The following is a 115,343-nucleotide window of genomic DNA, read 5'->3' as shown; positions in this document are numbered from 1 at the left end:
GAGGGGCAGCATACGGGATGATATGAATGGGTGTGAGCTGACCGAGTATGGAATGGCCATAGGCTGCAATTTTCCGCTGACGGCTTTTCATATAAGTAGAAGGGGTCATGCCCGTTTTTTTCTTAAAGATGCGGCTAAAGTAATAGGGATCTTGATAGCCGATTTCCAGTGCAATGTCTTTGAGCTTTGCGTTGCCTTTTGCCATTAATTGTTTGGCTCTAGCCATCCTTTTCTTGGTGATATAATCAGTGACACTCACATTAAAATGCTTTTTAAATAGCTCACTGTAATGATTGGCGCTGATGCCAGCCATTTGAGATAGACTTGTAAGGCTGAGAGGCTCTTCGGAATGTTGGTCGATATATTGTTTTGTTTTGAAAAGGGCATGTGCTGTGTCACAAATATCTTCTTTATGCAGTGTGAAAAGCTGCATAATAAGCTGTTGAAAAAGAGTTTGGCTTCTAAAAAAGCTAATGGCTTCAGGTCTTTTCCATTCCTCTGTCATTTCTGGAAGTGAAGAATGAATTTGTTCAATCGGGCTAATATCGATAAATTGCCATACATTCAGTAAAGAACGGGCATGTTCAGTTGATACTTCCCGTATGTTTTGATCTTGCAGCATGTAGAGCTGAAAGCGAAACAGATAAAGCTCTTGTTTTTGATAAGGCTCTGTTTTCAACATAAATGTTTCTCCAGGAAGGATCGTATAGAGTGTCAGATGTTTCAACCGCCATTTTTGATCGTTCAATGTGAGTAAACCTCTGCCGCTTATGCTGAAGAGGAAGCAGAATGTATCTGATAGCTGCTGCTCCGTATGCGGAAGCTCTGCATTATTTATTTTTTCAGTATATGTTAATCGATAGATGAATTGTTCTGCATTTGCCATTGTACGTAATTGATTGCTGTTTCCCATAAAACCACCTGATCTCTTATTTGTTGATAAACATTCTCAATTAAATTGTAGCAGAAAGAGCTGGGAGATGGTGATGTTTATTCTGTCAAAAAAGCACCCTGAGTGTGATCAGGGCGCGGTGATTTAGTCCGTTTTTCCATGGGCTAGCGCAGGTTCTTTTGTTAAGCTTAATGGCCGTAAGTCCTGCCAGTGTGTCTGGATATAATCGATGCAGGCATTTCTAGTGTCTTCACCAAAGACCTTTTTCCACCCATCTGGCACTGGTGCAAATGATGGCCAAAGTGAATGCTGTCCTTGTTCATTGACAAGCACAAGAAATACACCGTCTTCACGATCAAAGGGATTTGTCATTTGTCATCTCTCCTTTATTCTTAGTGCTTTTGTTTGACCCGATGCAGTGCGTTGTCTAAGATGACACCAATTTCTGCTAGGGGTTTAGGCTGGCACATGTCTTTGTGCCGGCAATGAATGTCGTGCTGTTCAATTGTTCCGTTGATATAAGGTGCCCATGCTTCGGGATCAATTGGTGTAAACCAATCTGGGATAATAGTAGATCTAAAGAATAATATGTCCCCATGATAAGTTTTTGGCTGATATTCTCCGAGCAATCGAACTGAATTGACATAGGTTTCCTTTAGATTTCTAATAGCATCTTCACTTAAGCTTGCTAGTGCACTGCCATCTTTTTTCAAGATGTCGACGGCACTTTTCATTGTGAGTGGTTCACCTGTTAAGGTATCTGGATCATAACCGCCGAGCGCAAGAAGAGCGATTAATGCTTCTTCTTCATCAGGTGCTTCTTTAATCGGCAAGAAATGGTTCGGATAGGCATCCAGCATCGCAACGAGTGCGATTTCTTCACCTTGCTGCTGGAGCTGTGTAGCCATTGCTTGTACAACGTTTCCGCCTAGTGACCAGCCAAGAAGATGATAAGGGCCTTTTGGCTGAATCGTTTGGATGTGCTTGATATAATCCGCAGCCATATCATCTAGTGTGTGCGGGTAGTCATCTTTTCTTGCGATTCCTCGTGCCTGTAATCCATAAATAGGGATGTCTTTCTCTAATGTATTCAAGAGACCTGCATAGCACCAGCTAAGACCACCTGCTGGGTGAACACAGAAGAGAGGATATCTTTCTCCATTTGTTCGCAGAGGCAGCAAGATTTCTAGTGCGTTTTCATCGCTTCCTGTTTCTAGTTTCTCTGCCAAACTTGCAACATTTGGTGCTTCAAACAATGTTCCGATACTAAGTTTGACACCAAGTGCATCACGAATGCGGCTGATTAAACGAACCGCAAGTAAGGAATGCCCGCCAATGTCAAAAAAGCGATCATCAATGCTGATTTTTGGCAAATCAAGCACCTCTTCAAAGAGATGACATAGGATTTCCTCTTTCGGGTTTCTTGGGCCGCGGCCATCCGCTTGCTGTATATGCAATTGAGGTGCCGGCAGTGATTTTTGATCCAGCTTCCCGTTTGCTGTAAGTGGCATGTTATCAATCTGTACATATGCTGCAGGCACCATGTAATCAGGAAGACTGGCTGCGGCAAAATGACGAAGGGTCTCTGTATCGAAATGCTCTTCTTCAGTTGTGACGATATATGCGACTAAGCGCTTGTCACCAGGCTGATCCTCTCGCATAATCACGGCAACTTGTGCAACTGCATCGTGGCGTGCCAGAATGGCTTCGATTTCTCCGAGTTCAATCCTAAACCCGCGTATTTTAATTTGATGATCAGCTCTGCCAATGTAATCAAGTGCCCGATCTTCTGTCCAGCGTGCGAGGTCGCCAGTTCGATACATCCTTGTGCCAGGTGCTCCATAAGGATCGGCAGGGAATCGATCTGACGTCAGGTCAGGCCTGCCTAGATAACCTCTTGCAAGGCCAGCTCCAGCTACATACATTTCACCTGTTGTTCCAGGGGGAACAGGCTGTAGGTATTCATCTAGTACGTAGACGTGTAAATCAGGAATTGGTTCGCCTATTAAGCTGCTGGATTTCTTTGCGATCATGTCTCGATTGAGTACATTGTACGTAACGTGTACGGTGGTTTCTGTAATGCCGTACATGTTAATTAGCTTTGGCTTACAGTCTGAGTGACGGCTGTACCAATCTTCTAATCTGCTAAGCTCTAATGCTTCACCGCCAAAAATGACATAGCGGAGTGATAATGCTTGACCAAGTGTTTGTTGTTCCTTGTCTATCTGCATGAGCTGATAGAAGGCAGAAGGCGTTTGATTAAGCACAGTTACACCCTCCTCGACTAAAAGCTGCAGCATCTCTTCAGGAGAGCGAGAGATGGTATGAGGTACAATGACAAGTCGGCCTCCATATAAAAGGGGTCCCCATATTTCCCATACTGAAAAATCAAAGGCATACGAATGGAACATTGTCCAAACATCTTCTACATCAAAATGGAACCAATGTTCAGTAGATGTCAGAAGACGGATGACATTTTGGTGTGGGATGACCACTCCTTTTGGTTTCCCTGTAGAACCGGATGTATAAATAATATAGGCCGGATGCAGAGAAGATAGCGGCTCAATTCTGTCTATATCAGCCGGATTGTGATTTGGCTTAGTCAGCAATTGACCGCTCGTTTCTTTTTCGTCTAACAAAATCAAATCGCAATCAGCAGGGAGATGCACTGCAGCTGCTTTTGTTGTGATACTGCAAACTGGTTTGGCATCTTGTATCATGTATGCCAGCCTGTCTGCTGGATAGTCAGGATCAAGCGGAACATAGGCTGCGCCTGCTTTATGAACGGCTAATAGGCTTACGAGCATATCGATTGACCTAGGCAGGGCAAGTGCAACGAACTGTTCTGGTCCAACGCCTCTTTCTATTAATAAATGAGCAAGACGATTGGCTTTGTTGTTTAACTCTTCATAGGTGAGTTGCCTCTTGCCATCCGTTACTGCCACTCGATCAGGGTATTGCTGCGCCGTTTTTTCAAATAAGGCTGGGAGACCAGGTGCTTGATCTAACTGAGCGAATGCCTTTTTGTCAGGGAGAAATGTTTGCCGTTCTTTATCTGATAAAATGTTCACTTGACCAATCGGCAGATGTGGGCGCTCAGCTACCTCTGTTAAAAAGCGCTTCATTCTGTCAGCGATTGCTCGAATGGTGCTTTGTTTAAATACATCTGTACTGAATTCAAACAAACCTGTTAATCCTGCTGCTGATCCAGTCTCAGTTCTTTGTTCTGTTAATTCGATGGTCAGATCAAATTTAGCTGACCCTACTGGTTTCACGTAAAGATCTGAGTCAAGTTGTGTCAGCTTCATTTCCGCCTTCGGTGTATTTTGGAAGGCAAGCATGACTTGGAACAATGGATTGCGTGACCTGGATCGGGTTGGATTTAGGATTTCGACTAGCCGTTCAAATGGCAGATCCTGATGCTCATAGGCTGCTAGGTCAACGTCTCGCACTCGCTTCAATAGCTCACTAAAGGTTGGATTACCAGCTGTATTGGTACGTAATACTAGTGTGTTCACAAACAAGCCAACAATGTCGTCAAGTGCATCGTCATTCCGTCCAGCAATTGGACTGCCAATTGGGATATCTGTCCCCGCCCCAAGGCGTGTCAGTAATGCTGCAAGTGATGCTTGAAGCACCATGAACAAGCTCACCTGATGCTGCTTTGCAAGTTCAAGGAGGTTCTGATGTAAAGCGGGTTTAATCGTAAAGTCTATCGTATCACCGTTGAAGCTTCCTTCCTGTGGACGCGGGAAGTCATAGGGAAGTTCCAGTTCTTCTGGAAGGTCATGTAAGGCGCCTTTCCAATAGCTGAGCTGCTTGGCAAATAGACTATCCGCCTCTTCTTCACTGCCCAACAGCTTCTGCTGCCATATAGCATAGTCAGCATATTGAACAGGTTCGGCTGGCAAGGAGATGGATTTTCCTTGTATACGGGCTTCGTAAGCAGCAGCTAAGTCTCGTGTCAATGGTGCAAGTGACCAGCCGTCACCAGCGATGTGATGCAGCAATAGAAGCAGTACGGATCGGTTTGCATCAAGCGTGAATAATTCAGCGCGAAGTGCAGGTTCTTCTTCAATTTTAAAGCTATAGCGAATGGCTTCGTTTAACTGACTCTCAATTTGTTGATCGTTTGAAGCTGTGACATGGAGTTTAGGCTGAACACTTTTCGAATGTAAAATGACCTGTCTTGGCATGCCATTCTTATCCGGAAAAATGGTTCTAAGGGTTTCATGTTTTTCAGTGATATCTGCGAGTGCACCAATTAGAGCTGTTTGATCTAGTGTACCTGTCAGCTGAATGACAAGTGGAATATTGTAAGTTGGACTTGGCCCTTCAAGGCAATGAAGGAACCAGAGCCGTTTTTGGGCAAAGGATAACGGAATCTCTTCTGGCTTGTTTTCTACCTGAAGCGGCGGCCGAATGTCCTTCGCTTTGTCCAAGTGCTGCGCAAGCTCAGCAACCCGAGGTGATTCAAAAATGGTACTCATGCTTATGTCTGCACCGAATGTATCGCGTATACGTCTAAGCAGACGAGCGGCGAGTAAGGAATGTCCGCCTAAGTCAAAGAAACTATCATCTATGCCAATTTGAGATAGGCCAAGGGTTTCTGCAAATAAACTACATAACATGTCTTCTTGTGGTGTTCTAGGTGTACGCTCAGAACTAACTAAAGACATATTTGGTGCTGGTAATGCTTTGCGATCGATTTTGCCATTTGGTGTAAGTGGAAGTTCTGGCAAAACGACAACAGCAGAAGGCACCATGTAATCAGGAAGTAATGCAGCCGCAAACTGCCTGAGCTCTGAAGGGTGCAGAGAAGAGTCGTCTGTCAGCACAACATACGCACAAAGCAGCTGTTGTCCAGGCTGATCCTCACGAACGATAACAGATGTATGCTTTATGGCTTGATGCTGCATTATCACTGTTTCAATTTCACCTAGTTCAATACGGAAGCCGCGGATTTTAATTTGATGATCGGCACGGCTGATATAATCAATTGAACCATCTTCACGCCATCTGGCTAAATCACCAGTACGATACATTCTCGTGCCGCTTGTGCCGAATGGATCAGCGACAAAACGTTCAGCCGTTAAATCATATCGTCCAAGATATCCTCTGGATACTCCTTCACCTGCAATGTAAAGTTCACCGATTGATCCTGCTGGAATTGGGTTTAGTCCTTCATCTAAAATGTAAACGCTCGTATTCCAAATGGGTTTACCAATTGCCGGCCCGCTATTCTCTTGATGTGCTGTGACATTTTCCATCGTAGACCAGATCGTCGTTTCTGTAGGTCCGTACAAATTGGTAATGTCGCATTGAAGAGATTGCAATTTGTGCAAAAGGGAGGCAGGAAGTGCTTCTCCTCCAACAAGAACACGTATACCTGTTATCACGTCAGGGTATTCATCTGCCAACGCATGCCACAACGTTGGTGTTGCCTGCATGATTGTGACAGGATGAGAACGAATCATGTCTGAAAGCTTTGCTGGCTCTTGTATGGTTTCTTTTTTTGCCAATAAAATAGCAGCTCCATGTAAAAGCGGGAGGAACATTTCTAGCCCGGAAATATCAAAGGCAATGGTCGTTACCGCTAAAAGCTGGTCTCCTTGATCTAATAAAAATGAATCTTGCATGGACAATATAAAGTTGATTACATTTCGCTTTGTGACAACAACACCCTTTGGTTTGCCTGTCGATCCTGATGTGTAGAGGATGTAAGCTGGATGATGCAGGGAGCCTTCGTTCCATGTCGGATCGAGATGCGGACTGCCTGCTATCTCCTGTTGAACAGTTGAATCATCCAGTTGAACGATGTGCGGATGCTCCAAACCGTCTGCTGTCTCTTTGAATGTGAGCAAGCAAGCTGGTTTGGCATCTTCTAGCATATAGGCGACACGATCGTTAGGGTAATCAGGGTCTAGTGGCAGATAGGCGGCTCCTGTCTTGACAACGGCTAATAGACTTACGACCATATCGATGGACCGAGGCAGAGCTATTGCGACAAATTGTTCTGGTCCAATGTCACGCTTTTTCAAATAATGAGCCAATTGATTTGCCCGCTGATTCAACTCTTCGTAGGTTAAAGTGATTCCTTCAAACTGTAATGCTTTTGCTTGTGGCGTTTTGCTCACTTGTTTTTCAAATAGTTCCCGTAAAGATTCCTTTGGTAATTCTCGTTTTGTATCATTCCAGTGCTTGAGAATGTTCTCTTTTTCTTCAGACAAAAGAAGGTTGAATTGACTGATCATCTGATCTTGCTCTAGTCCGGTTATTTCCTCCAGCAGTTGAAGAAAACGATGCTGATGAGCGTCAACTGCTTGCTCTTTGTAAACGGCAGGGTTTGCATCAAAGTCGATTTGAAATCCGTTCCCATCCGCGCGGTCGTATATGTTGATCGATATATCATCCACGGGTCCTGCTGAAAGGTTATGTGCTTGACCAATGCTCTCATCGAATATGAGATCATAATCAAATGGCATGATATTGATTTGCGGGCCGAATAATCGCTGATTTCTTCCGATGAGTTTAAAGTCTCTCCGCATGTCCTCGTGACGATATCTTTGATGAGGGCGAATGGCTTTCAGTTCATCAGATACTTGGCGAACAAGTGCTGAGAGCGTCATTTCTGGTTTGCATGTTAAACGAAGCGGTACTAGGTTCATGACCATTCCGGGTGTTTGCAAGGCGCACGATCCAAGGCGCATCATAACAGGTAATCCTAAAACAATATCATGTGCACCAGTCATACGATGCATATAGAGAGCGGATGCCGCAAGAATCATTTCATGCCACGTACCACCGAAGGCAGGAGCATTTTTTTTCATTTTGCTTACCTTTTCGGCATCGTAGTTAGCCGTTTTTCGGATAAAATGATCCGACGTTCTTGGGGCAAGCTCAGCAAGGCTGACAATTTCAGGCTGATCAGCAAAGCGATTTTTCCAAAACGCTCGATCATCTTCATATCGGTTGGACTGTTGATAAGTGATCTCCTCTTGGACTACGTCATGTAAGGCTCCAAATGTTTGAGGAGGCACAGGTGCCCCTTTCGATAGGGCTGAATAGACCTCAGCAACACGACGTGCAATGAGCGAAAAGGCGAATCCATCAATGGCAATGTGATGAATGCGCTGATACCAGATAAAACGGTCGTCAGCAAGTTGAAAAAGTACTTCACGGAATAATACATCTTTCTCTAAAGAGACTGGCGTTGAAAGATCTGCCTTCATCCATGCTTTAGCCGCATCAAGCGGCTGTTTTTCATTTTGTAAATTGATAGATTGAAATGGAATCTCTTTCTTAGATATCAACCATTGCTTTGGACCGTCAGTATCCTCAACGAAGCGCATATACAAGGAATCTGCTTCTAAGACAGTCTTTCTAATGGCTGCTTCAAAGTGTACGGGATCAATTGGACCTTTAATATCTATATACTCAGCTGTATTGAAAATAGGATTAGATGGATCAAGCTGCTGCGCATACCAAATGCCTGATTGGGCACCGGTTAGTGGGAATGAATCGACTGACTGGATCGACAAGGGTCTATACCTCCTTTACAAGTAATCGATATTTGGGATAGATGGCTGTTTTTCTGGGAAAAGAAGAGCTCGCCAATGAGTGAGCGTTGGATTAGCTGCAAGCTCAACGAAATTGACTGTCGCTCCTTGCTGTCTCCATTTTTCCGCTAGACTCATCATTCGAATAGAATCAAGTCCAAGATAGACGAGATTCTCGTCAAACGGTATTTCATTCGGCTCGATTTGGATATACTCAGCTACTTGGTGAACGATAGCATCAAAGGATAGATCATCACCGTCTGCTTCCTGTCCTGTTAAACGACTAATGATTTGGCTTGTCGTTGTGGTCACCGCACAGCGTTCAGCTGCATAGGTCATTGCCATTTTGTGATGCTTAAGTGAAAAGTCAGCGACGGCATCGGCGACAAAAAAGGTTTCAATATCGAGCATGAATGCTTCTGCGGCTGTCAACATACAGCCAATATGTGCATATACGCCAGTAATGATCAGTTGATCACGCCCGCCTTCGTGAAGAATATCTAAAAAATTGGATTTTTTGAATGCGCTATAACGCCATTTTGTCAGCATTGTATCTGCTTCAGATGGAGCAAGCTGATCAATGATTTTTGTCAATGCTTCATCATCACCAAGTCCAGGCCCCCAAAAATCTGTTAATAAGGCACGATCTTTCGGGTCTTGGTCACCAGGTTGAGCTGTATAGACGACAGGAATGCCAAGTTCTTTGCATGTATCACGTAATTGTTCAATATGCTGCACTAACTCTGTGATCGGTGATGTATCTTGTTGAAATGCATTTAAAAAATATTGCTGCATGTCATGTATTAGCAGGACAGCACGTTTCGGATCAGGGATCCAGTTCACTTTATTTTCGGGTAAATCTTGTATGCTTGGCATTGGATACGCAGGAATAGTAGGGATTGCCATGGTTTTCACTCCTCTTTTTTTATACGTTGGCAGTATGGATTGAAGCTAATTCTCTTAATGCTTTTTTACTGACTTTGCCTACACCTGTTTGTGGGAACGCATCGATCCATTCAATGCGGTCGGGAATTTTATAGGCAGCGAGCCCGCGTTCTCTTAGAAATGACTTTAAGGCGTGTGGTGCTGGCTTGTTGTTTCCTTTCGCAATAACAAAGGCACATGAGCGTTCGCCAAGAAACGGATCTGGCATGGACACCATGGCGGCATCATGAATGTCAGGATGCGCAAGTAAATGATTTTCAACTTCTTCAGCGGCAACCTTTTCGCCGCCACGATTGATTTGATCCTTGTCTCTGCCTTCTACTACCACATTTCCTTCTTTTGTTAATCGCACGATGTCACCTGTTCTGTAAAAACCATCGGCTGTAAATGCTTTCTTGTTTTGTTCATCGGCTTTATAGTAGCCGCGAATCGTATAAGGTCCTCTTGTTAAAAGGTGTCCAGCCACTTCATTCGGGACGGGCTTGTCCTCATCATCTACCACTAGTACCTCATCATATTCAGACATCGGGCGTCCTTGTGTGTGAATAATGACATGTTCAGGATCATCCAATCTGGTATAGTTGACCAGACCTTCGGCCATGCCAAAAACTTGCTGTAACTTACACCCAAGGGCAGGCATCACTCGTTTTGCTGCCTCGGCGCTTAATTTAGCACCACCGACTTGTAAGACCTCAAGGCTCGATAAGTTATCTGATCGATGAGGAGCAGCCTCTAGCCAAATCAATGCGATAGGTGGAACGACAGCGGTAATGGTCACCCGTTCTTTTTCAATGAGTGGAAAGACGACATCAGGGCTTGATCCAGTTGCAAGAACGACTCTTCCACCAGCGTATAACGTCCCAAGGACTCCAGGTGAGCTTAATGGATAATTGTGTGCTACTGGAAGTGTAGCTAGATACACACTATCTTTTGTAAGCTCGCACACCTCATTGCTTTTCCAAAGACTATACATATAGTCATCATGTGTACGAGGTATGAGCTTAGAAAGGCCTGTGCTGCCTCCTGATAACTGAAGAAATGCAATATCGCTTGCCTCTACATGAATTTGAGGATCAAGTGCTGGGTCCTTGCGCAGATCATCCAAGTCAAGGAATTCCTCAGCCTTCCCTGCAACAATGACATGAGGTAATGAGGGAAGCTTTTCTTTCACTTGACGTGCGAGTGATCGATAATCAAAGCCATCATGGATATCTGGTATGACATATGCGTCTGCTTCGGCAAACTCAATAAAATAAGTGATTTCGCTGCTTCTATGAGATGGCAGTGAGAAGACGGGTAAAGCACCGATTCGAAATAAAGCGAAAATGACTTCAAAAAAAGCAGGAATGTTAGGAAGCTGCACGACAACTCGACTGCCCTTTTGAATTCCAAGCTGATGGAAACCGGCGGCAAGACTGCTGACACGCTCATCAAGTTCTTGGTAGCTCATGTGCGTATCAGCGTATGTAATCGCAGTTTTATTCCTTAACGATACGGCGCGTTCACGAAGCATACCGCCAAAGGTTTCTCCACGCCAACAGCCGTTTTCACGGTAGCGTTTTGCAAATTCTTCTGGCCATGTAGGTGGTTGAACAAACATGTTTTTGTCATCTCCTATGTATTTTTATAGCTGATGGATGCCCATCGCACGAAGCATCGTGTTAAATTTTGCAGATGTTTCGGCTAGCTCTTCTTCTGCCTTAGATCCTTTGACCACTCCTGCACCAGCAAAGAGGCGAAGGGATTGACCCTCAGCTTCTGCACAACGAATGGTGACAATCCAATCACCATCACCATTTGCATCTGCCCAGCCGATCATTCCTGTGAAAAATCCTCGATCGAAGGGTTCAATTGCTTGGATTGCTTCACGTGCATCTGCTGTAGGTGTTCCGCATACTGCGGGTGTTGGATGAAGGCTCAGCGCTAAATCAATTGAGGATACACTGGAATCTGCTAATTCACCTTTTACGACAGTAGATAAATGCCACATCGTTTCTGTTTGTATGACGGATGGTGATGCGGGCACATCTAACTTACGACAGTAAGGAGCAAGCGCTTTAGTGACAGCGTCGACAACCACTGCATGCTCGTGTAAATCCTTCGCTGAAGTAAGGAGTTCATCGTGACGGCGCTGGTCTTCTACTGGATCTGAACTACGCGGCCGAGAACCAGCGAGTGGATTGGAAATCACAGATGAACCCGTTTTTGAAAGAAGCAGCTCAGGACTTGCCCCAAGAAGTGTGCGCTTTTGGGAAGATGCCGGGTCAGCTACATTTGCAGCAAACGTATAGCCAGTTGTATTATGACGAGCCAGCCGTTCGAGTATTGCTTTCGTATGAATGTCTTGATTTGATTTGAGATGGAGAGATCGCGAGATGACGATTTTGCTAAGCTCTCCTTTTTCAATTTTAGCTAACCCTTCGTTCACACCATTCATGTAGACTTCAGGAGAGGGGACAGGTGTCACCTCATATGATGGCGATGTCACTTCCGATTCCTCATCACCTTGATGAAATTCGAGTGGATCACTAAACTGTACATGGATTGGCACATTTAAACGAACGGGTTGCGCCGGATCAAACGGAACAGCACCAGCAATAATCGGTGCTTGAATACCAGCTTGTTTGGCAGTGTCAAATACGTGCGCTACCCTTGTGGATAGTTCATTGAGCTGATTGGTTTCAATATGCTGGAAAATCCCTTCGGCAAGTATCGTGCGTTTAGGGGAAGCAAGGAAAAAAGCGCCTGGCTGATAGTCTTGAATCAACTGTTCTTTTTCTTCTGACGACAATAATGAATGTTTCATGAAAAGGCCTCCTTTTTGATAAAATGCTAGATTCCGAGTGTTGCGCCACCATCAATCGTGAGATTCTGCATCGTAATATGACTGGATTGTTCAGATGCAAAGAAGATGACTGCATCAGCGATGTTTTGAGGATCAGCGATTTTTTGTAAAGGAATACCGGTTTTATACGTCTCTAATGACCCTTTGATCACATGGTCTGCGCCTTGTTCATCAGACCATAAAGCCCATTGCATAGGTGTTGCGGTAGAGCCAGGAGAGACAACATTGCATCTGATTCCATAGTCTGCCAGCTCTAATCCAAGCGTTTTTGTAAAGGAAGTAGCTGCTGCCTTTGAAGCGGCATAGGCAGCCATATTCATTCTAGGAATGGCACCTGCGTTAGAGCTGACGGTCACAATGACCCCTGCTGATCTTTTCATCATGTATTTGGAGACAGCTTGTGATACATAAAAGACACCATGTGTGTTGACTGCGAAGGTTTGTTGCCAGTCATCTGCACTAAGCTGGTCAATAGAACTAATTCGAAGAATGCCTGCTACATTGACTAGTAAATAAATGGGTCCAAGCTGTTTTTCAATTTGATTGATAATGTGCTGAACAGATGCTTGATCGGTAATGTCACCTGGATAGGCAAAGGCACGTAAGCCTTCATCATTCATTTGATGGACGGTGCTTTGAAGCTGATCCTCATTTGCGTCAACTGCTGCAATGATCGCACCTTCGTCGGCTAGTCTTTTTGCGACTGCTTGTCCGATACCTTGCCCTGCTCCTGTGACAAGGGCAATCTTTTGAGATAGACCACTATGTTTCATACGTTCACTACCTTTCTTTCATGTCTCTGGTTGTTAAAAGATCATCATGATAGAGCGCAAAACGAAAAGCGTAATTCATCAGCACCGGTAAAACGGACGTATGTCCTTCTTCAGGGAACTCGTGATAGGCCGTATGTAAGCCATATGAGGATAAAGGCAGCATACGATTTGCTAGTGACTTTGCATGAGCATTCATTTGACATGGATGATGTTTTTCTAACTCACCTACACCTACAAGCAGCCTGACATTCATAGGCACCTGACGTATGCGGTTGGTGAATTGGTATTCTTTTTCTAGAAATAATTTTTTGTTCCAGTGGATAGAAGGACTGCCTGCAATATATGTCTGATAAGCATCAGGGTGCTCAAATAGTGTGTGTAATACAAAAAGACCGCCAAGAGAATGCCCAAACAGTGTTTGACGACTTAGGTTGATCGGAAAGCGTTGCTCGATATAAGGCTTCACAGTCTTTTCTAAAAAAGAAAAGAAAGCAGAGGCCCCGCCATATGTATGGATGGAGAAGTCTTTTCTTTTGCCCCCGATGGAAGCGTCAGGGCTGGAAAGAGTGAGATCATAATGCCTGAGCGGATGATAGGGCGCTTCTGTCTGATAGCCAATTCCAACAATGATGGCAGGTACGACACCTGTTTTTTCAGGTCTTCTTGACTGTAAACGAAGTGCTTCGACCATTGTGCCAAAAAGTGAATTCCCATCAAGCACGTACATGACTGGAAAACCAGCCGCTGGAGGAGTAGTATTCGGTTTAAATATAAAAAGTCTGTATGGGTGTGCTGTGATATCCAGTTGCTCCGTCCCATGTATAAAAAAAGGACGGCTTTCTCCGAAAAGTGAATCCTCAGTACCCATTCCTTCAGGGCGTTTGGACATATGTAGAAAATCCCCTTCCTCAAATTGACCCTCATACGATGATAAAAGCAGGCTTGCGGATATAGGATGAGTGTAGAGATTGAAGAATGGTTCCTTCAAATGAAAATGATTCTCAATTATCGCGCAAGCAAATCAAATGATAATGGTTATCAATTATGAAGTCAAATGTTCATTAAGTTGTGTAATTGATTTTTTTATTCTAATATTCAGAAAATAAAGGACTAACTCACTAACAAATGATTTGAAATAGGGAATATCGGACCTTGTCATTTAAAAATAGGAGAAATGTCAAAAGACCTTGACTGCCTCGGAATTTTTACCATTTTCTTCTGTTTGATACAGGAATAAATATGGGCTTTTCTTCTTGAAATGATTTTGAGGAAAAATAAGTCTATAGACTCATTTGTATTTTTAGGGACATTGAGGAGGATTTTGCGAAAAGTAGGTGATCTCATATCTCAAAACTGATTCAATAGTATGCACAGCTTTTTTAAGAGTGGCGAATGATAACAATTAAAAAAAGTAAGGGATGTGGAACTGACCCCATAAGATGAGACAAATAAAAAACACCTTCAAGTTTGAAAATGGATCGTTGTGATCCGAAATAAAACATGGAGGTGTTTTTTCTATGGGGACAAGAGTGAGTTATCCGGTTGAAGTCAAACAGAAGGCTGTAGAAATGAGATTGGCAGGCGTACCTATGAAAGAGATCATGCAGAAATTGAATATCAAGAATAAGACGCAGGTTCAGACATGGGTGAGGTGGCATAAGGCTGGGGATACACACCGGTTCGAACAGCCTGTTGGAAAACAATATACCTATGGAAAGGGTCCCGAGTACTCTTCCGAATTAGAGAGACTGCAGGCAGAAAATCGCTATTTGAGTCAACAGAATGAAGTTTTAAAAAAGTACAACGAATTGGAAAGGAAGTTGATAAGGAAACGTCAATCAAACTGGTAGAAGAATTGTGCAAAACGATGACGGTACAGGACATCTGTGTCCATTTAGGCATCTTACGTACTTCGTATTATAGATGGAAAAAGGATCTGACTCAGAATCATTCTAAAAGACAACTAGAGAAACAGGTCGGCACGTTGTGCCGAAAGCACAAATATCGATATGGTTATCGAAAAATCACAGCTATACTAAAAAGGAGAATGCGTATTAACCATAAAACTGTTCAACGCATCATGCAGAAAAACCAGTGGCAATGCCGGGTTAAAATGAAAAAGCGTAAGAAGAATGGGCAGCCCTATGCCGTGGCCAGTAATATACTGGATCGGAACTTTCAGTCTGATCGCCCTCTTGAAAAACTAGTAACGGACATCACGTATTTGCCTTATGGACAGAAACAATTGTACCTTTCCAGTATATTGGATTTATATAATGGAGAAGTGATTGCTTTTACGATTGGTGATAAGCAGGACACAGACTTTATCTTAAACACACTTAATCAGCTCCCAGCACTGCCTGAGAATTGCGTGTTACATAGCGATCAAGGTTCTGTGTATACATCTTACGAGTATCAGAAAGCTGTTCATATAAAAGGCATTACCATGAGCATGTCCCGTAAAGGGACGCCCGCTGATAATGCCTCCATCGAATCGTTTCATTCCTCACTAAAGTCTGAAACGTTCTATCTTAACAGGATTGACCGCACTACGACCAGCATCGTAGAACGCACTGTCAAAGAATACATTTATTATTATAACAACATCCGTATTCAAACGAAACTAAACAACCAATCACCGATAAACTATCGGCAATTGGCTGTATAAAGGTGTTTTGATCCCTGTCTCAAAAACGGGGGTCAGTCCCTGTACCCTTACTTTTTAATTCTGTAAACACCATTCAATTAGAATCCATCTGTGACATCATATTCGTAACGGATATCGGCTTTGACATTGCTCATAGTAGATCTCGCTGTAGCCTTTGCGTTGTACTTAAAGCTCCATTTTTGCGCGACTTTTAATTGATCTTCAAGAGAAATACGGTAAGAACCACTTGTTGCAGATGAAAAAATGGATTCGTTCCAAATCTTGTTTTCATCAGCCATCAGCTTGTGAGTAACATTTCCTTGGTTAGGCGATTGTGTACTCGTTGTTGAAATCGATTTAACGATTGCACTTCGGGGAATAGCCGTATGATTAGTTAAATCCATTGTAATGACAGAAGAATCAACTCCTAAAAAATTCAAAGAAGTATTCCCCAAGTTGGTAGCGGCCCCTGTAAAGTTGAATGTCGCATTTCCAGATTTAATTCGATCTTGAATGGAAACAGTAAAGTACATATTCCCTGTATATGTACCACGGATCACTTTCACAAAATAAGTTTCCGAAGTTGAAGTAACGTCACCAGTATTAGCAAAAATAAATGGTGTAATTGAATTAGGATTTATAACCTCGGACCCTGTCATAGATTGTTTTGAATTATACACTTCTATTTTCATACCTGTATAATTCTTATCATATGAACTTCGCACATAAACCCTTTCACCCTTATTGATCGTGAACTGATAATAAGCTTCATTTTCACCTTCAGGTAAGATTGTCGTATCTGGACGACTATATTTCCAATATCCCATTGAGCTTGCTGTGTTAGGACTGTTATTTCCTGTAATCGCTGCTTCTGCTGAATTAGGTGCAAAAAAACTAGTAACAAGCACTAATAATAATGCAGGTAATAAAAAACATTTGAAGATAGTATTTGTCATATTTTAACCCTCCTTGTAATAATTACTATATCGGATCAAAACTAACAAATTTTAACTGAATTGCCGATATATTTAATAATCACTAATTTTTCAAAAAAGGAGAATCAAAATGAATATTAATACGTCATACAGGGCAGCTACTTCAAACACTCATAAAGAAACAGATTCTAAAAACCAATCGACTATTAAAAGCACAAACGAGACGATGACCGAAGCAGATAAACGAATGAAGATACTTGATGAGAAATATCAAAAAATTAATGAACAAAATAAAAGATTCAATGATCCTCAAGACCACATATATAATAAGTATAGAAATCCATACTCCTCTTATTTCAGAAGTGATCTAACCAAGTCTGAAAGAGAAGCTGCGTACACTATGGAAATGAGTTGGGCAAGGAATAATAAGGGTGGGCAATATGACTTTAATGACGCCATCTTCCGTAATGAAAAACGGTACGATCCTACGCAAGAAAGTGTAGAAAAGAAAATATTCAATCGTCAAAAAGTGAATGAACAATTACAAGATTTATTCTCTAAAAACGGTATAACCATTCCTGAAAACACAAATTTAACTTTTACCATTGACCCAAATCATTTCAAATTAGTGGTGGGTGGATCAACAGATGAAACGCTGACCAAACAAATAGAAGATCTATTAAATACAAGCAACAATACAAGAGAATTGTTTTTCCATATCATGAAAAGCAGATCTGAAGATTCTACTCAATTCACGCCGGATTCTCTTGCCAAGTTCCATCTTGTGAATCAAATCAAAACGGTCACAGGCTACAATTTAAAGGATTTAAGCATTGTAAACGGTCAATTTGTAACGGATAAAGGGACGAATATTTTTGATATATACAAAGAAGATCTCCTGAAAAACCCATACACAGCAGAAAATGCACGAATTGCCGCTTCACATTACGGAGCACAGCTATTTGATCTAGCGAAAAACGGGTTTGATTCTATTCCCGATTTGGTGTTATCTATTGGTTATCAAAATGGGTCTTTACATGACATCGGACAAAAAGAAAATTATGGAGTGAAGAAAACGATAGATTAACAAAAGGTGAACGACAATAGATACAAATCCCATTAGCGACAATGAAGGACTCTATAACAATTGATGTTACAGAGTCTTTTCTATTGAGATGCGTTGGTTGGCTGTTCAACGAATCATCCTCATGGTAATTTTGACTATAGTCGATGTTTTTCACTTTTTTATTGATGAAAATGTTAAAATGATGAGTAGCGTATTTTTTTATGAAAGGACGGTGCTTGGCATGACGGAACTTCTCGATGACCGGCTGCCGCCGCAAAATATAGAAGCCGAGCAGGCCGTATTAGGTGCTGTTTTTTTAGAACCATCTGCGCTCACGCTCGCTTCTGAAGTATTAATTCCAGAGGATTTCTATAGAATGTCGCATCAAAAGATTTACAATGCGATGCTTGTACTTGGTGATAGAGGGGAACCGGTCGATCTTGTTACGGTGACTTCTGAACTGGCCAATACAGATTTACTAGAAGAGGTAGGCGGGATTTCGTATTTAACCGATATTGCGAACTCCGTCCCAACTGCCGCAAACATTGAATACTATGCAAAAATTGTAGAAGAGAAATCAATTTTAAGACGTCTGATCCGTACGGCGACAACCATTGCACAGGATGGGTACACGCGTGAGGATGAAGTAGAGGATCTGTTGAGTGATGCTGAAAAGACCATTATGGAAGTGGCGCAGCGTAAAAACTCAGGAGCCTTCCAAAACATTAAGGACGTTCTTGTTCAAACATATGATAATATTGAACAGCTTCATAACCGGAAAGGCGATATCACAGGGATTCCAACAGGTTTCTCCGAGCTTGACCGAATGACAGCTGGATTTCAGCGAAATGACTTAATCATTGTCGCGGCTCGTCCATCAGTAGGGAAAACGGCTTTCGCATTGAACATCGCACAAAATGTTGCGACCAAAACGGACGAAAGTGTCGCCATCTTTAGTTTAGAGATGGGGGCTGAGCAGCTCGTCATGCGTATGCTTTGTGCAGAGGGGAATATCAATGCACAGAACCTAAGAACCGGTAACCTGACAGAAGAAGACTGGGGCAAGCTGACAATGGCGATGGGCTCGCTATCAAATAGTGGGATTTTCATTGACGATACACCTGGAATCAGAGTAAGTGAAATTCGCTCGAAATGCCGCCGTTTGAAGCAAGAAAACGGTCTTGGCATGATCCTGATTGACTATTTACAGCTCATTCAAGGGAGCGGACGATCAAGCGATAACCGTCAGCAAGAGGTTTCTGAAATCTCTAGGGCATTAAAATCACTGGCAAGGGAGCTTGAAGTTCCAGTTATTGCTTTGTCTCAGCTTTCACGTGGAGTAGAGCAGCGTCAGGACAAACGTCCGATGATGTCTGATATCCGTGAATCAGGAAGTATCGAGCAGGATGCCGATATCGTGGCATTCCTTTATCGTGATGATTACTACGACAAAGAATCAGAGAATAAGAACATTATTGAAATCATCATTGCCAAACAGCGTAACGGCCCAGTTGGTACAGTATCACTGGCGTTCGTCAAAGAATATAACAAATTCGTCAACCTGGAAAGAAGATTTGACGATGCGGGTGTTCCGCCCGGTGCTTAAAGCCCAGCTCAAGAAGCTGGGCTTTTTTTGATGGATCTACATCGAAAGAATGATTGAAAAACGATCGAAATGAGGAGGAGAGAAAGACAGAGAAATCGTATACTAAAAGGAGAAAAGGAGTGATGACTGATGAAATTCCAACAGTTCGAAGCCGCTCAATTACGCATCGCACGCCCAACCGTCAACATGGAAGAGGTTGTGTCCTTTTATGAAGAAGGCTTAGGGCTCAAACGAATAGGTTCTTTTGATCAGCATGAAGGATATGATGGTGTCATGCTAGGACTTCCTCATCAGCATGTTCATTTAGAAATCACGAAGCATGAAGAAGAAGAAAGCCTGCCCGCTCCGCATCCAGAACAACTTCTTGTGTTCTATATTCCAGATGCTGAGGAATTTCAGCAAATGAAAGAGAGGTTGATCTCATTTGGCGGACGGCAAGTCACCTCTACAAATCCATATTGGGAACGGGGAGGAGCAACCATTGAAGATCCAGATGGGTATCGCATTGTGCTCATGAACACAGATGGAATCACCCCCGTTTAAAAAAAGACTCCCTTGCCCGGGAGTCTTTTCTGTTATGAACGAGGCGTGACACGCAGTTTCAGCTCTTTCAGTCCATACATGCTGCTGCTTGTCATCGGAACGTAAGAAAGGAGCTCTAACGCCTCATATCGTTCGATTAAAATCTTTATAGCTGTACATGCTTCAAGACGTGCCAGTGGTGCGCCAAGACAGAAATGGATGCCGTGCCCGAAACCAATATGAGGGTTAGGGTGGCGGTGTATATCGAATTCATGTGCGCTTGAAAATTGACGCTCATCTCGGTTGGCAGAAGCAAGAAACACAATCACATTGTCCCCCTTTTTCAACACTTTCCCTCCAAGCTCTGTATCTTTTGTGACATAACGGACGATCGTAGGAGCTGGTGCACGAAAACGGACGGCCTCTTCCACTGCACGTGGGATGAGTTCAGGTGATTGGGAGAGCGCTTCATACGCACCCGGCTGTTCTAACAAGCTGAAGATCATATTGGATATCAAGTTGGTAGTTGTTTCGTTGCCGGCTAAAAGAAGAAGATTACAAAATGGAATTAGTTCATCCGCTGACAGTTTGTCTCCATTCTCCTCCGCTTGAATAATGAGGGAAATCAAATCATCACCGAGGTTGTGACGTTTCTTTTCAATGGTGTCTGCAAAAAACGCCATCATGTCAGCTTCTCCTTTGTCACGTGTTTTCTGCCATTCAGCTACATCCTCCTCATTTTCACTTTTAGGCATGCTGACGAGAATATCTGACCATTCTTTAAAGGATTGTTTATGCTCTGACGGCACACCTAAAAGCTCTGCAATGACAATGACAGGAAGCGGATAAGAGATGTCTTGCACTAGGTCAATCTCTTTTTTTCCTTCAAGTTGTGCCATGAGTTCATCCATCAATTCTTGAATACGAGGCTCCCACAATTTCATGACTCGAGGAGTAAAGGCTTTGCTGACAATGGAGCGGATACGAGTGTGATTGGGAGGGTCCATCATCACCATTGTTTTCATCAGTGAATGCTTCCGCTGGTTTTTAGGAGGCTGACTCGAAAAGGTATCTTTATCGATTGTCACACGTTTTGCTTCCTCGTAGGTGAATACACTCCACGTTCGGCTGGCTTCGTCAAAATGAACAGGTGATGTCTGGCGCATGTTGGCATACCAATCAAATGGGTGATACGGGTCCTGCTTGTTTTTTCCTCTTAATAACGTTTTTTGCACGGCACTTGGGGTCGTTGTTTCCATGATCATCACTCCTTATAGGTTGTCAGATGCTTCCTTTTTTTCATTGTGTTAGATTAAAGTTAATTCATCAGCCTTGAGGATTCAACCAACAGAAAAGCGAAATCTGTTGAAGAAAATAGGAAGGGGAGAGGGGCTTGTGGCGGACTGCTACAGAGGGGATAAGCGCGCAACGGAATCAAAGCAGCAATTAAGAAAAGCATTATTTCAGTTATTAAGCGAGAAAGAATGGGGGAAGATTTCTGTACAGGATTTGACGAAAGTGGCGGGCATTCACCGCACGACCTTTTATCAGCATTATGAGGATAAATTTGATCTTGCCCAGCAGCTGATGGATGAGATGTTTGATGTGATGAAATGTGCCATTTTTGCGCCTGTACAAGAAGGTGATTTGGAAAAAAAACATGCAGCATATGTATATATTTTTCGATTTTATCAGCATTTGCAAGAACACGAAGAGGAGTATCAAATTCTCTTGAAACGAGGACGAGAGCTCAATATTCATGAAACGGTTCGTGCTTTTTTTGAAGAAAGCTTTTCTTTGGGGGTAAAGGGGGTTGCAGGCTCAAAACCTGATCCGCATCTCGTTCCTATCGACATGCAGAAGCAATTCGTCATTTCGGCTTACGTTGGAACAGCTGAATGGTGGCTGAGGACAGGGAGACCGTACTCACCTGATTTTATGGCAAGCTCGATGATTCATTTAATTGAAAATCAATAGAAAGTAAGAATAATCAAAATCGTTGTTTTTACTCAAAATCTCCCTTTTTAAGCGCAGAAGAAGTGATTAAAGCGCTTTTTCTCATATTTAAAACGAACAAAATTTGATTTCGAGATATTAATGTTCGGATTTAGCGTTGACTTTTTCGTTTTGCATTGATAAAATAAATGTGTTTGAAAGAGATAACGTTTTGAAAGGTTAACGGAGGTGCACGATATGTCTTCAGTAGTCGTAGTAGGTACGCAGTGGGGTGACGAAGGGAAAGGGAAAATTACCGATTTCCTTTCAGAAAATGCAGAGGTGATTGCCCGTTATCAAGGGGGAAACAATGCAGGTCACACGATCAAATTTGATGGAGTGACTTACAAGCTACACCTCATTCCGTCCGGTATTTTTTATAAAGAAAAAACTTGTGTCATCGGTAATGGAATGGTGGTTGATCCTAAAGCGTTGGTCACTGAGCTTGCGTATCTTCACGAACGGAATGTGAGTACAGATAACCTCAGAATCAGCAATAGAGCCCATGTGATTTTGCCTTACCATTTAAAATTGGACGAGGTAGAAGAAGAGCGGAAAGGGGCTAACAAGATCGGTACGACGAAAAAAGGAATCGGACCAGCTTATATGGACAAAGCAGCTCGTATCGGTATCCGTGTCGCAGATCTATTAGATCGTGAAGTATTTGAAGAGAAGCTTGCACGTAATCTAGAAGAGAAAAATCGTCTTTTAGAGAAAATGTACGACGCAGAAGGCTTCAAGATTGAAGATATTTTAGACGAGTATTATGAATATGGCCAGCAAGTGAAAAAATATGTCGTGGACACATCTGTTGTCTTGAATGACGCACTAGATGAAGGCCGCCGCGTGCTATTTGAAGGAGCACAAGGTGTGATGCTTGATATCGATCAAGGGACATATCCATTTGTTACGTCATCTAACCCAGTGGCTGGAGGAGTGACGATTGGTTCTGGTGTAGGACCGACGAAAATTCAACATGTGGTCGGCGTGTCAAAAGCGTACACAACACGTGTTGGAGATGGCCCATTCCCGACAGAACTCCATGATGAAATTGGTGATCAAATCCGTGAGGTTGGCCGTGAATACGGTACAACAACTGGACGCCCGCGCCGTGTTGGCTGGTTTGACAGTGTTGTTGTCCGTCATGCGCGCCGTGTGAGCGGTATTACAGATTTATCTCTGAACTCAATCGATGTACTGACAGGGATTGAGAAATTGAAAATCTGTGTCGCTTATAAATTGAACGGAGAAATCACAGAAGAATTCCCAGCAAGTCTAAAGGAACTAGCGAAATGTGAGCCTGTCTACGAAGAAATGCCAGGATGGACAGAGGATATTACAGGCGTGAAGAATTTAAGCGAACTGCCTGAAAATGCCCGTCATTATTTAGAGCGCATTTCACAATTAACAGGTATTCCACTTTCCATTTTCTCAGTCGGTCCAGATCGTTCACAAACGAACGTTGTCCGCAGCGTGTACCGTCCATAATCATAGACTGATCAGACACCAGTAAAATTGCACATTTTACTGGTGTCTTTTTGTTTAAATATTTCTTAATTTCAGTAGAACAAGCTTCCGATCATTACCAAAATATGATAACTGTATAGGGGGAAGGAGCGTTCTAGTGAAAGAAAGAATAAGATTATTAGATATTTTAAGAGGTTTTGCCATATTAGGTACATTGGGAACGAACGTCTGGTTTTTTGCGTATGCAGGGGATACCTTTGCGACAGATCAGATTGCAGATGAATATGAACATGGCAGTTTTCTAGAAAGCCTTGTTTCCATGTTCGTCTATGGGAAAATGCTCTCACTGCTTACCATCATGTTCGGTGTAGGGCTAGAGCTGAAATACCAGCAGGCCAAAAGAAAAAACACGCCTTGGCCGGGTACATATTTATGGATTCTTTTATTTTTATTTATCGAAGGCTTTGTCCATTTTGCACTTGTGATGGAATATGATGTGCTCATGAGTTACGCTGTCACCGGTTTGCTTGTGGCATTTATTGTACGAGGAGGGAGCAAGCGTATCAAAAGAGGCATGATCTTCTCTGGAGTCATTCATCTGCTTGTTCTGTCCTGTCTGATGGTGTTTGCCCTCTCTGAAATGGACACCGCATCGTATGATCAAAGTAGTGAACCGGCGCTGGAAGAGAAGCTGCCAGAGACATGGATCTCGCAGGTTCAAGAACGATTACAACACTTTTTCATGTACCGTGAGGAAGCGATCTTTATCGTTCCAATGAACACATTTTTGTTTTTATTAGGGGTGCGGATGATGAGAGCCGGTGTATTTTATGCAAATGAACGCGGGCAATCTCTGCGGAAAAGATTATTCCGAATCGGTCTGTGGGTGGGTTTGCCGCTGAATGCACTTGTCTTCGTTCCGAACGAACTAGTGGAATTCGTTGTGCGCTATGCGTTTTCGCCATTCCTCTCTCTTTTCTATATCGCTGTCATTGCGAAGCTCTTGGCGCATACGGAGTCATGGTTCATGTGGAATTGGTTTGAATATGTAGGGAAAATGGCGCTCAGCTGTTACATCCTGCAAAATGTCATCTGCTCGGTTCTTTTTTATAGCTGGGGATTGGGTCTTGGCGGGCAAATCAACGCCCCTCTTATCATATTGGCATGGCTGCTCATTTCACTTCTGCAAATCGCCATATCAGCATGTCGTCTAAAGGTTTGGGGAATTGGTCCAATGGAATATATTCGTTCGCAGGCACTTCGCCGGGTGACGATGAAGAAAGCAGCATAAAGGGGAATCGTTACAATGTTTTTCAAAAAAAGTACGAAAAAAGAACAAGCGAATGCACATAAAGCAGCAGGACCGGCATTTATCTTTTATCTTCTCGCATTAGGAGGACATTCGCTGTACTCTTATTTCCAGGATGATAAACCACCCGTCACTTTTGTGATTCTCATGTCGGGTCTCCTTGTATTTTTCGCCGCAGACTGGATATATAATAAAAGGAATTCATAAAAGAAGCCCTCGTCATGAGGACTTCTTTCTTATTTCAGCTTTTATATTGGCCTTTTAAGTTTTTGCGGATGTACTGAATGATTTTGCGCAGTTCGTTGGCATGCGGTCTGCCAAACGGACTTGTTTGTCTTTGCTGATAGAGGACTTGGCCCTTTTCGTTTAGTAAGAAATAGGCAGGTTCCCCGTGCACTCCGTGATCTTCATAAGGAGCATCTTCTCCGTGATAGTGGACTTCATATGCTTTTAATGAAGTGAGGTCCTTGTCAGACATGATTGGGAAGGATAGTCCTTCTTTATCGGCAAATTCCTTCAAGTCATCAGAATGATCCGTTGAAATCGCCATTAAGTGGATATCCTTGTCTTGAAAGTATGATTGCTGCTGTTCAAGCTCTTTCAATTCTTCTACACATACTGGGCACCATGAGCCTCTAAAGAAGACGATGAGGTGCCAGCTTTGATGCTCCTCTAAATGTTTGTGAAAATCAATATGTTCGCCCTGAATGGTTGGAAGTGAAAAATTGGGCATTTTATCTCCTAATTTAAATGAACTCATACTGCTTCCTCCTTTTTCAATCACAATGTCACTTGTATCATGTATAACCAATTTCGGGCGGTCTAAAACGTTTCTATGTGCTTGAATAGGCAGAGGTCATGAAAAGAGGCAGTAAAAATGAAGGCGGTTGCAAATAGAAGGGCTTTGGCGGGAGATTTCAAATCCGACACTTTTTTTAAAAAAATGTCGAAAAACGTATTGCCATATGTAATTACTCTATGATATTATAAATCTCGTTGTTGCAAAGGTCTCTGAAACTTGTTAGGATGCGATGTTCCAGCTTTTTTAAAGCGATTGGTTTGACGCAATACAACTTCTTCAGAATTACTTTTCACAAACCGAGAGCCATTAGCTCAGTTGGTAGAGCATCTGACTTTTAATCAGAGGGTCGAAGGTTCGAGTCCTTCATGGCTCACCATGTATTGGCCCGTTGGTCAAGCGGTTAAGACACCGCCCTTTCACGGCGGTAACACGGGTTCGAATCCCGTACGGGTCATTGATTTACTTTAGCGTTAAGCTAATTTTTCCTCACTTGCTTGAAGGAGCACCACGATTGCTTTTTCGGGCAAGTTACTGAGGTCCGGTAGTTCAGTTGGTTAGAATGCCTGCCTGTCACGCAGGAGGTCGCGGGTTCGAGTCCCGTCCGGACCGCCATTTATACATATTCATCTTTTTGATGATGGCTCGGTAGCTCAGTTGGTAGAGCAACGGACTGAAAATCCGTGTGTCGGCGGTTCGATTCCGTCCCGAGCCACTTCCAAACGCATCTGCAATCGCAGGTGCGTTTTTATTTTATGAAAAAAAGGCATAAAAAGGGAGAAGCCGGACCTAGGTAGGGCCCGGCTCCATAAGAAGAAGACGTTACATCTATATAGACGATTGGTGACTGGAAAAGTTTCGATAAAAAAGGAAAAAAGCCATCAATTTTTTTTGAGAGGTGACTTCCTATCCAACGTTTACTAGAAAAGAAAGCCGTTATTATTTTTATCTTTGCCACGTAAAGCGTTATAATAGACAGTGAGCCTTTTTTGCTCAAATGAAAAAGGTCTGATGAGACATGCAAAAATGGAATGACATAGATGCTAAAAATGCAGGAGGAAATCACAATGGAAAAAAAGATTCTTGTCGTAGATGATGAAAAACCGATTGCTGATATATTGGAATTTAACTTAAGAAAAGAGGGCTATGAGGTTCATTGTGCATATGACGGCAATGAAGCCCTTGAAATGGTAGAAGAAATCAAACCGGACATTATTCTGCTCGACATTATGCTACCGAACAAAGATGGCGTTGAGGTATGCCGTGAAGTGAGAAAGAAATATGACATGCCGATTATCATGCTGACAGCAAAAGACTCTGAAATTGATAAAGTCATCGGTCTTGAGCTTGGCGCAGATGATTATGTGACGAAGCCATTTAGCACGCGCGAGCTGCTTGCCCGTGTGAAAGCGAATTTGAGAAGACAAATTGCTACGCCGCAGACAGAGGAAGAATCTGAATCAAATGATATTGAAATTGGATCACTTGTCATTTATCCAGATGCGTATGTAGTGTCTAAGCGCGAGGAAACGATTGAATTGACGCACCGTGAGTTCGAATTGCTTCATTACTTAGCGAAACATATCGGACAGGTCATGACACGTGAGCACTTGCTGCAAACCGTTTGGGGCTACGATTACTTCGGGGATGTCCGTACAGTAGACGTCACCGTCCGCCGTCTTCGTGAGAAAATTGAAGACAACCCTAGCCACCCGAGCTGGATCGTGACAAGACGAGGCGTCGGCTACTATTTAAGAAACCCAGAGCAGGACTAAGATTCTTATGAATAAAGTAGGTTTTTTTCGCTCGATTCACTTTAAATTGACCTTAATTTACGTGCTGCTGATCATCGTCGCCATGCAGATCATTGGCGTGTACTTTGTGAAGCAGCTAGAGCAGTCCTTAATTAATTCATATGATAATTCCTTGAATCAGCGAATCTACTCGTTATCGTATTACCTAGAACAAGATTCATCGAAAAGCAAGGCAGAATTAAAAGAGGATGCTCAAAAGATATTAAACGACTTTAACAACAAAGATGAATCTAATGAAATTTCTGAAGTCAGCTATATTGATGAAAGCAGAGAGGTGATTGCCTCTGTGAATAACGGCAGTCAGGAGATTGCCGGCAAGAAAATCACAGATCAAATCATTAGCCGTATTTTCGCAGTAGGCAAAGACTATGAAAAGAAATTCTATGACCCAGAATCCAATAAACGGGTGCGTATCTCTGCGACAGCCGTGAAAAATGAAAACCAAGAAACTGTCGGTGTGATTTATGTTGTGTCTTCGATGGAGAGCGTGTTTAACCAAATGCGAACCATTAACACCATTTTGGCAACTGGCACACTGATCGCACTTGGGACGACCGCACTACTTGGAATTTTCATCTTTAGAACAATCACTCATCCTATTTCGGATATGAGGAAGCAAGCGATCGAGCTCGCCAAAGGGAACTTTTCCAGAAAGGTTCGAAAGTATGGACATGACGAGATTGGCCAGCTTGCGACAACCTTTAACCATCTGACGAGAGAGCTGGAGGAAGCGCAGCTGATGACGGAGGGTGAGCGGAAAAAGCTTTCTTCTGTCATTGCCTATATGACAGATGGCGTCATTGCTACGAATCAAAACGGTGCCATTATTCTATTAAACAGCCCAGCATTAGAGCTTCTGAATGTTTCACGTGAAACAGCACTAGAGATGCCTATTACGTCATTACTGGGCCTCGAGGACACGCATACCTTTGAAGATTTAGTCGAAAATCAAGATTCCATGCTGATAGAAATCGAACGCGAAGATCAGCTGTCTGTTTTGCGTGTCAATTTCTCAGTGATTCAGAAAGAGCATGGGAAGATTGATGGTTTAATTGCGGTCATTTATGACGTCACAGAGCAGGAGAAAATCGATGCAGAACGCCGTGAATTCGTCGCAAACGTATCACATGAGCTGCGCACACCGCTGACGACGATGCGAAGCTATCTTGAGGCTCTGGCTGAAGGCGCAATTGGTGATAAAGAGCTTGCGCCAAGGTTCCTCAGTGTTACGCAAAATGAAACAGAGCGCATGATCCGGCTTGTTAATGACCTGCTGCAGCTGTCTAAGTTCGACAGCAAAGATTATCAATTCAACCGTGAGTGGACGAATTTTATCAGATTTATCTCATTGGTCATTGATCGTTTTGAAATGACAAAGGAGCAGCATGTCGAGTTTATTCGCAATCTTCCGCAACGTGAAATATATGTGGAAATTGATCAAGATAAAATCACACAAGTGCTCGATAATATCATTTCCAATGCTATGAAATACTCGCCAGAGGGTGGACATATCACGTTTACCGTTGATCTGGATGAGGAGAATGGTCTTGTATTATTCAGCGTCAAAGATGAAGGGATCGGTATTCCGAAGAAGGATATGGATAAAATCTTTGAACGTTTTTATCGAGTGGATAAGGCGAGAACAAGAAAACTTGGCGGAACCGGCCTAGGCCTTGCGATTGCAAAAGAAATGGTTCAGGCTCATGGCGGAGATATTTGGGCTGACAGCATTGAAGGAAAAGGAACAACAGTGACCTTTACCCTTCCGTACAATGAAGAACAAGAGGATGATTGGGATGAAGCGTGAGACCTTTAAAACCATAATATTGACAATCCTAATTGCGATCAGTCTTGTGTTTACGTGGAATATTTGGATGTTCCAGCCCGTCATGCAGGACCAGGCAGATGCCGGCACTAAGGTCGTGGAAACGAAGAAGATATCAAGCGATGAGCCTAGAAGCCTCATTGATGTCGTGAAGCCGCGGGAGATGTTCATCCATTCAAATGGGGAGCATTTTAAAGTGGATCAAAAGGAACTCTTTCAAAACTTCTGGAATGATGTGAGCCTTTGGGATGTGAAAGAGATTTCGGATGTGTCAGATCAATATTCGGAGCAGAAATTTAAGAATTTCTTCTATGGAAGCGGAGGACAGGGGAAGACATTGGATCTTGTGTTCAATGACCCGATTCCGATTGATATTTTCCAAGCGTTGTTTAAATGGCCGAATAAGTCCATTGAATACAATTCGTTTGACCGGATGATTGTGCCGTTCTCCCAGCAGGACAAGGCCAATAAGAAAGTTTATTTGGTTTCATACAGCAAGGAAACGGTGCTTGAGCTGACAATAGAGTCTGCTAACTATCGGAATCTCATGGACAGTATCGCAGCCGCTCAAAACGAGATGCCGCACTATGATCTCTATACATTCTCAGCGAATTCGAAACGAGATTTCCTCCTTCCGAGAAAGCAAAAGCAGCTTGAAGCAAAAATGTTCTTTATCGAAACGATTAAGACAAGCAAATTCAAGGACGCTTTGTTTACGGATCCGAGTCTAGTCGGCGAGGAGTCTAATTTAAACCGAACGGTGTACACAGATGGCACAAGCCGCCTTGAAGCCAATCAAAAAGACCACCGCATCCAATATCAACATCGCAATATCAACAGCAGCACCGTTTTCCAAACGGGCGATTTGATCAAGCGAAGTGTGAAGTATTTCAATGATACGGGGAGCTTTACCGATGACTATCAATACTTTGGCATCAATAGCAACCAGCAGCTTTCCTTTAATATGTTTATGGATGGCCTACCGATCGTCAACAGTACAAAGCACCCATTTGGGATGACCTCTCTTGAAGTACAGTGGGCGAATGACGACATCTTGAATTACAAGCGTCCAAACTATATTCTAGGCAACAAAGCGAGTCAGAGCGAACAGGTCAAGCTGATGAATGGGACAGAGCTGAAAGACTTAATCGTCAAGCAGACGAAATATGATGACCTTGAGAAAATTGAACAAATTTTCCCGGCCTATCAAGCTGCTTCCACCGCATCAGATCAAGATCAAGCGATGTTTGTCTGGCTGGAGCCAGTATGGTGCATGAAATACAATGGCAAAACCGTGATTCTATCGCATGATTTGTTGACAGAGGGGGGCGAGAATCATGGAGTGGAATAAGACCAAAACGATCTTTATCCTAGCCTTTCTCGTTCTCGATATCTTTCTAGGTTTTCAATACTTTGAAAAACGATCAACCGATCATTTTGCGATTATCGAAAAAACGGATACGCTGGAAGAAATGAAGGCAGACGGGATCAAATATGGCAATCTATCAGATGAAGCGAAGATTGGCTACCGCATTACAGCTGAAAAGAAGCAATATACGAAAAAGGATGTCGACCAATTAGCTGATCAAAAGGCGAAAAGCACATTCCCGAAAACAGACAAAGATGATCCTGTCACGCTGCTTGAAATGACTTTCAATAAACCAGTGGCCTTGCCGAAAAAAGATATGAAAACAGCGGCGGCAAATCTGGTGAACCAGCGTTTGCTGGATGGGAAGAATTATAAGCTGTGGAGTATTGATGAAGAGACAGGGAAAATCGTCTTTTTCCAAACGTATAAAGGGAAATACATTTTCCAAGAGGGGCTTGATGACTCCGAAACCATCGGAAAAATCACCCTAGATCTAAATGATAAAAACGAGGTCGTATCGTATCAGCAGTCGATGGTGACATCGATTAATGAAGTGAGAAAAGAAACCCTAGTGCCAGCGCTTGAAACTGTGAAGGATTTATATACGCAAAACATGCTGAGCCAAAACACGACCGTGAAAAAGGTAGAGCTGGGCTACTATACGCAATACCCAGGTGCAAGCACGCAGGTCATGGTGCCTGTATGGCGAGTCGAGCTTGAAGGCGTATCAGCTAGTTCAAAGAAAAAGACAGAAGAAGAATATTTGATCAATGCCATTGATGGCTCAACACTTGATCATATAGAGAAAGATGACAAATCCTCAATGGAGTGAGAGAACATGAGCTTGCAGTTCAGTGTACTAGCGAGCGGAAGTACGGGGAACGCTTTTTATTTAGAAACAGACGAGCATGCCTTTTTAGTGGATGCTGGGTTAAGCGGCAAACAGATGGTCGAGCTGCTTGGTCAAATCGACCGCAAGCCTGAGGACTTGGACGGCATTTTTGTGACACACGAGCACTCAGATCATATTAAAGGGCTCGGTGTCATGGCAAGAAAGTACAAGCTCCCTGTCTATGCAAATGCGAAAACATGGAAGGCGATGGAGTCTCATATCGGGAAGATTGATACAGAGCAAAAATTCCATTTTGATATGGAAACCGTCCAATCCTTCGGCGGTCTCGATGTTGAGTCCTTTGGCGTCTCACATGATGCGGCTGAGCCCATGTTTTACGTGTTCCATTATGGCGGGCGCAAACTTGCCCTAATGACGGATACAGGCTATGTGAGTGATCGTATGAAAGGCATCATTCAGTCAGCCAATACATTTGTATTTGAGAGCAATCATGATGTCGGTATGCTGCAAATGGGCCGATACCCGTGGAGCATTAAGCGCAGAATTCTGAGCGATGTCGGACATGTATCAAATGAAGATGCGGCTCTTGCGATGACAGATGTCATTGGAGATGCCACCTCACGCATTTACTTGGCTCATTTGAGTCAAGACAACAACATGAAGGATTTAGCCCGTATGGCGGTCCAGCAGACGCTTGAGATGAAAGGCTTTGTTGTCGGGGATGGCTTTGATTTATATGATACGGACCCGAAAAAAGCAACCCCGCTTTGCGCCGTATGATTTTTACAATCGTATGATTAAGATAAGGGCTTCTTACCAACACTATATACATCATCTATTCACTGAAAGGAAGGAAACATAGTGGATTATCGCGATGTAGAGTGGAAGCCGAGACGAAGCAGAAAAGGATATTTCCTATCTGGTCTGATCGGTGTATTGGTAGGAGCTTTTTTAATGGGATTCTTTTTCCCCTATGTGTCAGGACAGAGCGGCAGTCCCTTTGGTTGGCAGCAGAACGGAGATGGGCAAGCAGCACAGGGCCCTTTAAAGACCGTCAATGTGAACGTCAATGATGCGGTCACAAAAGTCGTATCTCATATGTCGGATACGGTTGTCGGCGTCATTAATATCCAAAAGTCGAGCTTTTGGGAAGAAGGCGGAGAGGCAGGCAGCGGGTCAGGTGTGATTTATAAGAAAAAGGGTGACACCTTTTATATCGTGACCAACCACCACGTCATCAAAGGTGCCAACCAGCTTGAAGTGAGTCTTCAGGATGGGACAAGAATTGGCGCCAATCTTGTCGGAAGCGATCAGCTTATGGATTTAGCGGTTCTCACCGTCAAAAGTGATAAGATCAAGAAGACCGCCGCCTTTGGCAATTCAGATCATGTGAAGCCCGGTGAGCCAGTTATCGCCATTGGAAATCCATTAGGGCTTGAATTCGCAGGCTCTGTCACACAAGGTGTCATTTCTGGAACGGAACGTGCAATTCCTGTGGACTCGAATGGAGACGGACAGGCGGATTGGAATGCGGAGGTACTGCAAACAGATGCCGCCATCAATCCAGGCAACAGCGGCGGTGCTTTGATCAATATGGACGGAAAAGTGATCGGCATCAACTCAATGAAGATTGCTGAATCAGAAGTAGAAGGTATTGGACTGTCTATCCCGGCGAATCTCGTTATCCCTGTCATAGAGGATTTAGAGCGCTACGGAGAGGTGAAGCGTCCGTATCTAGGCGTTGGCATGAAATCATTAGCTGATATTGCGAGCTATCACTGGCAGGAAACGCTGAAGCTGCCGTCTAACGTCACATCAGGGGTTGTCGTGATGAGTGTCGAGCCTTTGTCTCCGGCAGGAAAAGCGGGACTAAAAGAGCTGGATGTCGTCACTTTCTTTGATGGCAAGAGTGTACAGAATATCGTAGACCTTCGTAAGTATTTATATCAAAAGAAAGTTGGCGACAAGGTAAAGGTGCAGTTTTACCGAAGTGGAAAGAAAAAATCAGTAGAGATCAAACTTTCTCAAACCGACCGATTCGGCGGCTAACCAGTTCCTTGATGGGACTGGTTTTTTTTCATGCTCATCATATGATGGAGGAAAGGGGGCGGTACGATTGGTTACACTACAACCAATGTCACAAACAGATTACGATGTATTGATGGAGAAGGCCATTCAGCGGTACGCAGAAGAAAAGGTACTCGCAGGGACTTGGGAGAAGGAAGAATCACTTGCAAACGCCGAAGAACAATTTGATCGGCTCCTTCCCGAAGGTCTACAGACAGAGCATCATGAGCTCTGGAATTTCTTAAATGGGGAAGAAGCGATTGGCTGGGTTTGGCTTTGTTATGACCCCAATCATCCGCAGAAGGAAGGATTCATTTATAACTTTTTCTTATTCGAAACCTATCGAGGCAAAGGCTTTGCAAAGCAGGCCATTGCTGCATTAGAGGAGCAAGCAAAGTCATTAGGAGTGCAGAAACTCTCGCTTCATGTTTTTGCTCATAATCAAATTGCCCGTTCACTGTACGAGAAGACCGGATTTTCAGAAACTGGAATATATATGAGTAAACCTTTATAAAAAAGAAGAAGTACCGTGCGGATCGCTACGGTACTTTTTTATGAGGTGCTCATGGCATCCTGAGCCGTGACTCTGTATAAATCAACTTTGCATTTCACGAAAGCGCGGATGATCGATGGGACTTGGGCTTCTGAACGAATCAACAATGAGGTCTCGTCATCACTGATCACAAGATCTGTTCCAACAGTTTGTAAGTACTGCGTGAGAACAGGCTTCACCTCATCATCAATCCACGCATGCTTGAAGGTTGCACGTATGTTTGAGGATGTGATGGTTTTCTCTTGAGGATGTGTATGGGGGGACACTAATTTTCCTTCAGAAATAAAAGCAGTTTTTGTACAGATACTATTTGTGAACCTTGGGCGGTCAGCCGTTAAAAAGACGGTTTTCCCTTCATGTTTTAACGTGTCAATGACCTGCTGGATGTGCAAGATCGAATCTGCGTCAATATCAGCAAAAGGCTCGTCGAGTAAAATAAATTCGGGTCGATGGGCGATAGCCTGCGCCATGCCGAGCCGTTTCTTCATACCAGGTGTGAAGGAACCGACCTTTTCCTGATGATAGCGATCTAAGCCGACAAATTCGAGCAGTTCTTCATAATCACTCGTTTTCTGGCGCGTCCCGGTGATTTTTGATAAGTAGGCAATATGTTCAAGTGCCGTAAGCCCTTCATATAAATCCGTATATTCAGGCAGAACACCGATATGCTGCCTCACCTTTTTTAATGAAGGCATATCCATCATCGTAAACGTCCCAGAGGTTGGCCGGGAAATTCCCGTAATGATATTGAAAAACGTCGTCTTACCAGAACCCTTCGGCCCAATGAGCCCAAAAATATCACCTTGATTGACATCAAGGGTAATGTGATCTATCGCGACTTTTGTCCGATATTTTTTTGTGAGTTCTTTTGTATGTAGCATTTAGACATCCCTCCTTTGAAATAGGAGTGCTGTTCCAATGAGTAAGATAACGGTCAATGCTGTATTCATGAGTACATAGGTCAGCGGCTCACTCAAGCGCACATAATAATAAGGCGTCATATATTGGAACCAATGAATCAATCGTTCTGAAGAAAGAACAGATATCATACTGACGATTGGGAAAAGAAAGGAAAACAACATCCCAACAAACATTGATTTCTGCGGGGTTGGAAAGAGCATGGACAAAAATAAAGCACATGAGATACCGACACTGATAAAGGTTAAGATTTTTAACGCATCAGAGAACAGAAAACGATGTGAAATCACCATATTCAGTACGTATGTCGTCATAATACAGCTAAGCCAAAACAGCATCAGTCCAAGATATTTCCCGATAATAATGTTCAAACGGGTGGTTTTACTGACGAGAAAACGAATGGTTTTCAAATGAATTTCTCGGCTTAAAATATCGTGAGACAATAAGAAAATAAGGAAGAAACCAAATAACGACATCACCAGTTCATTCCCAATGGAATAAGGATCCTTTGCCTCCCATTTGTCCTGATGAGCAGCAATAAACGGTAGAGTTGAAACAAAAGTAGATAGAATGAAAATAATAACAATTGTTAAAATAGATTTTGTGCTTTTGAAGAGCTGCTTAAACTCATTCATACAGATGGTCCACACACGCTGTACCTCCCTTCATCTTTATTATACCGCTAGAAAGGAAAGACACCATATCTCGCTCTTTAACATTTGTTTAAATTTTATAAAAAGAAGACTCTTCCAGCACCTGTTGACTCACTTTTGAAAATGTTCAGAAAAATATCTTGATTTATCAAAAAACATCATGTATGATAGCTTTAATTCAAGATAGTTAAACAGGCAATGACGAGAGAAAGTACAATCATCAATTTTTCCACAGAGAGCTTCGGCAGCTGAAAAGAAGCAAAAATAATGATTCGAAAAATGGTCTCTGAGCCTCGTGCTGAACATATCTATGATATTAGTAGGACACGACGAGAGTTGGTACTCGTTATCAAAACCACAGTATATGAGCCAGATTGGAGCTTTGTACTTGTAGAGGCTGTTTAGCGCGAGCAAACAGTAAATAAAGGTGGTACCACGAGACAAATACCTCGTCCTTATGATTCAAAGATAAGGATGGGGTATTTTTTATTGTCCACTTTTTTCATACAAATGTTCAAATGTTCCACGTGAAACACCACATCCATTTTTTCAAATGAAAGGGAGATTGACATGAGTGAACATGCATTGGTTTTACAATCAGATTTCGGCATTGATGATGGAGCTGTTAGCGCCATGTACGGAGTGGCAAATACGGTCAGCAGCAGCATCCGCCTTTTTGATCTAACACACAATATACCGCAGTATGACATTTGGGAGGCATCTTACCGCCTGCTCCAAACCGTCACGTACTGGCCGGAAGAGACGGTATTCGTATCCGTCGTTGACCCAGGCGTTGGGTCAGAAAGAAAGAGTCTTGTCGTCAAAACCACAAGCTCGCACTACATCATTACCCCAGATAACGGGACACTTACGCACGTCGCACAGGATATTGGCATAGTGGAAGCCCGTTATTTAGATGAAACCATTAACCGGCTGCCAAAGTCGGGAAAATCACATACTTTCCATGGGAGAGATATTTACGCGTATACAGGGGCGAGAATCGCTTCAGGTGTGATTTCTTTTGAAGAGGTTGGGCCAAAGGCGGATATTGATGATATTATTCACCTTCCAGTCGTACAGGCTTATGCGAAAGAAGAAGTCATCACAGGAACGATTGATATTTTAGATGTGAGGTTCGGAAACCTTTGGACAAACATTCATCATACGCTATTTGAGCAGCTTTCAATTAATTACGGCGATGCAATAGAAGTTACCATTGCCAACGGGCCAAAAAATGTGTATAAAAATATCATGACCTATGGACGATCTTTTGCTGATTTAAAGGTAGGCGAACCACTCGTATATGTCAATTCACTCGATCATTTAGGCGTGGCGATCAATCAAGGGTCATTTGCAAAGGCTTATAACATCGGAACAGGCACAGGCTGGCGCCTTTCGATTCGCAAAGCTCCGCGCATTATATACGAATAAGAGGAGGATACATCATGGCAGGTAAACAACTTTCAACGAAAACTGTCGTTGCCATCGGAATTGGCGCAGCCGTCTTTGTCATTTTAGGACGCTTCGTCTCCATTCCAACTGGGATTCCGAATACACAAATTGAGACATCGTATGCATTCCTTGCATTAATGGCCGTGCTATTTGGTCCTGTTGCAGGCGCACTGATTGGATTTATTGGTCATCTCATTAAAGATGCCACCACATTCGGCCCTTGGTGGAGCTGGATTATCGTTTCAGGTGTTGTTGGGTTATTGATCGGCTTCATTTCGAACCGTTTAAAAGTAGAAGAGGGCGACTTTGGCTGGAAAAAAATCACGCTCTTCAACGCCGTACAAGCAGGCGCACAGGCATTGGGCTGGTTTGTTATTGCCCCGGTACTCGACATTGTGATCTATGCAGAACCTGCGAACAAAGTATTTGTTCAAGGCATCGTAGCAGGAATCTCAAACATCATCACAGTCGGTGTACTAGGAACCATCATCATTGCGGCTTATGCGAAAACGAGAAGCAAAAGCGGCAGTCTATCGAAAGAAACATCATGAAGCAAGGTGGAACACATAAATGAAGAAACCGATGATTCAATTCGAACATTTCGGATTCCAATATCGCAGTCAGGCAGAACCGACATTGAAAGATATTAACCTGACCATCTATGAAGGCGAAAAAGTCCTCATCGCAGGCCCGTCTGGATCGGGAAAAAGCACACTAGCCCATTGTATCAATGGGCTAGTTCCTGCGTCTTATAAAGGTTCTATGGAAGGAAGTCTTCACATCGGAGGGAAGAATGCAGAGAAAGAGAATATTTTCTCCCTCTCACAGCTCGTCGGAACGGTGCTGCAGGACCCTGACGGACAATTTATCGGGCTGACCGTTGGAGAAGACATCGCGTTTACACTTGAAAATGACCAAGTCACACGCGAAGAAATGAAAACACGTGTCGAAGAAGCGGCAAAATTAACAGAGGTAGATGGCAAGCTGGCATCATCCGTACATGAGCTGTCAGGCGGTCAAAAACAACGTGTCGCCATCGCAGGCGTACTTGTTAACGAAGTCGACATTTTGCTGTTTGACGAACCACTCGCAAGCCTTGATCCCGCTACAGGCAAAGAAGTAATCGATCTTATTGATCGACTGCAAAAACAAACGAAAAAAACCGTCGTGATGGTTGAGCACCGGTTAGAGGACGTCCTCTTCCGCCATGTGGACCGCATCATCGTCGTCAATGACGGCACGATAGCAGCGGACATGACACCAGATGAATTGCTCGCCTCAAATGTATTAGAAGCGGCGTATTTACGTGAGCCTTTATATGTAAAAGCCATGAAATATGCAGGTATTCCAGTTACACCTGGAGATCAGATCGCGAATTTACAGCATCTTACCTTAAATGATGAGGAAAAAATGAAAATCGAGCAGTGGATGGAAGCGTCTGAGCCATCAGTCGAGCAAAATGCAGCGCAGGATTTACTAGAAGTACGTGAACTGAGCTTTGACTATCCGACAAGACCCAACACGCTGAACAACATCTCTTTTACCGTCAAAAAAGGAGAAATGATCAGCATCGCAGGAGCCAATGGCGCAGGCAAGACAACACTATCCAAGGTGCTCTGCGCGTTTGAAAAGCCAACAAAAGGGACCATTCATCTAAATGGTGATGACATCACAGGAGACACCATCAAACAGCGCTCCGAACGAATCGGCGTCGTCATGCAAAACCCAAATCAAATGATTTCTAAACAAATGATTTTTGATGAAGTCGCATTTGGTCTCGTTTTAAGAGGCGTAAAGGAAGAAGACATCAAGGAACGGGTGGAGCGAGTCTTAAAAGTATGCGGCTTATACCCATTTCGGAACTGGCCGATTTCTGCTCTCAGTTTTGGACAGAAAAAGCGCGTCACGATCGCATCAATTCTTGTATTAGAGCCAGAAATCATTATTTTAGATGAGCCAACCGCCGGACAGGATTTTAGACATTACACAGAGATGATGACGTTTTTAGAGCAATTAAATGAGCAGGGTGTCACGATTTTGATGATCACACATGATATGCATTTGATGCTCGAATATACGACAAGAACTATTGTCATTTCTGATGGAGAAAAAATCGCAGATGATACACCAGCCAAAGTGCTGACAGATCAGCTGCTTGTTCAAAAGGCGAGCTTAAAGGAAACATCGCTGTATGAACTGGCGCTGAAAGCAGACTGGCCAAATCCAAATGAACTCGTGGATCGCTTCATTGAGGTTGACAGAAAGGAACGAATGACATGGCTGTAGACATGCTGTCTTATATCGATCGCCCGTCGCCGATTCATCGGCTGACAGGGGCCACCAAACTCATTTGCTTTATCCTCTGGTCATCCGCAGCGATGCTCACGTATGATACAGGCGTGTTAGTCTTTATGTTAGCCGCCAGTGTCGTATTCTTTCAGATGTCGAATGTGCGATTTCGTGATATCTCCTTCGTGGTGATCGTCCTGGCAATTTTCCTAGTCATCAACAACATCGCTATTTACATCTTTGCACCCCAGCAAGGAGTCGCGATCTACGGAGCAAAGCATGAACTATTTCATATTGCCGGCTGGTACAACGTCACACTTGAACAGCTTTTCTATCAATTGAATATTACACTCAAATATGTGACGGTCATGCCAGCAGCGCTTTTATTTATCGTCACAACAAATCCAAGTGAATTTGCTTCATCCCTCAGCCGAATTGGAGTCAGCTACCGCATTTCGTATGCTGTAGCGATTGCCTTGCGCTATATTCCAGATATTCAGCGGGATTTTCGCACGATTGCAATTTCTCAGCAAGCAAGAGGCATTGATTTATCGAAGAATGAAAAGCTGGGGAAACGGATTAAAAATGCGCTGTCGATTGTGATGCCGCTGATATTTTCTAGCCTAGAGCGGATTGAGACGATTAGTAATGCGATGGAGCTACGCGGATTTGGAAAGCATAAAAAGCGCACATGGTTTACGGCGAAAGACTTTCAAAAAGCAGATTATGTGGCGTTAATATTTGTTGGAGCGGTACTGATCGTTTCGCTAGTGATTACATTTGTTAGAGGAACGAGATTTTATAATCCGTTTCTATAGAAAGAAGCCTTCACACAGGAGTGAAGGCTTCTTTGTTTTGTTTGTGGATAAAAGGTGTGGAAAATGGTAAAAGACTATTAACATGTGAATAAATCGGTTATATTGAACAATGAGCGAAACACTTGTGAATAACGAGACAATATATTGGAGGAATTAGAGACTTATGAACAAATCACTTTATGCTTGCGCAGAACATATAGAAACCGTGCTAGACATGTACATAGATGATCACGAAACGCCACCAGAATTCAGAAAAATCGAACATACACACAGCTTATCCACAACCTGTGAATTGTGCGCTGAACCTGCAATATATATAGTGGGGAACGAATGATCGGACACAAAATACACAAATTTTATCCACAATTGTTGATAACTCTTATGAATAACTTGTTCTTAAGGTGGGGATGACCTGTGAATATATCAATTATCACAGTAGGAAAATTAAAAGAGAAATATTTAAAGCAAGGCATAGCCGAATACACAAAACGATTACAGGCTTACGGAAAAATCGAGATCATTGAGCTCGCGGACGAAAAAGCACCCGAACACCTCAGCGAGCAAGACATGAAAATCATCAAAGACAAAGAAGGCGAACGCATCCTAAGCAAAATCAATCCAGACGCCCACGTCATCGCCCTCGCCATCGAAGGAAAAATGAAAAGTTCCGAAGAATTAGCCGATACAATAGATAAGCTGGCAACATACGGAAAAAGTAAGGTGTGTTTTGTCATTGGCGGATCCCTTGGATTAAGCGATGCTGTCATGCAGCGTGCGAATGAGAAACTTTCGTTTTCAAAAATGACGTTTCCGCATCAGTTGATGAGGCTGGTGTTGGTGGAGCAGGTTTATCGGGCGTTTCGGATTGTTCGGGGGGAGCCTTATCATAAGTAAATGAGGTTTTAATGTATAATTAGATTTATTAAATAGATGATGAGGTATAAAAATTGAGTTATGAATTAATTAATGAACATTGTTTTATTTGGCTCAAGGATAGAGAAGAAGATTCGATAGATGCTATTGTTACAGACCCACCTTATGGTGTAAAGAATATACTCCAGAAGAAATAGAAAAGCGTAGGCAAGGTACTGGTGGTATATGGCGTATTCCTTCAAGTATGGGAGGGGTAAAACGTCAACCTGTTCCACGTTTCTCCGTTATTAATGATGACCCAAAGCTAAGACAGGAAGTATATGATTTTTTCTTTGAATGGGGGAAATTGGCTTTAAGAGTACTTAAACCTGGTGGACATCTAATTATTGCTTCTACGTCTCTTCTTTCAGATATTATGAAGTGAAAAAATAATGCCATTTTTTATTTTAGGAACAGTTGTCGGTTTAGTTTCTAGTATTGCTGCGGAAATAGTATTAACTAAGTGAATTAAAGATAATAGAGAATAAAGAAATTATACAATAGAAATGATATTAATCCGCAAATGAAGTTTATAATAAAAGTATAGAATTATTTGCTATTATTAAAATAAAAATGCTGAGGGGTGTATTAATGGCAGTAGTAGACATAAAAATGGATTTCTTTAAACACGATGCCCAGGCGGGAGGGTTTTTCCCAAACACGCATGCTAATCCAGGTTTTAGTATTGATAAGTTTCTTGGTGAAACAGGGCAAAATTATTTGATTGAGGGCATTAGGGGAACTGGTAAAACACATATCTTAAAAATGATAAATGAAACATGCTTAGATTCCTACCAGGAAAAGAAAATTCTCCCTGTCTATGTTTCTTTAGCCAGTGTTCATGAGTGGGTTGAGAGTGATGTTAAACTATTTAGAATTCATCTGTACGCTAATATTGTTACCAAGATAATTAACACTATTGAACAGAATAGAGAAAAGATACGTTTAGCTGGAAATAGTAACTTTCAGAAATCGGTAAAAAAATTGCACAAATGTTTGGCTTAAATAACAGTGAAAATATCGAAATAATTATCAAACGTATAAAAGAATTAAATGAGAAATTACTTGCTGAACTAAATTACAATCCTGAAAATATTAAATCTATTTTCGGTTCTCAATCGAGTGTTACTGCTAGTACAACAGCGAAAATAGCAGTTCCACAAACAGGTTCCTTTTCTGCAACTGCAAGTGGAACGTATAGTGAAAATGAACAAAAAGAATTTTTATTTGTAGGGCAAAGTTTATCACATAGTAACGCAGCAAATTTTTTAGTTAATTTTATTTTAGAATTAAAAAACATATTGAATCATCAGTATACTTATTTATTGATTGATGAATGTTCTGAAGTAAGTAAAGAAGCCCAAATAGAAATTTTTCGATTATTAAAGCTTATCCGAGGTGCATTAACTGATGATATGCATGAAAACGCAGCTTATTTTTGTGCATCAGTTTATCCTACTCCAATAACATACTATCCTTCTAAAAATTTTGGAGATAGCTTCAATTTTGATGTTGGGCATGATGCAATTATGGAGTATGTTTCAATGGATGAGCTATCAGATGATTATTTAGAATTTTATAAAGAAATAACAAATAATAGAATTCGAGAATTACTATCTGATAAAGGATACAATAATTATTTAGACATTCTTGAAAATGATAAGTGTTTAATACTAGCAGCATACTTTTCAAATGGTAATGTGAGAAGATATATTGAAATCCTTAAACATGCTTATGATAATTTAATGCAAAGAATTGGTCATAAACAATCTCCAACTGATTTAGAAAAACTTAATGCTAAAGATATTGAGGAAGCATTAAGTTCTATAGTACCAAATCAAATACTTGCTTCTAATAAATTAAATCCAGAGGACTTTGATATATTAGATAACTTGGTTACTAGAATGAACAAGAGAAACAAGAAAAATGAAACTGAAAATAAATCTAAAGTTGAAAAGGATAAATTACCAGCTAATGTTTATTTTACGTTTTCTAGGTCGCAAGCCTTAAGATTAGAGAATTTGTTTATGCAAGGTGCTATTCATGATAAAGGGAAAACAAGGGTAAAGAAATATTACAAGGATGAAGGATTGAGAGGTCCTTTATTAATGTTGGATTTAGCTGTAGCTTTTCATGATGGTGCAATAGATAAAAATAGAGCAGCAGAGATATTTACTAAAGATTTAATTAAAAATGCAAAAAGTGGATATCTATGGTGTCAGGATATTTCTTTTGATTGATTCAAAAGAAAAACCTCATTTAGATGCATTACGGTGAGCCTTATCATAAGTAAATGCAAAATTGTTGTAGGTAAGGTGGTAATTCTTTTTATTCGAAGCAGGTCTTGAAAACGTGTGTTCATTATCCGTTTCCCGATATAACGAGTAAATTATGTGTAGTTTAAATAAAACAACTCCAATTATATGCTCTAAATAGTTTTGGATCTATCTATTTGTCTAATTGAAATATTATCAATTAACAATTGTAGTAATTGCTTTTGATATTGTCTAAGTATCTTCTTATAAATCAATAGGAATTTTATAGTAACAAGGCTAAAAACAATAGCCAAGAAATGTTTGATAAAAGTAATGGGTTAGTTAACTAAGAGTTAATTAGCCTACCAAAAGCTCATTGGCGCGCTGACGATATAATATACCAAAATAAGTACCAGGTAGTACATAGTACAATAAGTATTAAAATAAAAGAGAATATTGTTTGTAACAGCTGATGTTAGGAATTATTGTAAAGGTTGTGTGAAGGAAATTTTATGGGATGCCTTACATTTGAAAGATATTTTGATGGGGGTTTTTTGTAATGAAGAACAAAATTTCAGCTGTCGTAATCGAACTATTAAAAGAGGCACTATGCAGTATATACTGGTATAAAAGTAACTTGAGGAGCTTTTTAAGTAACTGTATAAATGACCCTGCTATTATTAATCGTTCAGACTGGAACGGATATAAAAGACAAATTGTCTCGGATATTATTGATGAACTATGTAGTGATCAGGAAAAGTACTTGGGTGATATCAGAAGACTAATACACGAAGTGATCAAGATGGATAGTTTTCGTCACCTAGAACAACTTGAAGATGGAAAAAGAAAGGCAGGGAGAGCAAAGCAAGCTGTTGCTGATCTTAAAAGGTTAATAGAAGATCAAACACAGAGAATTAAAGAGGAAGAAGAAATTAAAAGGAGAAGACTTGAAAACCTGGAAAAAATCAGATCAAGTCAAGCAGTATTGAATAAACTAGATGAAATTAAGACAAATTATTTTAGGCTTGTTACTTCTCAGGATTATCAAAAGAGAGGCTTTGAACTTGAGAAAGTTCTATACGACCTATTTGAACTATTTGATTTAGATCCTAAAGCTTCATTTAGAAATATTGGAGAACAACTTGATGGAGCTTTTTCTCTAGAAGGTACTGATTATTTGTTTGAAGCCAAGTGGAAGAATCAATTATCGGATTCCTCAGATTTAGACAGTTTTGTTGGAAAGATTAATAGAAAACTTGATAATACTTTAGGTTTATTCCTATCTATAAATGGATTTTCCGAAGATGCTGTTAAAATACATTCCGTAAGCCGTAGTACCATACTATTAATGGATGGCACCGATCTTATGGCTGTGCTGGAAAATCAAATAGATTTTGTATCTTTAATTATAAGAAAGAGAAGGCATGCGGCACAAACTGGGAATATATATCTTAAAAGTAGTGAAGTTGTATAATTTTTAATTAATATATGTAAGAAGAGCTCTTGGCTCTATTTAAGCAAAAATAAAACTTGTAAATAGGGTTAGTTTTTAATTAATGATCTTAAATTGATGAAAAATGAAAGTTTAAATTTTCTCAATTCAATTATTACAAAATCTTATAGTTAAATCCATCATTTGGAAATGTCGTGCATGAAGAGGGGCAAGATTAGTATTTAAAATTAATTTCAGACGTTTTAGGAAATGTAATGTATCTAATACAACTAAATATAGATAAAACCTACTGATGGAATAAATTTAATATTTTTAACAAAAGCTCTTAAGTTATTAATCTAAGAGCTTTTTGATTTTAAGATTTCCTCTATTTTATAACTAGCACCCCCTCTTTACTAAAGAAAAGCTATATATTGTATTATACATCATTTAAAACACCCAAATTATTCCGATATATGGTGTATAAGGATAATAGAGGGGTGTTAGTATAAATGGCAATTACATTACCAGAAAGTATTAAAAGTACTGCTACTGCAGGAGAACGAATTTTATTTCGAACATTAAAGGAATATCTACCCGAAGAGTATATTGTACATTATGAGCCTAATATCAATGGGTTTAGACCAGACTTTGTGATAATTGGTCCTGATTTAGGAGTATTAGTTTTGGAAGTAAAAGATTACACTAAAAATACAATAAGAGAGCTAAACGATAATACCTGGGGCATTTTAAATTCTTCTGGTGATTTACATAGAGTGAAGAGTCCCCTAGTTCAATCAAGAGAGTATGCTTTTAAAATAAAAGATATGCTTGAGAAAGACATTGATTTAATCAATACAGAAGGGAAATATCAGTTTAAATTAAAGTTTCCTTATGGTTATGGTGTTGTCTTCACTCGGCTTCATGAAGAACAACTTTTAAAAAATAAAGTATATGAGGTTATTGATCCACATTTTATTTTATCGCGTGATCAGATTGATCCGGATAATGACCATTTTGATCCTGAGATCTTAATAGAAAAATTGTTTGATATGTTTCATGTGCCTTTCAAGTTAAATACGCCATTATCATCTGACGAATTAGAAAGGATTCGTTATCATCTATACAAAGAAATACGCGTTGGAGCAGATGTTGAACCAGTCCCATACCAAGAAAAACTGTTATTATCTTTTCGAAACATCAAAACGATGGATTTGCATCAAGAAAACTTGGCTAAACAGATTGGTGATAAACATCGGCTAATTAGAGGAGTAGCAGGAAGCGGTAAAACCTTAATCTTAGCGACTCGAGCAAAAATGTTAGCAGAACAACATCCGAATTGGAAGATATTAATACTCTGTTACAATGTAGCTTTGAAACAAAATATTAAACAAATGATTCATTCTAAATTTACAGAACCAGATGATTTTCAGACATCCGATCATAGAAAAACACCAAATTTAAATAATATACAAATATTAAATTTTCATCACTGGATTAAAAAAGATCATGGTATTTCAGAACTTGAAATAGATGATTACATTGAAAAAATAGAAAATGATGCTTTAACTCCTGTAAAGTATGATGCCATTTTAATTGATGAAGGGCAGGACTTTGAAGGGAGCTGGCTGCATCTCATCAGCTTATGCTTAGATCAAGAGACGCAATCTTTACTTTTAGTAGAAGATAGAGCGCAAGATATCTATCGGAAAAGTAGAAGCTATGTGAAAGATACGGGCCTTGATTTTAGAGGTAGATCTAGAATCTTAAATATAAATTATCGTAATACGTCACAAATTGTGGATTTCGGATGGAAATTTTACGATAGCCATAGAGCTTTAGATCTTAAATTAAAACAAGAACAGACAGAGACAATCGAAATCATCCCTCCAAAGAAGACAAAACGTAAAGGGCCAGAGGTAGAGCTTTTAAGATGTAATACCTTTAAAGAAGAAATAGAGGAGATTACTAAACAAATAGTGGATCAACATAATGAAAAGAACATACCTTACTCTGAAATGGCCATTTTATATCGTATAAAGGGATATAATAACCATTATATATCAGCGATTCAATCGGCATTTCAAACAAAGAATATTCCTTACAATTGGATAACTGAAAATGGTGCAACCAAACATAAGTTCAATCCAGAGGAAGAGACAGTCAAAATATGTTCTCTCGATAGTAGTAAAGGTCTTGACTTCCACTCAGTTTTTATTGTGAAAGCTGATCTAATGCCATTAAAGTATGAAGAGGATCAAGAAAAAGAAGTGTCTTTAATGTATATAGGGATGACTCGTGCTAAAGAGTACCTATCAATATCCTATTCAGGCGTCTCTTCGTTTACTCAGTATTTTGAGGATGCAAAGCAAAAAGAGCCGACATTTAATCAATAATTTTAAATAGTAAAAGGTACGGGAATTCATTCATTTCCCATACCTTTTTTCATGTAAGAAGAAAAGAAGACTCTCTGTAATAAATATCGTATTATATATAATGGAAACTTAGTTCAAAAACGATTACAGCAGGTATTGGGAACGATCACATATTCAATCTACAATTACTCAAAGGAGACTTTCATGGGTTTCAAAGCTGATTTTAAACATGAAATACGTAACGTAATAAAAGACGTAGAAAAAGAAATAAATAAAACGTGGAAAATTGATTATAAAGGGCATTCTATAGAAATTATAAACCAAATAAAAGAAGAGCAACTGATCATTGATGGTGTGACAGTTGATAGAAAACAACGGAAAAGTGTATTGTCTCATATAATTCCATATTCAAAATTGTCGGGGATATTGGAACTTCAAGATGGTACAAAACACAAGGTGTCCGTTAAACTTGGCGGTTATGTACGATTTCGTTGTATTGTGAAGGTAGATCATGAAACGGTTTTAGATGATTCAATAAAGTTAGACTTTCTACCATGGGATCATAAAGAGAAAATTGTCCCTTTTATTCAACAACAAATTCAAACACATCACAAAATAGTAGACGATCGTTTACCAGATGAAGAATTTTTATTTGACGAAAATGAACCACGATTGGCTCCCGGTTTATCTGATTATTATGTAGATGAACGACCTGCCCCTTTTTATGTGAAGAAACTATTGAAGCTTTTCGAAAAACAACTGAATCATCCTACAAATGAAACAAGAAAAAAAACATATGAAAAAATCATTTCTAACAATATGGCGAGTCGCAGTAGTGAATTAATTGAGCGAATTCAGCATGAACAATGGGATGAGTCTCTTGTACAGCAAGAAGCGTTATGGCTTCTTGAACATGCAGCTCATCGGGAGGTTGTCAAATTTGCAGTCACGATACTGGGATGTACGAACTGCGAAAAATACAAAGAGCTCTTATTCACAATAGGTATGCATGAAGAATTTACTTCTTATGTTGTATTTGCATTGAAGAATGGCACAAGTCAAGGAAACGAACATGTTTGGCGTCTTACAAAGTCCGTCGATGGATGGGGAAAAATTTCGGCTGTTGAGCAATTGGAAGCCTCAACTCCAGAAATAAAACGATGGTTACTAATAAAGGGCTGTGTGAATACAATTATGAATGAATACTTAGCTTATACTTGCGCTCTTAATGGTGATCTAGAAACCGCTTTATCAGAAGAGGAAATTTCCAAAGAATTATATGATGGAGCGAGTCTCATCATTCAAGCACTATTAGAAGATGAGGTTTCTATCTACGGAATAGAAGAGTATCCAAATGCAAGCTCAGTTCTCTGCCGTTTTATTCACCATGCTCATAAGCACTGCCAAGCAATTGAGGACTTTTATCCAATATTGAAAATAAATGAGTTTTTAAATGATGATCATGAGATTTGGGAAGACCGATTGAATGATTCATGGAAACAGGACGATTATAAGGCTATCCAGGAAGCGATTCAACCGTTTATCAATGACAGTAGATGGCCAAAGTTTGCAATCGATTCGTTACAACAGGGTTTTAGCTCCCAAGCACTTAAAATCGCTCTCTTTTATCGTTTAGATGTGATTGAGCATCTATTTGCTTTACTTGAGAAAGATCCGGCAAATAGTGAAATATACTTTGCTGTGATGGACACAAATCATCACCAGCATATTAGAGAGCTTTGTACATTTGCAGAAACACATTTATCGTTATCAAGTCTTTCAGATGATGAAGTGGCTTGTCTACAATATATTGTGCAAGATTTATATGAACACGAAGGTGTAGGATTGCCATTGATTCAAGCTGCACTTAGATCAGATGATGGAAATTTACAGTATCATGCTTTAAGTGTATTAAAAGAATGGCCTCTTTCATATGCGCAGCAAGCTGCCACAAGGGAATTGATTGAACATATTTCTGTGAAGACGAAGGATAAAGAAGATCGAAAGTTAGCCAAACATTTGTTAAAGAAATAATATTTGATTAAGTAGCGCATAACAATTCAACGGGGATAAAACTTAAAAATATTAGAAAGCAGGAACACCATGCACACAATCAAAAAAAAAGGCCAAACCTTCTCCTACATCACACCAGTATCACGAACCGACCGCCCCATCCTAGGCATGGTCGCAGGCAATAACAAAACATTAATGATCGATGCTGGTAACTCAAAAGATCATGCGAACTATTTCATCCAAAAAACTTTAAAGCACGAGAACGCCAAGCCCGATCTCGTTGTCCTCACGCATTGGCATTGGGATCATATTTTTGGTCTGCCAGCGCTGCCTGATACGGTTTCGATTGCTTCTGCAAAAACCAGAAATGAAATGGAGAAGCTTCTTCCGTTTTCTTGGTCAGATGAGGCGATTGATGAGCGGGTGAGGGAAGGAACGGAGATTGAGTTTTGCGCGAAGGCCATTAGGGAAGAATATCAGGATCATCGAGATATTCAGGTGGTTTTACCAGATGTCACGTTTGACCGGCGGATGGAGATTGATCTTGGCGGGGTTACTTGTGTTGTGCAACATGTTGGGGGCGATCATGCTGCTGATTCAGTGATCGTGTATGTGAAAGAAGAGAAAATCCTGTTTCTTGGTGATTGCATTTATCCGAAAATGTATGCCGAAAAAGTACATTATACGGTGAAAGAAATCTTGCGTCTTTTAGATGAGTTAGATGCATTTGATGCCGATACGTATATTCCTTCACACCAAAGACCTTGGTCAAAAGAAGAGTTTCGTCAGGAAAGAGACAAGCTTCGGATGATGGCGAAATACACTGATCTATTTGGTGGAGATCAGCAGAAAATCACGAATGAGTATCAAAAGTACGTGAACAGAGAACTGAAAGAAGATGAATTAGAAACTATAGAGTACTTTGTAAATAGGTATTAAATAATAAATAAAAAAGTCTCATTTGAGTGATTTCCCTCAAACGAGACTTTTTTATTTTTATGGCAATCCTACAACATCCTCTGCATCACGAACTGTGACAGACATATTTTTAGCATTAATAATAATGACACAATCCTATGTCGGCTTTATTTGCAGTTCATCATTCTCATCAATACGGATAATCCCTTTGAATTCAACAGTTTGTACTAGAAAAACCATTTTCTTTTCTGTATCATCTTTGACTGCTGTTAAATGTTCAGGGTAGTGAACTTTCCAGTCAAAAAAAGTAGTTTTTTTCATAAATCCTCCTGTTTTCACTCGTATAAATCTCCGAATACTTCTTCTGTTTGCCGGATTGTTAGAGTTTTGTTGGTTGGATCGATTGTAATGACACAATCCCAAGTAGGTTTGATTTGTAGCTCGTTGTTTTCATCTATCCAGATCACACCGTTTAATTCAATGGATGGTTCTAAAATGACCATCTTCTTTTCATGATGATCTGTTATTGCCGTTAAGTTTGCTTGTAATTGAATGGTCCAATCAAAAAACGTGATTTTTTTCATGAGTTCCCCTCACAATTTTGTTTATATTTCCATTATAACTTGCATGAGTTCTGACATGTTATTTGATCATTCTATTTTTTGGTATAATTAGATGTAATTAAAGAATGGATAAAAGACTGATAAATGTTTGAATTTAATCGGAGGTATGTATGAAGCAACTATACATGAAGCAGAAAGTATTTAGTCTGAGCGGCAGGTTTACAGTAAAGGATCAGCAGGAGAACGATGTGTATTTGGTCGAAGGCAGTTTTATGAAGATACCGAAGACGTTCACCATTCTGAATACAGAACGAGAAGAAATTGCTGTGATTACGAAGAAAATGTTTAGCTTTTTACCGAAGTTTTTAGTAGAAGTTGGTGGTCAAGAGGTATTGACGATCAAAAAAGAGTTTACGTTCTTTAAAGCAAAATATTCAATTGATGCTGCGGGTGTAGAAGTGCAGGGTAACTGGTGGGATATGAATTTCCAAGTGCTGCAAAGCGGCGAAGTGATCGGCCAGGTGAAGAAGGAATGGTTTACATGGGGAGATAGTTATAAGGTCGATATTTTGAAAGAAGAAATGGAGCCTGTGATGATTGCGCTCGTTGTTGCGATTGATTGTGTGAAGGCTGATGAAGCAGCGTCTAGGTCTTCGTCGTCGACAACGACGAATTAATAAGTGAGGTGACTAAACTGATCACATTCCAATACAAAGTATTTCTAACAGTCGTCGAATGCGGCAGTTTTACAAAAGCCGGCGAGAAACTTGGTTTGACGCAGTCTGGAGTCAGTCATAATATTGCGAAGCTTGAGTCGGAATTAGGGGTTGTGCTGCTTCGGCGGAATCGAAACGGGCTGTCGCTAACAGACGCAGGTGAGCGGGTGATGCCGCATATTCGGCAAATCATTCATCATGCGTCATTGCTTGAGCAGGAGGCGGCGTTGATTCAAGGGATGGAAGTGGGGATTATCAAGATCGGGACGTTCTCCAGTTTTTCTTCAAAAATGCTTCCACAGCTGATTCACCGCTTTACAAAAAGGTACCCCAATATCCAAGTAGAGTTATATGAAGGTGGTTATGAGGAGATTGAGGAATGGATTGCGTCTAGCACGATTGATGTTGGTTTTTTAACGCAGCCATCAAGAGAATTTGAAACTGTTCCACTTTTCCAAGATGAATTGGTGGTGCTCATGCAAGAGGATCATCGCTTCCATACGAAGAAAGTGATAGAAGTTGACTCGTTACATAATGAATCATTCATTATGCCAAAAGCGGGCTGTGATCTGCTCATTAAGAAATTATTAAAAGAAAGAGGCGTGAAGCCTCAAGTTTTGCTTGAAATTGGAGACAACAATGCGCTCATTTCTATGGTTCAAGAAGGGCTCGGAGTGACCATCATTCCGACATTAATTTTGCCGCCGCAGATGTCTCATACGAAAGTCATTCCACTTGAGACAAACGTATATCGTGAGATCAACTTGGCGTTCAAATCATTCAAAGCAGCATCCCCATCGGCTAAAAGATGGATCGAAGCGGTCAAAGATCAATTTAAGTAAAATCAGCTTGAACGAGATGTCTCCCATTCAAGCTGATGGTTTATAAGGTCAACACGCCGCGAATAGTGATAACCGCCGCGCCTGCCACTTTGATCACAGGCTTTGATTCATTCGGAATGACCGTGATACGAAGTATGCCAGGTCTGCCGATGGCATCCCCTTGGGCAATGTTCAGATGAGTGATTTCTTGCTGAGAAATGATACCCTCTAAATAAAGATAGCCAGCCAATGCTCCGTTTGCTGCCCCCGTCACCGGATCTTCGGGTATCCCAATTCCAGGTGCAAAATCTCTCGTGTAAAGATCACATTCTTTTGTGGTATGAAATGTATAAAGGTGAGTCGTCGTGATATTCTGCTCTTTATTCATTTTCCCTAAAGCCGCTAAGTTCGGTGCTGCTTGATCGATGTCTTTCTGGGTCTTCATCGGAACGAGAAGATGCCAGTTTCCGGTATTTGCTAATTTGATAGGATAAGATGGATCAATGCGGTCACTGCTGATACCAAGCATGTCACTAAGCTCTTCTAAATCGATCATAAAATCTCGCGTTTTCGGCGCCACCTGCGTCATTTCCACATCGATGACTTTGTCATTTTCTTCGTGCCACACAACAGGAACATTGCCAATCTTCGTTTCTAACACGACTCCAGTTTTCTCTTTTGCTAGCCCAAGCTCCGTCGCCAAAAGCCAAGTCAATCCAACAGTCGCATGCCCACAGAAATTGACCTCATCTGTCGGTGTGAAGTATTTGACCCGATAATCTGCTTCTTTATCATGTGCAGGCAGCAAGAAGACAGATTCCGGTAAATTCAACTCTTTGGCGATATTCTGCATCTCATCCTCCGTTAAAAGATCACCATCCAACACGACCCCAGCAGCATTTCCTCCAAATTTCTCAGTTGTAAATGCATCGACATGGTACACTCTAATGTCTCTCATATAATGAATCCTCCTATAGAATCTTGTTACGTTTATCATAAGTTTGATCAATGCATTCGTAAAATGAATCTTTTTGATACTTTAAATCGGAGGTGTTCATGTAAGGGGATGAGTTTTCTCAGAATACAGGTTTGAGTAAAATATAATGAAAGAAAAAATAAAGCGAGGGATGCATGATAGCTATAGGTGGATACATCAATATTGGAATCGTTTTTTATGAGGCCATTCATTTACCAAATACTTTTCGCCAATTGTCTGATTATCTAGCTCAAAAAGAAATGTCTATTACCAAAGTAAAGTTTAGTCAGGACCCTGATGGCGAAATGTGGATTGAACACAGTATAAAAGAGAGTATCATTAAAGACGATGACTTTTCAGGTTATTATATGGAGTTTGAATTATCGGGATCGAAGCTAAATGATATGACGATCAACATACAAAAAGAAGCAGGTTACGTGGGGTTCGTTATCTCTTTAAAGTGGACAGATGTTGTTTCTCATAATGTCATTCGTCTTCAACAGGGGATCATAAGCTGTCTTGTGGATCTTTATCATACGCTGACGTTTGAATATGCTTTCATTGGACATGAAATTGAAGTAGAGATTCATCCAGATGAGTTCGAAAAGTGCCTGCAAGAACAGCATGCTTTTCCAGTTGCTCTAATTGGCAAAGGAGGTCACATAGACATTTATTATGGCGATGTGGCAATTGATGGCCTTTCTCCTCAAAAAAGAGGGAAGGAATGTTTAAAGATTGAAAGGGAACAATAAAAAAGCCTCCTGAATATAACAGGGGGCTTTTTCCATCCATCACCCATAATAATTATTCGCCTGAATAAAAAACTGGGATTGCATGTAGTTATATGTGATTTTCGAGAAGTCGAAAGGCTGGCCGTTTGTGAGATGAAAGACGGTTTCGACGCGGAGAGCGGGATCGTCTTGGTTAAGGCCGAGGTGTTTTGCTTCGGTTTCATTCAGTTTGCCTACTTGCAAGTACATATCGGAAAAGCCGACTTTGAGTCCAAGGCCTTCACTGATAAATTTAAAAACAGAATCAGCGGCAATTTCTGTGTTGAGATAGGGAATGATGGTTTTTCGGTAATAGGATTCTTCTAGACATAAGGTTTGTCCATTGATATAACGGATGCGTTTGAGGTAAAAAACATCCTCATCTTCTTCAATATTCAAATTAAGCGCTGCTTCTTCGGGCGGTTTGATGGTGTCTAGCATTAAAACCTCTGAAGTCAGTTGAAACTCCTCTAAATCTTTTTTAAACCCTTGGTTGGATAAAAGGCTGATGTAGCCCTTGCGCCTGTGTCTTCGAACAAAGATGCCGCTGCCCCTCACTTGATAGATAATTCCTTTTCTTTCGAGTAAGTCTAATGATTTGATAATGGTGCTTTTGCTCACAGCAAATTGGCTCATGAGGGTTTCGAGTACAGGAAGCTTGTCTCCTTGCTGTAGCTCATGGGTGACAATATATTTTTCAATATCGCTCGCAATTTGTTGATACTTTAACATAGCCATTCCTCTTTGTTTTCACGATTTATTGTCTTTGATTATAGCACATACCGATTTTTCTTTGATATGTTAAATGAAATTATATATGTATTGATAAATTGTACCGGTATAATTATAATGTACATATACTAGTAGTGATAAAGGGAGGGTTATATGTCAAAAGTGAGGGATTATCAAAAGCTTGCAGAAGACATCTTAGAGGCAGTTGGCGGAGAAGAAAATGTGGTGAGTGCCGCAAGATGCGCCACGCGTCTGCGTTTGGTACTGAAACGTTCGAATCCAAAAGCCAAGGAAGCAGTCAATGCGATGCCTGGCGTCATTACCGTGGTGGAAAACGGCGGTCAATTTCAGGTCGTCATCGGCCAGCATGTTGGTGAGGTATACGAGCATTTTTCAAGCCTTGTTCAGCTCCAAACGTCGGATGATGACCAGCCTAATGAAAACAAAGGAACGATACTGAACCGTGTCATTGCGACCATGTCCGCTGTGTTTGCGCCTTTTGTGTATATTTTGGCCGCAGCTGGTATTTTGCAAGGTGCACTTATCCTCATTAATTTGTTATTTCCAAGCTTTTCGAAAACGGGAACGTATGAAGTCTTTAGCTTTATTTCCTGGGCGCCGTTTACGTTCTTACCAATCTTTATTGCCATCACAGCAGCCAAGCATTTTAAAACAAATATGTATATCGCCGTAGCGTGTACAGCAGCGCTTGTTAGTCCGGCTTGGACAGAAATTGCTGGACGTGTAGCTTCAGGTGAAGGCGTTACCTTTTTAGGGATTGCGTTATCTGAAACTGTTTATACGTCATCCGTTTTGCCTCCGCTGTTCTTAGTGTGGATTCTTTCATATGTAGAGAGATTTTTAAACAAACGGATTCACGAGGTTGTCAAACCGTTATTTGTGCCATTTCTCTGTATGGTCGTCATGGTTCCGTTAACCATTCTATTAATTGGACCTCTTTCAACAGCAGGTGCAAATGGGATTGCAAACGGATACAATATCTTGGCAGAAAATGTACCGGCTTTAGCAGGCGCCATTATCGGTGGGTTCTGGCAAGTGCTTGTCATTTTCGGCGTTCACTGGGGCATCACGCCAATGGTGCTCGCCAACTTTGAACAGTACGGACGGGACTCCTTCCAGGCATATCAAACCATCGCTGTTATCGCTCAGGTCGGCGCAGTGTTAGGAGTTATTTTAAAAGCAAGAAACCGCGAAACTCGGAAAGTCGGAGTGTCAGCTGGAATTACGGGACTCTTCGGAATCACCGAGCCAGCGATTTACGGTGTTACCTTACGTTTTAAAAAGCCATTTATTTTCGGATGTATTTCTGGAGCAGCCGGTGCCATTGTTGCCAGCTTCTTTACGCCTTATTACTTTGCGTATGCAGGCTTGCCTGGTCCGCTGACAATTGTGAACGGAATTAGTGCAGATTATCCAACATCGATCATCGGTATCTTAATTGGTGTCGCAATTGCGCTGATTTTACCAGTTGTGCTCATTCAAATGTTTGGTTATGGGGAAGATACAGTAGAACAGACGGCAAGTACAACACCTGTCAAAGATGAAGAAAATAAGAATGCTTCGATGAACAATGAAGAAACAATCACTGCACCACTTGCTGGAAAAGTACTCGCATTATCTGAAGTACCAGATGCCGTATTTAGCTCTGGGGCGATGGGCAAAGGGTTTGCGATTGAACCGACAGATAATAAGCTGTATGCACCGTTTGACGGCAGCGTCGTCATGCTTGCACCAACAAAGCACGCCATTGGACTTCGTTCAGAATTTGGTGTGGAGTTACTTGTTCATGTAGGAATTGATACGGTTTCTCTAGATGGCTCAGCGTTTACACTCAAGATCAAAGAAGGTGACAAGGTGAAGAAGGGTGACTTGTTGATGACATTTGATCAAGAAGCCATTGAAAGCAAAGGATTAAAAACAGTCACACCGGTCATCATCACCAATACACAAGCGTACGAAGATGTGATCGTAGAACAACTATCGACATGTCAGCCAACGGACGTCATGATAACAATTGTGAAATAGGAGGAATATATAATGACATTACCAAAAGATTTTCTATGGGGTGGAGCATTAGCTGCACATCAATTCGAAGGTGGATGGAATGAAGCAGGAAAAGGCCCAAGTGTTGTGGATGTAATGACAGCTGGTGCCCACGGAGTACCGAGACAAATGACGGAGACGATAGAAGACAGCAAATTTTATCCGAACCATGAAGCAATCGATTTCTACCATCGTTACAAGGAAGATATCGCGATGTTTGCCGAAATGGGGTTAAAATGCCTGCGTACATCCATCGGCTGGAGCCGAATTTTTCCAAAGGGAGATGAAGCAGAACCGAATGAAGCTGGTTTACAATTCTATGATGATGTATTTGATGAACTGCTCAAGCATGGCATCGAGCCTGTGATTACACTGTCTCACTTTGAGATGCCGCTTCATTTGGCAAGAGAATACGGCGGATTCCGAAGCCGAAAAGTCGCTGAATACTTCGCAAAATTCGCTGAAGTGTGCTTCAATCGTTACAAGGACAAAGTCACATACTGGATGACATTTAATGAAATCAATAACAAAATGGATGTCAACAACCCGCTGTTCCTATGGACAAACTCAGGGGTATCAGTCAAAGAAGGCGAAAATGCCAAAGAAATCATGTATCAAGCAGGACATCATGAATTACTAGCAAGTGCATGGGCAGTAGCAAAAGGCAAAGAAATCAATCCTGCTTTTCAAATTGGTGCAATGGTATCTCACGTACCAATCTATCCGTATTCCTCAAATCCAGAGGATGTCATGCTTGCTGAAGAATATATGAGACAACGCTATTTCTTCCCAGATGTACAAGTTCGGGGCTACTATCCGAGCTATGCACTGAAAGAATTCGAACGCGAGGGCTATCATATTCCGTTTGAAGAAGGCGATGAAGAAAGCTTAAGAAAAGGCAAAGTAGATTATCTTGGCTTTAGCTACTACATGTCGACAACAGTTAAAAGTGATGCAGTGTCTGATAACGACGGAGACATTGTCAACGGAGCCCTTCCGCATGGTGTAGACAATCCTTATATCAAATCAAGTGACTGGGGCTGGTCCATTGACCCGACTGGCTTAAGATATACGTTGAATCGTTTTTACGATCGTTATCAAATCCCGCTCTTCATCGTTGAAAATGGGTTTGGTGCTATAGATCAAGTGGAGGAAGACGGTTCCATTCATGACCCAGAACGAATTCAATATCTCGCTTCTCATATCGAAGCACTGAAAAAAGCCATCGAATACGACGGTGTTGACCTGATTGGCTACACACCTTGGGGGATCATTGACATCGTGTCATTCACAACAGGTGAAATGAAAAAACGCTACGGCATGATCTATGTTGACCGCGACAACGAAGGCAACGGCTCAATGAAGAGACTCAAAAAAGATTCGTTTTCTTGGTACCAAAACGTCATTGCCACGAATGGTGAAGAAGTGTAATAAAGAAAAAATAGAAGCCCGGATGAGCGTGGTATATGCTTGTTCGGGTTTTTCATCGTTTAAGTTTTATTAATGCCTGAATACAAAGAAAAAAGAGGGTAATGGCGACAAAATAGTTCATTGGGTTGTGAAAGATCTTCATGTTCAAGGATATTTGAAGAAGAATCCAAAGGCCGAATATCACCATAACAGCAGGAATGATTCTTTTATACACATTGATTCTCCTTTCGAGAGTGGTTTGTTTTTAGGTAGCATTGTCTCATATCGCAGCAGAGGTTGAAAAGAAGTAAAGATATGAATAGGTTCTATTACATGTTTTGGTATAATTGATTATCTAATGAAGGATGTATCTGATAAATACAAGATGGAAAGGGAATATTAAGGTCACCAAAATGAATAATAACCCAAAAACAAAAATCGCAACCTTAAAAAGAAGAGGCAGAAGAAAGCATTTAATAAACGAGTTAAGCTATATGACACTTCCAGAAAATGCATTTTTAGATATCGAAGAAAATCAATTGTTTTGTCAAAAGGTTTTTGCTTTCCTTCAATCAAGAGAAGAGAAAGTTCAAATACATGGAAACCACTACCGAGAGCATATTGAGAAGTCTGAACAAATGTTAAAGGAAATGGTTAAAAAGGTAAAAATAACACCTACACAAGGCAGATTACTATTTTTTCGAGATCATGAAATTGAAGCCCTTTTAGTGAATGTGGGTGAAGTGTTTAGTCATTTAAATCAGCTTCTTGAGCAGACCAAATTTTCAACTGGATATGGTGATTTTCTTTTAGTCGCAGAGGATTTTCGTTTTGGTTTATGCATAGAGCGAACGGAATATTATTATGAGCTAAGTATTTGGGGGTTATAATAATTAACGATGAATAGAGTTGACACATCTTTTAGGGAGTGGAATTAGCCACTCTTTTTTTCTAACGATGGAGTCATACGCATGATCGATGATTTCCCTCAAATTTAAGCAATTCACTATCATTACCTTTCACATTCATATAAAATAAGAGCAGTGAAAAATTGAAGAAATGCTTGATACATGAAGGGCATGTAAGCGGTGAGCTGCATGACATGATGAGATGTATGAACGTGAAGGCTGCAAAGCTGTTCTTTCTCACATATGAGATCTTATAAGCGATCACTTCATTGCGATGGTGTTGAGGGGTGTGTCAGGATGAGGAATCCGTATGTGAGAACGGCTTCTAGTCTATATATTAATTACTTTTTATTAGGGATGGTCAATATAATTTTGGCTTCCAATATGCCATTTTTAATCAAACAGTTAGATACCAATAGTGCAGGAATTAGTTATATGATTTCGGCGCTTGGCATTGGCAGGGTGCTTACGTATGGTCTATCGGGCGTGCTGTCAGATCGTTTTGGGCGGAAGCCGGTCATTTTGGTTTCGGGTGTGCTGATGGCAGTGTTCCTGATCGGAATTCCGTTGTCTCCAAATTATCAAATCGCGTTTGCGTTTGCGATTTTGGCAGGGGTCGCAAATTCGGCAATGGATGCAGGAACGTATCCTGCATTAATGGAGGCTTTTCCGCAAAACTCGGGATCTGCGAATGTGATGGTGAAGGCCTTTATCTCGATTGGGGCAACCATTTTGCCACTGGCGATTTTCTTTTTAGCAGAGCATGATTTGTTTTATGGAATGGCATTTTTTGTTCCTGCTCTGATCTATCTTGTGAATGTCTTGATGCTGTGGACCTTGCCATTTCCGAATCATCGCAAGGTGGAGCAAGTCCAGGTAACGGAGCATGACGGACTTCCGCGCTTCTCGACAGAGCCTACATTTTGGAGAGAAGGGATCGCACTCATTGTGATCAGCTTTACGTCAAATGGGCTGTACGCCTTGCCGCAAATTTGGCTTCCGACGTATGGTGAGGCCATATTGGGGATGACATCGGGCAGTGCTGTGAAACTGCTCAGTTACTATAGCATGGGCGGGCTGCTGTCTGTCGTGATGCTCGCATTTCTGTTGCGCCGTTTTGTCCGTCCGGTCACTGTGCTGCTGATCTATCCAATCATTACACTAGTTTCTATTTGTGTACTCTTGGTCGTGAAATCCCCAGTCATAGGAACCGTCAATGCTTTTGTATTGGGATTTTCAACAGCAGGAGTCTTTCAGCTGACGTTAACTGTGATGGCTGAATTCTTCTGGAAAAACAAAGGGACGATGACAGGAATTATTTCCACAGCGGGCGGCGTTTCGGCTATCGTCATCCCGGTCGTAACAGGCTTAATTCAGAGTCACTCGTCCATTTTACAAATCTTTATGTTCGATGCAGTGGTGGCTGTTGCGGCCATTATCGGCGCACTGTATATCCTGTATCGATACCGCCAAATCATGGTACATGATTAAAAAAAAGACGACCTCCGCTTAGGAAGTCGTCTTTCTTTTGTTTAGAAACGGTCGTTTTCAAAAAGAATCTGTTTCACTTGATCAACTGGCATATCTTCACCAGTAAAGAGTTTGTAAGCAAGGGCACCTTGCCATAGCATCATGCCAAGACCGTTAATCGTTTTGGCACCAGCTGCTTCTGCTTGCGCAAGAAGTTTTGTTTTTTGCGGGTTGTAGACGACATCTGTCACGATTAAGTCTTTGCGTAATACATCAAGTGTATCGTCAATAATGCTGAGCTCATCTAATGGTTTCATGCCAAGGCTTGTCCCGTTTGCTAAGATCGCACTTTCAGCTACTTCACGACGGAACGCGTCTTTGTCTTCAAGTGGGAAAATGTTCGCTTTGACACCAAATGATTTCATTTCTTCGTTGATGTACGTCACATTTTCTTCAGCTTGAACAAAATATTGATCATTGCGAGCGAAAATACTAATTTCACGAATACCAGATTGTGCAAGCTGAATCGCAATCGGAGTAGCGGCACCGCCAGAGCCAACGAGTGTGACCTTTTGTCCAGCTAATTCAACGCCATGCTCAATCAAGTTTCTCACGTAGCCAAGACCATCTGTGTTGTAGCCAATCAGCTTGCCATCCTTGTTCACAACGGTGTTGCTTGCACGTGTGTATCTTGCAGAATCGTCTAGTTCATCTAAGTAATCCAATACTTTCATTTTGTTCGGCATAGAAACGTTAAACCCAGCTGCACCCATTGCTTTCATACCATTTACGGCTGCTTCTAGTTCTTCATTCCCTACTTCAAATGCGAGGTAAGCATAGTTGATCCCTGTTAGTGTATAGCCAAGGTTATGCATTCGTGGTGAAAGGCTGTGTCCGATTGGTGTAGCAAGAAGACCAACTAATTTTGTTTTCCCATCAATATTTCGTTCATGTATGTTTGTCATGATTGACATCTCCTTTAATTATCTAAATAATTTTTTCATGCGTCCAAGAACAAAGACCGCTAGCAATACGCTCATAACCGCAATGATCATATCGAAAAATAACGTCATTTTAATATCGTACGTGCTGACCAACCCACTTGTAATGAGCGGCACGAGAATAAACGCGGAGCTTGCCGCAATGTTGACGTAGGATGAAGCCGTTGCTTTGTTTGTCGGGAATAGTTTCATCATGATACTCATCGCCAGCTGGAAGATTCCCGCTGTAAATAGCCCTAAGAAAAAGGTGCTGACAATCACAATGCTGTATGTTTCGATTTGGAATAATGAAAGCATCGCAAGGAATGCTCCAATTGGATAAATAATTGCCACCATAATAGGTGAAATGAATTTATCTAAGACGATCGACAGCAAGAGAACAGACACCAGTGCACCGATACTAAAATAAGATAGAAGCTGTGTGGCTTGTTCTGTGCCAAGTCCGATTAATTTTAACCCGAGCTGCGGAAGCCATGTCTGCCATACGACAAACAATGCAGTCGACGTGAACCCCATGAGTACAACAGCTAAGCCTTCACCAAGCATTTTAGGTTCTTCCTTCATTTGTTCCTGTACTGGAAGGTCATCTTGTGAAGAGACTTGCTTATGGTTCGGGAACGGCATAAAGATTAAGTAAATCCCAACAAGTAAATAAAGAAGCCCTAGTCCAAAGAACGCCCAGCCCCAGAAGATGTCATGTGCAATAAGGAATGCCAGGATAAATGGAAGAACAGTCGCTCCAATTGAAACGGACGCCTTCACTAAAACAGAAGCTGAACTTGCCTTTTTAGGAAACGATTCTGTCAAAGCAGGATATGTTCCCGAATCAAGTAATGAGTTTGCAATCCCAGCAGAAATCGCAAAGATAAATGCCAATGTATAACTCGTTGTCGTTGGAATACCGATTAAGAATAATAAGTAAAGAAAGTTTCCTGTAATAATGACAGGCTTACGTCCCCAGCGGTCGGCTAACCGGCCTGAGAAAAAGAGAGCAACCAGTTTACCAATTCCGATCGCCGATACAAGCAAGCTGATTTTCGGAATATCCACATGGTAGCGTTCAGATAAGCTGTCCATGTTGGAAGCTACAATAATATTGATCATGCCGAGCATGAAGTAGTTTAAATACATGCCAACAGACGATTTAATATAAGGATTTTTCATGTTCCCACTCCTATATTTGAAACCCCTTTAGGGTCAAATTCTTTGTATAATCTTGATTATTTCCTTACATGTACATAAGTCCATCACAACACCCCTTGTGTGATTGATGAGTAAATTAATGAATATTCATCTCTTCTTCAATCAAGTACATCGTTCTACTAAAATGTAAAAAATTTTAACAGTCTTGATTAGAAAGTGAAACTTCATGATTTGATCAGAATCATAAAAAACCAATTTCAACTGTTTTTTGATAGAAATAACGATATGAAGAAATAGGTATAACGATATACTAAAAGAAGCAACGAGATAAATATACTCCTGTGTTTTAAATGTGTCAAGTTTATGACTTTGTGATTTAAAAAAAGAAAAATGAAACAAAGAAATAGTTGACTTGATCAATAAAAAAAGAGAATTGCTGTACGCAATTCTCCCTTTTCATGATGATGAAGAGGTTTCTCTAATATGAAGTTGAGGCTTTAAGATCAATCGTTGCAGCTCTTCATCCTGTTCGTTCATTTTATGATATAAAAGGTTCGCTGCTTTGACCCCGATGGATCGGGGGAAGGAGGAAACTGTGGTGAGCGGCGGATGGTACATCTCCGCTTCAGGAACATTATCGAATCCAACCACATCGATATCTTCACCAGGCTTAATGTCCCGTGCTGACAGTTCTTGAATGACCCCAAATGCGACTAGATCACTAAAACAAAAAATAGCAGTAGGAGGCTCAGGCTGATCAATCACTTGGGCAAGTGCTTCTTTCCCGCCTTCACGAGTAGGTACCATATCGATAATAAGAGATTCATCAATTGTCAGGTTTGCCTCATCATGGGCTCTTTTGAAACCTTTCATCCGCTCAATCCAAGTCGATGAGGTCTTGATGCCGCCTAAGAAGGCGATACGCCGATGCCCCTTTTGAAGAAGATGATGAACCGCCATCCAAGCACCTTGTTCATAATCAACACCGACATAGTCACATTGCACATCTGATAATTCACGATTTGCCAGTACTTTTGGGGTGCGAATTTGATTTAATTGTTTAACCGTTCGTGCAGAGCTTTTTGAAGCTGGGTTTAAAATAATCCCGCCCACTCGGTGCTCTACCATTGTGGAAATGAGCCGCTCCTGTTTATCGACACTGTCAAAGGTCGTACCAAGTAAAACAGTATAGCCTAGTGATTCAAGCGTGGTTTGCACGCCAATTAAAAACTCAGAAATAAAGGTGTTAGAAATATCCGTGACAATCACACCAACGATATTTGAGCTTTTTGACCGCATGTTGGCAGCAACGCGGTCGTATACGTATCCTAAGTCCTCCATGGATTGCAGTACTTTTTTTCGAGTGGCTTCAGAGATTCTAGGATTATTTCGAACAACAAGTGATGCCGTTGAAGTCGAAACACCGGCATGCTTGGCGACTTCCTGTAATGTGACACGCTGTTTGTTCATTTTTTTCATTTGTTTTCACCAACTTCCATGGATTGCCTAACTTTGTTCTTGATAAGAGGGATTTCTCCATCAAACGGGGCGAACATCTTTTGATTTATTATACATGAATCAAGGGGGATTGATGAAGTGAAGTTATATGACTGCCACCGTCAATCATAAAAGATTTCCATTGACAGCTTTCTTTTAGAGGCGTAAAATATGAAATTATTCAGAAATAGCAACATTTTAATTAAATAATGAAGGCTATGATTGCTGTGGGTCACACTATGGCAGGAGCAGCTTCTGGAGAGACCGCATGTATGTGCGGCGCCGAAGGGTTCACAATCTCAGGCAAAAGGACAGAAGAGTACGAAATATTGTATTTGTAATGCATGGATGATGCCGTGTATTGCTTTTCTCTATTTTGCTATTCTTTTATGACCGTGAGATTGGAGCGCATCCAATCTCTTTTTTTATGGACTTTTTGAGAGTTCATTATTTCAGTATAAGATCGTGTCGTAGGAGGGCGTTAGCATTGGAACAACAAGAATTGAAACGAGATTTATCAAACCGCCATGTTCAGTTGATTGCAATTGGCGGAACCATTGGAACTGGGCTGTTTTTAGGCTCTGGAAAGGCCATTCAATTGGCAGGTCCATCGATCATTTTTGCTTATTTAATTGTCGGAATGGCGATCTTTTTTGTCATGAGGGCACTTGGTGAATTGCTCTTATCGAAGACAGGCTATCAGTCATTAACCGATATTGCAGAGGATTACCTTGGTCCGTGGGCATCCTTTGTGACAGGGTGGACGTATTGGTTTTGCTGGATTATGACCGCGATGGCGGATGTTATTGCTGTCGGAGTGTATGTGCAGTATTGGTTTGACATCCCGCAATGGATTCCTGCTATCATTTGTTTGTTGATTTTACTAGGGTTTAATTTATTAACGGTGAAGCTTTTCGGAGAAATGGAATTCTGGTTTGCACTTATTAAAGTGATTACGATTCTATTATTGATCGGCGTTGGAATTGTCCTTTTAATCATTGGTTTTCAAACAGATACAGGACCGGTGACGGTAACGAATCTTTGGTCACACGGCGGACTATTCCCGCATGGTGTCGCAGGCTTCTTACTGTCATTCCAAATGGTCATCTTTGCGTATGTGGGAGTGGAACTGGTCGGTGTGTCCGCAGCAGAAACAGCCAATCCACAAAAAAACATCCCGTCTGCGATTAATAAAATTCCATTAAGAATTCTATTTTTCTATGTGGGCGCCATTTTTGTCTTACTATGTATCAACCCATGGACTGAGCTCAGTGCATCAGAAAGTCCTTTTGTGAAAACCTTTGGGCTGATTGGAATTCCAGTAGCAGCGGGACTCATTAATTTTGTTGTCTTGACGTCTGCGGCTTCTGCTTGTAATAGCGGTATGTTCTCGACGAGCCGAATTTTGTATAATCTCAGTCATCAAAAACAGGGCCCATCTTCCTTTGGCCGCCTGAACAAGCACGCTGTTCCAAGTAATGCACTATTCGTTTCAACGATTGTGGTATCGGTCGGTGCTCTCTTAAGCAAGCTGATTCCGGAACAAGCCTTTGGTATTGTCACAACCATCAGTGCCATTTGTTTCATTTGGGTATGGAGTATTATTTTAATTTGCCATTTGAAATATAAAAAAACAAAGCCTGAACTGCATGCAGTATCTACCTTTAAAGCGCCGTTCACACCTTTTGTGAACATTTGTGTTCTTGTCCTTTTTGCTGCCATTCTTGTGATCATGCTGTTTGCGGATGCAACACGTCCGGCGCTCTTGTTAACACCGATTTGGTTTGGATTCTTATTATTGATTTATGCCCGAAAGAAACGCCGTGCGTCATAATGGACAGAAAAAGCACAGCCTTTCCAGTAGGCTGTGCTTTTGTTCATTTAACGATTTCTAATCCTGAACATATAATTTGCATTCAAAATGATTAAAACAAGTCCAATCACTATGATTGAGAAGAGCTGAGAGTGATTGGCGCCAAGGGAATACACAATCAGAATAAACATGGCACCGATCAATAGGGTATTCATCAATTGATACGTATGAAACAGTCCGCCAAGCATCACATGTTTTTCACCTTCGTCCGAAATAGCGAGCAGCTTTTTACCATAATCTTTGTCAGAAGGGCTTGGTAGGTTGCGATTAGGGTAGACAAGCTTTAGAACGGATATAGCTACGTAAGAACTGATAATGGTGACGATAAATAAAGCAACATTGACGAGAATCAGCCAAATAGGCTGCTCGATGACGATGGCCATACCGATGGCAATAATGGACAAAATGGTACTCACCGTATTGGCTAAAGTCAAATCAGTAAAGGTGCGATACTGTTTTGCTTCGAGTTCATCCTCTTCATCTCCAGATACCGAAAGTGATACTCTTTTCTTCATACGTGAAATCCCTGAAAAACAATAAACAATCAATACAATCGTCAAGCCACTGATGACAAGAGTCGCTTCAAATGCAATATCAAGAAGGGTCATTTCAAATTCGGCAGCCAGCAGACAGTAAGCGCCGAGAAAGCCAAGGAGAGCACCTAAAAGCATTTTGTATATAGTTTTCATGATAGTTCATCCTCCTCGAATAGAAAAATACGTTCAATGGGTTCCTGAAAAATTCGTGAAAGCTTAACAGCGAGCAAGAGAGACGGCATTAATTCATCGCGTTCCATTAAGCTGATGGTCTGACGAGAAACTTTTGCACGATTGGCAAGCTCAGTTTGGTTCAAACCATCACGCGCACGAAGCTCTTTTAATCGATTTTTCATTCTGTCACCTCAATTTTGATCTGAATCTTTCTTTGATTGTAAAGCATATTATTCAATTTGACAAATAAAGTTGTCAAATTGATAAAAATAATTGTCAGAAAGATCATCTTTCTTCAAAAGATGAACCATGATACGCTAAAAGAAAGAGAAACAGAAAATAGGTGATGCCCGTGTTCATTGACCAATTAAAAAATGACTTACATCAATCTCAACCGTTATTTATTGGAGAAGAAACAGCGTTCAAAGCTGCAGTCCTTGTCCCTTTGGTGCAAGTAAACGGAGAATGGCATATTTTATTTGAGGTGCGATCGCTCATCATGAGAAAACAGCCGGGTGATATTAGCTTCCCTGGTGGCAAACTCGACGGCAGCGAAACAGCACAGGAAGCTGCATTGCGAGAAACACATGAAGAGCTGGGGATTCCGCCAGAATCGGTGGAGATTCTTGGACAGCTTAGTCCTTACATTGCGTCTCCATCCTTCGTGGTCTATCCATATGTCGGGATCATTGATGAACAAAAAGTGAAACACTCCTTCAATCAAGAAGAAGTAGAAGAGACCTTTACCGTGCCTCTATCATGGCTAAGTCAATATGAGCCGTACTTACATCATGTATCCGTTCAGCCAACACCTGCTGAGGATTTCCCTTATGAAAAAATCATGAATGGTGAGAAGTACCGCTGGGGGAGTCGTTCGATAGAGGAATGGTTTTATGATTATGAAAACTACACCATTTGGGGATTAACAGCCCGCATATTAAAACATTTTGTGACCGTTGCAAAAAGAAATTCCTAGAGATTCGCTCTCTAGGAATTTGTTGTTTTCAGCCGTTCTTTCGCTGTTTGTTTTCCTTTACCAATTGGAATAGGCGCTCTCGCTTGGCTCAGTCCATAGGAAGGCATATTCACATAGACGGATTCATACGAGCCGGCTTGAATTTGATAGGTTTCATGATAAATACCCACTGCGTCATTGTTCTGAGCCCTCTGATGGAAGTTCTTCCACGCAGCCAAATGTTTTTCCATCTTTGCATAAGCCAGAAGGTCATCTGTTGATTTCCAATATTGGATCATCGCTGTCGTACGTAAGCCAAAGTAATTCTCTGTCCCGAGGAAACCAAGCTCTTCTTGATGGGTATACAGCTCTCTGATCATGCCAGGCATCGCCATGAACACAGGCATCCATTGATGAACCGCCCAGCGTTTGTTGATCCGCATGCCGATAATAAACACAACAATCGAGTCAGAATTCTCTGTTGTAAACCTGCCAGCACGTATGTCTTTTCTCATTCATTTACCCTTCCTTCTTCATCAATTGGGATGTTTCCACGCACCAATCAATTCCTGCTTGAGCCACTCTTTTTCCGTAATCTAAAGTAAACAGCCAATACTTCGCATCTGCTTCATCTGGATAAAGCTCTTGAATGTTTTCTTCAATCGAAACATAGGTCTCATAACGGATACGAAGCTGTCTTTCATAATCCTGTAGAAGCACCAGTTTTTTCTCAATCGAAAGATATTGACCGAAGAATAACTTTAATAATACTTCATTCCGTTCCGTTGGTAACTGATCGAGAGGCTTTGCCAGCCACTCTCTTAACGTCTCCAGCCCTTTTTCAGTCAGATGATATTCCCGCTTGTCGGAGCGGCCTGACGAAGAAGCAGGTGAAACCTCAGCAAGACCTTCCTCGACTATTAACTTTAAAACTGGATAAATTTGTCCATAACTAATTTTCCAAAAATGATGCAAGCTCTTATCAATTAATTGCTTCACTTCGTAACCAGACTTACAATCTGTCGTTAAAATACCTAAAATCGCATACGTCGTATCATTGTATTTTTTCATATCAGCACACCTATCTAAAAGATATATCAATTAGATATATAATAAATTTGAAATGAATAAAAAGCAAGAAAATAATAATTGATAGATTTATATTTTTGAAATACAGGAGATAAATCATAAATATGGTAATATATACTTGATGTGTAACGTGCTTGCGCATCTATTCATAAAAGAATGGAGGGTGTACAAATGAAGTTGAGGAACATAGGAATATTGTTCATGATTGTTACACTATTGATTGGTGTTGGAAGTTTTGGAGGAAACAAAGCATCTGCTAAAAAAGAATCACTGAATCAATCTTATGCATATGCCTATAAAACAAAGGACAATGTCAGTTGGCTAAAGGTGACTGAAAAGAAAGGCAAGGTCACGGGTTACCTAAACGGTAAGGGTGTTAAGGTTGATCCAATTGAACCTTTTATGGTGAAAACAAAATACAAACTAACGGGGAAAACCACCAAAAAAGGATACAAACTTAAAGTCCAACAAAAGAAGAAAACAATCGTATATGACATCTATTTTTCTGGAAAAGATCTCATGGTCAAAAAGCAAGGAGCAAAGAAAAGTAAACGCTATCAAGCTGTTGATGAGAAGAAATTGAAGGAATACAACAAAGCCATTGATAAGCGCTATGATGAGTACGTGGATACAGCAGAAGACCGTTACTATGAGATCATAGGGAAATACACAGATAATTTAAATAAAGCCTACGGCTATCTGTATACAGCAAAAAACAATTCATATCAAATTTTCCTTGATATCGAAGAAGCCGTTTTTGAAGGGGATTTTTCAGGGGCTATTACAATCTCCAAAGCCACAGGGAAGAAAAGTAAGCCATTGAAAAAAGAAAAATATCAAGCAGTTGGAACCACAGGTTTTAAAAACTTTTGGGTATATCCCACACCAAAAATAAAGTGTGGCTTGTCTAAGATGATAGGGTCATCTGATGTAGAGGCTTCCTATATAGAGTTACCGATTTGGAAAAACAATGAAAAAATGAAACTGAAAGCTGTGAATAAGAAACAATATCAAAAGCAAGAAGAAGCATTTAAAAATGCCGCAAAGAAAAAAGCAAAGAAAAAATAAGATAATAATCAAGTCAGATAGGACATTGAGACTATCTGACTTTTTCGATTTAAATGTCCTCTAAAGTAAAATGAGACCGTTTTGATGACATTAGACTTGTAAAAAAATATTTTTTAAATTCAAAAATATATGTTGACGCTTACATTAACTCGATATATACTAAAATCAAATCCAATATTGATAAATTAGACATGTGACTGGTCATGCAGGCAGGATCTAAAAACGATGAATTTCTTTAAATTGTCGTTTTAGGTCCTTTTTTTATTGCCGAAATATAGGTCTCATGTATGAGAAAAGGGGGAGAAACAATGGATTACACACAAGTTGCCAAAGACGTTTTAAAGCATGTTGGTGGTAAAGAAAACATTGCGCATCTTGAGCACTGTTCCACAAGACTTCGCTTCACACTAATTGATCAGAAAAAAGCAGATGTACCAGCACTAGAAAAAACACCAGGTGTCATAGCTGTCAGAATGTCAGGGCAATGCCAAGTGGTCATTGGGAATGACGTCATTGAAGTGTATCAAAAGGTAACAAAATTAATGGGCGGCAGCTCGCCTGGACAAGACGTGCCATCCAATCAGCCAAAAGAAAAAAGAAAAATAGGCACAGTTCTGTTAGATTTCATTGTAGGTGTCTTCCAACCGCTTGTTCCAGCTATCGCAGGCGGAGGGATTTTAAAATCATTTCTTCTCCTTTTCTCTCTATTAGGCTGGATGGATGCAAAGGGTCAAACCTATCAAATATTGAACATGGTAGGGGACGCACCGCTTTACTTCCTGCCTTTACTAGTCGCTGTAACGACGGCGAATAAACTAAAGGTGAACCCACTGGTCGCATTATCAGCAGTCGGTGCGCTTCTTCTTCCGAACATGACGGCTATGCTTACTGAAGGTGCGCAATTGCTGTCATTCGACGTGAAAAATATAGCTTATGCGTATCAAGTGTTCCCAGCAATCCTTTCTGTATTGCTTTACGCTCAAATGGAAAAATTCTTCACACGATTTTCACCAAAACCAATTCGGATTTTCTTTGTTCCAATGATGTCATTAGTCATTACTGTACCAGTTACATTACTTCTATTAGGACCGATTGGTTTTACAGCAGGACAAGGTTTTTCATCCATCATTCTTGCAATGTTTAATACAGTAGGCTGGGTAGCTGTCGCGATTTTAGCAGCAGTCCTCCCATTCATGGTCGCATCAGGTATGCACAAAGCAATGGTCCCTTATGCAGTCACAACGATGGGTACCCTTGGGAAAGAAGCACTTTATTTGCCAGCATCACTTGCGCATAATATTGCGGAAAGTGGAGCATGTTTCGCAGTAGCACTACGCACAAAAGACAAGGTACTCAGATCAACAGCCATTTCGGCAGGGATTTCAGCATTTTTTGGTATCACAGAGCCTGCTTTGTATGGTGTGACACTTCAAAATAAGCGAGTCCTTGGAAGTGTCATGATTGGTTCGTTTGTTGGCGGGATCTTCATTGGATTAGTTGGTATACAAGCCTTTGTACTTGTTGGCCCTGGATTAGCAAGTATGTCGATGTTTATATCAGATGAGCTCCCACGAAATCTAATGTTTGCTGTCATTGGAGCAGTCATTTCCTTTATTGTCGCTTTCATTGCTGCTTTTGTGTTAGGTAAGGATAAAACAGTAGAAGAAAAGACAAATGATCAAGCTGCATTTGCTGAACAAATTGGAGCAGGTGAAACATTCAAAAGTCCTGTGATTGGTCAAATGATCTCTCTATCTGAAGTAAAAGATGATATTTTCTCTTCAAAGGTCATGGGAGACGGAATTGCGATTGTCCCTTCAGAAGGAGCGCTTTATGCACCAGTAGATGGTGAAGTGACCATGCTGTTCGAAACAAATCATGCACTTGGTATGAAAACGGACCAAGGCGTTGAAGTATTATTCCACATTGGCATTGATACCGTTCAACTGGAAGGACAGTATTTTCATCCAAAAGTGCAGGTAGGAGAACGTGTTCAAGCAGGAGATTTACTGATTGAATTTGATGTAGAAAAAATCATAGCTGCAGGTTATGATCCAGTTACACTTGCTGTAATCACAAATACAGATCAATATGATATAAAGGTACAGCCATTACAAGAGGTCAATCGTCAAGATACATTGATGGTTGTCACACAATTAGGAGGCTAAACATATGACAACAATTAAAGGTTTTCCAAAAGGGTTTTTATGGGGTGGCGCCATTGCCGCCAACCAGGCAGAAGGCGCTTGGAATATAGATGGAAAGGGACCATCAGTTGCAGATATTGCAATGTATCGTTCCAATTTAAGTGTAGAAGACTATGAAGGACATCTTGCTGTGACTTCTGAAAATATAGATCGTGCAATAAAAGATCCAGACGATAAAAAGTACCCTAAACGCAGAGGTGTTGATTTCTATCATCACTATAAAGAGGATTTGGCTCTATTTGCTGAAATGGGCTTTAAAACACTTCGCATTTCTATTGCGTGGAGTCGGATCTTCCCTACTGGAGAAGAAGCTGAACCAAATGAAAAAGGGCTGCAATTTTATGATCGTGTATTTGCCGAAATGAAAAAACTCAATATAGAACCGATTGTGACACTCTCTCATTATGAAATGCCTTTAGCCCTTAGTGTGAAATATAACGGCTGGGTGGAAAGAAAAGTAGTCGATCTCTTTGTGAAGTTCGCCAATGTTTGTTTCGAACGTTATCAACATGCTGTGAAATATTGGCTGACCTTTAATGAAATTGATAGTATTCACCGCCACTCATTTATTACAGCAGGAATTATTCCCGATCGTTGCCCAGAAGGTAAAGTAGAAGAGACCGTGTATCAAGCGCTTCATCATCAATTTGTTGCATCTGCTCTTGTAACAGCTGATTGCCATCGTATTATCCCAGGTAGCCAGGTTGGGTGTATGCTGACAAAATTGACAACGTATCCGCATACGTGTCATCCGAATGATGTGGAACAAGCCTTAAAACAAAACTTAGAAAACTATTTCTATGCAGATGTTCAGGTGTTTGGCGAATATCCACCACTGATTACACGGATGCTTGAGAGAAAAAATATTCATATTCAAATGGAAGCAGATGATCTCAACATTCTAAAAGAAAATACAGTCGATTTCATCTCATTTAGCTACTATATGTCTTTAACTGAATCCGCCCAAGAAGGGTTAGAACAGACAGAAGGGAATACGATTCGTGGAGTCAAAAACCCTTATCTGCCTTCAACTGACTGGGGCTGGCAAATTGATCCGGTTGGTCTGAAAATTTCTTTAATCGAACTGTATGATCGCTATCAAAAACCTCTTATCATTGTCGAAAATGGAATGGGTGCAAAGGATGTAGTTGAAAGTGATGGCTCTATCCATGACGACTATCGGATTAACTATTTTAAAGAGCATTTCCGTCAGATGAGAGAAGCGATTGAAGAAGGCGTCGATCTCTTTGGATATACGAGCTGGGGCTCAATTGATATTATTAGTGCAGGTACATCACAAATGTCAAAACGCTATGGCTTCATTCACGTAGATCAAGATGATGATGGGAACGGAACATTAAAACGATCTCGAAAAGACTCTTTTTATTGGTACCAAAAAGTCATTGAGACAAATGGTGAATCGCTTGATTGAACACCACAATCATGAAAACAGGTGATGACGATGTTTAAAATCAAAAAAGTTTTAAACTCGAGTGTGGTCCTGGCTGAAGATCAGAACCAACAGGAGATGGTTTTGTTTGGCCGTGGGATTGGCTATGGACAGAAACCGGGTCAAATGATAGAAGAGAAAAATGCGGATCAAGTCTTTATGTCAGTCGATAACATGAGAGCAAAAGAATTTCTTCAATTGTTAGATTCAATGCCTCAAGAGTTTATCGATTTAACTCAGCGCATCGTCCAATATGCAGAAAAACGGTTAAATTCAAATCTAAATACAGGTGTTTATTTTACCTTAATGGATCATTTGAATTTTGCTGTTGAACGACATAAAAAGAATATTAATATTACGAATCGCGTGTACTGGGAAATCAAAAATTACTATACTGAAGAATTTGAAGTAGGGAAGTACGCTCTTGAGTTAGTCAATGATACAATGGGCATACAATTACCAAAAGAAGAAGCTGCCAATATCGCCTTTCACTTAATCAATGCATTAGGTGAAGAATCCGATTCAAAAGATAGCATGAAATATGCCAAAATGATCGGGAGCATTGTCAATCTTGTGCGCTATACATTGAATAGGAAAATGGACCAAGAGAATATTCATTACAGTCGGTTCATTACACATGTGAAGTTCTTTGTAGAGAGGTTTTATGCAAATAAATTACTGTCGGATCAAGAAAATGAGTTGTTTGAACAAATTGCACACTTGTATCCTCAGGCGATGGATGTTGCTTTTAAAATCAAAGATTATATAAAACAGGTGCATAGTATCGTCATTCCTAATGATGAGCTTACTTATCTTGCGGTACATATACACCGCCTCATATCTTATCAGCAATTAAAATAATGGTGGAACCACTTGCCTTGTGATCAGGCAAGTGGTTCTTTGCTGTGATCAATTTTTATATTAAGTTCCGATAGGTCGTTCTGTTGTGCCAGGATTCGTCTCATTTAACGAATTGAAAGACACTGTTTGTCCGAAAACAACGATGGTTAAAGCGAGGATCAATAAACTCATTTTTTTCATTAGAATTCCTCCATTCAAATATAGGATGGTTCATGTGATAGGCTTCCTTCAAAAAGAGATAGGCTTTATGAATGGCACCTAAATCTTCAAAGTGTTTTGCAGCTAGTGCACTTAATTCACAGGCACCTTCAGCATCCTTTAATTCTTTTAGAATGCTGATTTCCTCGAAACAGGCTTGAGCTTTTTGAGACATATCCTCAGTAAAATATAGATGGTAAAGCAAATTCATTTTTGCTGTATAGATGGGGCATTTCTCTGATTCGTGTTTTTGGTTGACCAATTCGAAGTAATAGAGAGCTTGTGTTCTTTCATCAATAGAGAGCAGCTCTTTGACTAACATAAACATGGTGTGATGGAAATAGCACGATGAGAGGTAGTGTTCATCACTTAGAGCCTTTTCTAGGGCATCGATACATTTTTTCGATTCTCCAGCTTCGGCATACAGAATACTGATATTATGAAAAAGTTGTGAAGTTAGAAAATGATCATTTAGATTGTGAGCGATGTGTAATGCTTTTTTGTAGTAGTTTTCTGCTCTTGTGAAGTCGCCAATATCCATATAATTAGCAGCGGCGATGACAATGGCTGTCGCTAGTCTTCTTTCATATCCTTCATGACTTTTGAAAATATCTATAGCATTCTGAATATAGTGAAGAGAAATTAGGCTTTGACGAAGTAGCATATATAAGTTTGCGATTTTCGTATGGAATTCAGCTACTTCTATTTCATCCGGAATGTTTTGCAGTTTTTTCTCGGCAATTTTAAACAGTCCAATGGCTGATGCATAGTCTCTGTTATATGAAGCGTAAAGGGCTTTGTATAGGTAAAAATAGTATTCAATTAAGTCGTTTGTTTTAGAGGGGCAATCTAGCTCTGTCTGTTCATTCAGTTTTTTACCTCTTCGTTCATATATCATGAGTTTATACTTGCCTTCTAGCAATGAATAATAAGTCAATACCTCCTGATTCTCTTCCATTTCTTGAAGCAATTGCTTTAATTCTGTGTACATTGCGTTAGCACTTTGTACATCATGTTTGCGAATCGCAATTCGCCAATCATTTAAACGGTTCCCCACCTGTTCAGCAGAAATGATAGCCATGAAATTTCACCTCTTTAAGATCCTTTCACCTGTTTCACTAAAAAACGATATCACAATTTATGGAAGAATATAATCATTTCTGTGAGGTGATTGCCAAGAGGTAATAAAAAGGACCTATGGTCATGTGATGTACGAAATTGTAATGGTGATTGAATGTTTTTACAAATGATTAAAATCTTTTTTTAATCGTCTAAAAAAGGAATATATACAATGGGTTTTATGATTATGATCAAAAATACCACTGGTATATTACAAATAAAGAGATTTTAGTTAATCAGTGGGTAAGTTGGAAGGTCGATCTATTAAAGAAAATCAGTTATGATGATGCTAGACCAAATTTGGAATAGACACGGATAGAAGCAGACAAAAATTAGTCTGTTGGAAAGGATGTTGATATGAAAAAAAGATTTAAAATCTTAAATTGGCAAATCACAGTGATTATGGCGACGCTGTTACTTGTTTTAGTGACTCTGTATATGTCAAAGAGATACTTTTATAGCAAAGAAATCGAATTGCTGACAGAATCTTGTCAACAAGTAGGCGGCAAAATCATACTAGAGACTAATAGTTTGTCTATGGATTATTCATTTGAGTGCCAGGAAAAGTAAAACAGGCAGAAAGGCTGCCTGTTTTATTCCAACTTAAAAACCTAAATCTTGAAGCCATTGATTTAATCTGGTCTCCCGTTTCTCGGCAGTTGACTCATCATCATATCTCCCTAAATGTAAGCTAGCCGTTATTTCTCCGTCATTCATAAACATGATTCTTTCAGAACGAAGAGCAACCTTTGGGTCATGTGTGACAAGCAGTAGTGTCGCTCCTTCAGAATGGATTTTCGAAAATATATTCATCACTTCCTTCGTTGCATTGGAGTTAAGAGCACCTGTTGGTTCATCAGCGAAAAGAATGTCTGGTTCATTCATAAGCGCTCGACAGATAGAGACTCGTTGAAGCTGACCTCCTGATACTTCTGACAAATATCTATCTGCTAAATGATCAATATCAAGTTTCGCCATTAAATATCTAGCTCGCTCATTCACTTCTTTTCTTGGCTTTTTCTTTGTTAAGTAAGCTGCAACAATGATGTTATCAAATAGATTAAGATTTTTTAGTAAGTGGCTGTGTTGAAAGACAAATCCCATATCTGTTAAACGCAGAGCAGTTAACTGTTTATCTGTCATTTCTGATAATAAACTGCCTTTATATTTGATCTCTCCTGTTGAGGCTGATTCTATCCCGCTAAGCTGATAAAGCAAGGAGGTTTTCCCGCATCCGGAAGGTCCCATAATGGTCACAAATTCCCCAGGATTTATCGATAAATGGATATCTTTAAGAATGATTTGTTTCTGTCCTTTTAAAGAATCAATTTGCAAAGACAATCGCTTTGTTTCAATCAAGTGTTCCATGTGAAACATCTCCTTATGAAAGTGTATGACGTGTAGTTTGACTAGTAAATAACGTCTTCAATAACGAAGCAGTTAAAGCTAAGCTGACAATCAATAGTGTGATTGGGTACACAACTGACACCCATTGTGGTGCCAGCCACTGGAGGCTTGATGCCCCTAAGGATGCTCCACCTACACTCATTAAAGCTGGTCCAATCGAGTGGACAGCGATCGTGCCAATAAATGTGCCCAAAAAGATAACGACGATAAAACTTGTGATATATTGTACTGTTACATCTTTTTTAGAAAATCCAATCGTTCGTAATAAATGGTTTCGGCTTGAATCTTTTGCTTTTAACATGTGCAGAAACATGAATAACATCAAACTGGCGGTTCCAAAAGCAGCTAATGTAGACAAAAATGCAACGACTTTTACTAAAGATGCTGTGCTGCCGATTGTTTGATGAACGTATTCTTTCATATCTGTCACTTTTGCAGGAGATATCTCTTTTTCAAATACTGTCTTTTTCTCCGCAATTTCTACTCCTTGGTTTAGTTGGATTTGAATGGTTTTCCAAAGAGCTGTTTGAGGAAATGGCTGTGATATTGCTTTTGCTGTTTTCCCGCCGTTAGTGACATCCTGATAAATGCCAGTCACAGTTTTTTGAATTTCCTGCCCGTTTGTTACGAGAGTAATTTTTTCTCCAACCTTTTTTTGGAGTGAATCTGAGCTGAGCACTGATAAGGCAATTTCTTTCTTCTTTAAAGGCTGTCTCCCTTGTAAATAGGTGAGAGGAAATGCTGAGAGATTACCTGCTTCTAAATAGAGTGTTTCTAATGAATTCTCCTTTGATTTTGCCTGAAGAGAAGTTGTTTCATATATGGCTGATGCTTGAATGTCTCGATCATCACGAATCATTGATTCTATTTTATTAGTATTTTCCTTTAGATGATTTCCTTGTCGTATATCAATTCGAAGGTCACTTTGACCAGAGCCAAGATATGTGATGAAATCCGGCGATTGTAAGGTGTACCATAGCTGAATAGGCAGCAGCATCAAAAATGTACAAAGGGTCATAATACAAGTAATCGTTGTGTACAACTTCTTTCGTGATAACAGATCTTTTAAACCAAGCCAAATATTGACTGATATGAACCTGTTTTTCTTGAGATGCAAGGGTATTTGTTTTTTATCATTCGTTGAAATGACGCTGCCTTGAAGTGCTTGAGCAGCTGATACTCGACCAAACTTTCTTAGGACAGTATAGCTGAAAGAAATGATGATCATTGCCATCACAATAGAAACACAAAGCGGGATGAACCAAGAAGTGAAAGAAGGCTGATTCCCCATGTATCGCTGAATATTGGCTGTAAACATATCACCAAATATAAACGTTAACCCATATCCTGCTATACACCCTATACCAGCAAGCAAGGCATACTTTCCAACGTATAATTGCTTGATTCTTGATAAAGGAATCCCAAGCACCTTCAATATTCCAATTTCACGTTCGTCCTCTTCTATAGAAGCCGTCATAGCAAGGTGGAGAGAGAGAAGGGCTATACCGATGAGCAGCATGCAAGCAAGCAGCAGAATGGCGATCACCATTCCATCTGTCAATGCGTTCAGCATACGCAGCAAAGGTAATGTGACAGCAGGACCTTGTTGTGGAAGCTGTGATGACTGGTAGATTGCTTGAAAGGCATCTGCCTGCGCGGCATCATGCAATAAAAATTCAATTAAATATTCCTTTTTATGAAACACTTGATTCATTGCGTCCCAATCCTTGTGATGAAGAAGGAATCTTTTCGAACTAACAAGACTGGGGTTCATTTGTGCATCTCGCAAGAATGCTTTGATGCGGAAAGAGAATTGATTAGACCCTTTCCCAATCAGTAACGTTTCTCCTATTTTGAGATGATACTTTTGTTGAAAATAGATAGGGACAGCCACTTCACCTTTACTGACAGTGAGCTTTTCATTTTGTTCATTTAAAAGAAAATCAAAATAACGATTTTGTTTCACAAATAAATGATCCATCACACCTGCTTTGGCGGGTTCGTTTCCGAACTTGATATTTGCATGTTCAATTGGAATCATTGGGACGATTTGATGTGCTTTTACCATGGACTGCTTGCTTGAAAATGCCTCAATATCTTTTTCCTTTAGGCTGCCGTCATGCATTTGGACAAAGTCTGGTGCCTTGGCTGAATGGAGCAGATTAGAAATGGAACCATTCAGTTGTACTGTCATTTGAGCGGCGCTTGTTGCTAGAAATGATGTCATCATAATGCATATGGTTAAACCGGTGGAAATGAGACGGTGGCGGGTTAAGTCCTTCTTTATAAACGTCAGTCTCATGAGGCTGATTCTCCTTCATGTTGAAGCATATTTTTTGTTAAGTAGGCAAGGGCAAACATGAAAGTACTGACTATTAATACTGTCACATACATGTTTGCTGAAAACGTATTGAACAAGAACCCATACATCATTTGACCAAGCGGGGCAGCACATTGAGAAACCATTGTCAGATTTGCCATCACTTTTCCTAATTGACTATTTGGCGTTTTCTTTTGAACATGTGAAATCACAACGATTGAGATCATTGTAAGAAGCATAGCAATAGGAAGACATCCTGCTAGAAAGAGAAAATAAGCTGGATAAGTGCCAAATTGAAGAGCTGTGTTGGATGTAGAGAATGCGACAGGTAGCAAGATGATTGCGATGACGATCAGCCAGCGATATAAAGTAGGGATGCGCCAATGCTTTGCTACAAGTCCAACTAGCAGAGCTCCTGCGATGACGGCGAACTCAATCAAGCCCATGCCTACACCATACATGATGTCACTACTTTTCATTGTGACCCTTAAAATGATTGGACCACCTACGATAAAAAATGGCGTGAGGATGAAATTTAACATTGCAGCAAGCAACATGGCTCTTTTTAAAAATGGCTGACTGCCAATATAGGAAAATCCCTGTTTCATATCTTTTACGAGCACTTTGCCCATAGTTTCTGTAAGCGGGCTAGGTGAGAAGGATATGTTTAATCGTAAAAGCATGCATGCTGATAGAAAAAACACGATGGCACTTGCACCTATAATGGATTGACTTCCAATCAGTCCGTACAGAACCCCGCCGATAATAGGAGCGAGAACACCTGAAAGTGCCTGCACGCCATTGACGATCCCGTTTGCTTGTTCTAATTGTTCCTGTTTTACTAACTGTGGAATGCTGGACATCACAGCGGGAGCATAGAACGTACTCATCACACCAAGAAGCACCATGACCGCTCCGATCATAAAGAGTGAATCATTGCCTGAGAATAACCAAAAATAAAAAGCCAGAATCATGATGCCGGTGAGAACATCAAATAAAATCATTAAATTCCTTCTGTTAAACCGGTCAGCGATTGCGCCTGCTAAGGGGGAAAGAAGGAGCGGTACATTGGATAAAGCGAATAGTAAGGCATATAAGTCAACACGCTGAGTCATATCCAGCACGTGTAAAGATAGAACAAACCGAATTAAGGAAGACCCAAAAACAGAAATAATCTGTCCGAGCACGAGGTAAATAAAGTGGGATGAACCTCTTTTGGATAATAAAGACATGGTATCACTCTCCTTTTAGACCGACCGTCAGTCTATAATGTATGCAGGATTGGTATTGAAGTGACCAATCACTGATTATGTTCATCAAGTTCTCCAGTTAAACGTTTCAGAAGAAAGGAGAAGCTCCCCTTTTCTGCATGTAATGAGGATTCGAGGATATCGATAAAAGCTAGCGCGCGCTGCATACTCTCTTCGGCTGTCCATTGAAAAAGGCCCTCATCAAATATGACCTGTGCAGAAGCAAGAAGGAATTCCACCGTTTCTTGCGGGTACTTTGTTTTGAATGTCCCTTCTCCCACCCCTTGCTGAATGACATCAGCTAAAACGGGTGATAGTTCTTTAATCGCTTTGATTAAGCTTTTTTGGTGCATCTCCGCATTAGAAGGCTGATGAAATTGTTCAATCATGCCCTGTTTATTGCTTCCTTGCTGAGGCGATTGCGCCATGATAATACGAAATAGTTTGTCGACGACTGGAAGGTCTGGCTCAGCCGCAATACGTTTTGCCACGATGATATCTGCTTTGATGATCCTGTCAATAATGGCATCCATCACTTCTTCTTTGGATGAAAAGTAATAATAAAAAGTGCCTTTTGCAATGCCAACAGCTTTCAGAATGTCGATAATCGTTGTTTGCTGATAGCCTTTGGTAGAAAAAAGCTCTTCGGCTGCGTTTAAGATGTCATTTTTACGTTCTTCAGGATGTTTAACGGTTCTCATAAAGCCATCCTTTCTTTTGACTAGACTGTCGGTCGGTCTCTTGATTTGATTAAACACTTTTCAATGTACCTTTGTCAATGCCCCATTTTTAAACACTTTGCATTTATTGTGCAATGACACTATGATACATTGAATGAAAATACCTTCAGGAGAGATGCCTAATGCAATTTTTAACCACTGAATTGGCACAAGAAATGGTTGAACGTACGATGCGTATTTTAGATAAAAATATCAATGTGATGAATGCGGATGGTGTCATCATTGGTTCTGGTGAACGAAACAGGATTGGTCAGAAACATGATGGTGCACGACTTGTGCTAACAAGCGGGAACAGTATGGAAATTGACCACGATGCGTCCTTGCACTTAGAAGGAGTGAGACCAGGAATCAATTTGCCCATTTGCTTTCGTGAACAAGTAATTGGTGTGATTGGCATTACTGGTGAGCCAGAGGATATTCGGCATCATGCCGAGCTGGTGAAAATGGCGGCTGAGCTGGTGTTAGAGCAGTCTTTTCTGCTTGAACGAGTTCAGTGGCGGCAGCGAATAGAGAGTGAAATTGTCAATCAGTTAATTTCTGATTCGGACGTTGGTGATCATCAGCTAAAGAACCGAGCGGAATGGCTGGGAATGGATTTAGATAAGCACCGAATGGCCATCGTTTTTCAGCCAGTTCCATCCTCAGAAGACGCTGTGCATAAAATGATTCATGCGATTCAATACGATAAGAATGCGGATGATTTGCTTGGCATGACCTTTCGTCATGAATTGGTTCTTTTAAGGCAGCCGATTTCTGATCATTTTTTAAAGCATGCGGTTGGGCAGCTGCAAAGAACAATGGAAAAAGCAGTAGGAGGCCAGGTGCTGGTGGGGATAGGGACTGTCGCCGCCGACATAAGCCAGCTGTCATTGTCCTTTGAGCACGCAAGAGATTCCTTGAGGTTGGGGAAGGCTCTTGATCCTGAGGAAAGTATTTATTTTTTTGAATCTTATCAGCTGGAAAGGCTATTGATTACTGCAGGAGCTGTTGAAGAAAACAGTAGTTGGGTTGACTTTTACAAGCCATTAACACAAGAAGCTGAGCTTGCCCACACATTAAGAATTTACATTGAAGAGGGCGGTGATTTACAAAGAATTGTTGATCGGTTATTTATTCACCGGAATACATTGCGATATCGTTTAGATAAAATACAAGCTTTGACCGGAAAAGATCCCCGTCATGTGAAACAGTTGATGGAGCTTTATATGGTGCAGTTGATGAGTCAACTATCTTGATTGTGCATATGCACAATGAATTGAAGAGATAAATTAAAAAAGTTCATCTAGATTCACAACCTGATTCCCATTAGTAAACGCTTACAATTGAAGAAAGACATTTTGGGGGGATCGAGGATGAGTGGAGATGTGACAGTAAGTACACTAGGGGCCATGACGGCACTTGTGGTTGCGATTGTTCTTATTCTAAAAAAAGTATCACCTGCATATGGCATGCTGGCAGGTGCTTTCATAGGCGGCTTGGTAGGCGGTGTAGATATTGTTCAGACCGTCAACGTCATGATGGAAGGCGCTAAGGATATGATTCCAGCTGTCCTCAGAATTATGGCGGCAGGTGTACTGGCTGGCGTTTTAATTGAGTCGGGTGCAGCTTTATCTATCGCCGAGGCGATCGTGAAGAAGCTTGGAGAGGCGAGGGCGTTATTAGCACTTGCACTGGCAACCATGATTTTAACAACAGTGGGTGTTTTTGTAGATGTAGCCGTTATCACGGTAGCGCCTATCGCACTTGCCATTGCGAAACGGGCAAAGCTGTCAAAAACGGGGATTTTACTCGCCATGATTGGAGGCGGGAAGGCAGGGAATATCATGTCACCGAATCCAAATGCCATTGCCGCTTCTGATGCTTTTGGTGTACCGCTTACTTCGATGATGGCTGCGGGTGTCATTCCGGCTGTGTTTGGATTGGCTGTTACATATGTGTTAGCTAAAAAGCTTGCAAAAAAAGGGACACCTGTTCTTGAAGAGGAAACTGCGTTAAGCAAAGTTGAAGTGCCAGCTTTTTTTCAAGCACTTGCGGGTCCGCTTGTTACCATTTTATTGTTGGCTTTAAGACCGCTTTTTCAAATCAATATAGACCCAATGATCGCCTTACCGATCGGAGGCATTATAGGCGCTCTTTTCATGAAAAAAGGGAAGTTTCTCAATGATTATGCGATGTCGGGGCTTCATAAAATGTCGGGTGTGGCAATTATGTTATTAGGGACAGGCACACTAGCAGGAATTGTATCGAATTCTTCCTTAAAAGATGTGTTTATCCAAGCGCTCGATGCTTCGGAATTACCTCCGTATTTACTTGCACCAGCTTCAGGGATATTTATGTCAGCCGCCACTGCTTCGACAACAGCAGGAACGGCGGTAGCGAGTGGTGTATTTAGCGGTACACTCATTGGGCTTGGTGTATCAGCTCTTTCAGGAGCAGCCATGATTCATGCTGGTGCAACTGTGCTTGATCATATGCCGCACGGGAGCTTTTTCCATGCAACAGCAGGAAGTGTTCAAATGGACATCAAAGAGCGGTTGAAACTCATGCCTTTTGAATCGTTAATTGGTTTGACATTAACCGTCGTATCGACCATTATTTTCGGCGTTTTCCAGTTGTTTGGCTGATGACATTTGATAAGAAACGAGGGGCTTTAGGATGAAAATTGTGATTGCACCAGATTCATTTAAAGAAAGTTTATCTGCATATGAGACAGCATGTGCCATCGAACGAGGATTTCATGCGATTTTGCCAGACGCTGAATATATTAAACTTCCCATGGCAGATGGAGGAGAGGGAACTGTTCAATCACTCGTTGATGCGACGGGCGGGTACATGATCAATCAAGTAGTCACAGGCCCGCTTGGTGAACCCGTCGATGCCTTTTTTGGCATGTTAGGAGACGGTGAGACGGCCGTTATAGAGATGGCCGCAGCCTCTGGGTTACACCTTGTTCCGCAAGAAAAACGCAATCCGTTACTCACGACATCCAGAGGAACCGGGGAATTAATGCTTGCGGCACTGGATCAAGGAGCGAAGCATGTCATCATTGGGCTTGGCGGAAGTGCAACAAATGATGGTGGGGTTGGGATGATGCAAGGATTAGGTGCGGCTTTTCTTGATCAAGCAGGACAGGAGCTGTCGCCAGGCGGTGGAACCCTTCATCAATTAGCTTCTATTGATCTATCTGGACTTGACCCAAGACTGCAATCCGTTCGGCTGGAGGCAGCCTGTGATGTGGATAATCCTTTAACGGGTGAGAGAGGAGCGTCTGCTATATTTGGTCCTCAAAAAGGTGCAAATGGAGAAATGGTTCAAGTGTTAGACAAGAATTTAGCTCATTTTGCTCACATAGCAGAAAAGCAGTTCAATGTTTCCTTTGAAGATGCAGCGGGGGCAGGAGCGGCAGGAGGACTTGGTGCGAGTTTATTAGGCTTTTTACACGCCGATTTGCAGCGAGGAATTGATATTGTGCTGAAAGCTGTTCAGTTTGATGATGTCATCAAGGAGGCAGACCTAGTCATTACTGGGGAAGGCCGAATTGACCAGCAGACCATTTATGGAAAAACCCCAATCGGTGTAGCCAAAGCAGCAAAGCAGTATCATCTGCCTGTGATTGCTATCGCGGGCTCCCTCTCAAAAGACAGTGCTGTCGTACATGAGCATGGCATTGATGCACTTTTTAGTATCGTTCCAGGTGTAACTTCTCTTTCTGAGGCGATGAGAGATGGGGCTATTCATGTAGAGAGAACCGCTCGAAATATTGCGGCTGCTATATCAATTGGAAGAAATGAGTAAACGATGAAAAATGTTTCCTTTTCTATCACATTCTTTCTATAGAAATGTGGTAAAATTGTATGAAATGAAATAGAAAGTTGGAGGAAACACAAATGTCTAATCTACCAAATTGTCCTTCATGCAGTTCAACGTATACTTATGAGGATGGCAGTCTGCTCATTTGTCCTGAATGTGCGCATGAATGGTCACTTGAACAAGAACAAGCCGCAGAGGAGCAGCTTGTTGTCAAAGATGCGAATGGAAATCTATTAAGTGATGGGGATACGGTCTCTGTCATTAAAGATTTAAAAGTAAAAGGTTCTTCTTCCGTCTTAAAAATAGGGACGAAGGTCAAAGGCATTCGTTTAGTGGAAGGCGATCATAACATTGATTGTAAAATTCCTAGCTTTGGTGCAATGAAGTTAAAATCAGAGTTTGTGAAAAAGGTATAATAATGAAAGGAGGCTGTCAGTAAGAGGCCTCTTTTTCATTTCTTTATTTATAGGTGAAAGGAATAATCTTAAACAAAATTCCATACATATATACCTGTTGAAAAAAGGTTCATTTTTAAAAAATCAAGCCTCTTTTCACATAAAAAATTGTTGTTTTCTTAACCCTACCTTAAAAAAGGCAGATGATTCGCTAAATTTTGGCTCATCCCCTTCACAACTTTTGGGCATTGCTGTACCATATGGAAGTGTTCTTCTATTTTTAACGGATCATGGTGTTTATCAGGAAATAGATGATAGATGATACTTAGACAAAGAAGGAGAGGTAACGTGACGAACGTTTTAGAACTGCATAATGTATCTAGGCATATTCACGGGAAAAAGATCGTTCAAGACTTGAGCTTTTCTGTCCAAGCGGGCGAAGTCTTTGGCTTCTTAGGACCAAATGGCGCAGGGAAAACAACAACCATTCGTATGATGGTCGGTCTTTCTCCTATTACATCTGGCGACATTCTGATTAATGGTCATAGTATTCAATCCTCATATCAGCATGCTATCCAAGATGTTGGTGCCATTATTGAAAACCCAGAAATGTATAATCACTTAACAGCAAGACAAAATCTTGTTCACTTTGCCAGAATGAATGGGAAAGTGGATGAAGGGCGAATTGATGAGCTGCTAGAGTTGGTCAGCTTACAGCACGTGAAACATAAGCGTGTTCGAACGTTTTCATTAGGAATGAAGCAGCGTTTAGGTATTGCGCAAGCACTTATACATAGACCGAAACTGCTGATATTAGATGAGCCGACCAATGGACTTGATCCAGAGGGAATTCGCATGATACGAGATTACTTGAGAAGGCTTGCAAAGGAAGAAGGGCTAGCTGTCATTGTTTCAAGTCACCTCATGTCAGAAATGGAATTGATGTGTGATCGTTTTGCGATTATCCAAAAAGGCAAGCTGATTGCGATTGAGGATCAGCGTGCAGAGACGAATCAAGACGAATTGGTCAATTATCGAATGAAGGTCGCATCTGGTGAGCTGGAAGAAGCGCAGAAGCTCATTGGTATATTTGAGGAAGGCACGACTGTAAGAGAAGAGGAGCAGTATTTATTCTTCTCCTTGGCAGAAGAGAAAATGCCGGAATTGATTCGTCATTTGAGCGGCGCGTCCATTCATTTGTACGAAATCAAAATAGAAAAACAAACCTTAGAAGATAAGTTCTTAAGCTTAACAGGTAAAAAGGAGGCAGACGTATGATTCGCCTCATTCAAAACGAGTGGATGAAGATCAGTTATCGTATTGGAACTTGGATTATGGTTGGACTTCTTATTTTAGGTATGATTGCTACACTGATATTTGTAGTGAAAACAAATGACAAAGATCAAGCTTCAGGTGATTGGCAAACCCAGCTAGAAATGATGAATACGGAGAACAAGAAAGAGCTCAAAGAGACAGAGAATGGTTTCTTTAAAAGAAACCTTGAAAAAGAGATCACTATCAATGATTATCGAATCAAGCATAACTTGCCGCCAGCTGATCAGTTTAGCCACAGTGTATGGGATTATGTGAAAACAAACGCCAATTTACTTCAGCTAGTAGGTGTGTTTGTGATCATTATTGCTTCCACTATTGTGTCGGCTGAATACAAGCATGGTACAATAAAATTATTATTGATTCGTCCACCATCAAGGCTAAAGATCCTAATATCTAAATATATTACAGTACAGCTGTATGCTCTTTTACTTGTTGTGGTGCTATTTATCTTGTCCTTCATATTGGGTGCTATTTTCTTTGGACTTAACACTGATTATGTGAATTTGGTGTATCACAATGGTGAAGTGATTGAACGTTCGCAGTTTGCAAATATGGTCTATTATTATCTTGCTCATTGTGCAATGTTTGTCGTTTTAGGAACCCTTTCGTTCGCCATTTCTACAGTATTTAGAAGTGAAGCTATCTCCATTGCCATTAGTGTGTTAGCTTATATTGTGGGTGGATCAGTTACAGGTATTTTAATGCTCTTCTTTGATTGGTCAAAATATTTGTTATTTGCAAACGATCCATCCCAATACTTTATGGAACAGGTTACTCTTATCGAAGGTATGTCTCTAGGATTCTCACTAATAGTCCTAGTCATCTATTGGGCTATTTTCTTAGCCATTGCCTTAATTGTCTTCCAAAAACGAGAAGTAAAAACAGGTTAATTTAAATTTTTAGGAGGTTTACACATGATTAGACGTAAAGGTGAAAAAATTATGGGGATTATTAGTATTGTCCTCAATGTCATTGGTGTTGGGATTGGAGCATTATTCCTCTCCATAGGTCCATCAGTTTATGATCAAATCAATGAAGTGTTACAAGAGGAAGGAGAAACATTGCCAATTGAAACGCTTCAGGCTTCGGTTCATGCATTTGGTACTCAGTACATGGTTGTTTCCGCAATTGCGGCTGTGCTATCGATTGTCGGTGTGGTTCTTTTGAAAACAGACCGCCGTGCCGTGATTTCAGGTATTCTTTTCTTGGTTTCTGCTGTGACTCTTTTGATTGGAACAGTTGGCCTTGCATTTGCTCCAATGGTTCTATTGTTTATCATTGGATTGATGTCTCTTATTAGAAAGCCGAAAACAGAAGACATTCACACAAATGAATATCCTTCATAATACAAAGAAAAAGACATGCGTCGTTGTACGCATGTCTTTCTTTTTTTAAATGATACCGATCAGCATCGCCACGAACAGAAGGATAATACTGAATCCCCACATCCAAAAGAAGGAATAGCGTATATGTTTCCCCATATCGACCCCTGCTAGGCCTACAGCGAGCCAAACAGCAGGTGCAAGCGGACTGACAAATGTTCCGATGATATTCCCAATCATCATGGCATAAGCCGCTGAAGTACCAGGTACACCAACCTCAGATGTAATGGATTCAACAATTGGCAAAAGGGCGTAATAATAAGCGTCTGTACTAGTCAGCATATCGAGCGGCACCCCAAGCATTCCGACAATAATATGTAAAAATGGCAGTAAGAAAGCTGGTAAAATATGAATACTGTCGACCGCAATGGCTTTCAGCATCCCTGTACCTTCAAGAATTCCTAAAAATGAACCTGCGGAGAAAATAACAGCCGCCATCATCAGTGCACTAGGTGCGTGCGCCTTGATTCTTTCCATCTGTAAATTCACATTCGGAAAGTTAATCAACAGTGCTAGTGACAGGCCAATCATAAACATATAACTAGCAGGAATCACGTTTAACACGAGAAGTACCACAACACAGACAAATAGAATAAGGTTCACCCAGATGAGATGATAACGCTTTAAAGAAGCGTCTCCTGTTTCGCTAATAGACTGAATGGCACGATCCCAATCGGCGCCTTCTAGTTGAACAGCAGCTACTTCGTTTGCAGCAATTTTCACCCGAATTCGTTTTTCTTCCCTCTTTCCTAAAAAGAACGCCATTCCTAACACGAGCACCACCCCAATGAGCTGGATAGGAATAAGCGGCACCCAAAGTTCAGATGGATCCATATTCAAGACGCTTGCTGCCCGTCCAGTCGGACCAGCCCAAGGAATCATATTGGTTAATCCGGCACTCGTCCCAATTAATAACAGCAGCAAGTAAGGACTCATATGTAATTTTTTATAAAGCGGCAGCAGTGCAGGTACAGTTAATAAAAAGGTTGTAGCCCCTGCTCCATCTAAGTGAGCAATGATCCCAATTAAAGCAGTTCCCATTGCAACTGTGACAACATTTCCTTTTGTCAGCTTGATTAATGCTTTAATTACAGGTTCAAAGAACCCTGTATCTTGTAAAATGCCGAAAAATAAAATGGCGAAGATAAACATGGTCGCCACCGGCAATACTTTGATAATTCCTTCTTCAAAAAAGGTTTGAATGTCATTTATCCCAAATCCCGCAATCAGTGCTCCTATTAAAGGCACCATGACCATAGCGACAATTGGACTTGCTTTCCCCCAAATCAGCAATACAACAATCGTTAAAATAATCAACAATCCAACAAGCGTTAACATAAGACCCTCCCCCTACAATAAACCGTTTACATTTGTTAGCTCTTTTTATCACAATGCAGTCCCACAGCTGCATTGAAAAAAAGAGTATCAAAAATATGAGCATTAGGCAACCGCTTTCATACCTATACAATGGTAAAAAAGGATGGTGAATCCATTCACGGCGCGGTATCAAACATGTCAAAAAATTTAGATAAAATATAACGCTTCAAATACATTTCTACTAATAAATATATTTATATAGGTATTTAAGATCATTAAAAAAGAAGCGTCCAATGAATGAACACTTCTTTTAAATTATTTTTTCAAGATGACGTACTCGTAAGGGTCAAGCTGAAGCTTCTCTGGCACCTGCTCGGCAGTCAGCATATTTTCATAGCTTTCCGCTGAATCTAGTGATATGTTCTGCTGCTCTTCTGTAAAATTCATCATAAACACATATTCCTGAGTGCCATCTGTTCGTTTTTGTACACTGATTCCCTCTGGAATCACCGCTGATAGGACGGGCTGTATATCCATTTCTGCGATGAGTTCCTCGTAAAACTCATCATAAAAAATCTGCTCATTTTCGGAAGCCATATAGTATGCTTTTCCATCTCCAAAAGGATGGACAGTCAGGGCTGGCTGTCCTTCGTAGCAGCCGTTCTCAAAATGTCCTAACACAGAGGCCGTTTCAGGATGTATGGATTCGCAATATTGCCCGACATGGTAGGTGCGTCCATTTCCTGTGGTCATTAATACATGTTCATCTGGCATCAATGTGTTGATTTCCTCAGCCCAAATGCCAAGTACATGGCGGAGAGGACCGGGGAAACCGCCGAGGAAACAGAGGTCGTTTTCATCGACCATGCCGCTCCAGTACGTTGCCACAAAAATGCCGCCCTCTTTGACAAATGCTTCGATCTTTTCTGCCACGCCTGGTTTGATCATGTAGAGCATTGGACCAACGAGCACACGATAGGATGAGAAATCCTTTTCCATGCCTACAATGTCAACAGGAATGCCTTTTTTCCAAAAGCTTCGATAGTGAGTTTGACAAGCTTCTACATAGCGTTTGTTTGTATTATTTAAGCCTTGTGCATCATCAATGGCCCAGTGGTTTTCCCAATCGTATATGATGGCGACTTCTGGTTGAACGGATGTGCCCGCAACCGGCTGCAGCTGCTTTAGTTGTTTCCCTAGATCAGCCACTTCTTGAAATACACGTGTATGTTCATGTCCTGAATGATCCACAACTGCGCCGTGGAATTTCTCAGAGGCACCTCGACCCTGTCTCCACTGGAAATACAGCACTGAGTCTGATCCGTGGGCAATCGCCTGCATAGCAGACAGATGAGCCATTCCTTGATGTTTGACTTTATTCACATCATGCCAATTCACGAGGCTAGGCGTGCTTTCCATCACGAGAAATGGCTGACCGTCCTTTAATGAACGATATAAGTCGTGAACGAAGGCAACGTTTGACGCTAATTCAGCGGTTGTTTCCCTGCCGCTATGCCATGCTGGATAGCTATCCCATGAAATCACGTCGACTTCTTTTGCAAATTGATGATAATCCAGTCCAAGAAATGGGCGCATATGTGGGTAGTCGCCCATAAAGTTGGTGGTCACTGGAATATGAGGTGTCAATTCTCGCAGCGGTTCAATTTCATTTTGATAAAAATTGATCGTTTGCGATGTGACAAAGCGCTTCCAGTCTAGGTTCATTCCGTGGATCATGTGCTCCCCGTGCGGTGCAGGTGACTCGATTTGTGACCAATCACTATACGTGTGGCTCCAAAACCCCGTCCACCATGCTTGATTCAAAGCTTCAAGGTCATGATTGTACTTGTCTTTCAAATAGCCTTGAAATGCTTCTTGGCAGAGATCACAATGACATTCGCCGCCGTACTCATTCGAAATGTGCCACATGATCAGTGCTGGGTGATCCTTGTAGCGTTCAGCGAGCAAACGATTGAGTGTATTCGTTTTTTCTCGATAAACTGGTGAGGTGAAGCAATGATTATGGCGCAGTCCATGTAAATTACGCTGACGGTTCGCTTCGACGCGCAATACCTCAGGATATGTTTGCGAGAGCCATGCAGGCCTTGCCCCGCTTGGCGTGGCAAGAATGGCGTGTGCCCCCTGCGCTGCCAAACGGTCCATGATGTCATCCAGCCATGTAAAATCATACTGACCTTCTTTTGGCTCTAGCTTACTCCATGCGAAAATGTTGATGGAGAATGTTTGACAGTGTGCAAGCTTCATTAATCGAAAATCTTCGTCAATGATCTCCGGCATATGAAGCCATTGATCTGGATTATAATCGCCACCATGCAAAAAGCCTTTCACATTTGGGTGAACGAGTGGGTAACGCTTTCCCATTTTGTCACGTCCTATCCTATTAATTACGGTGTCATTTGTTTAAATACGTCTAGAGAAGGCAGTGCTTTTCCGTTGAAATCAAACATCGCTTGATTTTCCCAAGCATTTCCGACTGTACCGGTTGTTTGGATATAAGCCAGCCCGTATTGACTAGACCACGGAGCGCCTTTCGCTGGAATCCAAAGTGGCTCCCAATAAAAGAACCCTTTCCCGCGATTGTTTTTCACTTGTGAAATTTTTTCTGATAGATCTCGTATAAAAGATGCCTGACCTTGAGGTGAAGCGGGATAACCGGCAGTTTTGACTGAGTCTTGGTTAAATGAGTTTTCTAGGTTGTCGCCATTTGCTGTTGTAAAACCGTATGCGGTTTCTACCACGATGACGTCTTTGTGATAGCGAGCGCTAATGTCATTCATATTGTTAGTAAGACCGCTAAATCCGCCATCCCAATACGGGTAGTAAGATAAACCGATCGTATCGAACGAGACACCTCGTTTGGTGATTTCATCAAACCACCAGCGGGATGCACCATTGTCCCCACCATGGGCAAGGTGAAGCATGATGTTGATATTCGAATCGACAGAGCGAACAGCATTTGTGCCCGCCTTTAGCAAAGCGGCAAGCCGGTCAAATTCACCGCCGCCTTCACCCCAGCTTTTGCCGTTCGGCCACAGCATGCCTGAGTTCAATTCGTTTCCGACCTGTACCATGTTCGGCAAAGCATTTTGTGCTCTCATCGCTTTGAGTACATCCCCTGTGTAAGTGCCAACCGCTTTTACTAAATCGTTTTGTGAAAGAGATGCCCAAGCTTTCGGTTTGAACTGTTTACCAGGATCGGTCCAGAAATCACTGTAGTGAAAATCAAGCAGCACTTTCATATTTTGTGCTTTTGCGCGTTTCGATAAAGCGATGGCTGTATTGAGATCGTTTGTCCCGCCATTATAGGCACGGCCTTGGTTGTCGTATGGGTGGTTCCACAGTCTAATGCGCACATAGTTGACGCCTTTTTCCTTTAATAGCTTGAGCGGGTCCACCTGTTTTCCATTTTGGTCGAAGTATCTGCCGCCGCTTCTCTCCACTTCCGCAAGCATGGAGATATCGGCTCCTTTAATGAAATCACCTTGCAGTCCATTGATCGGCTGAACTGAAATCGCATCCGCTTTTGCTTCAGGTAAAATCCCTAATCCCATCAAAAAGAAAACGACAACCGTGACGAGCATCCATTTCTTCATCAAATCTCCCCTTATCCTTTTGTCCCGCCTTGTGTGAGGCCGGACACAAATTGTCTTTGTAACACAAGAAACAATAAAGCGACTGGAATCGCAATGAGTAAAGCTCCGGCTGCAAAAGTCGTGTAGCTGGCCCCCATTTTGTCTGACACAAGATTGTACAGACCGATCGGGAGTGTATACATTTCGGGTGAGCGGACAATGACACTGGAGATGATGAAATCACCCAGTGGTCCTGTAAACGAGTTGATGGCGACAACCGCTAAAATGGGCTTAGCAAGCGGCATAATAATTTGGATGAAAATCCGGAAATGCCCTGCGCCGTCCATTCTGGCTGATTCGTCGAGATCCTTCGGAATCGCATCAAGATAGCCTTTCATTAAATACGTATTCATCGGAATTTGTCCGCCTGCATAAATCAAAATCAGTGCAAGATGGCTGTTAATCAATCCAAGCATTTGAGCCAAAACGAAAATCGCAATCAGCGCTGAAAATTGAGGAATCATTTGCAGCAGTAAAAAGAGCATCAGCCCATTTTTCCGTCCTTTGAAACGGAATCTAGAAAAGGCATAGCCTGTAAAACTAACAAGAATCAGCGTTAACAACATTGTGGCAATACTGATCTTCATGGAGTTCCAATACCATTTTGCATAAAGTGCTCCCGGGCCGAAGAAGAGCTCGGTAAAGTGACTGAACGTTGGATTCTTCGGAAACATACTTGTACTCATGAGGCTGTTTCCAGGATTAAAGGAAGCACCGATTGTCCAAAGCAGTGGATATAGAATACAAATGGAGGCTATGAAAAGGATAAAATAAGTAATGCTCAGGCGAATGAGCTTGTTTTGTTTTGATCCCATATCACATCATGTCCTCCTCTTTGAATGAATTCGTTCTCTTAAACTGCCAGAGTGCAATGGCGATGACAAAGATTGAAAGTAAAATCGTGACAGCCGCAGCGAGTGCATATTGAGAGGACTGCATCGTGAGTTTATAAATCCAAGACACCAAGATGTCCGTTCCCCCAGCGGTTGACCCCGCAACAGGCGGTCCTCCGCCATTAAATAAGTAGATGATATTAAAGTTGTTAAAGTTAAACGTATATTGTGTGATGAGGATGGGTGCAATGGAATAGAGAACAAGCGGTAACGTGATGGACCGGAATTTCTGAAAAAAATTGGCTCCATCAATGGTCGCAGCCTCATATAAATCCTCGGGAATCGCCTGCAAAACGCCTGTTGTCATAATGAAAACGAAAGGAAATCCAAGCCAAGTCTGCATCGCAATGAGGGCAATTTTGCTCCAAAATGGATCTGTTAGCCATGGTTTTGGATCAATCCCTATCGATGCAAAAAGTGTATTGTTAATGGCCCCAAATGTATCATTGAACAGTCCAGCAAACACCAAAATGGTCACAAAGCCCGGAACAGCCCAAGGGAGAATCAAAATGGTTCTAAAAAACCGTTTTCCCTTTAAATCCTTCTGATTGAGCAGAACCGCTAAAAAGATGCCGAGGGCACATTGAAGAGTCGACGCAGCCAAAGTCCATACGACGGTCCAGCCAAGTACATCAATGAAGGTGTCTCTCCAAATATCAATGGAAAAGATATTTTGAAAGTTCTTGATTCCTACCCAGTCGATCAGATTGGCAGGAGGCGAGTGATATAAATCATAGTTCGTAAAGGCAAGCGCAAAGCTGAACATAATAGGAAAGACAACAGAAAATAGAAGTAAAAAGAAAGCAGGAGTGCTCATTAAGTAAGGGAAGCCTTGATCGATGAGCTGATGATATTGAGCACGGATGGAATGAAGTGGAACCCCTTGATCCCGTTTCTTTCCATTCATAAAAGCATCACGCATCATGAGTACATAAAAGCCGATACCAAAACCAGCTGTTAACAGCGCAATAATCCCCTTTGCTAAAAGAAAAACAGAGTTGTCACGAGGCAGCATCGTCCCAAGTGTGAACAGTCCCCAGAAGCCAATATTGAATAAATCATAAAATACAATCAAAAAAGAGACGCCGAACAGGAAAAAAAGTGCCCCTTTGCCGTACTGTTTGTTGTATATCTGCCCCATCCCGGGTATAAAGGAGAACATTAGCGCCCGTCTCCGGTGTGTCTTTGATTCCACTGTGTGTGTGCGGTCTAGTTCAAGGTTACCCGTCACGTCTAACACCTACTTCATATAAAATTAGATCAACTACAGGCAGTTTGATAGACTACCCGCATTTGATGGTTATTTGGAGTGATTTGCTTTAATTTGAGAGTCGATTTGATTGACCGCATCATCAAATGCCTTTTTCACATCTGTACGACCAGTTGCAATCAGTCCTAATGCACTATCAATCGGCTTCCACACCTCTTCCATTTCAGGATTGTTCGGTGTCAGTGTGGCGTATTTCGTTTGTTTAGAAACAGCATCCGCATTTGCGTTTTCCGTAATGATTGGATCTTTCATCAGTTTTTTCACTGGTGGAATTTCCTCTGTTAATTCAAAGCGCTTCTTTGAATTTTTTTCGTTCGTGATAAATTCAACAAATTTCTCAGCAAGTTCTTTATTTTTAGAATAAGAGGAGACGTTGTAGCCTTTTACACCTAAGAATGAGCTCATATGTTTTCCGTTAGGGAGTGTTGGCAACTCGGCCACACCATAGTCAATACCCGCCTCTTTATATGGACCAAATGACCAAGGACCAGAAATGACAGCTGCTGCTTTTTTCTCTGTAAATAAGGAGTTGAGGACATTGATTCCTTGTTCACCAATGATGCCTTTCGGGAAAAGACCTTCGCTAAAGAATTTTTGAATGTATTCTCCGCCTTGGATGGCGCCATCGTTGTTCAAACCAATGTCATTAACATCATAAGAGCCATCGCTTTTCTGCTTGAAAATATAGCCCCCAGATCCCCCTAAAACACTTTGCGCATAGTAAATTTCATCCCATTTCGCAACAAAACCGTACTTTCCGTCTTTTGTCAGCTTTTTCGAAAGATCATACCAGCCATCAAGTGTCGTTGGTGCCTTTTTGACAAGATCTTTGTTATAAAAAAGGACAGTGGTTTCAACGGATTTTGGCAGACCATACAGCTTGCCATCTACCGTTTGTGATTGAATCGATTCGTCTGTGAAGGAGTCGATCACTTTTTGATCTGGCTTGATTTCTTGTAATAGCCCCTCAGTGACAGCTGATCCAATTTGATTGTGAGGCATCGTGATGACATCTGGACCTGTCCCAGCTGCTCCATCTAGACGGAGAGCTTCGATTTGGTCGGCATAAGCTTTTTCGACCACTTTGATTTTCACATCATGTTGTTTTTCGAATTCTTTTACAGCGTCTTGAATCCCCTCAGTTTTTTTGACATCCTCCCACACTAGTAAGGTCTTTGTACCTGTAGATGCTGGCTGTGTTCCGCTTGAATTGTCATCTCCCGGTCCGCAAGCTGAAAGCAGAAGCACAGCAGTCCCAACGACTGCTGATAATGTCGCCCATTTTCCCTTTTTCATTCGTAATCCCCTCTCGTTCTTTTTTCACAGATGATAAGAAAACGCTTTCTTAATGTGAGAATATCAACTTGAGTAAAAAAAGTAAACATATTTTATTAAATTTATTAAGTAAAATTTTTTACTGATGTAGAGAGAAAAGAAGCCCTCCACATTGGACGGGGCTTCCGGTTGTTTATATCGTACTTTTTCGAAAGACAGGTTCTGAGGCAATCAGCACAGTTTTCGGTAATGTTCTGCCGTCCACAAGTCTTTCTAACAGTAAATCAACTGCTGTTTCACAAAGTAAAGACGTGTGGATATGATACGTGGTGAGCGGTGGTGACACATATTGAGACACATGAATATCGTTGATACTAAAGACGCTCACGCGGTTCGGCAGAGAAAATCCGCGCTCATTTAATGCTTGTAAACAGCCGATGGCAAGAGGATCACTAGCGACACAAAAAGCGGTGGGCAGGTCATCACCAAGCTCATCAATCGCCTTCATCATCAGCGCATAACCATCATCTACTGAGAAATGGTGACCGACATAGACCAATTGCTCATCAAGGACATTGCGAGCCATCATATATTCACGGAAAGTCGTTTCGCGAATATCTGGAATATGCACATTCGTATTCAGATCAATGTCTGTGCCGCCAACGAATCCAATGGATGTGTGTTCTTTTTCAATAAAAGAATCGATGATCCTTTCAACAATTCGTTTCAGGTTTGGCTTTACTGAATCAAAACGGTCTTCATCTGGTGACGTATCAATAAAAACGATATGTTGGGTGATCGCATATAATTGGTCAAGCTCTGACGTTTTAAATCGGCCGATGGCGATGATCCCTTCTGTAGAAGGATCAATGGAGTGAAGCCCATCAGATGGATTGTAAGCGGTGACATTTAAACTCCGAGTATTCGTAAGTTCCTCAATGCCTAGACGAATGGATTTAAAATAAATATCTTCAAGCTCTTCCTTTTCGGTCATCCAATAGAGAAAGGCGATTTTTTTTAATGAATGTTTGAAAGTTTTCTTTTGATAGGACAAAGCTTCAGCGGCGGCGTATACTTTCTCACGTGTTTGATCCGTGACAGATAGGTTGGGATCTTGGTTCAGTACGCGAGATACAGTCGCAATGGATAATCCAGCTTTTTCAGCAATGTCCTTTATTTTAGCTGCCAAATCAGCACCTCCTATAGAAAATATCTCCTTCTAGTATAGAGTCTTTAAAAAAATTAGTAAATATTTTTATTAAATTGTTTTCAGTTAAGCGCTTCTTTACGCACTGGGAAGGAATTAGTAAGATATATATATGAAAGGTTTTGGATTAAGATTTCTGATAGGAGAGGGACCGATGTATTATGATGCACTGAAGACATTTGTGACAGTTGTGGAAGAGAAAAACTTTACAAAGGCAGCCCAAAAGCTGCGGATTTCTCAGCCAAGTGTCAGTCTTCATATTAAGAACTTGGAGCAGGAATTCCAGACCGTTCTGCTGAATCGTTCGCCAAAGCAACTAACTGTTACACCAACTGGGGATATGCTGTACCATCGATCAAAACAAATCATTCGTTTATATGAACAGGCGAAGCAGGATATTTATGAGCATCATCATCTGGCAAGAGGGAAGCTGACAATCGGGGCGAGTTTTACCATTGGAGAGTACGTGCTGCCGCAAATATTGGCAGAGTTTCATCAGCTCTATCCGCATGTGGACATTGAGGTGGTCATTGATAACACAGAGGCGATCGCCAGTCATGTCCGCTTATTCCATGTCGACATCGGTTTGATCGAAGGACAGACGAATGACAAAGAACTGACTGTAGAAACTTTTCTAGAAGACGAGCTATATATCGTCGCGCCATTAGATCACCCCTTTGCTAAGAAAAAGGATGTCACGATTGATCAACTGCAAAACGAAACATGGATCACAAGAGAAGAGGGATCAGGTACCGGGGAATACTTACAGCACGTCCTGAAATCAAATGGACTGAAAGCACGGACATTTGTGACGTTTAGCAGCAATCAAGCGATTAAAGAGGCTGTGATTCATGGAATGGGGCTTTCTGTTTTATCTAAATATGTCCTCCAACGAGGCAGCATTGGCGGTGAATTGGCTGTCATTTCTGTGAGAGGAATGGATTTTAAACGAAAATTTTCCTATGTCGAGTCACCGATGACAGGGGGAAATAAAAATAAAGAATTGCTCGTTGAATTGTTAAGGAAAGAGAGAAAAGACGCTTCTCCTGGGTAGGAGAAGCATCTTTTTTATAACCCTTTAATGTGGATTTCATCAACTGGAAGGAAGATTTCACCCGTATCTGTGTATTTCATGGTGACCTGATCGCCTTCTTTTAAATAAATGACGAGAGGTTCTTTTTCAGATGACATGGTGTAGCTTTTCCCATCGTCTAGCAGGAAGGTGACGGTTGTATAATCACCGGTCTTTTCTTTATAGACTCGTTTGACTTTCCCTGTAGTTTCTTTCTTTTCCTGCTTAGAGGAACTGTTAACGGTACCGCCGCCTTTTTGCAGAGCTGTCTTATAGGCTCTCAGTGCTTCGTTTGGTGTAGAAGCGTACGCAGCGATTTCAGGATTGGCTGCCGAAACGATAAAGTAGTTTTGCAGGAAGCCATTTGAATCGAGAACTGGTGTGAGCCAGCTGGCTTCTCCATAGAAATTATAGAGAATCGGCATGCGGCCTTTCCATTTCTTTTCGATGAAACGTTTCTCAATAATTTGCAGAGCGCCTTGAGAATCCATGTAGGACGCTTCAAGATTTCCGGTATAATAAGTCGCTTTTCCTGTCCGGGCATTTGTCAGGGCATACCCAAGCATCGAATCAACGCCCTCTTTCGGACTTGTGAAATCTGTGAAGTAGTACATATCTCCTTTTGCATCAAACACCGGACTCACATTGGCTTCTGTTCCTTCATCTGAAGGCAGCTTTACATCTGACTTTCCAAACATACTATTCCAGAACCCGTGAATATAGTTTCCGAAATAACTGTTTTGCAGACTGACCGCTTCTGGTGAAACAGCACCATCAATAAAAGCAGGTACTTGATCTAGAGCATATTTCTTCGTTGCACCTGTTTTGGCATCAACAACGACCACGCCTGATGCTTTAAAGCCGTTTCGGGCAGAGATAAAATCGCCATACGTGCGAATGTAATAAGGCTTTCCATCATCATTGATTTCCAGCTGTGTGTCGCCGTAGAAAATCAAATCAGGGTATTGAAGGCGAATATGCCGCTCAATTTCTTTGTTGAAATAAGAGGAAGGCGTGTAGACCATCTCTGTTTTCACAAACTTTGGATTGGCAGATGAGTCGGTCGCACTTAAAGTAAAGTAACCCGGCGTACTCCCTGAACGAATCCATTTAAAGAAATCCGAGAATTCCACTGGGGCGATGTACACATACTCACCGTTGACCTTCTGGATTTGCAGGCTGCCAAGCTCATAGTAGCTTGTGTTTGGAACCTGTCCGAACGATTTCTTCATTTTGTTCCGAGCAAATTGAGGCGGTACACTTGCAGGTGTTTCCGTCTCATCAAACGCTTTGATTTCCACTTTTTGTTCCATTTTGGAGACATCAAATTTCTCATTCGCATTGAATAGAAAAGCTGTCGCCATATAAACACCGAGCAGTAATAAAATAAGAAACAGCACGCCTTTGATCTTACGCTCCAGCCCAACTGATAAAAAGGCGCCTGCTGCTGTCACAACAAGTCCAATCAACCATAGGGATGAAGGGTTACGATCCAAATTGGTCATATAATAGAAAACAAAAATACCGACCATGAACAGTAAAGCAAGGCCTGCAATCCACATAAGCGGAACCTGCTGTTCTGTTCCTTTCTTTCTAACGATCAACTTGAGTGGTGTGAGCAAGAGGGTCAAGACAAGACCGATCACAACCGAAAATAACAAAATATATCCCACAAACAGATCTCCTTTCAAATCAATCACTCTTTTAGTATATACGAGTGAGATGGGGAAAAGATTCATAAGACGGAAGGTTCATCTAAATGCCAATCGAGTCGATGGTGGATTGAACATCTTCTTTCAGTTCGTAAAACTTGAGTCTTTGCTCGATTTTCTCTGTTAAGGCGTCAATGGCTTGTCCTGACATATGCGTATGGATGCGCTTTTGATGTTTATACACTTTGTTCTGAAGTTCAGCAATTAGATCTAAAATTTTTCCCGCTTCTTGGCGGTCTTCTGCAAATTCATGTTGAAGCTGATGCCGGATGGCTCTGATTAGCGCTGTTTTCTGCTCTTCTTTGATCTTTGCTTTCAAAGCAGCCAGCTCTGCTGGTGTCATGTCTTCAGTGTGAAAGTTTGTTTGAGAAAAGACGGAGCTTGATGTATGCGTATCTGTCATTCGTTGCAAAAAACGGTCTGCATCTGTTGGTTGTTTCTTTGAAAATTCCATTCCTCGTACTCCTTAAGAAATGCCCATATTCTTTGCCAGGGCTGTATCTGCATCATGGTATTCTTTCCCTAGCTGGCTCATATCATCTGATATTGAGTCCAGCCACCTTTTTATATTCATCGCGCTATCAATCGCTGTATCATACTCTTTGACGGAATAGAACTCATTCTCAAGTCCCTCTGTTTTTAAGTGGCGAATTACAGCATCCACATCTGATGCCGTCAGCTGGTCATACGAACCAAAACCGACAATTTGTTTGTATCTCGAACGAACTCGTTCTACCGATTGATCCACTTTGTCATCGAGTTTCTCGATTTTGCGAATGATTTGCTGTATATGGTGCTCGGCATATGTCGAGAATTTACGACCTGTGTTCATGAGAACATGCGACTTGATTAAAATCGCCACCACACTTTGCGGGTGAACATTCGACTGACTCAATTGATGTAACATGGCGGCAGTGAGAGAAGGGTTTTTTCTCAACATATCATCAATGGTTTCAACGGAGCCATCTGATGAAAAGGCATACCGATCTAAGCCATGGCTGCCAGCAAGGGCTTCAAGGAATAAATTCGCATCCAGTGAAGGATTCACACTCATTGCCCGATTGAGGAGATCTTTCATGAATTGGACGGCTTTGGAGGAGTCCTCGGAGTAATCGACGCCTTCAGGTAAAGCGGCATCATACATCACTTTCACACGACCGATTTCTGTCGTATGTCGATTTAAAAGAGAAAGCCCGTCATTGAGATTGATATATTCTGTTAATCTACTGCGGTAATCACCTTTTAATGCTTTGGCTTGGAGGCCATCCGATAAATTGGGGTAAATATTCGGATTCTCAAAGGTGACCCCGCCTTTAATAAAATCATTTTTGACAAGAACATAGGATGCATTCGACCCGCCGAGTGAATGACCTGTCACATACATCTTGGCATTCGGCATTTTCTTATGTATTTCTTTCGCATAACGATCCGCTTGAACCATTTGATTCTCTGCACCATGTTCAAATGGGATATTTTTAATCAGATACTTTGTATCCGAAACCATCCAATCTTGAACAATTTCATTTGTATAGGCGGTTGTGCCTGTTGTCAACTTAGTCGTCACTTCCTGTGAACCCTTCGACCGACTAAAAGGAGGCAGCTTCGTCAAAATGGTAGAAAGAAGATCATCTGACTCTTTTTTCCCATGTTTTTTAATGGTATCTTTATATTGGCCAGCGCCAATCGGTTCTGACCCGCGGTAGGCGATGACGGCGTTTTTGATTTTGGTGAGGTCTCTTCCGCCATCGGAGCGATCAAAATCTTCTTCGGAAACGATAGTTAGTGCATTAAGACCTTTAGTTGTTTCTTTATAATCAATGACATACATGGTCTTATTTTTACTAATGTCTATTTCACTAGAAATTCTATAGTAATCTATTTTATAAGCCGCATTGGAAATAAGATTATAGTCTTTAGCAGAAAGTTCGTTTTGGGCTACTTTTTTAGACAAAATTGTCACTCCTGTAATATTTATCTTATATATTATATGATATTGTATGATAGATATCTATAAAAAGAGGATTAAAATCCTCTAGATTAACAAAGGTGGATTTATCTAATGAAAAACACAATCAAAGTTGTGATTATATTATTTACTATCGTTATTATTCTAATAGTTTCTCTTATTATCCAACAAGATAAGAAAGAAAAATCGAATGATTCAGGAGGGGAAACTGTTGTGAAAGAGAAAAATGATCAAGAAAAAGCAGAAGAGTTTGCAGAGAAGATGAAACCAAAAATCGAAGAAAGATTACATAAAAAAGATATCCATCATTTTATAGAAAAAATAACATTCAAAAAAAAGGTATCCATTAGTCCAATGGGATATGTAACAGTTGATGGTTATATAAATGATGATGCTGAAAAATTTTATTTCTCAGCATCCTTAATGCATAAATCTAACGAAATTGGTTCTATGAGCTTTTCCCCAGAGTTGTCATATCGTTTTAAAGACTGGAATAAATATAAAGATGAGCCTGAGATAAAAGAAAACTACCTTAATAGACTCTCTGAAAAAGAACGAGAGCAATATCTAAAGGACATTGGAGAAATAGAGTAAAACAGGTACTAGTTTACCTGTTTTTATTTGGGTTAAAGTTCATTAAGGAGTTTTGTCTTTATGAGAAATACATTGAAACTTTCTATTATAATTGTGGTCGTCATCGTCTCGGTAACTGTGTTCATTGTAGAGTGCATTCAACAGAGTCTGTCAGATGATGTAGTGGAAGAGATGAGCGATCAAGAAAAAGCTGAAGAGTTCGCAGAAAAGATGAAGCCAAAAATCGAAGAAGATCTACATAAAATGGATATTCATAATTTTATTAAAACTATAACGTTTGAAAAAAAGGTGACCATCAATCCTATGGGGGATATTGTTATAAATGGATACGTGAATGATGAACCAGAGAGATTTAATTTTTCTGCTTCATTACAGTTTAGATCTAAAAAAGTAGGTCCGATGAGTTATTCAGAGGATTTATCAGATCGCTTTATAGACTGGGATGAATATAAAGATGAACCTAAAGTTAAAGAGGATTATCTTAAAAGCTTCACCGAAAAAGAACGCGAACAATATCTGAAAGACATTGGAGAAAAAGAGTAATAAGATCAACCTGCTAATATTCCCTAAATCGTTGAAAAAGGAATATGCTATCATTCCTCTAACAACACTTTCAAATAAGGGAGAGATTTCAATCATGGCAAATAAAAAGAAATTGATCTTGGACGTAGATACTGGAATCGATGATGCGATTGGGATTTTGCTGGCGGTGAAAAGTCAGCAGTTTGATATGTTGAGCATTACAACGGTATGTGGGAATGTGTCTGTCGATGCGGCTACATTGAATACGTGTAAAGTGCTTGAGCTGGTTGAGGCAGATAATATTCCTGTCATCAAAGGTTCAGCAACTCCTCTTTTAAGAGCGCCCCATTATGAACATCGGGTGCACGGCGAGGATGGGATTGGCGGTGCTTTAAAGGATGCTCAGCCTAAGAAGAAAGCAGATGCTGGTTTTGCGTCTGATTTTATCATCGACCAAGTGATGCAGTATTCGAAGCAGGTTACGCTTGTGTTGACAGGACCTTTAACGAATTTAGCCCTTGCAGTGAAAAAGTGTCCTGAGCTGATTCATCATGTGAAAGAAGTCATTTTTATGGGTGGTGTCGTGCAGGGTCAGGGGAATGTCACGCCGGTAGCGGAATTTAATACATATGCAGACCCAGAAGCGGCGAAGTTAGTGCTGGATGCAGGGTTCCCTTCATTGACTCAAGTAGGATTAGATGTCACGAGACAGGTCTTGCTTACGGATGAAAGAATTGATGTAATTCAGAATGAAACGTTGGCCCATTATATTAGAGAGAGTACAAGCATTTACTGCCAGCGCTATTTTGAACGAAATGGTGTGTGGGCGTGTGCCATGCATGATCCGCTTGCTGTAAGTCTTGCCATTGACAAGCAGCTCGTGAGCACACAGGCTTTTCATGTGGACGTCGAGACGAAGAGTGAGTTTTGTGATGGACAGATGATCTGTGATTTTCAGCATCAATGGGAGAAAGAGCGCAACGTTCAAGTGTGTATGGATGTAGATGCTGACGCTTTCTTTGATTTATTGATCAAAACAATGAATGCTTAAAAAAGAAGTCTGTGCAAACAGGCTTCTTTTTTATAAGATGGGAACATGAGGAAATGTATGCGTTCACATGAATAAGGGAGGAGTGAAGTCAATTGGCTTCTGTTAGTTTAAGTAGTATTGAAAAAATACGAGCAGCAAGCAGAGGATTGCCGCCAAAGCTGAAAGGAATTGCAGAGCATATTACGAGTGAGCCCCGCGACATCATCCATTTATCTATTGTCGAGCTTGCGAAAAAAACTGCAAGCTCAGAGGCAACGATTTTTCGTCTTTGTAAAAGGCTTGGATTTGAGGGCTTTCAAGATTTGAAGATTGCTATTGCCCAGGAAATAGACCAAACAAAGCCTAATTATGTAGATGAAGAAATGAGTCTTGATGATGATATGGCTATTTTTATGCAAAAGGTTTTTCAGACGAATATATCCGCTTTAAAGGATAGCTTTCAATTGTTGAATCCAGAGGATGTAGAAAAGGCCATACAAATCATTCATGAAGCAAAACGCTTAGAGTTTTATGGAAGTGGTGGGTCTGGCCTCATTGCGACTGACGCTTTTCATAAATTTATGAGGACAGGCATCAACTGTATTGTTCACACAGATTCTCACTTTCAAGCGATGTCTGCTGGTCTTCTTGATCAGCACAGTACAGTGATCGGTATCTCTCATTCTGGACGAAATAAAGATTTGCTCGATGCGATGAAAACAGCAAAGGGAAAAGGGGCAAAAACCATCGGTATTACAAGCTATCAGCGCTCACCATTGAGTCAGCTTGCAGATGTCACGTTGTATACTGCGACACAAGAAACGGCTTTTCGAACAGAAGCGATGTCCGCAAGACTTGCTCAGCTGACGGTCATTGACGTTCTATATTTTGCACTTGCTCACTTAAGGCAGCAGGAAACAATAACAAATTTAAAGCAAATGCGAGAAACCATTTCACAAAAAAGGGTGTGATGATTCCGAAAATAAATTTTTCTGATAATGAAAAATGCTGATGTGGTAACGTTTGTGAGCTTTTTAGTGAAAATTATTTTCTTTTCGGTCGTTGAATGTCGAAAAAATTATTTTTATAATGGGATTTAACAGGCAATTCAAAAACTACATATGTGACTTCAAATCAATGATTGGGCGTGATACAGATGAAGGGAAACCAGGCGGTAATTGGTTTGGATATTGGAACAACAAGTACAAAGACGGTTCTGTTTGGACCTAAGGGGAAGGTATTAGCGAAGCATTCAGTTCCTTATGAGCTCATTCAGCCCCAGCCAGCATGGGTTGAGCAGGATCCTGAAAAGATATTAGAAGCCGTCATTGCGAGTGTAAGAGGTGCATTGACGAAAGCAGCATTTGATGAAGAAAATCTTATAGGCATCGGGATAAGTACAGCGATGCATTCCTTAATTGTGATGGATCAGGATGGAAAGGCGCTAACGAACAGTATCATTTGGGCAGATAACAGAAGTGCAGAACAAGCGAAACGAATCAAATCAAATATGGATGGCTTCCACATTTATAAAAGGACAGGTACACCGATCCATCCAATGTCACCGCTTTCAAAAATACGTTGGATGAAAGAAATGGCACCGGATGTCTTTAAGAAGGCAGCAAAATATATTTCGATCAAAGAATATATTCTTTATCATTTTTTCGGTCAGTATGTCGTCGATTATTCAATCGCTTCAGCAACGGGGCTGTTCCATTTGGAAACGCTTCAATGGGATGAGAAGGCGCTTCGTATTGCTGGAATTGAAGCCAGTCAACTATCTGAACTTGTCCCAACGACGTATCAACTGAGAGGACTTCAGCCAGAGATTGCATTGCGCATGGGCATTAAAGAAGATACACCATTTGTCATTGGTGCGAATGATGGCGTTCTAGCGAATTTAGGTGTGGGCGCGATTGGTCAAGGAGAGGTGGCTGTTACGATTGGGACAAGCGGTGCGGTCCGTACGGTTGTAGACAAACCAATTACAGATGAGCAATCAAGAACGTTCTGCTATGCCCTGACAGATAAGCATTGGGTTGTAGGAGGACCGACCAATAATGGCGGGATCATGCTGAGATGGCTGAAGGATGAATTCGGGTCGTCTGAGGTGGAGGTAGCAAAGCGTCTAGGTGTGGACCCTTACGATCTGATGATGGATATCGCGGAAAAGGTTCCAGCTGGTTCTGAGGGTTTGCTGTTTCTGCCATTTTTATCAGGTGAGCGGGCACCTTATTGGAATCCAAATGCGAGAGGCACCTTCTTTGGCATCGGTCTTCAGCATAAGCGGGAGCATTTTATTAGAGCGGTGTTAGAAGGCGTCATTATGAGTGTTTTCTCGATCGGTGTTGCCTTAAGGGATTTAACCGGTTCAGCAAAGGATGTCAGAGCTTCGGGCGGATTTGCACGATCTCCCCTGTGGCGGCAAATTTTAGCGGATACGATGGGTAGAGAAGTGCTTGTTCCAGAAAGCTACGAGGCGTCAGCACTTGGGGCGGCTGTCCTTGCACTTTATAGTTTAGGTCATATGGAAGAGATAGAAGAGGTTCAAGAGTGGATTCGGATCTCTGCTCGTCATGAACCTAATATGAAGAACAATGAAACTTACATAGAGCTGTTTTATTTATATGAGCACCTCTACGACAAACTGAAGGATGAATTTGATGTCATTAGTGCGCTGCAATTAAAACAAAATCGTTAAACATCAGGGAAAAGGTGGGAGAACATGCTTTTATTCATCGTGATTGCGGCGATTGTCCTTTTACTCATTCTCATTACAGTCGTTAAGTTGAATCCATTTGTGAGCTTAATTATTACTTCGATGCTAGTGGGCTTTGCAACGGGGATGGATTTGCAGGAAATCATTCAATCGATTAAAACGGGATTAGGCAATACGTTATCATTGCTGGCCATTGTTCTAGCGCTTGGTACCATGCTTGGGAAAATGATGGCTGAATCAGGGGGAGCAGAGCGAATAGCTCAAACTTTAATCGGCCGGTTTGGGACGAAGAATGTGCATTGGGCAATGATGTTTGTTGCCTTTATCGTGGGGATACCTGTCTTTTTCCAGGTCGGTTTCGTTCTTCTCATTCCTTTACTTTTTACAATTGCCATTGAAACAGGCATCTCGCTCGTAACAATTGGGCTCTCGTTAATCGCTGGCCTGTCTGTCGTGCATGGGCTAGTCCCGCCTCATCCAGCGGCAATGGCAGCCGTTGGCATCTATCATGCCAACGTGGGGAAAACCATTTTCTTCTCTATTATTGTGGGGTTGCCAACAGCGATTATTGCTGGACCGTTGTATGGAAAGTGGATTGGAAAACGGATACATAAACCAGTTCCGGAGATGCTGAGAAAGCAATTCACTGAACGAAATGAAGATCGAAGGCTACCCGGCTTTGCGAATACGATGTTTACCATATTGGTGCCGGTGATTCTGATGCTTCTTGCCACACTGGCGGACATTATCTTACCAGAGGACAATATGTGGTTCCAGGTATTCAAGTACATCGGAGATCCAATTACAGCACTGCTGATTGCAACGGTTTATTCTTTCTTCAGCCTTGGCTTTATGCAAGGGATGAGCCGTGACCGGGTGCTTTCATTTAGCAACGAGTGCTTAGGTCCAATCGCTTCCATCTTGCTAGTCATTGGAGCAGGCGGAGCTTTCAATAATGTGCTCATTGATTCGGGTGTTGGTGATTATATTGCAGATGTAGCCAAACACTCGCCGATTTCACCGATTTTGCTTAGCTGGCTGATTGCTGCGGTGATTCGTGTGGCAACAGGATCTGCGACGGTATCCATGATGACGGCAGCAGGTATTGTAGCCCCAATTGCTGCAACAATGCCGGATGTGAGCAGGGAGCTGCTTGTGTTAGCAACAGGAGCGGGTTCATTAATTTTATCTCACGTCAATGACTCTGGTTTTTGGCTGATCAAGGAGTATTTTGGTATGACCATTAAAGAGACGTTTTTGACATGGACGGCTATGGAGACGATCATTTCCGTTAGTGCGATTGCATTTATTATGATCATTAATATGTTTATATAGCGAACAAGCAGTCTGATTCTTTTGAGTCGGGCTGTTTTTAATACCACTTTTTTCAGATTGGGGTAAAATAATGATATTGAAATGTGGGAGGTGGACACGATCGAACCATTAAAACATGTGTACAATGAATTATTTATAAAAGAATTAGCAGAGAAACTTGCACAGTCTTCAACTGTATTTGATGTTGAGCCATTCAAGCGGCTCGTATTTCAAGAGGATTGGCAGCAGCTTGAGTTAAAAGGGCGGATGAGACGAGTCACTGAATCGATGCATGCCTGTCTACCAGAGGATTATGAGCAGGCAATTGAGGTACTGCGTCAGGCAGCCCCGCATTTTTCAGGGCTTAGTGCGCTCGTATTTCCAGACTACGTCGAGACGTACGGCCTTGCACACTGGGACCTCTCGATCAAGGCGCTCGAATTCTTCACATCCTTTTCCACTTCAGAATTTGCCGTTCGGCCATTTCTGATTCAAGATCAAGACAAAATGCTGGCGCGAATGCTCGTATGGTCTCAGGATCAAAATGAGCACATACGGAGGCTGGCTAGTGAAGGCTGTAGACCGCGTCTGCCATGGGGCTTATCTGTTCCTTCACTTAAAAAGAATCCTTCGGTCACGCTGCCCATTTTGGAAAACTTGAAGGCAGACCCGTCGCGGTATGTGCAAAAAAGTGTAGCGAATCATCTAAATGATATCTCTGCAATACAGCCAGACCTGATGAAGCAGACGGTTCAAAACTGGTATGGAACCAACAAACATACGAACTGGATTGTCAAACATGCATCCCGTACTTTACTCAAAAAAGGAGATCCAGATATTATGGCGTTGTTTGGTTATGGTGACGATCCATCCGTTCAAATAACGGATTTGAAGATCGTACAAGACCCTATTCGGATCGGTGAGAAAATGACTTTTCATTTTACTCTTCAAGCCGATAAGCCGCTAAAGCTGCGTGTAGAGTATGCCATAGACTACGTCAAAGCTCGGGGGACCCGCAATCAAAAGGTATTTAAAATCACAGAGTTTGAAACAGGCTCAGCGTTACATAGAGAATTCGTCAGGACGCAGTCTTTTCAAAATATGACGACAAGAAAACACTATGAAGGAATCCATACATTAACAATCATCATCAACGGCATCCCGAAAGCGTCGATTGATTTTGAAGTGACAGAAGACAGCAGCTCATGAAAAAACCCCGCCTCAATGGCGGGTTTTAGCGTTTAAGCCTTCTTTTTCATTAAGAATGAAGCAATGATGGCTGCGATTAAGAAACCAATGCTGATAATTGAGCTAGGCAAGTTTTCTTGTCTGAATAGAAACATCACAAAACTCACACTTAGTACAAGACCTGCAAATAAAGTCAAATACGGAAACAGCCACACCTTGAAATACGGCTCCTGTGGATATTTCGGGCGAAGTTTCAGATGTGCCATGCAAATGCTAATCCAAATGAGTGAAACAGCAAAACCAGGAATAGCCAGCATATAACTGAAGATTTGCTCTGGATATAAGTAAGCAAAGAATGTTCCGATGAGAAGAAACAGAACGGTCACCCATAAACTCAAAATGGGTACGCCTCTTTTATTGACCTGTGCCAGTTTTTTCGGACCGCCATCTGATTTAGAGAGAGAATGCATCATTCTCGTCGTTCCATAAATGCCAGAATTGGCCGCCGATAGAACGGCTGTAATCAATACGAAATTAATGAAGTGAGAGGCGCCTTGCATACCGGCTGCTGAAAAGACTTGAACAAATGGGCTGTTATTTGGATCAATTTGATTCCAAGGAATGAGTCCACAGATGATCAAAATCGGCAAAGTGTAAAATAAGATAATACGCCACATCATACTTTTAACAACACCAGGCAAGACCTTTTCGGCATCCTTTGTTTCTGTAATGGTCAGCCCGATCAATTCAGAGCCCCCGTAAGAGAAAATAACAACTAATAAAGAGGCAAAGATCGCACCCCATCCGTTCGGGACGAAGTTTTGATAGTTGGTGAGTGCAGATGTGCTTTGTTCGTTCGGAATGATCCCAAATAATAGGGCTGCACCAAGAATAATAAACACAATAATAACGAAAATCTTCATTCCAGCGAACCAAAACTCAATTTCACCAAAGTATTTTACATTATTTAAGTTAATTCCGATGACTAAGAGTGAGCAGAGTAAACATAGTGACCATAGCGGCACGTTCGGTAACCAGTATTGAAGCAGGCTGCCTGCCGCAATAATCTCGATGACACACACAGTGAGCCACATGAAACAGTAAACCCAGCCGACAACAAATGAAAAACGTTGACCAAGCGCAATCTGTATCAGGTCGCGAAGGTTATTTCCCGGATAGACAATCGCCATTTCAGCTAAGGCTGCCATCACGATGAGCAATAATAATCCGGCAAATACATAGGAAAAGATGACCCCAGGACCTGCTAAACCGATTGTATCGGCACTTCCCTTAAAGATTCCTGTACCAATGACCCCGCCCAATGCAATCATGCGAATGTGACGCGGTGATAAAAGCTTTTTTAATTCTTGTTGTTCCTGATTCGCGCTCATGACGTTCTCCTTTTTTAAAAATGCTTATGTTCCATTTTCTTTTTTCGCGACGTCAGTGTCAATATAAAAAAAGAGATTTTTCAGACAAAAACGGCGGTTGATTCTATCAAATGAGCCGTTTTCTTCCATAAATCCTTTCCATGACCCATCCCCAAAATCTGAAATTTCGTGAAAAAATGAACATTTGCCTTCATTCTGACATAAACAATTTTCAGTTTTTGTCGATATATCTTTTGTATTACTAAAGTCCTAATAAAGAATTGTTTATAACTGTAAAATATTTCAAAAAAGCATGAAGGAATGAAAGGAGTTATGAAAGATGTTTATGAGAAAAGCAAATGATTCGTCAGCGGGAACCCTTTTAAAGGAAAGCAGTCGATTAGTAGAACGAATTGACAAGGGAGACCTTTCAGCACGAATAGATACTGCTGCATTCTCTTCAAGTCAAACGATTGAAGCAGTAGCCCAAATAAATGAAGCTTTGCAAAAGATGCAGGAAGTAAATGAAGATATTCAAATGCGGATGAATTTGGTGACAAAAGCCATTCAAGTTGGTTTATGGGATATGGTCGTTATCGCTGGAGATCCGGTCAATCCAAAAAATGAATTCACATGGACGGATGATTTCCGCAAAATGCTCGGCTTTCAAAATGAGCACGATTTTCCAAATGTTTTAGACAGCTGGGCATCTCGAATCCATCCAGATGAACAAGAATATACCTTAAATGCATTCTCTTCGCATTTATTGGATCATTCGGGACGTACACCATATGATATCGAATATCGCTTGAAATTGAAAAACGGAGATTATCGCTGGTTCAAAGCAACTGGCACGACCATTCGTGATCGAAATGGTGTCCCTCTTCGTGTGGCGGGAGCTCTTTTTGATATTCATGATCAGAAATTGAAAGAAGAAGAACTGCAAGCATTCGTGACGAGATATGATTTGATCAACCGTGCGCTTGTGGAAGCTCCTTGGGATATGGTCGTAGAGGCTGGCGATTCAGTTAATCCACACAACGAATTCTGGTGGTCTCCACAGTTTAGAAAAACGCTTGGCTTCACAGATGAAAAAGATTTCCCGAACGTTTTGAGCAGCTGGAGCGATCGTTTGCATCCTGAGGATCAAGAAATGGCTTTGCAAGCCTTTGCGGATCATTTAAATGACCACTCTGGGCGCACGCCATTTGACATTGATTATAGATTGCAGAGTAAAAATGGCGATTATCGTTGGTATCATGCCGGTGGTGAAACCATTCGTGATGAGAAGGGTGTACCTCTTCGTGTTGCAGGAACCATTCGTGATATCACGTTAGAAAAAAATAAAGAGAAAACAGCCAATGAAATGGCTTCTCAGGTAGAACAGCTTTCAAGTTCTATTAGTGAGATGGTATCGGGCATTAGCTCTGTTACAAACCAAGCACAGGAACTTGCTGTAGCTCAAGAGAAGTCAACGTCTGCCGCAAATCTAGCGAAAAACAGTGCAGATGAGACGAAAAACATTTCTGACTTGATCAAAGAAGTGGCGAACCAAACGAACCTACTTGGTTTGAATGCTGCGATCGAAGCAGCTAGAGCTGGTGAGCAAGGACGCGGATTCTCAGTCGTCGCAGATGAAGTGCGTAAGCTGGCGCTTCATAGTGCCAATGCAACGGAGAATATCGAATCTAGTTTAACGGAAATGAAAACGCAAATTGATGAAATTCTTGAAAATATTTCGAACATGACAGCTCTTACGCAAACACAGGCTGCTTTAACAGAGCAAGTAAATGCTGCAGTCGATGAAGTGAACCACATGTCTCAGCGCCTTGTTGCCTATTCAAAGAGTATTTAATCGTCAAAACCGCCCTCTCATAAGAAGGCGGTTTTTTTCATTAAAATTGATCTGCTGGGAAAACAATACCGGCATCTTTTCTTGCAGCATCAAGGACTTTCATGACGGAGAGACTTTCATCGAGCCATGCATAGCACTGTTCATGATTATTTGTTTCAATGATGTGTTGAAAAGCCTCTGCTTCATAAAATAGGCGGTTTGAATTTGTTTGTGTATTGAGTGATATCACCTGGTCATTCACGTGAAGCAGCACTTCCTCACAGCCATTCGCTCCATTTTTCACATGAATGAAGCCCTTTTCTCCTTGAATCAATGCAAAATTCATGCTGCTTGTATCCTTACTGCCGACACTTGTCGCAATGAAATCATTGTAGGTGAAAGTCAAAACACCAGATGTATCGATGCCATTTAGGTGACGGTTTGCCTGGTAGCGAACCTGCTCCGGTGATCCGAAGAGATTCATGATGAAATGGACATTATAAATATTAATATCCATCAATGCTCCTCCTGAAAATTCAGGGTTAAAGACATTTGGCGTTTCGCCGGCTAGCAGCTGATTATATTTGCTTGAATATTGACTATAGTTGCATTGAACCAGTTTGATTTTACCTAATTGATGAAGGTGCTTTTTGATTAAATGATAGTTTGGCATATGAACGGTCGTAATGGCTTCAAAGAGGAGAAGCTGCTTTTCCTTTGCGAGTGCGATTAAGGCTTCCAGCTCTTTGACATTAGAGGTGAAAGGCTTTTCGCAAATCACATGTTTTCCGTTTCTTAATGCAGCCGTCGCATGCTCGCTATGTAATCGATTCGGTGATGCAATATAAACAGCTTCAATGTTTGGATCTTCTAGCATAGCCGTTAAATCTGTATAAGTCGTTTTTACATCAAATTGGTCTGCGAGCTTCTTTGCCGTTGCTTCCTTTCTTGAATAGACGGCATGACAAGAAGCGCCGTCAAGCTGTTCAATCGCTTGCAAGAAGCTTTCCACAATCACACCTGTTCCAATGGTTGCAATGTTCATTCTATTCAAAACCCCTTCCACTCGTTTGATATCAAGTAAAGCTGTCTCTAGTATAACTGATGTTTGAATCGCACGCGCACTTGAGACCTGGGCGTAGAGGGGCGCCAGTGGCAAACACTGGCACATCTTTGGCAACCCTTACAATTAGCTGATGTTTGCTAATGTTTGTTTTGTTAACAATTGAATGGCAGCTTTCCTCTTCTTTAACTCTTGAATGGAGTGTTGAATATCCTCAACTTTTTGTTCGAGCAGCTGTTCAGCTTCTGTCTTTGATTGTTTTTCAAATAGCGATTTAATAATTTCACGAATTTCTTTGAGTGAGAAATCTAGCTTTCTTGCTTCTGTGATAAAGGATAGCATGAGTACATATTTTTTATCATATAAACGATAGCCGTTATGTGCTCTCTTTGGTTCGGGGAGCACACCCTCATTTTCATAAAAACGAATGGTTTCAATATGCACACCAGACATTTTTGACAATTTACCTCTAGTAAACGTAAGCATTTCCTGCACCTCCTTTCTTTGCTATCCATCATACAATTAGATTTGCTAGTTTTAAAATATTCAGTGGTGAACATTTGTTATCATTTCCCCGTTGGAAAAGGGCAGAAACTCTATTTAAAGCAGGATAAATAGAATACGATATAATAGAGAAGGCATATGACAATTTTGTTACAGTGAGAACAAGTAGACAGCGTGATGAAAAAACGATAGGCTAAAATAGGTAAATAGTAATGATATAACCTGTCATCATATAGATGATGGCCTAAAATAGTGCAGCACGTTTTTTGCTGAGAAAAGGGGACCAGTGAATGTATAAATTAGTTGCAATTGATATGGATGGTACGTTATTAAATGATCAACATATGGTGCCGGATGAGGTGTTTGAAGCCATTCAACAGGCGAAAGCAGAGGGTGTTAAAATCGTATTATGTACAGGACGGCCTATTGGCGGAGTGAATCGCTATTTAGATGATCTTCAGCTCAATCAAGAGGGAGATTATGTGATTGCCTACAATGGGGCACTCGTCCAAAACAGTCACACAAATGAAGTAGTGTCAGAACTGACGTTATCCTATGAGGATTTAACTTCTTTATATAAGCTGAGCCGTGAGCTCGATACACCGATGCATTATTTCGATTCCGCTCATTTGTACACACCGAATCGTGATATTAGTGAGTACACAGTACTTGAATCTTATTTAACAAAGCTGCCGCTTAAATATTTACCTGTTGAAGAGGCAGA

At 41.2% G+C, this 115,343-nt stretch carries 100 protein-coding genes, 4 tRNA genes, 1 riboswitch and 1 other annotated feature (2 of these 106 cut by a window edge); of the genes, 61 read left to right on the top strand and 43 right to left on the bottom strand.

Annotated elements, in window-relative coordinates:
• From MKY18_RS18730 to MKY18_RS18695, 8 genes are all read right to left on the bottom strand, one after another.
• Positions 1-913 carry the 5' portion of a helix-turn-helix domain-containing protein gene (locus MKY18_RS18730; protein WP_342497648.1) on the bottom strand. 713 nt of this gene lie to the left of the window's left edge, so the window shows 913 of its 1,626 coding nt (coding positions 1-913); the start codon lies at positions 911-913; its stop codon lies beyond the left edge, outside the window.
• A gap of 123 nt (positions 914-1,036) precedes the next feature.
• Positions 1,037-1,264 (bottom strand): MbtH family protein, encoded by a 228-nt coding sequence (locus MKY18_RS18725; protein WP_065097586.1) that lies wholly within the window; start codon positions 1,262-1,264, stop codon positions 1,037-1,039.
• A 20-nt stretch (positions 1,265-1,284) separates the two neighbouring features.
• Positions 1,285-8,433 (bottom strand): amino acid adenylation domain-containing protein, encoded by a 7,149-nt coding sequence (locus MKY18_RS18720; RefSeq protein WP_342497647.1) that lies wholly within the window; start codon positions 8,431-8,433, stop codon positions 1,285-1,287.
• Positions 8,434-8,448: 15 nt separating this feature from the next.
• Complete coding sequence (locus MKY18_RS18715; protein WP_065097588.1) at positions 8,449-9,357, bottom strand: isochorismatase family protein; 909 nt, start codon at positions 9,355-9,357, stop codon at positions 8,449-8,451.
• Between the two features lie 19 nt (positions 9,358-9,376).
• Positions 9,377-10,996 (bottom strand): (2,3-dihydroxybenzoyl)adenylate synthase, encoded by a 1,620-nt coding sequence (locus MKY18_RS18710; protein WP_065097589.1) that lies wholly within the window; start codon positions 10,994-10,996, stop codon positions 9,377-9,379.
• A 24-nt stretch (positions 10,997-11,020) separates the two neighbouring features.
• The gene (gene dhbC / locus MKY18_RS18705) at positions 11,021-12,202 is read right to left on the bottom strand and encodes an isochorismate synthase DhbC (protein WP_342497646.1); all 1,182 of its coding nucleotides are present in this window, start codon (positions 12,200-12,202) and stop codon (positions 11,021-11,023) included.
• A 26-nt stretch (positions 12,203-12,228) separates the two neighbouring features.
• Entirely contained in the window at positions 12,229-13,014 is a 786-nt protein-coding gene (locus MKY18_RS18700; protein WP_003215196.1) for a 2,3-dihydro-2,3-dihydroxybenzoate dehydrogenase, read from the bottom strand.
• A 7-nt stretch (positions 13,015-13,021) separates the two neighbouring features.
• A complete protein-coding gene (locus MKY18_RS18695) occupies positions 13,022-13,903 on the bottom strand; it encodes an alpha/beta hydrolase-fold protein (RefSeq protein WP_185108504.1) in 882 nt (293 codons plus the stop codon).
• Positions 13,904-14,531: 628 nt separating this feature from the next.
• Here MKY18_RS18695 and MKY18_RS18690 point away from each other — a divergent pair.
• Positions 14,532-15,682, top strand: a protein-coding gene (locus tag MKY18_RS18690) for an IS3 family transposase (protein ID WP_185108217.1) whose coding sequence is annotated in 2 segments (ribosomal slippage) — positions 14,532-14,805 and positions 14,805-15,682 — 1,152 coding nt in all. Because the reading frame shifts where the segments join, the coding sequence is not laid out codon by codon here.
• A 77-nt stretch (positions 15,683-15,759) separates the two neighbouring features.
• Here MKY18_RS18690 and MKY18_RS18685 read toward each other — a convergent pair.
• Positions 15,760-16,617 carry a hypothetical protein gene (locus tag MKY18_RS18685; RefSeq protein WP_185108215.1) on the bottom strand — a complete coding sequence of 286 codons (858 nt, stop codon included), beginning with the start codon at positions 16,615-16,617 and terminating at the stop codon, positions 15,760-15,762.
• Between the two features lie 109 nt (positions 16,618-16,726).
• Here MKY18_RS18685 and MKY18_RS18680 point away from each other — a divergent pair, with 109 nt between their 5' ends.
• The 3 genes from MKY18_RS18680 to MKY18_RS18670 all read left to right on the top strand — a co-directional run bounded on the left by MKY18_RS18680 (position 16,727) and on the right by MKY18_RS18670 (position 19,811).
• Positions 16,727-17,683: a DUF4885 family protein gene (locus MKY18_RS18680; RefSeq protein ID WP_185108213.1), complete on the top strand. Its 957-nt coding sequence runs from the start codon at positions 16,727-16,729 to the stop codon at positions 17,681-17,683.
• Positions 17,684-17,903: 220 nt separating this feature from the next.
• Positions 17,904-19,268 carry a replicative DNA helicase gene (dnaB, locus tag MKY18_RS18675; protein ID WP_003214779.1) on the top strand — a complete coding sequence of 455 codons (1,365 nt, stop codon included), beginning with the start codon at positions 17,904-17,906 and terminating at the stop codon, positions 19,266-19,268.
• Between the two features lie 129 nt (positions 19,269-19,397).
• Positions 19,398-19,811 (top strand): VOC family protein, encoded by a 414-nt coding sequence (locus MKY18_RS18670; protein WP_044139061.1) that lies wholly within the window; start codon positions 19,398-19,400, stop codon positions 19,809-19,811.
• Positions 19,812-19,843: 32 nt separating this feature from the next.
• Here the strand turns inward: MKY18_RS18670 and MKY18_RS18665 are convergent, their stop codons facing one another.
• On the bottom strand, positions 19,844-21,049 hold the full coding sequence (locus tag MKY18_RS18665; RefSeq protein WP_113767964.1) for a cytochrome P450: 1,206 nt from the start codon (positions 21,047-21,049) through the stop codon (positions 19,844-19,846).
• A 136-nt stretch (positions 21,050-21,185) separates the two neighbouring features.
• Between MKY18_RS18665 and MKY18_RS18660 the strand changes: the two genes are divergently transcribed.
• From MKY18_RS18660 to MKY18_RS18645, 4 genes are all read left to right on the top strand, one after another.
• Positions 21,186-21,767: a TetR/AcrR family transcriptional regulator gene (locus MKY18_RS18660; RefSeq protein WP_342497645.1), complete on the top strand. Its 582-nt coding sequence runs from the start codon at positions 21,186-21,188 to the stop codon at positions 21,765-21,767.
• Positions 21,768-21,983: 216 nt separating this feature from the next.
• Positions 21,984-23,273: an adenylosuccinate synthase gene (locus MKY18_RS18655; RefSeq protein ID WP_113767962.1), complete on the top strand. Its 1,290-nt coding sequence runs from the start codon at positions 21,984-21,986 to the stop codon at positions 23,271-23,273.
• 136 nt (positions 23,274-23,409) lie between these two features.
• Entirely contained in the window at positions 23,410-24,543 is a 1,134-nt protein-coding gene (locus tag MKY18_RS18650) for a DUF418 domain-containing protein (RefSeq protein WP_342497644.1), read from the top strand.
• A 15-nt stretch (positions 24,544-24,558) separates the two neighbouring features.
• Positions 24,559-24,768, top strand: a complete 210-nt coding sequence (locus MKY18_RS18645; RefSeq protein WP_065097597.1) for a hypothetical protein — start codon at positions 24,559-24,561, stop codon at positions 24,766-24,768.
• Between the two features lie 34 nt (positions 24,769-24,802).
• Here the strand turns inward: MKY18_RS18645 and MKY18_RS18640 are convergent, their stop codons facing one another.
• Complete coding sequence (locus MKY18_RS18640; protein WP_065097598.1) at positions 24,803-25,321, bottom strand: peroxiredoxin family protein; 519 nt, start codon at positions 25,319-25,321, stop codon at positions 24,803-24,805.
• Positions 25,322-25,663: 342 nt separating this feature from the next.
• On the opposite strand from MKY18_RS18640, the gene MKY18_RS18635 reads away from it, so the two are divergent.
• The 11 genes from MKY18_RS18635 (at position 25,664) to MKY18_RS18585 (ending at position 33,802) form a co-directional block, all read left to right on the top strand.
• Positions 25,664-25,739 (top strand) — tRNA-Lys (locus tag MKY18_RS18635).
• A gap of 6 nt (positions 25,740-25,745) precedes the next feature.
• A tRNA-Glu gene (locus MKY18_RS18630) sits at positions 25,746-25,817 on the top strand.
• Positions 25,818-25,898: 81 nt separating this feature from the next.
• Positions 25,899-25,975: transfer RNA gene (locus tag MKY18_RS18625), tRNA-Asp, on the top strand.
• Positions 25,976-26,002: 27 nt separating this feature from the next.
• Positions 26,003-26,075, top strand: a tRNA-Phe gene (locus MKY18_RS18620).
• Between the two features lie 352 nt (positions 26,076-26,427).
• The gene (gene yycF, locus MKY18_RS18615; RefSeq protein WP_003215017.1) at positions 26,428-27,135 is read left to right on the top strand and encodes a response regulator YycF; all 708 of its coding nucleotides are present in this window, start codon (positions 26,428-26,430) and stop codon (positions 27,133-27,135) included.
• A 7-nt stretch (positions 27,136-27,142) separates the two neighbouring features.
• Positions 27,143-28,981, top strand: coding sequence for a cell wall metabolism sensor histidine kinase WalK (walK, locus tag MKY18_RS18610; protein ID WP_050944648.1), 1,839 nt, complete (start codon positions 27,143-27,145; stop codon positions 28,979-28,981).
• The gene (gene yycH / locus MKY18_RS18605) at positions 28,971-30,350 is read left to right on the top strand and encodes a two-component system activity regulator YycH (RefSeq protein ID WP_342497643.1); all 1,380 of its coding nucleotides are present in this window, start codon (positions 28,971-28,973) and stop codon (positions 30,348-30,350) included. Before walK ends, yycH begins: the two co-directional genes overlap by 11 nt.
• A complete protein-coding gene (yycI, locus tag MKY18_RS18600) occupies positions 30,337-31,200 on the top strand; it encodes a two-component system regulatory protein YycI (protein WP_126741536.1) in 864 nt (287 codons plus the stop codon). Before yycH ends, yycI begins: the two co-directional genes overlap by 14 nt.
• Before the next feature lie 6 nt (positions 31,201-31,206).
• Positions 31,207-32,001 carry an MBL fold metallo-hydrolase gene (locus tag MKY18_RS18595; RefSeq protein ID WP_034660602.1) on the top strand — a complete coding sequence of 265 codons (795 nt, stop codon included), beginning with the start codon at positions 31,207-31,209 and terminating at the stop codon, positions 31,999-32,001.
• 81 nt (positions 32,002-32,082) lie between these two features.
• The gene (locus MKY18_RS18590) at positions 32,083-33,270 is read left to right on the top strand and encodes a S1C family serine protease (protein WP_065097604.1); all 1,188 of its coding nucleotides are present in this window, start codon (positions 32,083-32,085) and stop codon (positions 33,268-33,270) included.
• A 67-nt stretch (positions 33,271-33,337) separates the two neighbouring features.
• A complete protein-coding gene (locus tag MKY18_RS18585; protein ID WP_342497642.1) occupies positions 33,338-33,802 on the top strand; it encodes a GNAT family N-acetyltransferase in 465 nt (154 codons plus the stop codon).
• A 38-nt stretch (positions 33,803-33,840) separates the two neighbouring features.
• On the opposite strand, the gene MKY18_RS18580 is transcribed toward MKY18_RS18585, so the two are convergent.
• Together MKY18_RS18580 and MKY18_RS18575 are read right to left on the bottom strand one after the other, a co-directional pair.
• Positions 33,841-34,722: an ABC transporter ATP-binding protein gene (locus MKY18_RS18580; RefSeq protein WP_065097606.1), complete on the bottom strand. Its 882-nt coding sequence runs from the start codon at positions 34,720-34,722 to the stop codon at positions 33,841-33,843.
• A complete protein-coding gene (locus MKY18_RS18575) occupies positions 34,723-35,409 on the bottom strand; it encodes an ABC transporter permease subunit (protein ID WP_065097607.1) in 687 nt (228 codons plus the stop codon).
• Between the two features lie 192 nt (positions 35,410-35,601).
• Positions 35,602-35,872: a binding site (T-box leader), on the top strand.
• A gap of 110 nt (positions 35,873-35,982) precedes the next feature.
• Here MKY18_RS18575 and MKY18_RS18570 point away from each other — a divergent pair.
• The 12 genes from MKY18_RS18570 (at position 35,983) to MKY18_RS18515 (ending at position 49,897) form a co-directional block, all read left to right on the top strand.
• Positions 35,983-36,843: an S-adenosyl-l-methionine hydroxide adenosyltransferase family protein gene (locus MKY18_RS18570; RefSeq protein WP_044139077.1), complete on the top strand. Its 861-nt coding sequence runs from the start codon at positions 35,983-35,985 to the stop codon at positions 36,841-36,843.
• A gap of 14 nt (positions 36,844-36,857) precedes the next feature.
• Positions 36,858-37,415, top strand: a complete 558-nt coding sequence (locus tag MKY18_RS18565) for an ECF-type riboflavin transporter substrate-binding protein (protein WP_012011871.1) — start codon at positions 36,858-36,860, stop codon at positions 37,413-37,415.
• A gap of 19 nt (positions 37,416-37,434) precedes the next feature.
• Complete coding sequence (locus MKY18_RS18560) at positions 37,435-39,150, top strand: ABC transporter ATP-binding protein (RefSeq protein ID WP_342497641.1); 1,716 nt, start codon at positions 37,435-37,437, stop codon at positions 39,148-39,150.
• On the top strand, positions 39,141-39,971 hold the full coding sequence (locus MKY18_RS18555) for an energy-coupling factor transporter transmembrane component T (RefSeq protein ID WP_217012608.1): 831 nt from the start codon (positions 39,141-39,143) through the stop codon (positions 39,969-39,971). Before MKY18_RS18560 ends, MKY18_RS18555 begins: the two co-directional genes overlap by 10 nt.
• Before the next feature lie 163 nt (positions 39,972-40,134).
• Positions 40,135-40,305 (top strand): CxxH/CxxC protein, encoded by a 171-nt coding sequence (locus MKY18_RS18550; protein ID WP_217012607.1) that lies wholly within the window; start codon positions 40,135-40,137, stop codon positions 40,303-40,305.
• Positions 40,306-40,385: 80 nt separating this feature from the next.
• Positions 40,386-40,865, top strand: coding sequence for a 23S rRNA (pseudouridine(1915)-N(3))-methyltransferase RlmH (gene rlmH, locus MKY18_RS18545; RefSeq protein WP_342497640.1), 480 nt, complete (start codon positions 40,386-40,388; stop codon positions 40,863-40,865).
• A gap of 609 nt (positions 40,866-41,474) precedes the next feature.
• Positions 41,475-41,888, top strand: a complete 414-nt coding sequence (locus MKY18_RS18540) for a hypothetical protein (RefSeq protein WP_185108192.1) — start codon at positions 41,475-41,477, stop codon at positions 41,886-41,888.
• A complete protein-coding gene (locus tag MKY18_RS18535) occupies positions 41,876-43,123 on the top strand; it encodes a hypothetical protein (protein WP_185108190.1) in 1,248 nt (415 codons plus the stop codon). Before MKY18_RS18540 ends, MKY18_RS18535 begins: the two co-directional genes overlap by 13 nt.
• 574 nt (positions 43,124-43,697) lie before the next feature.
• Entirely contained in the window at positions 43,698-44,612 is a 915-nt protein-coding gene (locus MKY18_RS18530; protein ID WP_185108188.1) for a hypothetical protein, read from the top strand.
• A gap of 470 nt (positions 44,613-45,082) precedes the next feature.
• Positions 45,083-46,966 (top strand): nuclease-related domain-containing DEAD/DEAH box helicase, encoded by a 1,884-nt coding sequence (locus tag MKY18_RS18525; RefSeq protein ID WP_185108186.1) that lies wholly within the window; start codon positions 45,083-45,085, stop codon positions 46,964-46,966.
• Positions 46,967-47,149: 183 nt separating this feature from the next.
• A complete protein-coding gene (locus MKY18_RS18520; protein ID WP_185108184.1) occupies positions 47,150-48,979 on the top strand; it encodes a hypothetical protein in 1,830 nt (609 codons plus the stop codon).
• A gap of 69 nt (positions 48,980-49,048) precedes the next feature.
• Positions 49,049-49,897 (top strand): MBL fold metallo-hydrolase, encoded by an 849-nt coding sequence (locus MKY18_RS18515; RefSeq protein WP_342497639.1) that lies wholly within the window; start codon positions 49,049-49,051, stop codon positions 49,895-49,897.
• 135 nt (positions 49,898-50,032) lie between these two features.
• Here the strand turns inward: MKY18_RS18515 and MKY18_RS18510 are convergent, their stop codons facing one another.
• Both MKY18_RS18510 and MKY18_RS18505 read right to left on the bottom strand, forming a co-directional pair.
• Positions 50,033-50,197, bottom strand: coding sequence for a hypothetical protein (locus MKY18_RS18510; RefSeq protein ID WP_342497638.1), 165 nt, complete (start codon positions 50,195-50,197; stop codon positions 50,033-50,035).
• 14 nt (positions 50,198-50,211) lie between these two features.
• Positions 50,212-50,460: a hypothetical protein gene (locus tag MKY18_RS18505; protein ID WP_106042842.1), complete on the bottom strand. Its 249-nt coding sequence runs from the start codon at positions 50,458-50,460 to the stop codon at positions 50,212-50,214.
• A gap of 149 nt (positions 50,461-50,609) precedes the next feature.
• On the opposite strand from MKY18_RS18505, the gene MKY18_RS18500 reads away from it, so the two are divergent.
• Positions 50,610-51,116, top strand: a complete 507-nt coding sequence (locus tag MKY18_RS18500) for an LURP-one-related family protein (RefSeq protein ID WP_126741969.1) — start codon at positions 50,610-50,612, stop codon at positions 51,114-51,116.
• Positions 51,117-51,124: 8 nt separating this feature from the next.
• On the top strand, positions 51,125-51,997 hold the full coding sequence (locus MKY18_RS18495; RefSeq protein WP_342497637.1) for a LysR family transcriptional regulator: 873 nt from the start codon (positions 51,125-51,127) through the stop codon (positions 51,995-51,997).
• A 40-nt stretch (positions 51,998-52,037) separates the two neighbouring features.
• Here MKY18_RS18495 and MKY18_RS18490 read toward each other — a convergent pair whose 3' ends face one another.
• Positions 52,038-52,934, bottom strand: coding sequence for a PhzF family phenazine biosynthesis protein (locus MKY18_RS18490; RefSeq protein ID WP_342497636.1), 897 nt, complete (start codon positions 52,932-52,934; stop codon positions 52,038-52,040).
• A 173-nt stretch (positions 52,935-53,107) separates the two neighbouring features.
• On the opposite strand from MKY18_RS18490, the gene MKY18_RS18485 reads away from it, so the two are divergent.
• A complete protein-coding gene (locus MKY18_RS18485) occupies positions 53,108-53,704 on the top strand; it encodes an Imm64 family immunity protein (protein WP_044139091.1) in 597 nt (198 codons plus the stop codon).
• Positions 53,705-53,743: 39 nt separating this feature from the next.
• Here MKY18_RS18485 and MKY18_RS18480 read toward each other — a convergent pair whose 3' ends face one another.
• The gene (locus MKY18_RS18480; RefSeq protein ID WP_044139092.1) at positions 53,744-54,454 is read right to left on the bottom strand and encodes a GntR family transcriptional regulator; all 711 of its coding nucleotides are present in this window, start codon (positions 54,452-54,454) and stop codon (positions 53,744-53,746) included.
• A gap of 153 nt (positions 54,455-54,607) precedes the next feature.
• Between MKY18_RS18480 and MKY18_RS18475 the strand changes: the two genes are divergently transcribed.
• Complete coding sequence (locus MKY18_RS18475; RefSeq protein ID WP_065097620.1) at positions 54,608-56,500, top strand: beta-glucoside-specific PTS transporter subunit IIABC; 1,893 nt, start codon at positions 54,608-54,610, stop codon at positions 56,498-56,500.
• Positions 56,501-56,509: 9 nt separating this feature from the next.
• The gene (bglA, locus tag MKY18_RS18470; protein ID WP_106067523.1) at positions 56,510-57,949 is read left to right on the top strand and encodes a 6-phospho-beta-glucosidase BglA; all 1,440 of its coding nucleotides are present in this window, start codon (positions 56,510-56,512) and stop codon (positions 57,947-57,949) included.
• Positions 57,950-58,001: 52 nt separating this feature from the next.
• On the opposite strand, the gene MKY18_RS18465 is transcribed toward bglA, so the two are convergent.
• A complete protein-coding gene (locus MKY18_RS18465) occupies positions 58,002-58,163 on the bottom strand; it encodes a hypothetical protein (RefSeq protein WP_223250661.1) in 162 nt (53 codons plus the stop codon).
• 178 nt (positions 58,164-58,341) lie between these two features.
• Here MKY18_RS18465 and MKY18_RS18460 point away from each other — a divergent pair, with 178 nt between their 5' ends.
• Together MKY18_RS18460 and MKY18_RS18455 are read left to right on the top strand one after the other, a co-directional pair.
• Positions 58,342-58,818: a hypothetical protein gene (locus tag MKY18_RS18460; protein ID WP_342497635.1), complete on the top strand. Its 477-nt coding sequence runs from the start codon at positions 58,342-58,344 to the stop codon at positions 58,816-58,818.
• A 315-nt stretch (positions 58,819-59,133) separates the two neighbouring features.
• Entirely contained in the window at positions 59,134-60,327 is a 1,194-nt protein-coding gene (locus tag MKY18_RS18455; protein WP_113767946.1) for an MFS transporter, read from the top strand.
• 41 nt (positions 60,328-60,368) lie between these two features.
• Here the strand turns inward: MKY18_RS18455 and MKY18_RS18450 are convergent, their stop codons facing one another.
• From MKY18_RS18450 to MKY18_RS18440, 3 genes are all read right to left on the bottom strand, one after another.
• Positions 60,369-61,271: a quinate/shikimate dehydrogenase gene (locus MKY18_RS18450; RefSeq protein ID WP_342497634.1), complete on the bottom strand. Its 903-nt coding sequence runs from the start codon at positions 61,269-61,271 to the stop codon at positions 60,369-60,371.
• Between the two features lie 18 nt (positions 61,272-61,289).
• Positions 61,290-62,471 (bottom strand): MFS transporter, encoded by a 1,182-nt coding sequence (locus MKY18_RS18445; RefSeq protein WP_044139103.1) that lies wholly within the window; start codon positions 62,469-62,471, stop codon positions 61,290-61,292.
• A gap of 435 nt (positions 62,472-62,906) precedes the next feature.
• Entirely contained in the window at positions 62,907-63,929 is a 1,023-nt protein-coding gene (locus MKY18_RS18440) for a LacI family DNA-binding transcriptional regulator (RefSeq protein WP_268507137.1), read from the bottom strand.
• Between the two features lie 263 nt (positions 63,930-64,192).
• A riboswitch (glycine riboswitch) is annotated at positions 64,193-64,272 on the top strand.
• Positions 64,273-64,434: 162 nt separating this feature from the next.
• Between MKY18_RS18440 and MKY18_RS18435 the strand changes: the two genes are divergently transcribed.
• On the top strand, positions 64,435-65,781 hold the full coding sequence (locus MKY18_RS18435; protein ID WP_342487595.1) for an amino acid permease: 1,347 nt from the start codon (positions 64,435-64,437) through the stop codon (positions 65,779-65,781).
• A 47-nt stretch (positions 65,782-65,828) separates the two neighbouring features.
• On the opposite strand, the gene MKY18_RS18430 is transcribed toward MKY18_RS18435, so the two are convergent.
• Both MKY18_RS18430 and MKY18_RS18425 read right to left on the bottom strand, forming a co-directional pair.
• Positions 65,829-66,509, bottom strand: coding sequence for a DUF3169 family protein (locus MKY18_RS18430; RefSeq protein ID WP_113767943.1), 681 nt, complete (start codon positions 66,507-66,509; stop codon positions 65,829-65,831).
• The gene (locus tag MKY18_RS18425; RefSeq protein WP_012011842.1) at positions 66,506-66,712 is read right to left on the bottom strand and encodes a helix-turn-helix transcriptional regulator; all 207 of its coding nucleotides are present in this window, start codon (positions 66,710-66,712) and stop codon (positions 66,506-66,508) included. The genes MKY18_RS18430 and MKY18_RS18425 overlap by 4 nt, the downstream gene beginning before the upstream one ends.
• Positions 66,713-66,882: 170 nt before the next feature.
• Between MKY18_RS18425 and MKY18_RS18420 the strand changes: the two genes are divergently transcribed.
• The gene (locus tag MKY18_RS18420) at positions 66,883-67,506 is read left to right on the top strand and encodes a CoA pyrophosphatase (protein ID WP_003214959.1); all 624 of its coding nucleotides are present in this window, start codon (positions 66,883-66,885) and stop codon (positions 67,504-67,506) included.
• A gap of 11 nt (positions 67,507-67,517) precedes the next feature.
• Here MKY18_RS18420 and MKY18_RS18415 read toward each other — a convergent pair whose 3' ends face one another.
• A complete protein-coding gene (locus MKY18_RS18415) occupies positions 67,518-68,000 on the bottom strand; it encodes a DUF4188 domain-containing protein (protein ID WP_065099187.1) in 483 nt (160 codons plus the stop codon).
• A gap of 4 nt (positions 68,001-68,004) precedes the next feature.
• Positions 68,005-68,556 carry a PadR family transcriptional regulator gene (locus MKY18_RS18410; protein ID WP_065099188.1) on the bottom strand — a complete coding sequence of 184 codons (552 nt, stop codon included), beginning with the start codon at positions 68,554-68,556 and terminating at the stop codon, positions 68,005-68,007.
• A gap of 189 nt (positions 68,557-68,745) precedes the next feature.
• On the opposite strand from MKY18_RS18410, the gene MKY18_RS18405 reads away from it, so the two are divergent.
• From MKY18_RS18405 to MKY18_RS18390, 4 genes are all read left to right on the top strand, one after another.
• A complete protein-coding gene (locus tag MKY18_RS18405) occupies positions 68,746-69,642 on the top strand; it encodes a hypothetical protein (RefSeq protein ID WP_065099189.1) in 897 nt (298 codons plus the stop codon).
• 308 nt (positions 69,643-69,950) lie between these two features.
• A complete protein-coding gene (locus tag MKY18_RS18400; protein WP_065099190.1) occupies positions 69,951-71,810 on the top strand; it encodes a beta-glucoside-specific PTS transporter subunit IIABC in 1,860 nt (619 codons plus the stop codon).
• A gap of 4 nt (positions 71,811-71,814) precedes the next feature.
• A complete protein-coding gene (locus MKY18_RS18395) occupies positions 71,815-73,281 on the top strand; it encodes a glycoside hydrolase family 1 protein (protein ID WP_065099191.1) in 1,467 nt (488 codons plus the stop codon).
• 30 nt (positions 73,282-73,311) lie between these two features.
• Complete coding sequence (locus tag MKY18_RS18390; protein ID WP_044139114.1) at positions 73,312-74,160, top strand: PRD domain-containing protein; 849 nt, start codon at positions 73,312-73,314, stop codon at positions 74,158-74,160.
• Positions 74,161-74,260: 100 nt separating this feature from the next.
• On the opposite strand, the gene MKY18_RS18385 is transcribed toward MKY18_RS18390, so the two are convergent.
• The 5 genes from MKY18_RS18385 to MKY18_RS18365 all read right to left on the bottom strand — a co-directional run bounded on the left by MKY18_RS18385 (position 74,261) and on the right by MKY18_RS18365 (position 81,155).
• On the bottom strand, positions 74,261-75,439 hold the full coding sequence (locus MKY18_RS18385; protein ID WP_106067642.1) for a Rap family tetratricopeptide repeat protein: 1,179 nt from the start codon (positions 75,437-75,439) through the stop codon (positions 74,261-74,263).
• A gap of 641 nt (positions 75,440-76,080) precedes the next feature.
• On the bottom strand, positions 76,081-76,845 hold the full coding sequence (locus tag MKY18_RS18380) for an ABC transporter ATP-binding protein (protein ID WP_065099194.1): 765 nt from the start codon (positions 76,843-76,845) through the stop codon (positions 76,081-76,083).
• Positions 76,846-76,858: 13 nt separating this feature from the next.
• On the bottom strand, positions 76,859-79,186 hold the full coding sequence (locus MKY18_RS18375; protein ID WP_268453317.1) for an ABC transporter permease: 2,328 nt from the start codon (positions 79,184-79,186) through the stop codon (positions 76,859-76,861).
• Positions 79,183-80,436: an MFS transporter gene (locus MKY18_RS18370; RefSeq protein ID WP_003214677.1), complete on the bottom strand. Its 1,254-nt coding sequence runs from the start codon at positions 80,434-80,436 to the stop codon at positions 79,183-79,185. Before MKY18_RS18370 ends, MKY18_RS18375 begins: the two co-directional genes overlap by 4 nt.
• A gap of 68 nt (positions 80,437-80,504) precedes the next feature.
• Positions 80,505-81,155, bottom strand: a complete 651-nt coding sequence (locus tag MKY18_RS18365; protein ID WP_003215358.1) for a TetR/AcrR family transcriptional regulator — start codon at positions 81,153-81,155, stop codon at positions 80,505-80,507.
• Between the two features lie 161 nt (positions 81,156-81,316).
• Here MKY18_RS18365 and MKY18_RS18360 point away from each other — a divergent pair, with 161 nt between their 5' ends.
• The 7 genes from MKY18_RS18360 to MKY18_RS18330 all read left to right on the top strand — a co-directional run bounded on the left by MKY18_RS18360 (position 81,317) and on the right by MKY18_RS18330 (position 88,080).
• Positions 81,317-82,429, top strand: a complete 1,113-nt coding sequence (locus MKY18_RS18360) for a sugar diacid recognition domain-containing protein (protein WP_065099196.1) — start codon at positions 81,317-81,319, stop codon at positions 82,427-82,429.
• A gap of 117 nt (positions 82,430-82,546) precedes the next feature.
• Positions 82,547-83,818, top strand: coding sequence for a GntP family permease (locus tag MKY18_RS18355; protein ID WP_065099197.1), 1,272 nt, complete (start codon positions 82,547-82,549; stop codon positions 83,816-83,818).
• 31 nt (positions 83,819-83,849) lie between these two features.
• Positions 83,850-84,989 (top strand): glycerate kinase, encoded by a 1,140-nt coding sequence (locus tag MKY18_RS18350; RefSeq protein WP_340913625.1) that lies wholly within the window; start codon positions 83,850-83,852, stop codon positions 84,987-84,989.
• Between the two features lie 92 nt (positions 84,990-85,081).
• Positions 85,082-85,420, top strand: a complete 339-nt coding sequence (locus MKY18_RS18345; RefSeq protein ID WP_106065925.1) for a zinc ribbon domain-containing protein YjdM — start codon at positions 85,082-85,084, stop codon at positions 85,418-85,420.
• A gap of 327 nt (positions 85,421-85,747) precedes the next feature.
• Positions 85,748-86,677, top strand: a complete 930-nt coding sequence (locus tag MKY18_RS18340) for an ABC transporter ATP-binding protein (RefSeq protein WP_080772921.1) — start codon at positions 85,748-85,750, stop codon at positions 86,675-86,677.
• Positions 86,674-87,624: an ABC transporter permease gene (locus MKY18_RS18335; RefSeq protein WP_113767931.1), complete on the top strand. Its 951-nt coding sequence runs from the start codon at positions 86,674-86,676 to the stop codon at positions 87,622-87,624. The genes MKY18_RS18340 and MKY18_RS18335 overlap by 4 nt, the downstream gene beginning before the upstream one ends.
• Positions 87,625-87,648: 24 nt before the next feature.
• Positions 87,649-88,080 carry a DUF4064 domain-containing protein gene (locus tag MKY18_RS18330; RefSeq protein ID WP_113767930.1) on the top strand — a complete coding sequence of 144 codons (432 nt, stop codon included), beginning with the start codon at positions 87,649-87,651 and terminating at the stop codon, positions 88,078-88,080.
• Between the two features lie 45 nt (positions 88,081-88,125).
• Here the strand turns inward: MKY18_RS18330 and MKY18_RS18325 are convergent, their stop codons facing one another.
• The 7 genes from MKY18_RS18325 to MKY18_RS18295 all read right to left on the bottom strand — a co-directional run bounded on the left by MKY18_RS18325 (position 88,126) and on the right by MKY18_RS18295 (position 97,713).
• Complete coding sequence (locus tag MKY18_RS18325) at positions 88,126-89,454, bottom strand: citrate:proton symporter (RefSeq protein ID WP_044139130.1); 1,329 nt, start codon at positions 89,452-89,454, stop codon at positions 88,126-88,128.
• A 294-nt stretch (positions 89,455-89,748) separates the two neighbouring features.
• Positions 89,749-91,815 carry a beta-galactosidase gene (locus MKY18_RS18320; RefSeq protein ID WP_342497633.1) on the bottom strand — a complete coding sequence of 689 codons (2,067 nt, stop codon included), beginning with the start codon at positions 91,813-91,815 and terminating at the stop codon, positions 89,749-89,751.
• Positions 91,816-91,838: 23 nt separating this feature from the next.
• On the bottom strand, positions 91,839-93,047 hold the full coding sequence (locus MKY18_RS18315; protein ID WP_126741015.1) for a glycosyl hydrolase 53 family protein: 1,209 nt from the start codon (positions 93,045-93,047) through the stop codon (positions 91,839-91,841).
• Between the two features lie 11 nt (positions 93,048-93,058).
• Entirely contained in the window at positions 93,059-93,901 is an 843-nt protein-coding gene (locus MKY18_RS18310; protein ID WP_185108154.1) for a sugar ABC transporter permease, read from the bottom strand.
• Between the two features lies 1 nt (position 93,902).
• The gene (locus MKY18_RS18305; RefSeq protein ID WP_003214698.1) at positions 93,903-95,141 is read right to left on the bottom strand and encodes a sugar ABC transporter permease; all 1,239 of its coding nucleotides are present in this window, start codon (positions 95,139-95,141) and stop codon (positions 93,903-93,905) included.
• Between the two features lie 138 nt (positions 95,142-95,279).
• On the bottom strand, positions 95,280-96,545 hold the full coding sequence (locus MKY18_RS18300) for an extracellular solute-binding protein (RefSeq protein ID WP_126741013.1): 1,266 nt from the start codon (positions 96,543-96,545) through the stop codon (positions 95,280-95,282).
• Between the two features lie 172 nt (positions 96,546-96,717).
• Entirely contained in the window at positions 96,718-97,713 is a 996-nt protein-coding gene (locus tag MKY18_RS18295) for a LacI family DNA-binding transcriptional regulator (RefSeq protein WP_340913608.1), read from the bottom strand.
• 172 nt (positions 97,714-97,885) lie between these two features.
• Here MKY18_RS18295 and MKY18_RS18290 point away from each other — a divergent pair, with 172 nt between their 5' ends.
• The gene (locus MKY18_RS18290; protein ID WP_113767925.1) at positions 97,886-98,785 is read left to right on the top strand and encodes a LysR family transcriptional regulator; all 900 of its coding nucleotides are present in this window, start codon (positions 97,886-97,888) and stop codon (positions 98,783-98,785) included.
• 14 nt (positions 98,786-98,799) lie between these two features.
• On the opposite strand, the gene MKY18_RS18285 is transcribed toward MKY18_RS18290, so the two are convergent.
• The 3 genes from MKY18_RS18285 to MKY18_RS18275 form a co-directional block, all read right to left on the bottom strand.
• A complete protein-coding gene (locus MKY18_RS18285; protein WP_113767924.1) occupies positions 98,800-100,476 on the bottom strand; it encodes a hypothetical protein in 1,677 nt (558 codons plus the stop codon).
• Positions 100,477-100,558: 82 nt separating this feature from the next.
• Positions 100,559-100,969 carry a hypothetical protein gene (locus tag MKY18_RS18280; RefSeq protein WP_342497632.1) on the bottom strand — a complete coding sequence of 137 codons (411 nt, stop codon included), beginning with the start codon at positions 100,967-100,969 and terminating at the stop codon, positions 100,559-100,561.
• 12 nt (positions 100,970-100,981) lie between these two features.
• Positions 100,982-102,466: a DUF2974 domain-containing protein gene (locus MKY18_RS18275; protein ID WP_217012574.1), complete on the bottom strand. Its 1,485-nt coding sequence runs from the start codon at positions 102,464-102,466 to the stop codon at positions 100,982-100,984.
• A 108-nt stretch (positions 102,467-102,574) separates the two neighbouring features.
• Here MKY18_RS18275 and MKY18_RS18270 point away from each other — a divergent pair, with 108 nt between their 5' ends.
• The 7 genes from MKY18_RS18270 (at position 102,575) to MKY18_RS18240 (ending at position 109,869) form a co-directional block, all read left to right on the top strand.
• Positions 102,575-103,075, top strand: a complete 501-nt coding sequence (locus MKY18_RS18270) for a DUF1433 domain-containing protein (protein ID WP_034620291.1) — start codon at positions 102,575-102,577, stop codon at positions 103,073-103,075.
• A 60-nt stretch (positions 103,076-103,135) separates the two neighbouring features.
• Positions 103,136-103,618 carry a DUF1433 domain-containing protein gene (locus MKY18_RS18265; RefSeq protein WP_185108148.1) on the top strand — a complete coding sequence of 161 codons (483 nt, stop codon included), beginning with the start codon at positions 103,136-103,138 and terminating at the stop codon, positions 103,616-103,618.
• Positions 103,619-103,712: 94 nt separating this feature from the next.
• Positions 103,713-104,648, top strand: a complete 936-nt coding sequence (locus MKY18_RS18260; protein WP_342497631.1) for a nucleoside hydrolase — start codon at positions 103,713-103,715, stop codon at positions 104,646-104,648.
• A gap of 92 nt (positions 104,649-104,740) precedes the next feature.
• Positions 104,741-105,598, top strand: coding sequence for a MurR/RpiR family transcriptional regulator (locus MKY18_RS18255; RefSeq protein WP_106065941.1), 858 nt, complete (start codon positions 104,741-104,743; stop codon positions 105,596-105,598).
• Between the two features lie 185 nt (positions 105,599-105,783).
• Positions 105,784-107,328 carry a gluconokinase gene (gene gntK, locus MKY18_RS18250; protein ID WP_126741009.1) on the top strand — a complete coding sequence of 515 codons (1,545 nt, stop codon included), beginning with the start codon at positions 105,784-105,786 and terminating at the stop codon, positions 107,326-107,328.
• Between the two features lie 24 nt (positions 107,329-107,352).
• A complete protein-coding gene (locus MKY18_RS18245) occupies positions 107,353-108,681 on the top strand; it encodes a GntP family permease (RefSeq protein ID WP_126741008.1) in 1,329 nt (442 codons plus the stop codon).
• A gap of 81 nt (positions 108,682-108,762) precedes the next feature.
• Entirely contained in the window at positions 108,763-109,869 is a 1,107-nt protein-coding gene (locus tag MKY18_RS18240; protein ID WP_126741007.1) for a DNA alkylation repair protein, read from the top strand.
• A 32-nt stretch (positions 109,870-109,901) separates the two neighbouring features.
• Here MKY18_RS18240 and MKY18_RS18235 read toward each other — a convergent pair whose 3' ends face one another.
• Positions 109,902-111,239 (bottom strand): amino acid permease, encoded by a 1,338-nt coding sequence (locus MKY18_RS18235; protein WP_012011793.1) that lies wholly within the window; start codon positions 111,237-111,239, stop codon positions 109,902-109,904.
• 319 nt (positions 111,240-111,558) lie between these two features.
• Here MKY18_RS18235 and MKY18_RS18230 point away from each other — a divergent pair, with 319 nt between their 5' ends.
• Complete coding sequence (locus tag MKY18_RS18230; RefSeq protein ID WP_044140354.1) at positions 111,559-113,073, top strand: PAS domain-containing protein; 1,515 nt, start codon at positions 111,559-111,561, stop codon at positions 113,071-113,073.
• A 40-nt stretch (positions 113,074-113,113) separates the two neighbouring features.
• On the opposite strand, the gene MKY18_RS18225 is transcribed toward MKY18_RS18230, so the two are convergent.
• Together MKY18_RS18225 and MKY18_RS18220 are read right to left on the bottom strand one after the other, a co-directional pair.
• Complete coding sequence (locus tag MKY18_RS18225; RefSeq protein WP_340913589.1) at positions 113,114-114,097, bottom strand: Gfo/Idh/MocA family oxidoreductase; 984 nt, start codon at positions 114,095-114,097, stop codon at positions 113,114-113,116.
• A 144-nt stretch (positions 114,098-114,241) separates the two neighbouring features.
• A complete protein-coding gene (locus MKY18_RS18220) occupies positions 114,242-114,601 on the bottom strand; it encodes a MerR family transcriptional regulator (protein WP_003215283.1) in 360 nt (119 codons plus the stop codon).
• 308 nt (positions 114,602-114,909) lie between these two features.
• On the opposite strand from MKY18_RS18220, the gene yidA reads away from it, so the two are divergent.
• Positions 114,910-115,343, top strand: partial view of a sugar-phosphatase gene (yidA, locus tag MKY18_RS18215; RefSeq protein ID WP_003215147.1) — the 5' portion only. Its footprint extends 379 nt past the window's final position; the window shows 434 of its 813 coding nt (coding positions 1-434); its start codon is at positions 114,910-114,912; its stop codon lies beyond the right edge, outside the window.

This window comes from Bacillus sp. FSL R7-0672 (assembly GCF_038601465.1).
In the GTDB taxonomy this organism is placed as follows: domain Bacteria; phylum Bacillota; class Bacilli; order Bacillales; family Bacillaceae; genus Bacillus; species Bacillus pumilus.
Note: the sequence above shows the minus strand (reverse complement) of the source record. Positions and strands in the feature narration are given on the sequence as shown.

Coding starts and splice junctions, on each gene's coding strand:
- MKY18_RS18725 (WP_065097586.1), bottom strand. CDS start 1,264: ATGACAAATCCCTTTGATCGTGAAGACGGTGTATTTCTTGTGCTTGTC.
- MKY18_RS18715 (WP_065097588.1), bottom strand. CDS start 9,357: ATGGCAATCCCTACTATTCCTGCGTATCCAATGCCAAGCATACAAGAT.
- MKY18_RS18710 (WP_065097589.1), bottom strand. CDS start 10,996: ATGTTTGTTCAACCACCTACATGGCCAGAAGAATTTGCAAAACGCTAC.
- dhbC (WP_342497646.1), bottom strand. CDS start 12,202: ATGAAACATTCATTATTGTCGTCAGAAGAAAAAGAACAGTTGATTCAA.
- MKY18_RS18700 (WP_003215196.1), bottom strand. CDS start 13,014: ATGAAACATAGTGGTCTATCTCAAAAGATTGCCCTTGTCACAGGAGCA.
- MKY18_RS18695 (WP_185108504.1), bottom strand. CDS start 13,903: ATGTCCAAACGCCCTGAAGGAATGGGTACTGAGGATTCACTTTTCGGA.
- MKY18_RS18685 (WP_185108215.1), bottom strand. CDS start 16,617: ATGACAAATACTATCTTCAAATGTTTTTTATTACCTGCATTATTATTA.
- MKY18_RS18680 (WP_185108213.1), top strand. CDS start 16,727: ATGAATATTAATACGTCATACAGGGCAGCTACTTCAAACACTCATAAA.
- dnaB (WP_003214779.1), top strand. CDS start 17,904: ATGACGGAACTTCTCGATGACCGGCTGCCGCCGCAAAATATAGAAGCC.
- MKY18_RS18670 (WP_044139061.1), top strand. CDS start 19,398: ATGAAATTCCAACAGTTCGAAGCCGCTCAATTACGCATCGCACGCCCA.
- MKY18_RS18665 (WP_113767964.1), bottom strand. CDS start 21,049: ATGGAAACAACGACCCCAAGTGCCGTGCAAAAAACGTTATTAAGAGGA.
- MKY18_RS18655 (WP_113767962.1), top strand. CDS start 21,984: ATGTCTTCAGTAGTCGTAGTAGGTACGCAGTGGGGTGACGAAGGGAAA.
- MKY18_RS18645 (WP_065097597.1), top strand. CDS start 24,559: ATGTTTTTCAAAAAAAGTACGAAAAAAGAACAAGCGAATGCACATAAA.
- MKY18_RS18640 (WP_065097598.1), bottom strand. CDS start 25,321: ATGAGTTCATTTAAATTAGGAGATAAAATGCCCAATTTTTCACTTCCA.
- yycF (WP_003215017.1), top strand. CDS start 26,428: ATGGAAAAAAAGATTCTTGTCGTAGATGATGAAAAACCGATTGCTGAT.
- walK (WP_050944648.1), top strand. CDS start 27,143: ATGAATAAAGTAGGTTTTTTTCGCTCGATTCACTTTAAATTGACCTTA.
- yycH (WP_342497643.1), top strand. CDS start 28,971: ATGAAGCGTGAGACCTTTAAAACCATAATATTGACAATCCTAATTGCG.
- yycI (WP_126741536.1), top strand. CDS start 30,337: ATGGAGTGGAATAAGACCAAAACGATCTTTATCCTAGCCTTTCTCGTT.
- MKY18_RS18595 (WP_034660602.1), top strand. CDS start 31,207: ATGAGCTTGCAGTTCAGTGTACTAGCGAGCGGAAGTACGGGGAACGCT.
- MKY18_RS18580 (WP_065097606.1), bottom strand. CDS start 34,722: ATGCTACATACAAAAGAACTCACAAAAAAATATCGGACAAAAGTCGCG.
- MKY18_RS18570 (WP_044139077.1), top strand. CDS start 35,983: ATGAGTGAACATGCATTGGTTTTACAATCAGATTTCGGCATTGATGAT.
- MKY18_RS18565 (WP_012011871.1), top strand. CDS start 36,858: ATGGCAGGTAAACAACTTTCAACGAAAACTGTCGTTGCCATCGGAATT.
- MKY18_RS18560 (WP_342497641.1), top strand. CDS start 37,435: ATGAAGAAACCGATGATTCAATTCGAACATTTCGGATTCCAATATCGC.
- MKY18_RS18555 (WP_217012608.1), top strand. CDS start 39,141: ATGGCTGTAGACATGCTGTCTTATATCGATCGCCCGTCGCCGATTCAT.
- MKY18_RS18550 (WP_217012607.1), top strand. CDS start 40,135: ATGAACAAATCACTTTATGCTTGCGCAGAACATATAGAAACCGTGCTA.
- MKY18_RS18540 (WP_185108192.1), top strand. CDS start 41,475: ATGGCAGTAGTAGACATAAAAATGGATTTCTTTAAACACGATGCCCAG.
- MKY18_RS18535 (WP_185108190.1), top strand. CDS start 41,876: ATGTTTGGCTTAAATAACAGTGAAAATATCGAAATAATTATCAAACGT.
- MKY18_RS18530 (WP_185108188.1), top strand. CDS start 43,698: ATGAAGAACAAAATTTCAGCTGTCGTAATCGAACTATTAAAAGAGGCA.
- MKY18_RS18525 (WP_185108186.1), top strand. CDS start 45,083: ATGGCAATTACATTACCAGAAAGTATTAAAAGTACTGCTACTGCAGGA.
- MKY18_RS18520 (WP_185108184.1), top strand. CDS start 47,150: ATGGGTTTCAAAGCTGATTTTAAACATGAAATACGTAACGTAATAAAA.
- MKY18_RS18515 (WP_342497639.1), top strand. CDS start 49,049: ATGCACACAATCAAAAAAAAAGGCCAAACCTTCTCCTACATCACACCA.
- MKY18_RS18510 (WP_342497638.1), bottom strand. CDS start 50,197: ATGAAAAAAACTACTTTTTTTGACTGGAAAGTTCACTACCCTGAACAT.
- MKY18_RS18505 (WP_106042842.1), bottom strand. CDS start 50,460: ATGAAAAAAATCACGTTTTTTGATTGGACCATTCAATTACAAGCAAAC.
- MKY18_RS18500 (WP_126741969.1), top strand. CDS start 50,610: ATGAAGCAACTATACATGAAGCAGAAAGTATTTAGTCTGAGCGGCAGG.
- MKY18_RS18490 (WP_342497636.1), bottom strand. CDS start 52,934: ATGAGAGACATTAGAGTGTACCATGTCGATGCATTTACAACTGAGAAA.
- MKY18_RS18485 (WP_044139091.1), top strand. CDS start 53,108: ATGATAGCTATAGGTGGATACATCAATATTGGAATCGTTTTTTATGAG.
- MKY18_RS18480 (WP_044139092.1), bottom strand. CDS start 54,454: ATGTTAAAGTATCAACAAATTGCGAGCGATATTGAAAAATATATTGTC.
- MKY18_RS18475 (WP_065097620.1), top strand. CDS start 54,608: ATGTCAAAAGTGAGGGATTATCAAAAGCTTGCAGAAGACATCTTAGAG.
- MKY18_RS18460 (WP_342497635.1), top strand. CDS start 58,342: ATGAATAATAACCCAAAAACAAAAATCGCAACCTTAAAAAGAAGAGGC.
- MKY18_RS18455 (WP_113767946.1), top strand. CDS start 59,134: ATGAGGAATCCGTATGTGAGAACGGCTTCTAGTCTATATATTAATTAC.
- MKY18_RS18450 (WP_342497634.1), bottom strand. CDS start 61,271: ATGACAAACATACATGAACGAAATATTGATGGGAAAACAAAATTAGTT.
- MKY18_RS18445 (WP_044139103.1), bottom strand. CDS start 62,471: ATGAAAAATCCTTATATTAAATCGTCTGTTGGCATGTATTTAAACTAC.
- MKY18_RS18440 (WP_268507137.1), bottom strand. CDS start 63,929: ATGAAAAAAATGAACAAACAGCGTGTCACATTACAGGAAGTCGCCAAG.
- MKY18_RS18430 (WP_113767943.1), bottom strand. CDS start 66,509: ATGAAAACTATATACAAAATGCTTTTAGGTGCTCTCCTTGGCTTTCTC.
- MKY18_RS18425 (WP_012011842.1), bottom strand. CDS start 66,712: ATGAAAAATCGATTAAAAGAGCTTCGTGCGCGTGATGGTTTGAACCAA.
- MKY18_RS18415 (WP_065099187.1), bottom strand. CDS start 68,000: ATGAGAAAAGACATACGTGCTGGCAGGTTTACAACAGAGAATTCTGAC.
- MKY18_RS18410 (WP_065099188.1), bottom strand. CDS start 68,556: ATGAAAAAATACAATGATACGACGTATGCGATTTTAGGTATTTTAACG.
- MKY18_RS18405 (WP_065099189.1), top strand. CDS start 68,746: ATGAAGTTGAGGAACATAGGAATATTGTTCATGATTGTTACACTATTG.
- MKY18_RS18400 (WP_065099190.1), top strand. CDS start 69,951: ATGGATTACACACAAGTTGCCAAAGACGTTTTAAAGCATGTTGGTGGT.
- MKY18_RS18395 (WP_065099191.1), top strand. CDS start 71,815: ATGACAACAATTAAAGGTTTTCCAAAAGGGTTTTTATGGGGTGGCGCC.
- MKY18_RS18390 (WP_044139114.1), top strand. CDS start 73,312: ATGTTTAAAATCAAAAAAGTTTTAAACTCGAGTGTGGTCCTGGCTGAA.
- MKY18_RS18385 (WP_106067642.1), bottom strand. CDS start 75,439: ATGGCTATCATTTCTGCTGAACAGGTGGGGAACCGTTTAAATGATTGG.
- MKY18_RS18380 (WP_065099194.1), bottom strand. CDS start 76,845: ATGGAACACTTGATTGAAACAAAGCGATTGTCTTTGCAAATTGATTCT.
- MKY18_RS18375 (WP_268453317.1), bottom strand. CDS start 79,186: ATGAGACTGACGTTTATAAAGAAGGACTTAACCCGCCACCGTCTCATT.
- MKY18_RS18370 (WP_003214677.1), bottom strand. CDS start 80,436: ATGTCTTTATTATCCAAAAGAGGTTCATCCCACTTTATTTACCTCGTG.
- MKY18_RS18365 (WP_003215358.1), bottom strand. CDS start 81,155: ATGAGAACCGTTAAACATCCTGAAGAACGTAAAAATGACATCTTAAAC.
- MKY18_RS18360 (WP_065099196.1), top strand. CDS start 81,317: ATGCAATTTTTAACCACTGAATTGGCACAAGAAATGGTTGAACGTACG.
- MKY18_RS18355 (WP_065099197.1), top strand. CDS start 82,547: ATGAGTGGAGATGTGACAGTAAGTACACTAGGGGCCATGACGGCACTT.
- MKY18_RS18350 (WP_340913625.1), top strand. CDS start 83,850: ATGAAAATTGTGATTGCACCAGATTCATTTAAAGAAAGTTTATCTGCA.
- MKY18_RS18345 (WP_106065925.1), top strand. CDS start 85,082: ATGTCTAATCTACCAAATTGTCCTTCATGCAGTTCAACGTATACTTAT.
- MKY18_RS18335 (WP_113767931.1), top strand. CDS start 86,674: ATGATTCGCCTCATTCAAAACGAGTGGATGAAGATCAGTTATCGTATT.
- MKY18_RS18330 (WP_113767930.1), top strand. CDS start 87,649: ATGATTAGACGTAAAGGTGAAAAAATTATGGGGATTATTAGTATTGTC.
- MKY18_RS18325 (WP_044139130.1), bottom strand. CDS start 89,454: ATGTTAACGCTTGTTGGATTGTTGATTATTTTAACGATTGTTGTATTG.
- MKY18_RS18320 (WP_342497633.1), bottom strand. CDS start 91,815: ATGGGAAAGCGTTACCCACTCGTTCACCCAAATGTGAAAGGCTTTTTG.
- MKY18_RS18315 (WP_126741015.1), bottom strand. CDS start 93,047: ATGAAGAAATGGATGCTCGTCACGGTTGTCGTTTTCTTTTTGATGGGA.
- MKY18_RS18310 (WP_185108154.1), bottom strand. CDS start 93,901: ATGGGATCAAAACAAAACAAGCTCATTCGCCTGAGCATTACTTATTTT.
- MKY18_RS18305 (WP_003214698.1), bottom strand. CDS start 95,141: ATGTTCTCCTTTATACCCGGGATGGGGCAGATATACAACAAACAGTAC.
- MKY18_RS18300 (WP_126741013.1), bottom strand. CDS start 96,545: ATGAAAAAGGGAAAATGGGCGACATTATCAGCAGTCGTTGGGACTGCT.
- MKY18_RS18290 (WP_113767925.1), top strand. CDS start 97,886: ATGTATTATGATGCACTGAAGACATTTGTGACAGTTGTGGAAGAGAAA.
- MKY18_RS18280 (WP_342497632.1), bottom strand. CDS start 100,969: ATGGAATTTTCAAAGAAACAACCAACAGATGCAGACCGTTTTTTGCAA.
- MKY18_RS18270 (WP_034620291.1), top strand. CDS start 102,575: ATGAAAAACACAATCAAAGTTGTGATTATATTATTTACTATCGTTATT.
- MKY18_RS18265 (WP_185108148.1), top strand. CDS start 103,136: ATGAGAAATACATTGAAACTTTCTATTATAATTGTGGTCGTCATCGTC.
- MKY18_RS18260 (WP_342497631.1), top strand. CDS start 103,713: ATGGCAAATAAAAAGAAATTGATCTTGGACGTAGATACTGGAATCGAT.
- gntK (WP_126741009.1), top strand. CDS start 105,784: ATGAAGGGAAACCAGGCGGTAATTGGTTTGGATATTGGAACAACAAGT.
- MKY18_RS18245 (WP_126741008.1), top strand. CDS start 107,353: ATGCTTTTATTCATCGTGATTGCGGCGATTGTCCTTTTACTCATTCTC.
- MKY18_RS18240 (WP_126741007.1), top strand. CDS start 108,763: ATGTGGGAGGTGGACACGATCGAACCATTAAAACATGTGTACAATGAA.
- MKY18_RS18235 (WP_012011793.1), bottom strand. CDS start 111,239: ATGAGCGCGAATCAGGAACAACAAGAATTAAAAAAGCTTTTATCACCG.
- MKY18_RS18230 (WP_044140354.1), top strand. CDS start 111,559: ATGTTTATGAGAAAAGCAAATGATTCGTCAGCGGGAACCCTTTTAAAG.
- MKY18_RS18225 (WP_340913589.1), bottom strand. CDS start 114,097: ATGAACATTGCAACCATTGGAACAGGTGTGATTGTGGAAAGCTTCTTG.
- MKY18_RS18220 (WP_003215283.1), bottom strand. CDS start 114,601: ATGCTTACGTTTACTAGAGGTAAATTGTCAAAAATGTCTGGTGTGCAT.